Origin of the sequence: Mesorhizobium sp. WSM4310 (genome assembly GCF_007003935.1) — a bacterium.
Lineage (GTDB): Bacteria > Pseudomonadota > Alphaproteobacteria > Rhizobiales > Rhizobiaceae > Mesorhizobium.
Genome location: NZ_VFTA01000010.1, coordinates 55,202 through 170,544, shown reverse-complemented (window position 1 = coordinate 170,544; position 115,343 = coordinate 55,202). Strand labels below are relative to the sequence as shown.

Sequence of the window (115,343 nt, the reverse complement as noted above, 5' to 3'; positions counted from 1 at the left end):
ATCGTGATGAGCAGAAGGTAGCCGAGGCAGAAGATCATCGCGCAGCTCTGGATCAGCGGCAGGTCGCGGGTCGCGACCGCATCGACCATCAGCTTGGCGATGCCGGGATAGTTGAAGATCGTCTCCACGATGATGACGCCGCCGACCAGATAGGACAGCGACAGCGCAACCGCGTTGACGATCGGCCCGAGCGCATTGGGAAGTGCGTGCTTGAGCACCATGCGGCCGCGTGAGGCGCCTTTGAGCAGCGCCATCTCGACATAAGGCGTGGACAGCGTTTCGATCACCGCGGCGCGGGTCATGCGGATCATCTGAGCCGAGATGACGAAGGTCAGCGTGATCACCGGCATGGCATAGATGCGCACGAGGTCGGTCAGCGTATGCGCCTCATTGACCGAGGACAGTGCCGGCAGCCATTTGAGATAAACGGCGAAAAGCAGGACCGCGAGGGTCGCGACCATGAATTCGGGCACGGAGATGACGCCGATCGCAAGAATGGTGACGGTGCGGTCGTAGAGGGAACCGCGCAACATGGCGGCGGTGATGCCGAGCGTCAGCGCCAGGGGCACCGAGAGCAGCGTGGTGATGCCGGCGAGCTCCATGGTGTTGACGAAGCGCCCGCCGATCAGCGCCGCGACCGGCATCTCGTTGGCATAGGAAGTGCCGAGATCGCCGTGGAGCAGGCCGAGAAGCCAGCGTAGGAAGCGCAGGATTGCCGGATCGTTGAGATGCATGGCCTCGCGCAGGCCGGCGACGGCTTCGGGTGTAGCCGCCTGGCCGAGCAGGATCGACGCTGTGTCGCCAGGCAGCATGCTGGTGGCGAAAAACACGGCGAAAAGGACGATCAGAAGTGTAACGACCGCGATTGCCAGCCGCTTCAGCACGAGGTTTAGAACCCCAGACGTCATGGAAGCGCTCCTGCGGTTGCGTTCGGCCAAGCCATGTTGCGCAATCGGTGCCAGGGACCGGCGGTCCGGTCCCTGGCAGGCGCCTCTCAGGCTTCGAGCCAGAGATATTCCGCCATTGCGTAGCCCATCATGCCACCGAGCGGGTTCGCCTCCAAACCCTTCACCTTGCTGGAGAGAGCATCCACGTTGGAAATGTAGGCCGGGATGATGGTGCCGGCCTCCTCGGAGACCATGGTCTGCATCTGGCCGTAGATTTTCTTGCGCTTGGCCTGGTCGAGCGAGCCGCGCGCCTCGACGAGCAGCTTGTCGAACTTCTCGGACTTGTACTGGCTTTCGTTCCAGGGCGCGTTGGAGGCGTAGAGCAGCGAGAACAGGATGTCGGGCGTCGGGCGCGGATTGATGTTGCCGAAATGGATCGGCGCCTTGAGCCAGTAATTGTCCCAGTAGCCGTCGGACGGCACGCGCTGGACATCGAGCTTCATGCCGATATCGGCACCGGCGGCCTGGATGATCACCGCCATGTCGATCGACGACGTCGCGGCATCGGACGCGACCACGGGGATGGACTGGCCGAGCAGGCCCGACTTTTGGAAGTGGAACTTGGCCTTGTCCGGGTCGAAGGCCTTCGGCTTGAGGTCGGCATTGTGGAAGATGTTCGCCGGCGAGACAGGCTGGTCGTTGCCGATTTCGCCGAGGCCGCGCAATGCCGATTTGACGATCTGCTCGCGGTTGACGAGGTATTTCATGCCAGCGACGAAGTCGGCCTTATTGCCCGGATCCATGTCGAGCCGGATGTTGAGGTCCGTATAGTTGCCCGAGGTGGTTTTCGACAATTCGAAGCCTTGCTGGCCGCCGATGAGCTTCATCGCGCGCGGATTGATCGAGGCGGCAAAATTGATGTCACCGGAAAGCAGGGCGTTGACGCGGGCGCTGTCGTCGCTGATGGCGATGAACTCGAAGGAGTCGAGATGTGGCTTGCCCGACTTCCAGTAGTTCTTGTTCTTGGTGACGACCGAACGCACGCCCGGTTCGAACGTTTGCAGCACGAAGGCGCCGGTACCGTTGCCCTTGGAGAAGTCGGTGGTGCCGTCCTGGACGATCATGAAGTGATGCAGCGCCAGGATGGTCGGAAGGTCGGCATTCGGGTCGGCCAGCGTGATTTCGACGGTCGACTTGTCGACTGCCTTGAAGCCGGTCATCTGCGCGGCGATCTTGGCGACTTTGGAGCCGACCGCTTTGTCGAGATGGCGCTTCAGCGAGAAGACAACGTCTTCGGCGGTGAGGTCCTTGCCGTCGTGGAAGGTGACGCCTTTGCGCAGCTTAATGGTCCAGGTCTTGGCGTCCTTGCTGTCGAAGCTATCAGCCAGCTCCATCTGCGTGACGCCATCCTTGTCGAGGAAAGTCAGGCGGTTGTAGAGCGAGCAGCAGCGGACATAGTCGGTCGACAGCGACGCCTTTGCCGGATCGAGCGTGTCGGCGGTCGAGGAGGACCAGCCGGCGGCCTTGAAACTGCCGCCGGAAACCGGCGTGGCGGCGACGGCATTGGTGGCGCGGCCAAGTACCAAGCTGCCCGCGGCGATCGCGGCGCCGCCGGCCAGCAGCATCTTGAGGAGTTCGCGGCGGCTCGCGCCCCGCCGAATGGCATTCTCGACCATGGCATCGTCTGCGCTGGTCCAGTTCGTGATTTTGTCGGTCATATCATTCCCCTTTCTGTTTGTTTTTCCGGGTCGCTCGTCTTGCTGCGGCTTTCCGGGCTTGGGCTCAGGTTCGTTCCTTCAGGCTTTCCCGCACGGCGGCGGCAAGGGCCGCCATTGACGTGAAGTGGTAGTCCGGCGCGGTGAAACGCTCGGGCTCGATCGTGCCGCCGAAACCCTTCTGGGCATGCCGGCGCTCGATCCAGCAATTGGTCATACCAAGCGCCCGGGATATGCCGATGTCGTGGTACTGGCTTTGCGCGACGTGCACGATGTCGTCCTTGCTGTCGCCCTGTGAGGCCACGAAATCGAAGACCTTCTGGAAGAAGGCCGGGTCCGGTTTCTCCGTGCCTGTATCGTCGGCGGTAAAGGTGGCGAAAAAGGGCGATCCGAGCTGCTTCTCGAAATGATCGAGCGCCCAGCGCCTTGCATTGGTCATGGCGATCAATCTGTGCGACTTCGCAAGGTCCGCCAACGCCGCCGCGCTGTCGGGGAAGCTTTGCCAGACGCTGGCCGAATCCCGCAGGCGGACGCCGTATTTCTCCTCGGCCGGCAGGCCGAGCCGCGGCGCGATAACTCTGTAGACACGTGCGAGATCGTCGGGAAACAGGCCCGCATCGGGCATGTAGCGGGCCTGCCGGTAAAAGGCCAGCGCCTCGTCGCCATCGATCGAAACGCCGGCCTCGGCGGCAATTCCCGCCAGGCAGGTCGTGATCCCGCCTTCGAAGTCGATCAGCGTGCCGACCACATCGAAGGTCATGTATTTGAATTCGCTAAAGCCCCCGGCCAAGACTGGCTCTCCTCTGCGTACGGCCGAATTGCATGTGTTGAACAGAACAAAATTCCGTGCTGTCGGGGGCGTCGGCCCTTTTTGAATGCCCGGAAATCCGGGCTTTCTGGCCTTGTCTTATGGAGCAGTCTGGCACTTCCCCCGCGCTGGATTCGCCGAAAAGGCGCGAGGGGGCGGCACAAAATTGCGAAATCGTCTGCCCCGGCGATATTTCGAGACACGACATATTTCGCCGCCATCATGCCAGAGCCTGACGGACATCGGGATCGTCCAGCGTCTGGTCGAGCGTCCGGCGCGTGCGCTCGATGATCGCATCGATGTCGGCATCGGTGCAGCAGAGCGGCGGTGCATAGCCGATAACCCCATGCGCAAAGGCACGGATGATGAGGCCATTGTCCCACGCCCTGTCGAAGACCCGCCGCGCCGGCATGGCCGACGCCGGAAGCGGCGTCTTCTTCTGCTTGTCGACCACCAGTTCGATCGCGGCAAGCATTCCGCGTCCGCGCACGTCGCCAACGAGGGGGTGGTCGCTCAGGCTTGCCAGTCCTGCCATCAGGCGGGCGCCGGCCTTGACGCCATTCTCCAGAAGGCCGTCTTCGTAGAGCTTCAGCACCTCGAGCGCGACGGCGGCGCTGACGGGATGGGCGGAATAGGTGTAGCCGTGACCGACGGCCGAGGCGCCCGCGCCATCGGCAATGACGTCGTAGACATGATCGGCCATGAACACGGCGCCCATGGGAACATAGCCCGAGGTCAGACCCTTCGCCGTCGTCATGAAATCGGGAACGATGTCCTCATCGGTGCAGGCGAACAAAGGCCCCGTGCGGCCGAAACCGGTGATCACCTCATCGGCGATGAACAGGATGCCGTACTCCCGGCAGAGTTCGCGTATGGCCTTGATCCAGCCTTTCGGTGGAACGATGACGCCACCCGAGCCCTGGATCGGCTCGGCATAGAAGGCGGCGACCCGCTCCGGCCCGATCTGCTCGATCTTGGCCTTCAGCGCGGCGAGCGATGCGGCGATGATCGCGTTGCCGTCCTGGCCGACCGGGTTGCGGTAGGGATAGGGGGAGGGGATCTTGTGCTGCCATTCGAAGGGAATGCCGAAGCCGGCGTGAAAGGCGGGCAGGGCGGTCAGGCCCGCGCCGACCACCGACGAGCCGTGATAACCCTGCTCGATGGAAATGAACTGATCGCGTTTCGGCTCGCCCCTGGCATTCCAGTAGTAGCGGACGAACCGGATCGTACTGTCGACCGCGTCCGACCCCCCAAGCGTGAAAAAGACGTGGTTGAGGTTGCCTGGCGCGCGCTCGGCCAGCTCCGAGGCGAGGCGGATGGCCGGCTCCGAGCCGAGGTCGAAATAGGCGGTGGCGTAGGGAAGCTCTCGCATCTGCCTGGCCGCTGCCTCGACGATGCTGTCATGGCCGTAGCCGGCATTGACACACCACAGCCCTGCGAAACCGTCGAGAAGTTGCCGGCCGGACGCATCGGTGACGGTCGCGCCCTTCGCCGATTTCAACACGCGCACGCCCTGCGCCTCATGACCACGGTATGAAGAGACAGGGTGGATGAGATGGGCGCGATCGAGTTCGATCAGGGAATTGGCGAGCATTGTTGTCCTCCGACTATCCCAGCGCCTGGTTGGCGAGGGCGTAAACTTTTGGCCTGGCCTGCTCCGCAACCGTCTTGGGCGGACGGTCCATGGCTATGCCGCCGCCGACATGGGTGAGGCCGATTTCCTCGAGCCAGCCGGCGATGCCGGTCCCGCTGCCGGTATCCACGCGCAGGAAGGCGCCGGCGCGCGGGGCGGCGAAGAAGCCGATCAGGGCCTTCGCCTCGTCGATACTTCCCGCGATGACCGGACCAATCACCTCGCCGCGTCCGAACGGCCGGATCGCGGCATAGGCCTCGATGGCGCCGTCGCGGCGGATGACGGCGAATTGGCCGCGCTCGGCCAGCGCATCGATCAGTGCTTCACGGTCGGCGCCATAGGCGTCGCGGTCCAGCGCCTTGATTTCAGGCAGATCGCCGATGCTTGCGGCCTCTACGCCATCGGGCTCGCCAAGCTCCGCAACCTTGCCTTGATGCTGCAGAATGGCGCCGGAGGGCACGAACCCCAGTTTCTCATAGAGAGGCATGCCGTCCGCCGTCGCGACGAGCCGCAGCGGACGGTCCCCGGCCAAGGCGAAGGCCTGATCCATGAGCCGGCGCCCAAGCCCCTTGCCGCGCGCGTTCCTGTCGACGATCACCATGTTGATCATGGCGCAATCCGCGCCGTAGGGCGTTACCAGGATAGTTCCGGTGACGCGGCCCTGATCGTCGAGCGCGACCGCGCCGTTCGAAAGCTGCAGCGCCATCTGCCAGTCCTGCGGGCGATGTGGCCAATTCTCCTGGCGAGAAAGCACTACGGCTCCCTCGATATGGTCGGGCCCGAAGGCTCGGAGTTCAATGTCGCCCTGCGGCATGAGGCATCCTTCCGTCTGACGACAAGTTTCGGCCATCGGCGTGCCGCAGATCATCTGAAGGCTTTGGCTTGGACAGTATCTTTCGCCGTAGCGCGAGGGGTGTGCCGCATCTTGTGCTGGCACCGTCCGCGGCGGGGGCGCTTCACGCCGCGCGCGGCGCAGCTATCGGCATGCCAGATGCTACAGCGTGCCAAAGCGGATGGCGGATACGGAACTTTCTGCTTTCGGAAGGGCGATTTCGGTCAGGTCGCCCGCCGCCTGCCGCTCTATGATGAAAAACATCCCAACGCGGATGTGCTTCCACCGGAGATCGACGGACATGGCTTCCTTCAGGCCCAAATACATCACCTTCGACTGCTACGGCACGTTGACTTTTTTCCAGATGGCGGAAGCGGCGCGCGACCTCTATGGCAGCCGGCTCGACGAGCCGCGCATGCAGGAGTTCATCAAGAACTTCGCGGCGTACCGGCTCGACGAGATCATGGGTGACTGGAAGCCCTACGCCGACGTCGTCCACAACGCGCTCGAACGCGCCTGCAAGCGCAACGGCCTCGCCTTCAGCCCGGACGACGCCAGGATGGTCTACGAGCGCGTGCCGACCTGGGGACCGCACGCCGACGTCCCGGCGGGCCTGGCGAAGGTCGCCAAGGAAATTCCGCTGGTCATCCTGTCCAACGCGATGAACGCTCAGATCATGTCCAATGTCGAAAAGCTCGGCGCGCCGTTCCATGCCGTCTACACGGCAGAGCAGGCGCAGGCCTACAAGCCCCGCTTCCAGGCTTTCGAATACATGTTCGACAGGCTGGGTTGCGGTCCGGAGGACGTTCTTCACTGCTCGTCCTCTTTCCGCTACGACCTGATGTCGGCACACGATCTCGGCATCAAGAACAAGGTCTGGGTCAATCGCGGCCACGAACCGGCCAACCCGTATTACGGCTATGTCGAGATATCGGACATTTCGGGTCTTGCAGGCGTCGTCGGTCTCTGAAACAGGCGGATTGCCAATGAAGTTCGTCTCCTACTGGCACGACACGGCCCCCGTCTTTTCCGGCGGGGCGCAAGGCCCGGTCGAGGGGCACTACGATGCCGCCGTCATCGGCGGTGGCTTCACTGGTCTCGCCGCCGCGCGCCAATTGGCGAAGGCCGGCGCCAAGGTGGTCGTGCTGGAGGCGGAGCGGGTCGGCTGGGGCGCATCCGGCCGCAATGGCGGGCACCTCAACAACGGCCTCGCCCACAGCTACCTCTCCGCCAAGGCGGAGCTCGGCAAGGAACGCGCAATCGCCCTCTACCGGGCGCTGGACGACTCCGTCGACACTATAGAGGCGCTGGTCGCCGAGGAAGGCATCGACTGCAATTTTCGCCGCGCCGGCAAGCTGAAGCTCGCCTCGAAGCCGCAGCATTTTGCATCAATCGCCCGCAATTTCGAGGCCCTGCATGCCGAGGTGGATCCGGATACGGCGCTGCTGTCGGCGGCGGATCTCAAGTCCGAGATCGGCTCGCCCTTCCATGGCGCGATGCTGTCAAAGAAGAGCGCCATGATGCATATGGGCCGCTATGTGGCAGGCCTCGCCACTTCGGCCGCCCGCCACGGCGCCGTGATCCATGAGAACGCGTCGGTCACCGACCGCAAGCAGGCCGGCGGTAGGCACGAGCTGACCACCTCGCGCGGCCGCATCAGCGCCGACAATGTGCTGGTGGCGACCGGCGCCTACACGACTCCGAATTTCGGTTACTTCCGCCGCAGGATCATCTCCGTCGGCAGCTTCATCATCGCCACGCGGCCGCTAAGCGACGCCGAGATCGCCACGACCATGCCCGGCAACCGGACATGCGTGACCTCGATGAATATCGGCAACTATTTCCGGCTCTCGCCCGACAGGCGCCTGATCTTCGGCGGCCGTGCACGCTTCTCGGCGACATCGGACCAGCGCTCCGACGCAAGGAGCGGACAGATATTGCGGGCAGGCCTCGCGGCGATCTTTCCGCAGCTCGCCAAGGTCGAGATCGACTATTGCTGGGGCGGGCTGGTCGACATGACCAAGGACCGTTTTCCACGGGCCGGCTACCATGACGGCGTCTGGTACGCGATGGGCTATTCCGGCCACGGCGCGCAGCTTTCCACGCACCTTGGCATGATCATGGCCGATGCCATGCTCGGCCGCGAGGACCGCAATCCGCTGAAGGGGCTCGAGTGGCCGTCCATTCCCGGCTATTCCGGCAAACCCTGGTTCCTGCCGATGGTCGGCCTCTACTACAAGGCGCTCGACCGGGTGAGGTAGGCAGTAGGCAGAATCTACCAATTCCCTGCTGCCAATTACCTACTGCCTACTCCCATGTGGAAGCTCTTCATCTCGAGATATTCCTCGATGCCGGCCTGCGCGCCCTCTCGCCCGAGGCCGGACAGCTTGACGCCGCCGAAGGGGGCGACCTCCATCGAGACCGAGCCGGTGTTGAGACCCACCATGCCGAATTCCAGCGCCTCGCCGACGCGCCAGGCGCGTTTCAGGTTTTCGGTGTAGAAGTAGGAAGCAAGCCCGTAGGGCGTGCCGTTGGCCAGCGTGATCGCTTCTTCTTCCGTCTCGAACCGGAAAAGCGGCGCGACCGGGCCGAACGTTTCCTCGCCGGCGAGCTGCATGTCCTTTGTGGCGCCGGTCAGCACCAGCGGCGCGACATATTGAGGGCCGTCCGGCAATCCCGGCCTCTCGGTGATAATCGTTGCACCTTTGGCGAGCGCGTCCTCGACATGGCGGTTTATCTTCTCGACCGCTGCCATGTTGATCATCGGCCCGATGGCGACGCCGGGCTGCGTGCCGGGTCCAACCGTCATGGCGTTGACACGGGCGGAAAGCTTCGCTGCGAAGGTTTCATAGACTCCGGACTGCACGAGGATGCGGTTGGCGCACACACAGGTCTGGCCGCCGTTGCGGAACTTGGAGACGAGAGCGCCCTCGACAGCGAGGTCGAGATCGGCGTCGTCGAAGACGATGAAGGGTGCGTTGCCGCCGAGTTCGAGGCTGAGCCGCTTCACGCTGTCGGCCGCCCCGCGCATCAGCAGCGAACCGACCCGCGTCGAGCCGGTGAAGGAGATCTTGCGCACGGTCTCGTTCGCCATGATCTCATTGCCGATTTCGGCCGGCATGCCGGTGACGATGTTGATGACGCCGGCGGGGATGCCTGCCCGTTCGGCAAGCACGCCGAGCGCCAGCGCCGAATAGGGCGTGAACTCGGACGGCTTGATCACCACCGTGCAGCCGGCGGCCAGCGCCGGCGCGACCTTGCGGGTGATCATCGCGTTGGGGAAGTTCCACGGCGTGATGATGCCACACACACCGACCGGTTCCTTCAGCACGATGATGCGCCGGTCCGGCGTCGGCGAGGGGATGGTGTGGCCATTGATGCGGCGTGCCTCCTCCGCAAACCATTTGACGAAGGAAGCGCCGTAGCGGATCTCGCCCCTGGCCTCGTCCAGCGGCTTGCCCTGTTCGGTCGTCAGGATCAGCGCGAGATCGTCCAGATGCGCAAGCATGAGGCCATGCCAGGCCTCCAGGAGGCCGGCGCGCTCAGCGTTGGTCTTTTTCCTCCAATCCCCATAGGCGGACGCTGCGGCCTCTACGGCCGCGCGAGTCTCCGGACCGGCCATATCGGGCACCGTGCCGATCGCCGCCTGGGTCGCTGGATCGACAACATCGACCGTCTTGCGGGAGCCGGCAGCGACCCATTCACCGCCGATCAGGCCGACTTCGCGGAAGAGACTTTTGTCTTTGAGGTTTTTCATCGAGAACGACCTTGCAATCAGGAGAGCGCGGCGACGACGGCGGCCGTGATGGCCTCCGTTCTGTCTTTGCCCGGAGTGGTTCCAATGCCGCGCGCGGTTGTCGCTTCGACCGCTTGCATGACCCGGCCGGCGGCGGCCGCTTCGCCGAGATGGTCGAGCATCATGGCGCCGGACCAGATGGCGGCGATCGGATTGGCGATGCCCAGATGCGCGATGTCGGGCGCCGAGCCGTGCACCGGCTCGAACATGGACGGCGCCGAGCGATCGGGATTGATGTTGGCCGAGGCGGCGTAGCCGAGCCCGCCCTGGATCGCCGCGCCGATGTCGGTGAGGATGTCGCCGAACAGGTTGGAGGCGACGACCACGTCGAGGCTCTCCGGCGCCATGATCATGCGCGCGGCGAGCGCGTCGACATGATAGCTGGTCACGGCTACGTCAGAGTATTCCGCGGCCAGCTTTCGCGCGATCTCGTCCCAGAACACCATCGAGTATTTCTGCGCGTTGGACTTGGTGACGGAGGCGAGCTTGCCGCGCCGTGTCCGCGCCTGCTCGAAGCCGAAACGCAGGATGCGCTCGACGCCGGCACGGGTGAAGATCGAGGTCTCCACGGCGACCTCGTCCAGCGTGCCTTGATGCACGCGCCCGCCGGCGCCCGAATATTCGCCTTCGGTGTTCTCGCGGATACACAATATGTCGAAGCTCTCGGCCCGCAGCGGGCCTGTCACGCCTGGCAGCAGGCGGTGCGGCCGGATGTTGGCATATTGCACGAATGCCTTGCGGATCGGCAGCAGCAGGCCGTGCAGCGAAACGGAATCCGGCACTTCCGCCGGCCAGCCAACCGCGCCTAGCAGGATCGCATCGAAGCTGCGCAAAGTCTCAATGCCGTCCTGCGGCATCATGCGGCCGGCTTCCTTGTAGAATTTGCAGGACCAGGGGAACTCGGTTCCGGTCAAGGCAAAGCCGGCCTGCTCGGCCGCTGTCTCCAGCACGGACCAGGCGGCGGCGGTCACATCGCGTCCGACGCCATCACCGGGGATCAGGGCGATCGAATAGGACTTCATCGGCATCTCTTTACAGGCTGATCAGGACGCTCTTTGTCCTGCGGTTGGCGAGATAGGCTTCGCGGCCAAGGTCCTTGCCGATGCCGGAGCGCTTGTAGCCGCCGGTGGGCAGAATATGGTCTCGCGAGCGGCTGTAGCGGTTGACCCAGACGGTACCTGCTTCGAGTTTGCGTGCGAACCGGATCGTGCGGGACAGGTCCGAGGTGAACAGGCCGGAAGCCAGCCCATAGGTCGGATGGCTGGACAGCGCCAGCGCCTCGTCCTCGGTCTCGAAGGTTTGGACTGTCAGGACCGGGCCGAAGATTTCCTCGACGATCGCCGGATTGGCCTGATCGACATTGGCGATCAGCGTCGGCTCATAGAAATAGCCGGGGTCGTCCATAACGTTGCCGCCGCTCAGGCATTCGCCGCCGGCCCCGATCGCGGCCCGCACGATGCCGTCGATACGCGCCCGCTGCCGTTCCGAGATAACAGGTGAATAGTGCGTCGCCTCGTCCCAGGTCGGGCCGGGGCGTGCCGCCTTCATCTTCTCCAGGATCGCGGCCGTCAGCTTGTCGGCGACGCTTTTCTCGACGATCAGACGCGTGCCGGCCACGCAGGCCTGGCCGGCGTTGAAGGTGACGCTGCCGGCGATCGCCGTCGCCGCCTTGTCGAGATCGGCATCGGCAAAGACGATCTGCGGGCTCTTGCCGCCCAGTTCCAGCGTCATCGGCTTGACGCCGGTGCGGGCGACGTTCTCCATGATGGCCGAGCCGGCGCGGGTAGAGCCGGTGAAGGAGACCTTGGCGATTTCGGCATGGCCGGTCAGCGCCGTGCCGGTCGTCGGCCCATCGCCGAGCACCACGTTGACGAGCCCTGCCGGCAGGCCTGCCTTCACCGCGAGTTGCGCCAAACAGACAGCGGAAAACGGCGTCATCTCGGAGGGCTTCAGCACGACCGCGTTGCCTGCGGCCAGCGCCGGGCCGAGCTTCCAGCCGGCCATCGAGATGGGGAAATTCCACGGCGTTATCGCGCCGACCACGCCGTGGGGCTCGCTCATGATCATGCCGAGAGTGGTGTCGTCGGTAGGCACCAGCTCACTGCCTTCCTTGTCGGCGAACTCAGCGAAGAAGCGGATCTGCTCGGCGGTGACGGCGATGTCGCCGGCGATGAGCTGGCCGACGGGCCGGGTCGAGCACAGCGCCTCGATCCGAGCCAGCGTTGCCGCTTCCGCCTCGATCAGGTCGGCCCAGGCGTGCAGCGCCCTTGTGCGCTCGCGCGGCCTGACGCCCCCCCAGTTGCTGGCCTTCAGCGCCGCCTTGGCGCTTTCCACAGCGCGGTCGACGATATCCGCGTCGGCCACGGGACAGTCGGCATAGACCTTGCCGTCGGACGGACGGCGCATCTCGATCGCACCATCGCCCGCGATAAGCTCTGCGCCGATGAAATGGCCAATCGGGAGGGGAACCGTATCCGGATCGAAGCTCAGGCTCATATCGAGGCTCGGTTCATAGGGTGACCGCTTTCCAGCATTGACTGGAGCGTAGCGCGTACTGCCAGGCAGCATGCGCTGTTCGGTGATCCGTTGCCGATGAATGTTGTGTGCTCGAGGCAAGAGACGGCAAATTCTTCGGCGCAGGCCAGTACGTCATGCAGGTTCCGCTATCCGACCGTCACGTAGATCTTGCGCACCGTCTCGATGGTCTTCCAGACACCGGTGAAACCAGGCTTCATCACGAAGCTATCGCCGGCGCGGTAGGTCACCGCCTCGCCGCCATCGGGCGTGATTTCAATCACGCCCGAGAGGATGTGGCAGAACTCGAAAGTGTCGCCCTTGATTGAGCGCGTTTCCCCAGGCGTCGCCTCCCAGACGCCGGTATGGACGAGGTCGTCCTTGGCGACGTCCTGCGCCCAGGTCTTGAAGGCGGGGTTGCCGGCAATCAGCCGTTCAGGCAGCGCCCCGGATTCGCGCGGGGGAAATGCAGGGCTGGTATCGACGGTCTTGAGCAGGGACAAGGGATGGCCTTTCAGCTTGGATTTCAATAGCCGCGCGACCGGTCGACGAGCCCGATAGGGTCGAGCCCGTCGCGGTGGCGGCGGATGTTTTCGATGACGGCCAGCGCGGCTGTCACGGGTTGGGTGACGCTGGCGACATGCGGGGTCAGCACGATCTTTGGATGCCGCCAGAAAGGATGGCAGGCCGGCAGCGGTTCGGGATCGGTCACGTCGATCATCGCCGCCGAAAGGTGGCCGCTGTCGAGAGCGGCGACAAGCGCCTTGTGATCGAGCTGCGGGCCCCGGCCGGTGTGGACGAGGGCCGCGCCCTTGGGCAGCTTCGCAAACAGGCGGGCATCGAGGAAACCGCGTGTCTCCTCGGTCAGCGGCAGCAGGCAGACCAGTATGTCGCTGGCCGCGAGCATCTCCTCCAGCCCGAGTTCGCCGTGATGGCAGGTCACGCCTTCGATCTGCCGTGGAGAGCGGCTCCAACCGGCGAGCGGAAAGCCGAAGGGCTTCAGGCGGTCGAGGACGGCCTGGCCAAGCTGCCCGAGGCCGAGCACGCCGATCCGGCGCGACCCGGCCTGCAGCTGGGGGACGTCCCGCCATTCGCCGGCGCGCTGCTGCGCCAGATAGGCAGGCAGGCTGCGATGCAGGGCGAGCACGGCCAGCGCCACATACTCCTGCATCATGCGCACGATGCCTTCCTCGATCGTACGCACGATCTTCACCTGCTCCGGTACGCTATCGAGGCGGAACTGGTCGACCCCGGCGCCAATGGAAAACAGGATCTCCAGGTTCCTGTAGCGGGCGAGGTCTTCTGGCGCGGTCCAGGTCATGAGATAGCGCACGGCGTCGGGATCGACCGTTGCGGCATCCATCGTGAAGAGGACGTCCGGCAGCTCCTTGGCGAAGGCATCGGCGAAGATCGCCCCGCGCCGCGCATCGGAATTGAACAGGAATGTCATTCTGGTTCCCTTCAAGCCGCGCAGCGGGCGCCCAGCGCCTCGATCAATCGCTGGCAGGTGGCGAGTTCGCTGGTGAGTATGTATTCGTCCGGCTTGTGGGCGCGGTCGATGTCGCCCGGTCCGCAGATGATCGCATCGAACCCGGCGGCCTGGTAAAGCCCGGCCTCCGTGCCGTAGCTGACGGCGGCAAGCGGCGCCTCGCCGGTCAAGGCGTGCAGCAGTCCCGCAAGCGGCGCATCTGGCGGCAGCGACATCGCCGGATAGGCGCTCAGCGGCGCCCATTCGATGCGAAAGCCGTGGGCCGCAAGGGCCTCTGCTCGCGCCCTTACAGGCGCCAGCAGGCTGGCGGGGTCGACGCCGGGTATGGCGCGCGCCTCGAGGTCCAGCGTGCAGGTGTCGGGGATGATGTTGACCTGATGTCCGCCAGTCACCACGCCGGCTTGCAGCGAGGAGTAGGGCGGCTCGAAGGCAGGGTCGAACGGACCGTGCGTCAGCTGTTCGGCCTCGGTCACGGCCGCGCTCAGCGTATCGGCCATGGCATGGATGGCGTTGAGCCCAAGATCGGGTCGGGAGGAATGGCCGGAGCGCCCGTTGATGATCACGCGGGCGGCCGCCTTGCCCTTGTGGCCGCGCACGGCGCGCATGCCGCTCGGCTCGCCAACGATAACGCCGAGCGGCTTCGCGCAAAGTCCGGGAAGGCGGGCGATCAAATGCGGTACACCGCGGCACCCCACCTCCTCGTCATAGGAGAAGGCGAGATGGATCGGCCTGGCAAGGTGCATTTTCGCCAAGAGAGGCACCGTCGCGAGCACCGCGGCAAGAAACCCCTTCATATCTGTGGTGCCGCGTCCATAGAGCCGTTCGCCCTCCTTGCGCAGCGCGAAAGGGCTAGAACTCCATTGCGGCTCGCTGGCGGGGACGACGTCCATGTGGCCGGACAGAATATAGCCAGGGACGTTGGCGGGGCCGATCGTCGCGAACAGATTGGACCGGTCGGCTTCCGGCCCTCGGAGCAGGGCAGCCTGCGTCCCGTGCTCTGCGAGATAGGCCTCGATCCAGCCGGCGATATCGCCGTTCGGCTTGCCGGCGACCGACGGAAAGGCGACAAGTCGGTCCAGGATGTCGAAGACGTCCATTCCAGCCCTCAAAGCATTTCGGGTTTGGCATTTCGGGTTTGCCGGGATCGATGCCGTCGGAGGATGTGCGCGTTCTTTCGCGATTGCGTGCCGAAAGCGGAAGTGTTTCAGTTGAATCTAGCGTTGCCGCATGGCTTTCGAGCAAATCGTATCGGTCTGCTTGTTTAGCGTTGGCAGCCGGAAAGTAGCCAGCGACGCGTCGCCTTCTAGTACGATAATCTTTCAGGGGCATGGAATTGAAGCCGTCCGGAAGCTTGAAAATCGATACCTTCTCGATGCGGATTGGCGACATCGAAGGCGTTGAGCTGGACCGCTTGCATGCACTCTCGCTCTCCGTGGGATGGCCGCATCGCGCTGAAGACTGGCAATTCCTGCGGCAGTCGGGACACGGGTTCGTGGCGCTCGATGAGATCGGCCGGGTTCTTGGTTCGGCCATGTGGTTCGCGCATGGTACCGATTTCGCGACCGTGGGCATGGTGATCACCTCGCCGCGACTACAGACGCTGGGGGCGGGGCAATGGCTGATGAAGCGGGTTTTCGAGAACGTCGTCGGCTGCGATCTGCGTCTCAATGCAACGCGCGCGGCAAGGCGGCTCTATCTCTCGCTCGATTTCCAGCCGGAGAAGACCGTCTATCAATGCCAGGGCATCGCCCGCCTGGAGACGACGGGTCGCGCGGCGGACTTTCTCGATGTCAGGACCTTGGACCCAAAGGATATTCCGGCAGCGATCGCGCTCGACGCGGCAGGATTTGGCGTGAGGCGGGCGGCGCTCATCGAAAGGCTTTTCGCACACTCGGCCGGCTATGGTCTTTTCAAGGATGGCAGGCTGAGCGCATTCGCGCTCTGCCGGCCATTCGGGAGGGGCCACGTCGTGGGGCCGGTCGTGGCGGAAAGCGACGCCGATGCCGTGGCGATCGTCCGGCCACACGTCCATGACCATTTAGGGTCATTCCTGCGGATCGACACCCACATGGACACTGGCGAGTTCGCCACCTTTCTGTCGCACGCTGGAATGCCAGTCTTCGACACGGTGCTGACCATGTCGCTGGGTAAACGCCTAACCGATTTTGCCGTCGGCGGTGCGACCAGACCGGAGAGCTATGCCCTGGCAAGCCAAACTCTCGGGTAGGTTGCTATTCGACTTTGCGTCAATCGGGCCGTCGGGGTGGTGTCTATCATCGCCCCCGTTTGCCTTCAGATTCTTCGGGTTCGACGCCTGCTACTACTGGGTCCTCGCTGCCGCTGTCCTGCTCACGACGTCGTCTCTAATGCGCCTGAGGAGCCAGTCGGGACGCGTTCGGGATTGGACAGGCGCACAGCGGGTTGAAGGCGGCGATGGCGGCAGCGAGCGTCAAGACGTTGCCGATGATCGTCCGTCAGAACTCGGGGAGGGCGAGCAGTTTTGCCCTTGTCGTAATCATCGAGGTTGAATTGATGTGGCGAGAACGGACATGGCGGCGCGGCTTCCGGCTGCTGGCCGAGGTCGAGCGTCGGCTAAAACTCGATCGCGAAGGGCGGATGTGCGACGGGGCTTTTCCGACCACTTGGGCCTTTCGGACATTCAGTCAGCGACCATCCGACCTTCGGTCTTTGTGAGAACAGAACGGAATGTGCGTCCCGAGATCAGCGCTCGGCTAAACCTGCCAAGGTTGCGCCAAGCCGCTTGGAAATTGAAACAATCCAGGTTCGCAGCTCCGGCCCAAAAGGTTTCTCCAGCATTGCCCGGTCCCAGGCCAGGAAATAGGGCTCCGGCAGCCTGATACGCTTGTCGAACGGCGCCACAAGCCTTCCCGAGGCGATGTCGTCGGCGGCCATCGACAGTTGTGCCAGCACGAAGCCCCTGCCGTTGGCCGCAGCATCGATCGCGGCGCTCGACAGGGAAAAGGCGACTTCACCTGATGTCTTGCGGTGCACCGCGCCGATGCTTGCCGCCCATTCCGCCCATGTAGGCGGCGAGCGATGGTCGCGCGCCCATTCGATACTGAGAAGTGGCAGATCGAGGATATCGGCGGGCTTACGGACCGGATGTTTCGCCAGCAGCGCGGGCGAGCAGGCCGGCACCACCCAGTCGGTGAACAACTCGGTGTAGTGCTCGAAATCACGATATTTGGTGCCGTAGGAAATGCGGAAGTCGACCTGTTCGGCGCTCAGCCTTGGCTCTGTCTCGGCGCCGACCAGCCGCACGGTGGCGCCGGGATGGCCGATCTGCCAATCCAGAAGCTGCGGACCGATCCATTTGCTGGCGAGCGACGGCAGGCAGGAGATGGTCAAAGTGTCGGCGAAACGGGCCCGTTCGATGACATCCTGGGCCTCGCGTATCTTTTCGAAGCCGATGGAAACCGCCGCGTGGTAGACGCGGCCCAGCGCTGTAAGGGCGACGCTCCTGCCGCGACGTTCCAGAAGCCGTGCGTCCAAGGCATCCTCGGCCTTGCGAATCTGCTGGCTGACAGCGCCAACGGATACACCGAGCTCGTTTGCCGCGGCCGTCACGCTGCCACGCCTGCCAAACGCCTCAAAGGCCTGTATCGCACGCAGCGGGGGCGTCTTGTTCACCTGGGCAACGATCCTCGGGTCAGCTTGGTTTAGTTTTTCTAAAATAGAACGCAGATGCAAGGCCTATGTCGTCCCCGGTCCGCAAGATAATCGTTTGGGCGTTCACAAGCCTGGGAGGACGCCATGTTTCTTCGAAACTGCTGGTACGTTGCCGCATGGGACCATGAGGTTGCCGACCGGCTGGTGCCGACGCGGATTCTTGGCGAGGACATTGTCCTCTACCGCCGCACCGACGGCGCGGTGGCTGCACTCGAAGACGCTTGTCCGCACCGCAAGCTGCCGCTGTCGATGGGCCGCATCAAGGGCGATACAGTCGAATGCGGCTACCACGGCCTGACCTTCGACAGCACGGGAACTTGCACGCGGGTGCCGGGCGCCGAAAAGATACCGCATGTCGCCTGCGTTCGTTCCTATCCGATCGCCGAGCGCTACGGCTTGCTCTGGGTCTGGATGGGCGAGGCGTCAAAGGCCGACCCCGCGCTGATTTTCGCCGTCGACCATTGGGGCGATCCGGCATGGGGCGTCAATCGCGGCGAGTCCATGGCGCTCGATTGCAACTATCTCTACATGACCGACAACCTGCTCGACCCCTCGCATGTGTCGTGGGTCCACCAATCGTCCTTCGGCGGCGTCCAGGCCATGGAGGATGTACCGCTCGAAACCACCGTGGGCGCCGACGGCGTGACCGTATGGCGCTGGGTGGTCGATGCCGCGCCGGCGCCCTTCTATGCGCCTTTCCTCAAATTCTCCGGCAATTGCGACCGCAAGCAGCACTATGAGGTGCGCTACCCCTCCAACGCGATCATCAAGGCGATCTTCGTGCCCGCCCGCACCGGCGGCGAAGGCAAGCCGCTGCACGAGGACGTGTTCCTCATGGACAGCTACAATTTCATGACGCCGGTCGATGAGAACCAGACCAAATATTACTGGTTCCAGATGCGCAATTTCGCCCCGGACGATCTGGAGGTTTCGCGCCAGTTCGCCACCTCCGTGCGCGGCGCCTTCGATGAGGATCGCACCGTGCTCAATGCGGTGCACAAGGGCATGGCCAACAAGCGCACACCCAATCTCGATCTCAAGATCGATGTCGGGCCACTGCGCTTCCGCCGCAACCTGGCCAAGCTGATCGCCAGCGAGGGCCAGGAATTGGCGGCCGCCGAATGAACGCATTCACCGCTCGCGACACTATCGCAAGAAGCGGATTTCGCGACCTGAAGGTGGTCGCGAAGGTGCGCGAAAGCGCCATCATCACGTCGTTCCATATCGAGCCGGTCAATCCAGAGGACTGGCGCGACTTCGAGCCAGGGCAGTTCCTGGTGTTCAAGATACCTATGCCGCAGGGAGCCGGCGAAAAGGCATATGTGCTGCGCAACTACAGCGTCTCCTGTTCCCCGGCCGCTAAGGGTCGCTACCGGATCAGCGTGAAGCGTGAAGCAGCACCCGCGCCGGGTCTGCCCGACGGAGCAAGCTCGTGCTTCCTGCATGACCGGATCGACGTTGGCGATGTCCTCCAGGCCGAAGGGCCACGCGGCGATTTCGTGCTCGACAAGGCCAGCAGCCGTCCGGTGGTGCTGCTCAGCGGCGGCGTTGGGCTGACGCCGATGGTATCGATGCTGCATGCGCTGGCTGCAATGCCGGATCGCCGTGCCGTCTTCATTCACGCCTGCGAGAACGGCGATGTGCATGCCTTGCGTGATGAAGTCGCGGGCCTTGTCGCAACACGGCCTGGCCTGAGCGCCCACTACTGTTATCGGTTTCCGTCGGAGCGCGACAGGGCCGACGGGCACTTCCACAGCGAAGGCATGATTTCAAAGGATGTGCTGCAGCGTCTGCTGCCGATCGACGACTATGATTTCTACCTTTGCGGCCCGCCGCCTTTCATGCGGGCGGTCTACGTCATGCTGCGCGGGCTTGGCGTGCCGAAGCCTCGCATCGCATACGAATTTTTCGGCCCGGCAACAGTGCTGGAGCCTGATGCCGCCCGAGCCCCTGCCGCGCTGGCGCAGCAGGCACGGATCGAGCCGGCGGGCGAGGTGGCCACTGTGGAGTTTCGAAAATCGGGACTTACGGCGGTCTGGGATGGCAAGGCGGCATCGCTGCTCGACTTTGCCGAGGACCAGGGCCTGGCGCCGGAATTCAGCTGCCGGTCCGGCATCTGCGGGACATGCAAGTCGCGGCTGGTTTCGGGTGAAGTCGCCTATTTTGAAGAACCCCTGGACGAGCTGGGAGCAGGCGAAGTGCTGCTGTGCTGCTCCAGGCCGAGCGGATCAGTCGTCCTGGATATTTGACAAGATCTTGATGCCGCGTCTGGGCGCGGGGAAACGGAAGTCGGGATTTGGAACAGTCGGTCAAACCAGCGTCGAGCCTGCCGCTCAATCCGCATATCGCGGCCTTGCCACCTTACAATGCAGGCATGAACATCGCGATGGCACGGAAGCTGAGTGGCCGTCACGACATTGCCCGGCTGGCCAGCAACGAGAACCCGGACGGCTGCTCTCCGGCCGTCATGGCCGCATTGTCCTCCTCATCCTTCGAACCATGGCGCTATGCCGATCCGGCCTGCACGGCGTTGCGAGCAGCACTTGGCGAAAGACTTCGTGTCGATCCCGGGCTGATCGTTGCCGGCAACGGCTCCGAGGAGATGATCGCCGCCATCTCGCGCGCCGTCCTGGTGCCGGGCGCCTCTGTCGTGACCACGGTGCCGAGCTTCGGCTTGCATGAGATAGAGCCCCTGGCGGCAGGCGCCGATGTCATCAAGGTGGCGATGACACCCGAAATGGGGTTCGACCTTGCCGCGCTTGAAACGGCGATCGCCGCCAGGCCGCGTCTCGTTTTCATATCCTCGCCCTGGAATCCGGTTGGGCCGGGGCTCGACCATTCCAGCCTGCAACGGCTGATCGGCGCGGTACGGCCAGGCACCCTTCTTGTCCTCGACGAAGCCTATTTCGAATTCGCCGATGCCGGCGCGCCGGACGGCATCGAGGTCCTGCGCGGCAGCGGCATCGATCATGTGGTGCTGCGGACGTTCTCGAAAGCCTATGGCCTGGCGGGGCTGCGCGTCGGCTATGCCGTCTGCTCCGGCCTCGAGCTGGCAAGAGTGATTGCCGCCGCCAAGACGCCATTCAACGTCAATGCGGCGGCGCAGACCGCGGCCATCGCTGCACTCGCCGACGAAAGCTGGATGAAGGCGTCGGCCGACCGCGTCAGGGCCGAGCGCGTGCGCACCGCCGCCGGGCTTGCCGGCCTTGGCCTGCGGGTCGCGCAGTCGCAGACAAACTTCCTTTTCTTTGACTGCAAAGGCGACAGTTCGAGCCTTGCCGCTGCCCTCCTGGAGCAGGGGATCATTGTCAAGGCGTGGCGCGAAGCCGGTTATGAGCACTATCTGCGCGCCACTATCGGGCTGCCGGCTGACAATGACCGACTGATCGCAGCGCTTCAGGGGTTGATGGCGCAATGAGCGGCCTCGTGTCTCCAAGGCAAACGATACGGGACGAACGGGCGGTCCCGCTTTTGGTTGTCGACGCGATCCGCGACGCCGTTGGCGCCGCGAACGTACGCACCAGTGACGCGGATTGCGGCCCCGGCATCGTCGTCACGCCTTCATCGGCCGCCGAAATCGCGACGGTGGTGCGCATCTGCCGCCAGAACGAGGTTCCGGTGGTGCCGCAAGGCGGGAAGACCGGCCTGGTCGGCGGCGACGTTTCGTGGCCAGGCGAGATCGTTCTTTCCATGGCGCGCATGAACCGCATCGAGCGGCTCGATCCGCTTGAACGCGTGGCGGTGGTCGGTGCCGGCGTCACCCTCGAAGCCTTGCAGACGGCCGCGCGCGAACACCGGCTGGAGCCGGGCATCGACCTTGCCGCGCGCGGCTCGGCGACGATCGGCGGCATGGTGTCGACCAACGCCGGTGGGGTGATGGCCTTTCGCAACGGCGTCATGCGCCACCGCGTGCTTGGCCTCGAGGCCGTGCTGGCCGACGGATCGGTCTATTCCGACCTGACACGGGTGGTGAAGAATTCCGCCGGCTATGATCTGAAGCATCTCTTTATCGGCGCCGAGGGCACGCTCGGCATCGTCACCCGAGTGGCCGTCAAGCTCGATCCTTCACCGCGCGCTACAGCGACCGCGCTGTTCGGGCTGCCATCGGTCGAGGCGGCCCTGCGGACAACTCGGCTGGCGCTTGAATCGGATGCCGGGCATCTGCGCGCGGCCGAGGCGATGTGGACCTCGTATTTCAGCCTGGCCGCCGCCGCGCATGAATGGTCTGAACGCAGTGTGCCGCTCGATCAGCCGCTGTTCCTGCTGCTGTCGCTTGGCGGCGCGCGCGAAAGCGCGCTGCGCGAGGACTTCGAGCGGATCTATTTGGAGACGATGCAGCAGTATCCCGAAGCGACCGGCATCATCGCCGACTCGCGGCGGCAGGAAGACGACCTGTGGCGGCTGCGCGAGGACACCAGCGTGCTCTACCGCGCTCATCCCCACGCGCCTTCCTTCGACGTGTCTGTCCCATTGTCGGAAATTCCGGCCTATCTCGACAGAATCCTGCCCGGGCTCGCCGCCGTCGAACCGGATCTTGCACCCTATGTCTTCGGACATCTCGCCGATGGGAACCTGCACATCATCCTCAACCGGAAGGGCCCGCTGGCGCCTGACGTGGCGATCGCTGTCGAGTGCGTCCTCTATCAGCAGCTCGGGGAGATTGGCGGTTCCTTTTCCGCCGAGCACGGAATTGGGTCAAAACGCATCCATTCCCTGCTGGCGACAGCTGACCCGACAAAGCTCGACGCGATGGAGCGCGTGAAACGAGCGCTGGACGAGCGGTCGATCATGAACCCCGACAAGGTGCTTCCCCGCGATGCCTGGTTCGTCCGGTCCTCAAGCCCATCCCTTTCCGGCAATGAGAACCGATTGCCCCTCAAGAACGCGAGCGACCTCGACGATGAGTAGCCCCATGCCGCAACCGCAGGGAATGAACGGATTGACCGCAACCACCCGACGTCCCGTGGAATCAGCGACGCGCCATGATGAGCCGGCACTAGCCTATCCCGGCGACTTTGCCGCCTTGCGCCAGGGCTTTCGCGAAGCGGCGGAGCGGGTGGGCGCAGAACTGTCCGAGTATGTCCATCCGCTGAACGGACCGGATGGCGAGACGCTGGCGACAGATGTGGCGCTGCTGGGCCGACGCGATGCGCGCAAGCTGATCGTGGTCATCTCGGGCACGCATGGCGTCGAGGGGCCGTTCGGCTCGACCTGCCAGACCGCCTGGCTTGGGCAGAAAAACCTGCGGCGCTTGCCTGACGACATCGCGATCCTTGCCATCCATCTCATCAATCCCTGGGGCACGGCGTGGTTGCGGCGCGTCAACGAAGACAATGTCGACCTCAACCGCAACTTCATCGACTGGTCGGCGAGTGCTCCGGTCAACAACGGCTATGCCGGTCTCCACGACGCCGTGGCATACCGCGAGTGGGAAGGGCCGGATCGAATAGCGGCTGACGAGAAGCTCGCCGCGGCGCGCAAGAGGCTTGGGCACGCCGGGCTGGCGGCGATTATCGAGGCGGGCCAATATGAGTTCGCCGACGGGATGTTCTATGGCGGCGGCGGCCCTGTCTGGTCGAATCGGACGTTGAACGAAATCCTGAAGACCTTTGCCGCCAAGGCGCGGCAGGCCATCGTCTTCGACCTGCATACGGGAGCGGGGCCTTACGGTTATCCGGCACTGCTTTCGGTGGCGAGTTCCGAGCATGCCGGTCTTGCCTGGGGCAAATCCATCTTCGGGCCAGCGCTGACGACCGTGCTGACAGGCCCGGGCGCCAAGACAGGCACCGGCATCGCGGCGACGGCGACTGGCTATGTCTCGGACGCCGTGCGCAAGGCAATGCCGAACGCGCGCGTGCTGCCGCTTGTCGTCGAATGCGGCACCCTGGAGGGGCTGCCGTCATGGAAGCGGTGCAGGCCGACAACTGGCTGCATCTGTTCGGCAAGCTCGATTCGCCGCTCGGCAAGCGGATCCGGGAGACGCTGCGCTCGGCCTTCATTCCGGATGATCCGGATTGGCAGCGCGCCTGCCTGTCCAGCAGCCTGCGCCATTTCGACCGTGCGCTGGCGGACCTGAAGGCGGTCGAGCTGGATCAGGACGAAGCCATCAAGGGCGAACCGTCGCCACCCACCGTTCGCGCTGAGGTTGCCGATCCGGCGCCCGCTGACGAAGCAAAGATCACGACGCCGGCCGTACAGATCGACGAGCTTCACAAGAGCTTCGGCTCGCTTCTGGTGTTGAAGGGCGTCAATCTTACCGCTCACGCCGGCGAAGTGATTTCCATGATCGGCTCGTCAGGCTCGGGCAAGAGTACATTCCTGCGCTGCATCAATCTTCTGGAACAGCCGGACGGCGGAAAGGTCGCCATCGACGGCGAGGTAATCAAGATGAAGCCGGTGTCGAACGGCCGTCTTGGTCCGGCCGACATGGCGCAGGTCGAGCGTATCCGTGCACGCGTCGGCATGGTGTTTCAGAACTTCAATCTATGGCCGCACATGACGGTGGTGGAGAATATCATCGAGGCGCCCCGGCACGTGCTGAAAGAGCCGCGCGAGAAGGCCATCGAACACGCGTACGCCTTGCTGAAGAAGGTCGGGCTCGCCGACAAGCATGCCCACTATCCCGGCCAGTTGTCCGGCGGCCAGCAGCAGCGGGCGGCGATCGCCCGCACGCTGGCGATGCGGCCCAAGGTCATCCTCTTCGACGAGCCGACTTCGGCGCTCGATCCCGAGCTGGTCGGCGAGGTGCTGCGGGTGATCCGCCAGCTGGCGGAGGAAGGCAACACCATGATCCTCGTGACGCATGAAATGCAGTTCGCGCGCGAGGTCTCCCACAAGGTTCTGTTTCTCCACCAGGGAAAGGTGGAGGAAGAGGGTGCGCCAGCGGAGCTGTTCGGCAGTCCGCGCTCCGAGCGTCTGCGCCAATTCCTGGCCCGGACACTGTGAGGAAGCCGCATCCTCGAAGCGTCCGGTTCGGACCGGACAACTGCAATGAAGACCAACAACAAGGGGAACTGACATGAAACTGAAAGTCTTGACGCTGCTCGCCTTTCTCACGGGAACCATGGGCAGCGCATTGGCGGCCGAAGGCGAGCTGTCCATCGGCACGGAAGGCGCCTACCCGCCATGGAGCATGTCCGACGCGAACGGCAATGTCACCGGCTTCGACGCCGATGTCGGCGCCTTGCTCTGCACCAAGCTTGACGTGAAGTGCCATTTCGTCGTGCAGGCGTTCGACGGGTTGATCCCGGCACTGAAGGCCAAGCGCTTCGATGTCATCATCTCGGGCATGTCGATCACCGCCGACCGCAAGAAAGAGATCAATTTCAGCGTCGGCTATGCCGAACTGGCCAACATGTTCGTGGCGGCCAAGGGTTCGGATCTCGCCGCCATCACTGATGTCGACACGCTGTTGAAATCGCTGGACGGCAAGAAGGTGGGCGTGCAGGCCGGCACGACCCACGCACATTTCCTCGAGAAGCGCGCACCGAATGCCGATCTCAAGACCTATGACACGCTCGACCAGATGCAGATCGACCTGGCGAGCGGCCGCATCGATACCGCTTTCGCCGATCAATCCGCCTTGCAGGACTTCCTGGACAAGCCCGATGGCAAGAATTTTCAGCTGGTCGGCGTCGAGATCAAGAGCACCTTCGATCCGACGCTCGGCGAAGGCATTGGCGTCGGCATCGCGCAGGAAAACACCGAACTCAAGGCCAAGATCGACAAGGCGCTTTGCGAGTTGATCGCCGACGGCTCGGTCGGCAAGGCCAGCCAGAAATGGTTCAAGACCGACATCTCCCGGCCCTGCAAATAAACGCTGAAAAGCTCTCGCATGCGTCCGGGCTGCCGGGCGCATGCTTCTCATTCACGCGGCACATCTAGGGAACTCAGATGGAATTCGGTCTCTGGCAGGTTTGGGAAGCGGGTTGGGTCACCGCCATCCTGCGCGGCGCGTCGATAACGATCCTCGTCGGTCTCGTCAGCATGGCGGCCGGTCTGGTGATCGGCATCGTCTGCGGTCTCATCAAATGGGCCCGGATATTTCCGCTTTCACTGTTGGTCGATGCCTATACATCGCTGGTGCGTGGGGTGCCCGAATTGCTCATTATCTATCTCTTGTTCTTCAGTTCGGTTGAATTCGTGACCAAGGTCGTGACAGCGTTCGGCTATGCCGGTGTCGCGGAGAGCGGCTATGCGTTCGTCATCGCGGTCATCGCCATCGGCGCGATCTCCGGCGCCTATTCGACCGAGGTCGTGCGCGGGGGGCTCGGCGCGATCCCCGATGGGCATATCGAGGCCGCTCGCGCGCTGGGACTGTCGGGTTGGCGGATCTTTAGCCGCATCATCGCACCGCAGATGCTGCGCATCGCGGTTCCCGGCATCAACAATGTCTGGCAGACGACGATCAAGGATACGGCCCTGGTTTCCGTGGTCGGTCTTCAGGAGTTGATGCGCGTTTCCTTCATCGGCGCGAATTCCACGCGCCATCCATTTATTTTCTACCTGATCGCGGCGGTGGTTTATCTGCTCATCACCCTTGTAAGCCAGGCCGGCTTCGACGGGATCGAACGCCTGCTCAGGCTGCGGACGAGAAAAGCAGTATGATAGACCTCATCCAGCTTGCGGCTCCCGTTCTGCTGAAGGGCCTATGGGTCACGGCAGCGCTGACCTTCGTTTCGGTGCTGATCGGCTTCAATCTGGGCCTCGGTCTGGCACTGATGCGGCTGTCGTCGAACCGGCTGTTGTCAGGTTTCGCCAAATACTACAGCAATGTTTTTCGCGGGACTCCGCTGCTGGTGCAGATATTCCTGTTCTACTACGGGCTTGGCCAGCTTTCGCTGATCAAGGACAATGCGGCTTTGTGGTGGGTGATCAGCGACGGCGCACGCTGCGCCGTGCTGGCGCTTGCATTGAATACGGCCGCCTACACGTCAGAAATCCTGCGCGGCGGATTGATGTCGGTTCCGGTCGGTCTCGTCGAAGCAGCCCAGGCGTGCGGCATGTCGCGCATGCTGCGGTTCCGCCGCATCGAGTTCCCGCTCGCCATCCGCCAGGCGCTGCCGGCCTATGGCAACGAGCTGATCCTTGTCGTCAAAGGCACCAGCCTCGCCTCGACGATCACGGTGCTCGAAATCACCGGTTACGCCAAGCGGCTGATGAGCCAGACCTTCGCGATCTTCGAGATATTCGCCATTGCCGGGGTGCTCTACCTGGTGATCAACCTGCTGCTGATCGCGATTGTCCGCGTCCTTGAACGCTTTCTCATGCGGCACGAGACGTCTTCTCGTCGAAAATCGGTAGCGCTCACCCAGGTCGATCTACAGTGATTTCGTCACATCTTAAGATTGGCTGTTTGATCTGCCCGCTCTCTGCAACCCATCATCATCGATAAGCCCGGGACCGCGTCGGCCTTAGGGTTCGCGACCCGAAAGGTTGCCCCTATCTCATTCGTCCACCGTCCCCTGGAGAATGCAATCCTCGGCCAAGGGCGATCTCGGGCCCAAACTACCGCATTCTCTTTGGGCTGCTCCGAAAGCGGGCCGTCCGTGTCCGGCCACATTTCGGCCAATCACAAAGTGAGTCCTGGGCCACTCGGGCTAAATTGGTATGTCGAGCCAGTAATCAATCTCGTTCGTTGTTTTCGGGTTCGCCAGACCATACGAGATCGTACGAAGGATATGGGCTGGCCAACAATCCGCTAAACCATTGATTTTCCTTAGAAAGATCACACTCTTGCATAGTTCGGCCTGTGGTCTCATCCTAGTCGGATGAAGTCTGAGGAGAAAGCTTCCGGCAGCAGAGCGGACACCACTGAGCGACCGGTTTCGGCATTTCGAGAACGCAAAGTGGCGCGGAATGTTGCGAGCAAATCTTCGCAGCACGGCCGCCAAAGTGCGTGGTGAAGCAGCGGCCGCGCAACCAGGGGAGCCTGATTTGACCTTGCCTTCGTCTACCAACAAGCGTGCGCTGATCACAGGGGCGGGTGCTGCCGACGGCATTGGCTTTGCCATCGCGCGGCAGCTTGGCCTTGCCGGTCATGCCGTTTTCCTGAGCGGTGCCAGCGCGCGTGTACTCGATCGCGCCGCCGAGCTTTGCGCCGAAGACATCAATGCCAAAGCCGCGGTCGCCGATCTCACCATCGCAGTCGAAGTCGCGCGGCTGCGGGCGGATGTCGGCGCTGTCGACATCCTGGTCAACAATGCCGGCATGGGCTCGCTGGCATCGCCCTCGGCCGACCGGGCGTTTCTCGCCATGACGGAGGCCGACTGGGACCAAGGGATTGCCGTCAGCCTGAAGACCGCCTTCCTGGTCACCCGGGCGTTTTTGCCGGCGATGGTAAAGGCAGGCTATGGGCGTATCATCAATGTGGCGTCGGTCACCGGGCCATTGGTGGCTTTCGAAGGCACATCAGCCTATTCCGCCGCCAAAGCCGGCATGGTCGGCCTGACGCGCACGCTGGCGCTCGAAGTGGCAAAAAGCGGCATCACGGCCAATGCCGTAGCGCCCGGCTGGATCGAAACAGGTTCGTCGAGCGAGATGGAACGGCAAGCTGCCCTGCACACGCCACCGGCGCGGCCCGGGCGACCGGACGAGGTTGCCGCAGCGGTGATGTTCCTGGCATCGGAAGGCGCGAGCTACGTCAACGGCGCCCTGCTGGTGGTCGACGGCGGCAACAGCCTTCAGGAGCGCAAGGGCTGACTCTGAGACGACCGGTCGTTCACGATCGGGTCGGGTTTATGGAAAGCACTGGAAACGGCATCGCCAACGCATTCGCCGAGGCTGAAGCGACGGTCCACCAACTTCCTGACGGATGCGTCGATTCCTCAGCGGAGCTTCCGCCATCCACAAAGTTCAGACCAGCGAGCGCATCAGCGTTGCCTTTGCCGAAGCGAGATGCGCCTGGCAGGCCCGTCTGATGCGCTCGGGATCGCGGCTTTCGAGTGCATCGATATAGGCCAGATGCTCCAGAATCGCAGCTTGGTTGCGCTGCTGTTCATCATGCTTGTTCCACTGATAGTGGTAGTGAAAAATGAAGCTGATGATGTCGTAGAAATCGTCGATGAAGCGGTTCGGAGAAGCCTCGTTTATGAGCCGATGAAAGCGGTTGTCGAGGCCGGAGAAGTCGTGATAGCGGCTTTCAATCCGCTTTAGCAATTCGGTATGTGCGACCTTGAGCGCGGCGAGCTTATCCCACAGCGGAGACGTGTTGGGTTGCCGTGAAAAGAGATGCGCCGAGCGCAGCTCGAACATCACCCGGATCTCGAACAGCTCAAGAGCGAAATCCTCCGTGAAGCCCTTGAAAAGCCAGCCGGTGTTCGGCCTTTTCTCGAGCAGCCCAAATCGGCTGAACCGGATCAGGAACTCACGAATACCGTTGGTCGCGACACCGAACTGCCGGGCAAGTTCGAGCTCGTTGATACTGGTGCCAGGCCTGGTGTCACCCCGCAGCATCCACTCCATGAACTGCTGTTCGACATGGTTGGCCCGCGACGTGGTTTCGGCGTCGGGATAGTAGTCGCTATCCTCGACCGCGCGGCCTGCCGTCCGGACGCCGCCGCGCTCCGCGACGAGTTCGCGGTGGGCAAGTTCTCCCAGAACCTTTCGAACGGTCGTACGGCTCACTCCCATCCGCCGTCTCAGCTCATTTTCGGAGGGGAGCTCCCCGCTTAATTGTCCATCCCGCAGCATGGTGGCGGCGCGGTTGAAGGCCTTTTTGTACACAGTGTCGGTTCGCATCGGTTCTTCCTCGGAGCAACACCTTGTCCTTTCTAGCATGAACTTTATCCATAAAAAACAACTTGACCAAGTGATGGTGGTTGTTTTTTATCGATAAGAAGAAGCTGAAATACAGCAAAAGTTTTGACGGCGAGGGCTCGAACGAGCTTTCGGCGGGGAGGAGAACTTTGCCTGAATCGGGAAACACCGGCACCACTGCCGGCGAGGCCGCATTGCCGGAGTCCGGGAAGCAGGAAGCCGTTCCAGGCCTTGCGCTTGGGCTGGCCCTGCTGAGTGCTGGTCCGGTCGTCATCCTGGTGCTGCTGATCGTCTTGCTTAGCTTTCTGTCACCCTATTTCCTGACAGGGCGCAACCTCAGCAACATCCTCGCCCAGACCGCCGTTATCTCGGTTGTCGCAATGGGGCAGCATCTGGTCATCCTGACACGCGGGATCGATCTTTCCGTAGGCTCGAACGTTGCACTGGCTTCCGTCGTCGGCGCGCTCAGCTTTCACGCCGGTGCTCCCGCAGTCGCAGTGATCGCGGTGATGGTTGGCTGCGGGGCGGCGGTCGGCGCCATCAACGGGCTTTTCTATGTCTTCGGCCGGTTGCCGCATCCTTTTATCATCACGCTGGCGACATTGAGCATCGCCAAGGGCCTGGCACTCCAATTGGCCGATGGGCGCGCCATTCCTGGAATGCCGGAGGCCATCGATGCGCTGGGCCGCGAGGCGGTCTGGGGTCTGCCGGGTTCGGTCTTCGTCGTTGCCGGCGTTGCCGCGGTCCTTTTCGTCATGGCCAAGACGATGGTCTGGGGGCGCTGGATCTATGCCGTCGGCGGCCGACCTGACGCTGCCGTGCGCATGGGCATTCCCGTGTCATGGGTGCTGGTTTCGGTTTATGTGATCTCAGGGCTGTGCGCCGGCATCGGCGCGGTCATCCTCGCCGGCCGTACCGACGCCGGTTCGCCCTTGTTCGGCAATCTGCTGGAACTGGATACGATCGCGGCGGTGATCATCGGCGGTGCCAGTTTTCTCGGCGGCCGCGGCCATCTTGGCCATGCCTTGATCGGTGCCATCATGATCGGCGTCATCCGCAACGCGCTGAATCTGCTTAACGTCAACGTCTTCTTCCAGCTCATCGTCATCGGCGTGGTCATCGTCATAGCGGTCGAGTCCGACGTGCTGCGCAACTACCTCGAAGGGCGTGTGCGCGTCATGCAGGCCGGGAGGCAGTCATGAGTGCCGTTGCGGCCAGCGTCGATCATACAGCCTCTGCCGACCGTCCTGTGCTGGCGGTGCGAGGCGCGACCAAGCGTTTCGGCTCGGTCATGGCGCTGGACGATGTCAGCATCGAGGTCCGGCGCGGCGAGATCCTCGGGCTTCTCGGCGACAATGGCGCCGGCAAGTCGACGTTGACCAAATGCATCAGCGGGGTGCACCAACTCGATGCCGGCGCGATCCTTCTGGACGGTGCGCCGACGCAGGTACGCTCCCCCGCGGATGCGCGCTTCGCCGGCATCGAGACCGTCTACCAGGACCTGGCGCTGTTCGACAATCTGACGCCTGGACAGAACTTCTTTGCCGGTCGCGAACTGGCCTGGCCGCCATGGCTTCCGCGCGGCCTGCGATTTCTTCAACAGCGCAAGATGGATGCCGAGACCCGCGTTCTGCTGGCAAACCTTAAGGTCACCTTGCCGCGGCTCGACGCCGTCGTTGCCATGATGTCGGGCGGCCAAAGGCAAGCCATCGCAGTGGCGCGGTCGACCGTTTTTGCCCGCAAGGTTGTGATCCTCGACGAGCCGACCGCAGCACTTGGCCAGCGCGAATCACGCCAGGTGCTCAACCTCGTTGCTGCCCTGCGTGACCAGGGCAACGCAGTCATCCTCATCACCCACAATATGGAGCATGTCGTCGAGCTTGCCGATCGCGCCGTGGTGCTTCGCCAGGGCCGCAAGGTTGGTGAACTTGTTCCGACCAAGGACAACAAGCAGGAGCTGGTTTCCATGATCGTTGGAGCCTGATCCGTTCGAGATTTGGGGGCCGTTCCGGTCCGCAAATGCCTGAAGCGACTTCCGCCGGAAGACGCCTCAAATTCCAAGGGAGGAATGGAATGCCAATGAACCGAAAACTGTTCGCCGGGCTGGCGATCGCCATTGCGTTTGCGATGCCCGCTTCTGCCGCCGACAAGATCAAGGTCGGCCTGATTACGAAGTTCCCGGTGCCGTTCTACTCGACCATGGAGGACGCCGCCAAGAAATACGCGGCCGCCCATCCCGAGATCGAACTGGTCACCGGCCAGGGCCAGGCAGCAACCGACATTGAGGGTCAGATCGCTCTGATCGAGTCCATGATCACGCAAGGCGTCAAGGGTCTGGCGATCACTCCGGTCGATCCGACCGTTGCACCGGCGCTCGACAAGGCCGTCGCTGCAGGCATCAAGGTGGTTCTCGTCGACAACAGCATCCCAAACTGGAAGGGCCAGACCGCACTGGTCTCGACCAACAATCTCAACGGCGGCAAGATCGCCGGAGAGTACCTGAAGACCGTGCTCAAGAGCGGCGACAAGATCGGCATTCTGCAAGGCGTCCCAGGTGTGCCGGCGCTGGACGACCGGGTCACCGGGATGATGGAGGGCCTTGGCGACGTCAAGGTCGAGGTGGTTGGCAAGGGCGCAACCAATTGCACGCTCGAACTTGGAACGTCAGTGACCGAAGACATCCTGACCGCCAATCCCGACCTCAAGGCGATCTACTCGGCCTGCGGCCCGCCAATCCCGGGAGCCGTCAAATCGATCAGCAATGCGGGCATTGCCAACGACAAGATCATCCTGGTCGGCTTCGACGCCTGCTGCGGTGAGATCGAAGCCATCAAGTCGGGCGCGGAAGATGCCAGTGTTGCACAATTTCCGGCAAAGATGGGCGAGCTGGGCATCGACACTGTCGTCAAGGCGATCCGTGGGGAAGCTGTGGAGGCAAATGTGGATACCGGCGCCGGGCTCGTGACGCTGAAGAACGTCAAGGACTTCGAATAGGCACTCACACCTCGGCCCGGCGGCTACCCCAACCGCCGGGTCTTTTTTTGGAACATTTCAGGAAGATGCCCGAATGAAAGCGCTCGTATGCCGAAAGCCCGGCGAATTGATCTTCGAACATCGCCCGGCGCCGGGGCGGCCGGAAGCCGGATGGGCATTGATCAACATCAGCCATGTCGGCATCTGTGGCACCGACTACCATATCTTTGAAGGCAAGCACCCCTACCTGGCCTATCCGCGGATCATGGGGCATGAACTCTCCGGCACCGTGGAGGCGGTTGGTCAAGGCGTCGCCATCGAGGCCGGAGAACGGGTCGTCGTAAATCCCTATTTCGCCTGCGGCAAATGCATTGCGTGCCGTCACGACAAGCCCAATTGCTGCGTGTCGATAGAAGTGTTGGGCGTTCATCGCGACGGTGGCATGTGTGAACAATTGTTGGTGCCTGCCGGCAACCTTTACCCGGCTGCAGGACTCTCAGCCGTTGACGCGGCAGCCGTGGAATTTCTGGCGATCGGCGCCCACGCGGTGAGGCGCTCCAAGCTTGCTGCTGGCGTCCGTACGCTGGTCATCGGCGCTGGGCCGATTGGATTGGGTACGGCATTGTTTGCCCGTCTTGCAGGCCAGGCGGTGACGATCATGGACATGAGCAGAGAGCGGCTCGACTTCGCCGAACGCCAACTCGGTTTTCCTGTCATCGACAATGCATCGGCCTCGCCTGTCGAGCTGGTGCGGGAGCGAACCGATGGTGACGGTTTTGACCTCGTTTTCGACGCGAGCGGCAGCAAGGCCTCGATCCAAGCCGCATTCAGCTACGTGGCCCATGGCGGCGCCATGATATTGGTCAGCGTCATCAAGGACGAGGTTAGCTTCTCCGATCCCGAATTCCACAAGCGCGAAATGATTCTGATCGGCAGTCGCAACGCGACGCACGCCGACTTCCAGCACGTCATCGCCACGATCCACGCCGGAAAAATACCAATCGACCAACTCGTCACCCACCGCACCACCCTGCATGACAGCCCCCGGGATATCGCGATCTGGGCTCGGCAGAAATCCGGCCTGATCAAGGCCGTTATCGGCGTGGCGGAACTTGGCTGACTTAAAGCAAACGCGGATTGTCGGACCCGCAGCCGACGGATCATATTTGGACCGGCGGCCGATGCGTACCCTCACCAAGCGTCTAGAGAACGAGGAAGATCGTTGACCAACGAAATCGTCACGCCCATTTTCCAGTTTGGCACGAGCCGCTTTCTGCAGGCGCACGCAGCGCTCTTCGTGCACGAGGCGCTGTCGGCAGGCGATGCGGTCGGACCCATCACGGTGGTCGCGATCAGCGGCTCGGCGAGCGGCCGAGCCCGTTTGCAGGGGCTCGCCCGCGATGAGGGCTACCCGGTTGTCATCCGCGGGCTGAAGAAGGGCCACCGCGTCGAGCATGAAATCCGCGTGAAGAGCATACGGCGCGCGCTTGATGCCGAACTTGACTGGTCGCGGTTGACCACGCTGTTTGCGGAACAAGCGGAATTCGTTGTTTCGAACACGACGGAGGCGGGCCTCACCATTCCATCCGATCTCGTCGTCAACCTCACCCACGCCCGCGGCCCGGCGCCGGCGGGATATCCGGCAAAATTGCTCGTTCTGCTCGCGCACCGATTTGCGGTGTCGGCAAGGCCCGTCGTGGTGCTTCCAACCGAATTGGTTCCGCGCAATGGCGACACGCTGAAGGAAGCGTTGATCGCTTTGGCCAAGCGAAGCGGCGCCTCCGACGCCCTTTTGTCGTTCATCGCCGACGATTGCGTCTTTGCCAACTCGCTGGTCGACCGCATCGTCTCGTCGGCCATCGAGCCCGTCGGGGCAGTCGCGGAGCCATACGCGCTATGGGCGATTGAACAGCAAGCTGGGCTGAGGCTGCCTTGCCGTCACCCCGCGATCGCGCTTGTCGATGATCTCGACCGCATCGAGAGACTGAAGCTGCACATCTTGAACCTCGGTCACACGGTGCTCGCACAATACTGGATGGCCGATGGGCTGAGACCCAACCTGACGGTGCGCGAAATGCTGGAAGTCGATGGATATCGAAGCTTGCTGACGGAGATCTATGGTTCCGAGGTCGTTCCTGGCTTCAAGGCCCGGGGCCTGGAGCAGGAAGCGACAGCATACGTAGCGACCACGCTTGAGAGGTTCGACAACCCTTTTCTTGATCATCGTCTGAGCGACATCGCCGCTGGTCACCTGACCAAGGTTCAACGGCGTATCGGCGGCTTTCTTCAGTGGGTGCCGGAGGAGCGCCGTCGACAGTCGCCATCTCTCGAGAAGATTCTCTCGGCCGTCGACCAGAATGCCGATCGCCAAAACGTCGTCCCATAATTGCATCTGTGCTGTCGTATTGGCTCGGCTGGTTGTGCGATCAAGGGTATCGCAACAACCCAATGGATCTGGGGCGAGGCTAGGCGCCGCCCACAGATAGCAGCTTTCGCTGTTCGGATGGCAGTCAGTGCGGTCGATATGTGAGCGCCACGACACCATTGGCGAAGCGGTGCGTGCGGACGAGTTCCATGTTTATTTTGTCCGCATTGATGTCCGCAAAAGCGCGTTTGCCCTGACCGACCTTGGTAGGCAAGACTAAAAGGTCGTATTCATCGACGAGGTTGTTGTCCAACAGCGCTCTGTCCAGTTCCGTGATACCGTATTTCAGGATATGCCCGCCGGCCTGCCTCTTGAGCATGGCAAGTCCTTCGGCCACATCGCCCTTGATAAGCGATGCATTCCACCCGACCGCGTCGAGCGTCGTTGACGCCACCAGCTTCTTCAGCCCGTTGATTCGATCCATGTAGGCGCTTCCGGTCGCGTTAGGCCAAACCGGAGCGAAGTACTCATAGGCTTTGCGGCCGAGAAGGAAGAACTCGACATCGTCTAGCTTCCGAAGGGCAAACGCCCTGACCTCGTCGTCGAAAAACCGTGACGCCCAGGTCATCGGCGACTCGACGATGCCGTCGAGTGAGACGAAACTCGAAACCAGTAGTTTTCTCATGTCAGTCGCTCCTTGTGTTGGATGCCAAAACACGGGCGGGCCTATCAGCATCGCGCCGTTTAAATCTCTCCACCTGCCGTCGGCGAGGAATGCTCGATTGCGCCAACCATCGCCGGTCCCGCCGCCCTTTTTGCGAAACGGATTGGCTACGGCGCCTCAGCGCGCCGGTAGCGACCGGCGCATGAACGTCGCTGTGGCGAACATCGATCAGCCGGCGTCCCTGGCGCGTTGCGGCCCGATTCAGTTCAGGGATCGCATCCAGCCGGTCATGAAGTCCGCAGACAATATCGGAAAGAAATTGGCGCCTCAGCATGCACGGTCCCCTTTCGTTGTGGCGAGATGGAGGAGCGCAACGAGCGTGAAAATGCCGCCTGTCGCGACGAACGCCGTGCTGAACCCGACCGCTGTCGCAAGGCCGCCGAACGCAATTCCGCCGATACCGAGGCCCGCGTCATAAGCGCCGTTCCACAGTGCGCCTGCGCCATCCACCTGCGAGGGAGCCGCGCGGGCGAGCAGCTCGGCGAGAGTCGCGGTTTGCAGCACGCCGAAGGCTATCCCGCTCAAGAGCATGCCGCAGAGCACCTCTGCCTCGCCCGTGGCCGCCAGGCCGATTGCGGCGACGACACACGCGGCGAGGCCAGCGAGCATAGGCAAGCGCGTGCCGTGCCTGTCGACATGCCGTGCCGAAAGCCAGCGGGCAACGGTTGCGCCCAAACCTTGAAGCAGCAGGCCCAGCATGATCGTCCCGCTGGTCGCCTCCGGATGGGCGAGAGGAAGGAAGGTGACCGTTGCACCGACAAGGACCGCGCCGCAGCCGAGCGAGATTGCCGGCCCGATCGCCACGCCCAAAGGCGGAAGGCAATGGGCCTCGTGCGTTTCGATCTTCCGCTCGGAAGGAAGAACCGCGGTCGCGGCAATGGCGGCAAAGGCAAGCGCCGCCGCGCAGACGGCTGTCCCCGGTGCACCGAGATTCGTCAGCACCCAAGGGCCGAGGGGAACGGCCACGATCGCCGGAACCGCAGACGCGACCCCAGATATGCTCATGGCTTCGGCACGCCGCGACGGCGGTGCTATCTGAGCCGAGAGACCGGAGGCGGCGACGAGCAGCACGCCAAGTGCAAGCCCGCGACCTGCGCAATTGAGGAGCAGCAGCACGAGCGAAGCAGGAAAGGCCGTGAGGCAGCCTAGACCGAGCAAGCCGAGGGCGAGCGCAAGCGCGCTCCTACGACCGGCGCGGTTGATCACCTGTGGCGCGGCAATTTCGCCGACGATGGTGGCTGCCATCAAGGCGCCAGTTGCGGCGCCTGCGCCGCTGGTCCCTGCGACAGCCGACGCATGCGCGGGAATGGCCGACAGAAGCAGATAGAAGCTGCTCATTGCCGAAAGCATCACGCCTGCAATGCTCAGCATGGGAGCCGTCAAAATCGGCTCAGGAGCGGTTCGCGCCCGTGGTGCGGTAATTGCGGTTGTCGCCATGGTCTTGTCCTCACAGATGACGAGGCCCGGCTTACCGTGATACTGGTCTTGACGACATGGCCAGTTGTTGGGGAATTTAGTTGACCAGTTTGAACGCGGACATCGCTCTCAGCCTTGACCGCTCGATCAATGAGAGCCTCGGCAGTCAGCTCCGCCGCGGCCTGCTGACCCGAATTCGAACCGGGGCCTTGCGCCCGGGCGTCCTCCTTCCCTCGACCCGCGCGCTCGCCGCCCAACTGGGTGTCTCGCGCCCACTTGTGGTCGACGCCTATGCGCAACTCGCCGCCGAGGGATTCCTGACCCCGCGTCAGGGCGCACGGCCGATGGTCGCCGCCGGCTTGGCGAACGTCGCCGCCCCGGCCGAGCAGCGGTCCGCCGATGAGGTGATCCGCTACGATCTGCGGCCGGCCATGCCGGACGTAGGGCATTTCCCGCGCAAGGCCTGGCTGAGCGCCGTCAGGCAGGTGCTCCAGACCCTTCCGGCGAGCGATCTCGGCTATGGCGACCTTCGCGGGAGTTCGGTCCTCCGGGCTGCGCTCGCCGATTATCTCGGCCGCGTGCGCGGCCTCATCGCCGACCCCTCACGCATCTTCATCACCAGCGGCTTTGCCGAAGGGCGCGCCCTGGCCTGTGTTGTTCTGCATGCCGTCGGAGCGCGCAGCGTTGCGGTCGAGGATCCGGGTTACAGCGATTGGGTCGCGGTCGACAAGGCCGGGCTCCTCCGAGTCCCCGTGCCGGTGGACGAGGATGGGATCGACGTCGACCAGCTCATCGCGACCGGCGCCGATGGCGCGCTGGTTACCCCGTCGCACCAGTTTCCGGTTGGCGGCGTGCTCAGCGCGGTTCGGCGACAGCGCCTGGTGAAATGGCTTCATGAAACGGACCGCTACATTCTTGAAGACGATTATGATGCGGAGTTCCGCTACGATCAGGCGCCGGTCGGGGCACTACAGGGCCTCGCTGCCGATCGGGTCGTCTATGCAGGCACCGCAAGCAAGACACTGGCACCGGCGCTGCGCCTCGGCTGGCTCGTGGTTCCGCCGCAGCTGATCGCACCGATGAACCGCGAGCTGCGGCGCTGGAGCGAAGGACCTCCGCGCATCGATCAGGACGCACTTGCGCACCTTATGCTGTCAGGCGCCTATGATCGGCACTTGCGGAAGATGCGCCGTATCTACCGTGATCGCCGCAACAGTCTGCTGAGCTGCTTGAGGGACGAACTCCCGGACGTCGAGGTTGAGGGCGCGGCAGCGGGTCTCCACGTAACGGTGCGACTGCCCGCGACCATTGGTCGAGCCGGTGAAGCCGACATCGTCGCGCTTCTGCGAAAACGGGGCGTGGCGACCGAAGCGCTCGGACGATATTCTCAAACCGCGGCCGGGCCACGGCGCTTGTTCATCGGCTACGGCCGAATTCCCGACAGCGCGATTGCTTCCAGCGTCCGCTTGCTCGCGCAGACCATCCGTGACGTCTCGACCCAGTGAAGTCCGGTGATCGCGGTCGGTGCAACGTGCATTTCTGCCCCATACACGCTCAATTCTTCCAGTTTGAATTGAGCGCTATCGCGTAAGTCCATAAGTTGTAGGCGAAATGATTTTGGGGGCCTTTTCGTCAGTCCTGTCCGGCAAATGATGGCACTCGTCAGCTCATGACTCGCCGTTTTCTAGAGGCTTGGGAACGATGCTTGCGATAGGTGGCGACAACGACGTGCAGGCTGGTTCCGACCTGGGCCGCCCGGTCATATCCGCTCCTTGCAGATCCGACGGAGGCGTGCAATCGGTCAGATTGCGTCGCTCGCAAAGCAAAGACTTACCTCAGCGCCGGGCTCACTATGAGACCTGGATCAAACCTGCACGACGGGCCGCCTTCAAAAATGCCCGTCTTGCTTGTTGCGGAGCCCGCCATCCGTCCAAGGCGTCGCGGCAAGTGCGGCGGGCAGCTCGATAGCTTGGTCCTCTCGCCCATTCCGGCCATTGGTCATGAAGGCACTCAAGTGCTTCCCAACTGCTGGCAACCACCCGCTCCCTCGAGGGTCTCACGCGCAGTCTCACTGGTTCGGAAAATCGAATATCCCTCATAGCTTTGTGCGCTCCCGCAGACCGATTACATCGACTTGTTGTAGGGGCCTCTCGAAGCCGCTCCGAAAGCGCCAACTGCCTCGGCCGCGACGATGTCGCCTGCGGCCTGTACAAGCAAATCCATGCGGCGGGCGAAGGCAACAAATGTGCTGCGAGCGGTTTCGGCATCCACCTCGCCGGCGAGGGCTGCCCGACAGGCATTGAGCGCGACGCCATGAGCAGAGTTTCGCTTCGATGGCGGCCATTCATCCAACAGGACGAAGGCGTCTTTTACGCTTTGAATGTCGGTCGGAAACCCAAGACCCACCAGCACCCTCACGGGATGCTGAAATTGATTGTGTTCCATATTTTCCTCCGTTTCACGCGATTAGCTCAATCGATCGGAAGCCTTTCCCACGGCGCGTGCGCGATAGATTGCGGGCGTCGCGCCTTAGCCTGCCGAACTCCCGTTTCCAGGAGGATCTTTGCTGTCGGTAAGATTCCGCGCGGCCAGAAACATCACCGTGTATGCTGCTTTACGCCGGTCCCAACCCGCGGCCTCCGCTCTGTCGAGCAAGTCGACCAGTATCGGGTCAAGCGCAACCTTCAGGTCTGCTTCGTAGTTCAGATCGGTGGCCGCACGCGCCGGCGGCGGGATTACGTTCAAGTTCATCACGTTCATGGCTCTACCCATTTGTCAGGGAGTCCGGGCCCACCGGGCGCGGACACAGCCGTTGCCATCAGAAGTCCATGCCACCAGCCGGCATTGCCGGAACGGCGGGTTCCTTCTTCGGCTTCTCGGCAACCATCGCTTCCGTCGTTACTAGCAGGCCGGCAACCGATGCCGCATCCTGGAGTGCGGTTCGCACCACCTTCACCGGATCGATGACGCCCTCGTTGTAGAGGTCGCCGAACGCGTTGGTCTGTGCGTTCCAGCCCCAGCCGAACTCCGGTTTCTCACGCAACTTGCCGACGATGATCGAGCCTTCCGCGCCGGCGTTCTCAGCGATCTGGCGCACTGGCGCTTCAATCGCGCGGCGCACGATCTCGATACCATGCTTCTGGTCTTCATTCTCGGCCTGCACCCTGTCCAGTGCCTTGGCCGCACGCAGAAGCGCCACGCCGCCACCCGGCAACACGCCTTCCTCGACCGCAGCGCGCGTCGCATGCATGGCATCGTCGACACGGTCCTTGCGCTCCTTGACCTCGACCTCCGTCGAGCCGCCGACGCGGATGACGGCGACACCGCCGGCGAGCTTGGCCAGCCGCTCCTGCAGCTTTTCCCTGTCGTAGTCGGAGGTCGTTTCCTCGATTTGCGCCTTGATCTGGCTGACGCGACCCTGGATGTCGCTCCTCGAGCCGGCGCCGTCGACGATGGTGGTGTTCTCTTTCTCGATCACCACCTTCTTGGCGCGGCCGAGCATCTCCAGCGTGACGTTCTCCAGCTTGATGCCGAGATCCTCGCTGATGGCCGTGCCGCCGGTCAGAATGGCGATGTCTTCCAGCATCGCCTTGCGGCGGTCGCCGAAGCCGGGCGCCTTGACGGCGGCGACCTTCAGCCCACCTCGCAGCTTGTTGACGACCAGGGTGGCCAATGCCTCGCCCTCGACATCCTCGGCGATGATCAGCAGCGGTTTGGACGATTGAACGACGGCTTCCAGCACCGGAAGCAGCGCCTGCAGATTGGACAGCTTCTTCTCGTGGATCAGCACATAGGGCTCTTCGAGTTCGACGCGCATCTTGTCCTGATTGGTGATGAAGTACGGGCTGAGATAGCCGCGATCGAATTGCATGCCCTCTACGACTTCGAGTTCGGTCTCGGCGGTCTTGGCTTCCTCGACGGTGATGACGCCTTCGTTGCCGACCTTCTGCATCGCTTCGGCCAGGAAGCGGCCGATCTCGGCGTCGCCATTGGCCGAGATGGTGCCGACCTGGGCGATCTCGTCATTCCTGGTCACCTTGCGGGCGTTGGTCTTCAACTCCTGAACAATCGCTTCCACGGCTTTATCGATGCCGCGCTTCAGGTCCATCGGGTTCATCCCCGAGGCGACGGCCTTCGCACCTTCCTTGACGATCGCCTGGGCAAGCACCGTTGCAGTGGTGGTGCCGTCGCCGGCAAGGTCGCTGGTCTTCGAGGCGACCTCGCGCACCATCTGGGCGCCCATGTTCTCGAACTTGTCCTCGAGCTCGATCTCCTTGGCGACGGTGACGCCGTCCTTGGTGATGCGTGGAGCGCCGAACGACTTGTCGATGACGACGTTGCGGCCCTTGGGGCCGAGCGTCACCTTCACCGCATCGGCGAGGATGTTGACGCCGCGCAGCATGCGCTCACGGGCGTCGGAATGGAATTTCACTTCCTTGGCAGCCATTGGATCATTCCTTCAATAGGCAGCTTCATTGACTGGGTTGCTGTGGCGCTGAAGCATCGATCAGGCGGCTTTTTTGATCGTCGCGGCCCGGTCGATCACGCCCATCACATCGGTTTCCTTGATGATGAGCAGATCCTCGCCGTTGAGCTTGATCTCCGTGCCGGACCACTTGCCGAACAGGATGCGGTCGCCGATCTTGACGTCGAGCGGCGTGAGCTTGCCGCTCTCGTCGCGGGCGCCCGGGCCGATGGCAATCACCTCGCCCTCCTGCGGCTTCTCCTTGGCGGTATCGGGGATGATGACGCCGCCGGCCGTCTTCTCCTCGGCTTCGATGCGGCGGACCAGGACACGATCATGCAATGGACGGAACGTCATATCGTTCTCCTTCGGGACAAACAGATTTTTGAGGTTCCTCCACACCGGACCGGCAATATCGGGCCGGTGCGGGGCGCCACGACCCTTTTTCAGGCATCGCGCGGATATCGAGCTAGTTTTGGAATTTTCGAGTTTCAAGGGGTCGCTGGAAAAATTTTGGCACTCTGCATACAAGAGCGCTAGTGACATGAATTCATGCAGCTATTTTCGCTAGGACGCGCGACTTTCAGATCTTGAAATTCCGCAGGGACCCTACGAAATTTTTCGGCGCTGGAGTCCTGAAAAAGGGCTCGAGCGCAAAACCGATGCCAAGGAGATTTGTTAGGAAGTGGAGACTATCGATGGAACGAACTTTCCCGAAAAACATCCCCTCGATCGCCCCTGAGGCCTCTGATCCTTCGCTTGACCGCCTGCTGTTTCCGGCGCGGCACTTTAGTCACCCCAATGAGGTGGTGGGCGACCGCACGCTCGACACTCAGGAAAAGCGCGCCATTCTTGCCTCATGGGCTTCTGATGCTTGCGCCGTCGACTCCATGCCTGCGCTGCGAAAGCCACCGGGCGCTGCTAGCCCGGTGACGTTCGACGCCGTGATGGATGCACTTCGCCGACTGGACGACAGTCGCGCCGAGGTAGGCTGTGACCGCGAGGAATGGCAGGCTCGAGAACGCCCGCAAAGACTTAACGCCTGAACGCGCGACAGGAGAGACGCCCTTTGTTGTTGTCACGGTGCTTTGAAGAAGGTTCTGGCTGTCTGGTTGCCAACACCCCTTGAACCTAAAAGAGGTGTCTCCAATCTCTTTACTATGTCCGGCACTATGTCCGGCGGCGGCTTGGCGGATCTCAAGTCGAACTCTGCCCTGTTTGCTATGGTATTCGCCCAAGCTCGTCGACTTGCCGGAACTGAGATCCTTGCCACACGCAGGCGAGGCAGGATCGGTTGTCACGCAGTTTGAAGGGAGGTCACATGGAAGATGGAATGTTCAAACAGACGATCTTCGTACGAGACGATGGCTTCGCTCTCAGAAGGATCGCTTGTGTCATGGATGCGATAGAGTTTCTTGAGGAATGGCCCCTCGAAAGGCGCGGCCTGCTTCACGCAGCGGCGAGTGACACTTGCTACTCGGCATATGATGGTCGAAAGTCCGTCGATGCGGCACACAAGACATTCACGACTTGGGCACGCAGGGTCGGTGTCATTGAGGATATTCCCGTGGCGCCGCCTTGGATGACAGGGCCTAAGATTAGCGCTGCAGACCATCCTACAGAAATTGACGGTTGATTTCGCTTGCGGCGGCAGGTCGTACCGCCGCCGCATCGGTCGACGCGTCACTAGTGCCATGGGGAGGAGGAGTACTGGGTAGCCAAGGATGCGGCGACCAAGAAGAGTGAGGTGGTGACCAAAAAAACCGGACGGCACAAACTGACCGATGCCGGCAATAAGACGTATACAAGCAAGGCCAATGCCGACAAGGCATTGAAGGACCTGACTGCTTGCAAATGAACTGACAGGCTAGTGCAGGTCGCCCCTCCGCCTTCTCGTGGGCCGCCTACACGTCGGCCAGTAGTCGTCTTCGCAGTCTTTCAGGAACAAGGGCTCGAAGCTGGCAAGACACTTGCAGCGACGGCCTCGCGAACTGTCATGCCAACGACACGCCGTTGTCGGGCGAGGCCGCCCAAGTCCGCAAGCATCCTCGGACCTTAAACGGCGCGCTTGGAATCGCTGGAATAGCGTGGCGATCCATGCATCTCTGATCAACTACCGATGCCCGGATGCGCCTAGGCCGGATCTGCCACGTCGCCTTCGTCATCGGGCTCGATCAGGTCGATTAGCGCTGCCACCCGTGTTCCCGGCAGCGGTCGCCCCTGGCTCATCGGCGCCTCGTCACCAAAGGCCCAGGCCCACGCCTCTCTCAATTCCTCGAGCGAGGCACCGGACGCGATGATCTCCGCAATTGTCACGTCGTCTACAGGCCCGAGGACCGAGACAACGTCTTGGCGTGTCATGGTTATCCTTTTCCTTCCGGTCGAAATACCCCCGAAGCAGATGGGCATTCAATGGACGTCATTTGACCATCTCGCTATCTGCGAGTGCCGGGGCTAGTCGAGCCCCGGCACTCCTTCGCGACAGTCATTTGCTGCCATTGATCGCAATGCGCTTGGCGTTTGCCTGCGCCTTTGTGGTCTTTGGCAGTGTCACGGTGAGCACACCATTCTTGAACGCGGCCGCGACCTTGTCATCTTCAACCTCACGGCCCAGACTGAAGCGCCGCTCAAAGCGCCCATAATAGCGTTCGCTGAACTGGCGATCCTTGTCCTCGGTCTCTGCCTTCTTCTCGCCGCGAAGCGTCAGGACACCATCATCCAGCATGACCTCGATGTCATTCTCATCGAGGCCCGGGATTTCGGCCGTCACCCGGATTTCCTTATCGGTTTCCGAGAACTCCACGCTTGGCCAAGTCCCGTTGAGAGGGGGCACGCGGCCCAGAACCGAAGGTGTGTCAAAACCGCGGAACACCTCGTCGAATAGCCGGTTGACATTGCGGTGCAACGACAGGAACGGATCCATGTCGTCACCGCGATAAATGCTCGGTGCCTGGCTGCCGCCACGGCTCCAGGGAATCAAGTTCCGTACGCTCATTTGTCCTTCTCCTTTTCGTTTTATGGGTCGCACCCGGATCCCACCCACGACAGGACGGGGTGTCTTCTGCAGGCCGACCGCCAAAGATCAGGCCGCCGCGCTTTCAATGCGCTTGGAGGCCGCCTTTTTGTCGGTCTCGACATTAATCGCGATGCGGCGCGGCTTCATCTCCTCGGGAATTTCCTTCTTGAGGTCGATGATCAGCAGACCGTTTTCGAGTTTCGCCCCGACTATGGTTACATGGTCGGCCAGTTCGAATTGGCGCGCGAACGGCCTCAGCGCCAGGCCATGATGGAGGTACTGGACCTCCTCGTTCTCTGTCTTGGCGCCCTCGATCACCAGCATATTCGGCTGATGCGTGATCATAAGCTCGTTTTCACCGAAACCGGCCACCGCTAGGACAATTCGGTAGGTGTCTTCGCCGAGCTTGGCGATATCGTAAGGCGGCCAGTTGTCCGCATTCTGTGGCGAACTGGCGTTTTCGAGCAGGTTGAAGATGCGGTCAAAGCCGATGCTCGACCGATAGAAGGGGGAAAAGTCCACGTTCGTTCTCATAGCTACATCCTCCTTGGAGCAACATAGATACGAGGGAACGCCAAGAAGCCTGGCGCTCCCTGACACGTCGGCCCCTTGCACGGCGACCGACAAAGATGAGTTGGGAATCGATTTCCGCCGCGTCAAGAGCGACCGCCGCAATCACCGGCCAAATGACAACCAAACAGGCGCAGGCATTTGTGAGTTTTGCCAGGATAGCTGGGGTGCTGGCCAGCGGCTACTTCTGCAGTCTCGCGGCCGGCAACAGCAAGAAAAATCCCGATCTGGACGTTTCACAGATGTTGGGACCAGCCAAGCCGGTAAGCGTTCAACTCTTCCGCACATGCCAGGCCAGGTAAGCAATCGCGGCGCCAACACCAATCAATTCTATCCCCAACAGCAGTCCGATCAGCCATACGGCTGTCACCGGGATCCTGACCCACAGCGTCACGGAAAGAAGAATCCCGATCATCCCACTCCCCAGGACCCAGCCCCAGTTGGGGAAGGGGCGGATGGTGAGGGCGAAAACTACCTTCGCGATGCCCTCGATCATGAAGAAGACGATCAGCAGCAAGGTGATGGTCAGCAGTCCGTTTCCAGGATGGCGCAGAAAGAGAAGACCAATCAGCACAGCAAGGATGACGGAGATGAGTTGCAGCCAGAAATGAGGCACGTGGCCCGCGCCGATCAGGCTTATGCCTTGTAGGCCTCCGCTGACGATCAGCACCCAGCCGAGCAAGTTCACCACGGCAATCGACGAGATCATCGGAAAGGTCACTGCCAGAATTCCGGCTGCGACCAGCATCGCGCCCTCGACCAAATACCAAAGTGAGTACTGCCTGAGGGTCTGCCGCATCGCCTCGCGAAAGACGTCTGCTGCTGCATCCAACGAGATCGACCTGCCCTGCCTCCAAAAGCCGTCTGTGTCTACGACGGCCTCAAGCTGGGCCGCATGCGCTTTTGCGATTTTCAGGAGGGTTGTTGCCGTCTCCTGGGCTGTCCATCCGCGGGCTTGTGACGAAGCGACCAGTTCCTCGAATGCGGGCTCCAATGCGACCTCGCAGTTGACCTCCCGATCGGGGCTGTCCTCTGGCAGGATTGGGGGTTCAACCTTCTGGGACATGCAAATGAAGTGCATCGCGGACGAAAGGTTCCGACGCGCCTCGACGATTGATCATAATTCTGAAAATGCGGCCGGCTCATTCACCCGTGAGCGCCGCCCGCGGCGGCGAATGCCTTCCGACGCCGGAAGCGGCGTTTCGTTTACGGCGCGTCGCCCGCGCTGTTGCCAGGCCAAAGGACGACGCGAGAAGGCCGAGCTGGACTTCGCCTTCTACCCGCCGCCTGCGTTCGCCATCTCGTCCTTGAAGCTGACTTTCGTGCCTTTTTGCACCATGGAGGCGAGGTCCTCGGCATCCCAGTTGGTCAGCCTGATGCAGCCATGCGAGAAGGTCGCGCCGATCTTGCCCGGTTCGGGCGTGCCGTGAATACCGTAGCTCTCGATGGAGAGATCGATCCAGACCGATCCCACGGGATTGTTCGGTCCGGCCGCAATCGTGAACGGCCGCTTGGCTTTGACCCCCTTGAAAGCGAAGTGCGGATCGTAGTGATAGGTGGGATTGCGCACGACGCGCTTGACCTGCGCCTCGCCGCTCGGCGCCGGCTTCTCGGCGCTGCCGATGGATGCGGGAAAGACCGCGAGCCATTTACCGGAAGGATCAAGAACGCGCACCAGGCGTGCGCCCTTGTCGACCTCGATCCCGGCAATTGTGGCGGGAGGATCACCCCGGTCTACATCCGGAACCAGCAACTTAGTGCCGACCTTCCTGAAGCCGATGCCCGGATTGAGCCTCCTGAGCAATTGCTCACTTATGTGGAAGCGCTCGGCCAGCTTCTCCGTGACGTTGTGATAGGCGAGCCTCCGCAGGTGGGCCATCCTCTCCATGCGCGCCGGAATGCGCTTGGTAAAGGGTCCGCTTAGATCCTTGCGCGTCAGCTCGTAGCTCACCACAACCGGGTTGGTGGAGGTTGCCGTCAGCCTGTCCCAGGTCTCCAGCGTGAGCTTCCCATCGGAGGGCAATCCGTTCGCAGTCTGAAAGGCCCTGATGGCCTTTGCGACGTTCTCCGAGAAGCGGCCCTCGATCAAGCCTGGCGAGAAGCGGGCGCGATCCAAAAGTATCTGCGCTTTCAGGATAACCGGGCTGAAGCCTTTCGATCCTTCGGCTGAGAATTGCGCTTGATTGACAGTGGCGAGGTCCAGCTTGGCCGCCGCTGTCCCGCCGCAAGTGAGGGCAAGCGCCGCAGCCACGAGGAGAAGGAGCCTGACCATCGATGCACCCCGCCAGTACCTGTTTCCATGACGCAGCAAGGCCAAGTCGCCGGCCCCACTCCAGGACATGCTCCGCAAAACCCCGCAGGCCAGCGAGCGCCGCCTCGCCAGCTGGCAATTTTGCAGCCGAGGCGGCGTGGCGTCTTCGCTGACCTAGCGTCTGGCGCTCAACCGTGCACCATTATACTTCTCAGCCATGCAAGAACCTTGCTGCCTCCGAGCACCCTGCGCACTCTGCCGGCCGCCCAGTCGGCCCGCATCGTGGCACCGGCATGGCAACTGCAGACGATGTCGTGCAACTGCCAGTCGGACAGTTCGAAGAAGCGCTTGGCTTCGCCGTAAGTGTCCGATTTCAGGCCCGATGCACGCAGCAATGAATCATCGAAGGCAACCGTGATCGGCGACCCGGTTGCCCGTGCCTCTTCGCGGAGCCCGGAGTTAAGACGCTCGGTACCGGTGAGCGCGGTCAGGCAGCGCGACGGATTCATTTCGAGCAGTTCTGCCCACCGTTCGATCCGTTGCTTTCTGGTCATCGGCAGAGCCGGCGCCTTCGGATTGATGTCGGCGATCGACTGCAGTTCCTCAAGTGTCTGATGTTTCATGATTAGCTCCTGTTCTTAGCTTTCAGCGGCGTCCGCAGCCTGTCGTCTTCGACCTAGGGTCTTCAGCTCGACGTCTGAGAGCTCGCGGCTAAGAGATCATGGGCGCGAGCCGCTCGGGTTGCTCAAGCGACCTTCAGCCGACACCACACAGCGGTATAAGCGAAAGAACCGTTATCGATCTCTAATGTTCCAACGGCAGGGGCAGATTTCGTGCGGCCGGCCGCACAATGGGTCAAGCCGGGGCAGATCGACCGTGTGAAGCATAAGCGTGGGGACGAGGAGGCGCGCTACGCATCGCCTCAGACCTTCACGGAAGGCCAGGCAAAAACTCTGACAGCACAAAAAATAGTTTTCAGCGGTTCCTTCTGTTGGAGGAACCTAGGTGGCCAACATTCGATAATGGGGATGAACCAGGAGGCCCGGGTGATGCGCATCAGGTTCTGCAATGATGCCGGGCCTGTTCGTGGAACGGAACCGAAAACAACTCGGCGTAACGTGTAATCGAATTGAAACACACCGATGTGCCGGGTGACATGCGCGCGAAACGCTTTGGAGCGATGATCCAGCTTCACCAGCGAGCCGAGGAGCGCCGCCGATGGCACCCGACCAGATTAGACTGTCCGGGATGGTTTTCGCCAAGTCGTCCCGATGCGCGTGACGGCCGCCACACGGTTCCATGGTGGCCTGTTCGCGATCGACAAAGCTCGTCGAAGACTGGATCGTGCCGACACCCCTCCAGGTCCTTTATCCCGGGTTATTGCGGTACCCACGCCACTGGGATATTTTAGCAAGTGGTTAGGTGCGGCATCCATCGTGGGTGCGGCCCTGCCGTTTCGGCAGATCGTGAAGTCTTTAACAGACCAGGAGTCGCAAGCCGTGTCTTGCAGCCGACAGGTCATTAGCAGTTGAGGATGAGCCATGCTGCGATGTTGTGCGTTCGTTGCGGCCCTGATCCTCGCGAGCTTCACGGCGTTCCAGGCTTGTGCCGATCGAAGGGTTGCCCTTGTCATCGGCAATTCCGAATACCGCGAAATTCCGGCCCTCAAGAATCCGGACAAGGATGCCGCGGACGTGTCGAACACCTTCCGGCTGGCCGGATTCGATGTGTTCGTCGCCAAGGACCTCACCAAGATCGAATTCGAAAAGCAGTTCCGCAACTACCTCGCGGCGGCGGACGGCGCCGATCTGGCGATCGTGTACTATTCCGGCCATGGCTTTCAGATCGGCGGTGAAAATTTCCTGATCCCGGTCGATGCATCGCTCAAGAACGCGGCCGACATTGAGGTCCAGGCCGTCAAGCTCGATGATGTGCTGCAGCAGTTGCGAGCGAAATCGAAGATCCAGGTGATCATCCTCGACGCCTGCCGCAACAATCCGTTTCCGCGCAAGGACTATTGGTTGCGAGACCAACTGATCACTGCCGGCGACACCGGCCTTGCGCAGGTGAAAAGTTCGCTGAATACGCTTATTGCCTTCGCCACCGAGCCCGGTGCCGTCGCTTATGACGGAAGTGGCGACCTCAGTCCTTTTTCCTCCGCCTTCTCCCGTCGCGCACTGGCGCCGAACCAGGAGATACGCGCGGTCATGGCCGCCGTCCGCCGGGATGTGGTCGAAGCTACGGCCGGTAAGCAGGTGCCTTGGGAAAACTCATCGCTGATCGACGAGGTCGTCCTCATGCGTCGCGCCAGCCGGCCAGCACTGCCGCCGGTGTTGGAAAAGGTCGTGCCGTCCGGCGTCGGCCCTGTCGCGCTCGACCTGCCGGAGCCGCTGGATGTCGATGGCGGCTCGGTCACCGTCACCATCGAGAGACCGCCGGCGCTGGGGCGTCTGATTTTGGACGGCAAGCCGGTTGCGGCGGGTGAGCCGATCGCCGGCAAGGATCTCCCGCGCTTGCAGATGGACGTGCCCAAGGGGGCCGGCATCCAGGAAGAAGTCGACATGCTGGCCTATGCCACACGCGATGATTGGGGTGGCGAATCCCAAGGCATCCTTGTCTTCCGGGTCAGGAATGGTGAGGGGGACGAGGGCAAGCAACTCGTGGCCTCGCTCGAGTCCGAGCAGAAACAGCAAGCGGTGGAACGCGGCATTCACATTGCCGGCGCCGCCGAAGCCATCGAAAACCGTGACGTCCAGGTTCCAGTCGGTGTCGGCCCAGTTCCGTTGAAGCTGGATTTCCCGACCAAGGATCCGGCGGTCAGCCTGAAACTTGCGAGCTATCCGGCAACCGGGACGCTGTCCCTGCCGGATCGGACCTTGTCTCCGGATTCGAACCTGATGGCCGATGAAGTCGACCGCTTGCGCTACGAACCCCAGATCGGCGCCGTCAAACCACTGATAGTCGGCTTCGAAATCAGGGCTGACAACACCTCGCCAAAGCCGGCGACGATGAAGCTGTCGCCCAGCGTCGAGCCTTGCGACAGGGAGGCCGGTGAGCCACTTGACCTGCAGGGCGTCGTCCCCGGCCTGTTGCCGAACGAGATCAGCAGCAACGCCGTGGACGTCTGCAGGGCGGCGATGAAAGCCTATCCGGACGTCGCTCGCTTCCGCTACGAACTCGGTCGGGCTTTGCTTGCAGTCGGCAAGGTGGACGAGGCCAAGAAGGCAATCCAGGAGGCTGCCGACAAGGGGCACGTTCGCGCCGTGTTCGAGCTTGGCTACCTCAACGCGACGGGAACGGGAATGCCCGTCAATCGCAAGCAGGCCAATACCTTCTACTCCGCGGCGTCCGACAAGGGCGATCCCTATGGGATGACCTCGTGGGGCCGCGCCTTGTTCAACGGCTATGGCGTGGAGCGTGACACCACCAAGGGGCTGGACCTGCTGCTCAAGGCGGCGGCGATGGGGCACACCTATGCAATGAACGATCTCGCAGCGATCTTCACGGAAGGCCGTAATGGTGTGCCTGCCGATCCAGCTCGCGCCGTGGCCTTCCTCAAATCTGGCGTCGCGCGGCAGGACATGTATTCGATGAATCTGCTCGGCCGCAATTATCTTGCCGGCAGGGGAGTCGAGAAGGACCCGAAGACAGCACTCTCGCTCTTCCACAAATCCATGGATCTCGGCCAGCCCTATGCTCCCGGCAGCCTTGCACGCATGTACAGGGACGGTGTCGGCGTGCAGCAGGATCTTGCAGAAGCGCAAAGGTTGTTCGAGTTGGCGACCGACCGTGGCGATCAGTCGGCTGCGTATGATCGCGCGGCCCTTGAGATGCAGAGAGGCGAGAAGGCGGACCAGGCCGTGGCGGTACGCTACCTTGCTTTCGCCGCCGCGCTCGATCTTCGCAACGAAATTCCCGATGCCAGGAACACGCTGGCGAAGTTCGGAGCCAAGGCCAAGACGGCGGCTCTGAAGCAGATGCGTGGGACCCTCAAATCGAAGATTTCGGCGGACGGCTCGTTGGACGATCAACTGGTCAAGACGGCCAGGGCGGTCTGGGAACAAGCCAACCCGCGTCGGGACTTGTTCTGATCAACGAGGAGGCAATGTGGTGGGCTGGGCATTGAAACAGGCAATTGTCGCATCGATCCTATCCGGCCCCCTGGTTGTCGCGGGGTGCACGACCGTGACGCCGAGGGTCGAGCCGACCCCGACGACGATGCACAAGACGAAAGTCGTTCGCACGACGACCGCGCCAAACGTCTTTAGCCGGAAGGGCGGCGGCAGCGGTAGCGGGGGCACCGGGGGCGGATCGGGCGGTTGGGGATGAGCGCCCGATAGAAGTCAATTCCGCCCACGCATGACAGGTTGACGTTACGTGTCGAGGCGGACTCGAACCGCTCGCCAAGCAAGGGCAAGTGCTCTATGCTGCCATCTCCTGCGGTATCGAGATAGGTTGTCCTGGCGGGGCGTTCCATGTTCGAAGTCGTCGCATTCTGTCAAACAATGCGAGCGAAGGCCGGAGCCTTTGGTTTGGTCCTTGCCGCGCTGCTGGCTTTGCTGGTCTTCCAACCGCACGCCGCCAACGCCGCGCCGAACTGGACGCTCGATCCTGACGCCTCGGTGCTCACCTATCAGTCGGTCAAGAAGAACACGATCGTCGAGACCAACAAGATCAGGAACATCACCGGCACGCTCAGCGCTGCGGGTGACGCCAAGGTCAGCTTCGATCTCAATTCCGTCGACACCGGCGTCGACCTGCGCAATGTGCGCATGCGCTTCCTGTTCTTCGAAACATTCAAGTATCCGACGGCCGAGCTGACGGCGAAGGTGGACCCGGCGGCCTTTGCCGACTTGCCGGCCAAACGCCGGATCAAGGCAAGCTTGCCGTTCCGGCTGAGCCTGCACGGCGTCGATAAGGATCTGGAGGCGAGCGTCGTCGTAACCATGATCAGCGACACTCAGGTTTCTGTCGCGTCAGAGGCTCCCGTCGCGGTGCATGTCGAGGATTTCGGCCTGCTGCCGAACGTCGACAAGCTGCAGCAGGCCGCCAATGTGACGAACATCGTACCCACCGCCTCAGTGTCCTTCGACTTCGTCTTCGTCGCCGACGGCAGCAAGCCGGCCGCGGTGCAGACGGTCGCTGCCGGGACCGCCGATGTCGGTCCCGTGGCCACCGACGCGGCGAAGGCCAATTTCAGCGACGAGGAGTGCCTCAACCGGTTTGCCGTGTTGTCGCGCACCGGCGCCATCTACTTTCGTCCGGCCAGCGCCCGGCTCGATGCCAAGAGCCGTCCGCTGCTCACCGAAGTCGAAGGTGTCGTCGGCAAATGCCCGACCTTGAAGGTGGAGGTCTCCGGCTATACGGACTCGGACGGCTCGCCCGAGGCCAACAAGGCGCTCTCCGAACGGCGCGCGCAGGCGGTTGCCGATGCGTTGGTCGCCGGTGGCGTGCCGCGTCAGCAGATCACTGCCGCCGGCCATGGCGAGGAGAGCCCGGTTGCCGCCAACGACACGCCGAAGAACAAGGCGCTCAACCGGCGGATCGAGTTCTCCGCCATGAAGCTCGCGAACTGAGGTCGGGGTGGGTTCCCGTACAATGGCCTTTTGCGCCGTCTTGCTTCGCGGCGCCGGCCTTGTCGCGCTTGTCCTGCTTTTGACCTTGACGGCCGCCAGTGCCGAGCGCCGTATCGCGCTGGTGCTCGGCAACTCGCAATATCAGCACGCAGCGCCGCTCGCCAATCCTGCACGCGATGCCCAAGCGATGGCCGATCGCCTGCAGAACCTTGGTTTCGAGGTGATATCCGGCTTCGACCTCACCAAGCAGCAGACGCAGGCCACGGTCGCCCAGTTCGCCAAGCAGGTGCGCGGCGCCGATGTGGCGCTTTTCTTCTATGCCGGCCATGGCCTGCAGGTTTCAGGCAAGAACTATCTGCTTCCGGTGGATGCCGCGCTCGAGGACGAGACCTCGCTCGACTTCGAGGCCGTGTCGGTCGATTTCATTTTGCGTCAGATGTCTCGCGAGACCAGCATAAGGCTGGTGTTTTTGGACGCATGCCGGGACAATCCTCTGGCCGAGGTGCTGGCAAAGACCGCCGGCGTCAAGGGTGCAAGCAGCGGCCTTGCGGAAATTCCGATCGAGAATGGCGGCGCCGGAACGCTCGTCGCCTTTGCCGCCAGTCCCAACCAGCTCGCCTATGACGGGTCCGGCGATCACTCGCCCTTCACGACGGCATTGCTTCAGCACATTGGGGAATCCAATGTCTCCATCACCGAAGCGATGAACAGGGTGACCAGCGACGTCTTCAAGGCGACCGCCGGCAAGCAACGCCCCTGGATCAATGTTTCCTTGACCACCGAGGTCGTCCTGCACAAGGTCGATCTCAAGGCGCCGTTGATCGTCGGCGAGGCGAGCCCCCCGAAATCTGAAGCCGGATCCGAGACGCGCAACACCGGCGCTTCGCCAGGCCAGAATGCCGACCAGCTTGCGCTTGATACGCTGCGTGCGAAAATCCCGAAGCTGGCTACAGACGGTCCTATCCTTTTCGATCGTCCCGTGAAGTTCGGCGACCCCGCGATCGACGGCAAGAGCATCGCCCAACTTATCAAGAGCGAACCGCTTTTCAGTCCGGTGGAAGGCCTCGACAAATCGGTCTGGCAAGGCAAGCACTGCAACAACTGCCATGAGTGGAATGAGGTCCGGCTTTGCGAGCAGGCGAAAAATTTCGCCGCCAACGACGTCTCGGTCCTGCGCCTGCAGCATCCGCTCGGTACCCGCTTCAAGGTCGCGCTGGCCAGATGGGCGCAAGGCGGCTGCCAATAATGCCGGCCTGATACCAGCGATGACGGGCAGCGATCGGCGAATGCCGTTACGCCGCCATCTCCGCCATCTGGATGCCCATTTCGACAAAGGCCGAAAGCACGGAAAACCGGTCCGCCAGCGAGGCGCGGGCCAGCCCGGCCAGAATTCCGGCATTCACGGCATGGGCGGCAGGAAATCCGGTCGACACCATGTCGAGGGTCGGGTCACGCCATACTGCTGCCAGAGCGATCCAGGCGGCCGGCGTCGCCGGCGGCAGGTCCAGGGAATTGCTCAAGACTGCCTGATGGTGGGGATTGTCAGGTTCGCCGACGCGGTCGTGGACAAGCGCCAGCAATTCGAGATCCCGGTCCGCGAGGAGCTCGGCGAGATTGCTCAGGCATTCATGCCCCCACCAGACGGCGGCTCGCTCGGGCAGCAGGTAGGCACAGAACGTGACTGCTTCTTCCGGCACGCGCCCGGCAAGCAAGGCCCGGCAAAAATCAAGCGGCGGCTGGCCGGTGGCCAGCGATTTCATGTCCCTGGCGATGGCGGGACAAGCGAGAAACAGATCCCGTGCCGTTCTGTATCCGAATTCATTGGCCATGGCTGCCGCACCCCAAGAACCACCAGAATAGCACTCAAGCCTGTGGCCGAGCGCCGGTCAAGCGTCAGTCGTTGGCAGGGGGCGGCCAAGGGGGGCTTGCGTTTGTTCACAGACAATCGCTTGCCGATTTGATATGATGCGCCAGCGAAATCCTCTTGGACAGGAGTGACGGTCATGCGATGGGGCAGTTCAGCCTTGGCATTGGCGGCCATGCTTCTTGCAACGCACGCCTTTGCCGATCCGCTTCAGAAATCGGAAGACATCGTCAAGTTCTTCGCCGGACAGCCCGGCAATCTGGGTGCCGCGCGCGGCATCTGCGTCGGCACGGAGGAAGAGTGCAAGAGCAAGGCCGAGAAGACTGGCTCGGCTGCACAAAAGACCGGTCTCGACATGATGATCAATTTCGCCCTTGATTCCGCGCAACTCGACCAGACGGCGCGTACCGAACTCGACGAGTTCGCCAAGGCGCTGAAGGACAATCGGCTGAGCACGTTCAGCTTTGTCGTTGAAGGTCATACCGATGCAACCGGCCCGGATCGCTACAACCAGGACCTGTCGCAGCGGAGGGCCCAGTCGGTGGCGGCTTTCCTCGAAGCGAACGGCGTAGAACCTGCCAGGCTTGAAGCAATCGGCCTTGGCAAGTCGCACCCGCGTGTCGCCAATCCATACGATCCGGTCAACCGGCGCGTGGAAATGCGCATCAGGACGGAGTAGGCGGTCGCCGCCAGGCCGATCCGTCGACAGCGATAGCGGCAAAAGGGAACTCGTCCAGCGCGGGTTCCCTTTGACTGGCCATGATCAATATCTCATCGCGCCGCCGATCACGACGCCGCTGCCGAAAATCAGCGCCTTGGTCAGGAAGTCATTGTTGTCTCTCCGGCGCGGCTCGTCGCGCATCACAATCTCCCTGTTGCGCCAGCGCTCGACGATCTGCTGTCTTCGCGGTTTCCGCTGCGCCACCGGTTTCAGCGTGCGGGTCTTCTGCACGACCTGTTTCTTCGGTGGTGCGGCGCGGACCTGGTCGGCGGCCGAGGTACGAACGGCCGAGCCGGCACTCGCGTCCGCATCGCTCGTGTCGAGCGCCGCGACCTGCTTGCCCGCCTTGGGGGCCTTCAGCTGGTCGATGTCGAGCCTTGCCACCGTGGCGAAGGGGCCGCTCGGGAACTGGTCGAGATAGGCCTCGTAATAGGGAATGGCATTCTTCTTCGAAGCCTCGTCCCAAAGCCGCTGCTCGACCTCCCAGGACGGCGGATCGCTGGCCAACGGCGCGGGGGCAGGCGAGGCCGTCGTCCCGGCTGCATCGGCGATCGGCGCCCCCGCGGCTTGTGCCGACGGCTTGCCAAGGAAAACCTCGCGTCCCAGCGATGCGTTGTGCCATGGGCGCTGCCGGCCTTGCGTTGCTTCCGTCACGTCGCCGCGCACGCGCGTCAGCGCGCTCTGAATCTCGACACCGGGTTCGGTCAGGTGCTTGGCCAACGCCAGCGAGTAGGGGCTGTCTAAGCCGTCACCGTCGAAAGCGATAGCGCCGGGATCGGTTGCGTAAGCGATCAGGACACCGCCGGTGCCGACGCCGTCCGCCTTTGCATCCACCGGCGCGAGGCCGGCGCCAAGCGAGCGGCTCTTGGGCAGAGCCGCAGCCAGGGTACGACCCAGCGGATTGTCGCGGCAGGCATCGAGAATGATGATGCCAACAGCGGGATCGGCAGGCAGCGCCGCCATGAACTCGTCGATCTGAACCGTGCGGGTCTTGAGATAGGCGGGCGAGGTCAGATCGGCATCGACCGGTATGAGATAGTTCTTGCCGTCGACCTGCATGCCGTGGCCGGCGTAGAAGATGACCGCGAGGTCGGCGTTGTAGGATTCTTCGGTGAATTTGCTGATCAGGCCATGCATGCCGGCATTGTCCTGGTCGACGCCTTCGATCACGTCGAAGCCGGCGTTGCGCAGCGTCGACGCAATCAAGTGGGCGTCGTTCGCCGGGTTGGGCAAGGCGACGGCGTTGACATATTTGCTGTTGCCGATGACCAGCGCGACACGCTTGCCCCCGGCCGTTGCGGCCTGGACGCCGAAGGCGGCAAGGATGGAAAGGACAACTCCGCTCAAAAGGATGGCAAACAGTTTCATGGATCAGCCCTCCGGCCCATCGGGGCACGCTATCGATCTCTGCGCATGCTCATTTCGTCAGCCATAAGTCGCTTCTGCCAAAATGGCTCTCAGGCTTGTGTAGCCCCGACGACGGCTTAGGTTCACCGAATGCACCTGGCCTCAGCAAATATTTGCCGGTGTCAAAACCGATCGAGCCGGCGATCGTGCCGCCCTTGAGCCGGGACGGTCCAATTCTTTGTTTTGACGCAATTCCCGAGGGCAAGCGCTACGCGCTCTTCCCGGGAAAACCGTTCACACTATTCCTGGAATTGCTCAGCCCGGCTCAAGCATCTCTTGGATTGAATTGAGCAACGCGGTTATCGCCTGCTTGTACTTCTCGAACTCCGGCGACGTCTGCCGGACCTCGGTCGTGGTTGTCGCCGGCTGGCTCTGATCGGTCGCCACGCGCGGCACTTTCTGCCCCATTTTCCGCTCGGCCCAATCGATGACGTAGCCGACGGTCTTGCCGGTCAGGAACGGATTGGCCTGGATCACGGCTGCGCCCAGAACGGCGGTCAATTGCGACGAGCCGGACGCGGCCAGCACCTGGTGCGCTCCTTCCATGCCAAGGAAGTGGCAGAGATAAAGACGCCCGGCGGTAATCTGGTGGCCGCGGGCGCGCAGATAGGCCTCCCCTTCGCGCGCCAGGTTGCGCACCATTTCGCGCGACAGCGTCGCGTCATAGCGAAGCGCGAGCAGGTCGGCGGTCGAAAGCGATCGGGCAAGGTCGGGACGATAGGTATTCATCATCCGGATCCAGGTCTTGGTGATGAACTGGCCGGCGCCGGTTGCCGACGAGTTGGGATTCTTGGCACGGGCGCTGCCGCCGCTTTCGACATGGACGATCCGGTCGGTCAGCGTCTCGACCGCGGAATCGCCGGGCCCGCCGGAACTGACGGAAACGGCGGTGGCGACCGTGGTGACTGTCCCGAGCGGGTCGATCGCCTCGCCGTTCTCGTAGAGCTCGAAATGCAGATGCGGGCCGGTCGAAAGCCCCGTGGTGCCGATGTAGCCAATGACGTCGCCGGCCTTCACCTTGGTGCCGACGCCGCTTGCGATGGCGAATTTTTGCATGTGCGCGTAGCGCGTCTCGCGGCCGTTGGCATGCGCGATCTTGACCAGATTGCCATAGCTGCCGCCATCGCCCTGGAAGGAAATCTCGCCGTCGAAGGCGGCCATGACCGGCGCCCCGACCGGAGCCGCCCAGTCGACACCCTTGTGGATCCGAACCGTCCCGAGGATCGGATGCTTGCGCGGGCCGAAGGTCGACGTCATCACCCCGGCGACCGGCGTGACCATGCCGTTGGTGACGTTCAGCGAGCGGACCTGATCATCGCCGGTCACGCAGGCGTATTGGCCGTCGCTTTGCTGGAAGACGAAGCAGTCGAGGTTCTTGTCCTTACCCAGGACACCGACGTAAAGCACCCGTCCGGAGATCTCGCCCTGGTCGCGCGGCGTCTGCGAGTAGATCATCACCAGGCGCTGGTCCTCGCTGGCGAAAGCGTCGAGATCCTGTCCCCTCGACAGATACATGATCGCTTCGCCGATCACGCTGGTCGGCACCTTGTTGCGGGCCGCGGTCGAGTAGATCGCGTCGAGCAGGCGGTACTGCCGCTTGGGCCCGCCCTGGTCCGAGGCACCGGAATAGTTGAAGAGGTCCTCGCGAACCCAGGGGTCGACGCCGGAAACGAAGGCGCCCGCCGTGTTGCGCGTCAGCGTGCCGACATAGACGTTCCTGGCGTAGACCGAGACCTGCATCAGCGACATGGTGGTCGTCTCGCGGTTCGGCCGGAAGCCGCGCATGGCGACCACAAAACCGGCCTCGAGCCCGTCGCGCTTGAACACCGCCTTCAGCGCCTCGCCGGCAAGCCTGGCGTCGTCCGCGGAGAAATGCGCGTCGAGCGCCACGCTATCCAGGCTGCGGTCGTTGAGGATTTTCACGAAAGTGTCCTCTGTCGCCGCGAAGCGCTGATATTCGCTGGTGACCGTGGCGACGGTGGTGTTGTTTTCGATCGCGGTTTTCTTGAAGGCGGGGAGCGCTGCCTCGCCCTGGTCGATGGTCTCGCCCCAGCCGGCCTCGGGGTCGTCCGCGTCGGCCTTGGGCGCCGAGCCGGCGGGGATCTCGCCCTCGTCCGGCGGCGCCTGCAGGTCGTTTGCCAGATCGCCCGGTTGGTCGTTGGGCGCCGCAGCAGGTGCGGGCGAGGTCGGCTGCTGATCGTCAGGCGCTGCGGTTGAAGACTTCGCAGCAGTCTGCCGCTGCGCCTTGAAGAAGGCAAAATCCTCCTGCGTCGACGGGATCGTCGTCATGAACTTCTCGCTGGCACTCAGCATCACGTCGGACAGAATCTCGATCTGCGGCGAGGCCCCGGAACTGTCGAGTTCGGCCGGGCGCGCAACCGTGTGGCCCTTCGTGGCGGTGTCCGCGTCGGGCGCCAGCGTGATCCACATCGGGTCACCGGCAAGGTCGATGATGGCAGGCACATAGACCGAGGCGTCGGGCGGCACGTCTTCCATGCCTTCGACGGGATGCAGTTCCTCGTCCTCGTCGCCGAACGACCAGTTGTCCTTGGTAAGATAGAAGCCGGTGGCGATCGCGATGACGGTGAGCGTTGCAACGCCTGCAAGAACGCGGCGCCAGAGTTTGCGTCTGCGCTCGGCCAGGCGCGCCAGTCTCTTTTGTTTGAAGCTCGTGTCGATGCTGTGCGTCACGGGCTGTTTCCGGTCAGGAAATAGGTCCAGCGCACCTGCTCCAGCGTATCGACCTCGACGAAACGCGCCGCGATATGACCGCGCTGCCAGCACTCCTCGATGCCACGGATGGAAAAGCGGCGCCGATCGACGCACATCTCGGTCGATCCGTTGAGGATCGCATGGCCGAACACGTCGGTCGCGTAGAGGTAGATGTAGCGGTTGGCCAGTTCCTCGCGGATGACGTTCACGCACTGGTTGGCGCCGATGGTCCACCAGCCGTCGGTCTGGTCGGCATTGTCGACCTTCTGTCCGACGGCGAGGTTGACGACGTCGAGCGTCTGGTTGCAGACGGTGAATTCGGCATGCGCGCTGTTAGTCGAGAAGATAACGAGCAGCGCCGCGCCGGACAGCGCGGAGAATGCCAAGCGGCCGGAGAAATCCGCCAACAATCGAAGCCAGCTAGGCTTTGCGTGTGACGAAGGCCGGCAAAATGAATGCGAGGGGCGAAGGTCCATCGGCGTTCATATCTATCCGCCGAGCCGGAAATACTTGGCGGTGGCGGAGAACTGCGAGCCGTCGGCGCCGATCTCCTCGAGGATCTTTGGCAAAAGCTCGGAGACCGGCGTCGGTTTCGAGAACATCGCGGCCTGGATGTCCTTCGGCCCGGCGATCACCAGCATGATCTGCGGCAGGGGTTTGCCGGCCGACTTGTCGGCGGCGCCTAGACCGATCGGGATGTTGAAGGTCGCCTTGTCGGTCTGCGCCACGATGCGATCATCGAGGTTGAAGGCGATGCCCCTGTGGTCGATTAGCATGACGTTGGAAACCAGCCCGCCACGCGTTACCAGCGTGCCACTGATCGGCGCGCCATCCGGCACCGATGTCCGGTCGAGAACGAGCTGCGGACTTTCCACACGGTTCCGGTCGAGGACGCGCAGGAAGTTGGTCACTTCACACTGAGGCTGCTCGATAAGATGGACATTGATGTCCGGCTCGAGATGGAACCTCGAGCGAAAATCGTTGAGCATCTGCTCGAAGGGCTGCACGGCTGTCGCGAGGCCTTCGATGGCCGCGGAGCTGGCGGTTTGCGATGTCAGCGACGCATAGAAACAGTCGCCGCCGCTGAAGTCGCGCACCCACGAGGCGCGTTGCGCCGCCTCGTCGACCGGCTTTCCCGGTGGAACCGCCGGCTTTGGCACATCGATCGCGACTTCGGTGTCGGGCCGTGTGGTTGCCGGTGGCTGTGGTTGCTGCGACGGCTGCGCCATCTGTGTCGGCTCTGATGGCGAGGTTGGTGGTATCGGCTGGCTGGCCGTCGGGGGCGGGGCAGCCGGTTTCGCCGGCGGGCTGGCCGGCTGCGTCGGCAACCGGCTTTCAGAGGCCGGCGGCGAGGAAGCCCCCGGCCTGGCCAGCTTGGAAAGGATCTCGACCAGGTCCGTTGCACTGGGTTCTGTCGCCGGCGGATTTGCCTGCTGCGCCGGCTTTCTCCCTGCCTCCGCCTGGCTTGGCGCGGACGTCTTCGGCGGGTTCGCGGTCGGTTCCTGGGCAGGCTTGGTCTCGACCGGGGGCTCTTGCGCCTGACTGTTGTCCGTGGTTTCGGGCTGGGCCGCAGGCGGCGCTGGCTTGCCGACGGGGGGCGCTACCGGCGCCTGCTCGGCGGGTTGCCGTGCTTCCGTTGCCGGCGGCGCCTCGGGCCTGGTGGTCGGCATGGGGGTGTCGGTAGGCTTGGCCGGCTCCGGTTTCTGCTCGCCCGCGGCGTCCGCCTGGTTCTCGGCCGGCATCGGAGGCTTCACCTGTGCATCCGGCAGGGCAGGTGGGTTCACCGTCTCGATGGTGGCGGCATTGTCGGATTTTGAAGGCTCTGGCTGAGGCTGCACCGGCGGCTGAGGGTTCGATTCATCCGGCTGCGGCGTTTGAGCCACCGGCTTGGGGGCTTCAACACCGGATTTGGGCACTGGCTTCGGTGTCAGCGGCTTGAGTTTCTCTTCGGCCGGCGGAGGCGCCAGGACGCCGCTGAAGTAAAGGCCGCCGCCCAGCAGGACCGCCAGCGTCACGAGGCCGCCGGCGACGGCCGGCATCCGCGACGGTTTTCGCGGCGCAGCCGGCATGGGCGTGCTGGCCGGCGCGGGCGCTGGGGCAGGCCGGGGTTGTGACAGGTGCGCCGGTCGCACATGCTCAACAAAGTGTTTTTCGCCCGCCGAGGCCGAAGGCTGCGGCCCGGACTCGGCCAGCGCCGTCCAGCCGGCGCGCGGCAAGCCCGCGCGGTCACGCGGACCATACGATGCCGGCGGCAATGTCGCGTCGACATCCTCGCCACGCGTTGCCCTGGCGATCTCGGCCATGCTGGCCGGCCGATCGCGCGGATCCGGCTGCAGCATCGCGGCAATGAGTTCTTGGAAATCGGGGTCGATGTCAGACAGGTCCGGCACGGTCCGGCGTTTCTCGATCACCTCATATTGCGAGCCGCTCATATCGAGCGGCTTTCCGCGCAATGCCGCGGCGAGCACCAGTCCGAGGCTATAGATATCGGACTGCTCGCTGACCTCGCCGCCATAGAGACCGAGCTGTTCGGGCGAAACGTAATTGTATTTGCCGGCGAACTTCCCGCCGATCAGCGTTTCACCGCCTACGGCGGCCGACCGGGCGATGCCGAAATCGATGATCTTGGCGCTTTCCACCCGCCCGCCAGGCAGGATGATGTTGTCCGGCGAGAGGTCGCGGTGAACCGCGCCCGCCTGGTGCACCGCGGCGAGCCCCGAAGCCAGGCGATGACAAAGCCGCCGCACTTCTCCCCCCGGCATCGCTCCGCGACGCATCACGTCGAATAGTGATTGGCCGTCCACGAACTCCATCGCCAGATAGGGGCGGCCGATCCTCGGATCGATGGTGAAGACGTGATAGCGCACCACCGCGTCATGCGACAGGTGGTTGAGGATCGACGCTTCCTTGCGGAACAGCGACAGGATCGTCTGATCGCGGGCGAATTCGGGCAGTACGATCTTGATCGCCACATGGTCGCCGGTTTGGATATTGTGGCCGCGATAGACTTCTCCCATGCCGCCGGAGGCGATCCTCTCGTCGAGTTCGTAAATGCCGCTGAGCTGCGTGCCGACGCCGGCATAGATGTCGTTCGTCGATATCCGGGTCTTGTCCTCGTCGCTCATCTCGCCAGGCTCTCCGCTCCGGACCGATCCGAATGGAGCGCGCCGTTGCGCCCGCCGCCGATCTTCACGAGTACGATGGTCACATTGTCGGTTCCGCCGCGCGCCAGCACCGTCTCCAGCAGGCTTCGGCACGCCGCCTGCGGCGTTGCGGATATCACCGCGGCTTCGATCTCGGCGTCGCTGACATGCGCCGTCAGTCCGTCGGTGCTCAGGACGAAAACATCGCCCGGCATCAGCTCGCCCTGCTGGAAATCGATCTCGAGCTCATCGCTGACGCCGACCGCATGGGTGATGACATGGCGGCGCGGCCAGGTAAGCGCTTCCTCCGCGCTGATCATGCCGCGGTCCAGCAGTTCCTGGACCTCGGTGTGATCCTTCGAGACCTGAAAGATCACACCGTTGCGGACCAGATAGATGCGGCTGTCGCCGGCCCACAAGCAGGCGAAGCGTCCGTCCATTGCAAGCAAGGCCGCGAAGGTGGAGCCGATGGTGATGCCGCGCGATCGCGAGATGTCGCGGATCTCGGAATTGGCGCGGCTCAGCCGGTCTTCGAAGCGCGCGCGAAGGTCCGGCGCCGAGCTCGCAATGCCGATCGTCGCCAGATGATCGACGATGCTGGCCGATGCGACCTCGCCGGCCTCGTGCCCGCCCATGCCGTCGGCCACCACCCACAGGCCGGTCTGCGGCTCTATCAGGTAGTTGTCCTCATTGTGGTCGCGCACGCAGCCCTTATGGCTTACGCCGAAGCTTTCGATGGGAAGGACGACAGAGCTCAATTTGCCACCAAGCGCTTCGCGAGCGTCCTCTGTGACCAATCATGGGCGGCGTGCCCAGGCCACTTTGCCACAAGCGCATACGTTAGAGTACCGAAATGAGGGCTGCGGCCGGCGGCGCGCTGGAACACAGCCATGTCAGAACGCCTTTGGACAGCTGAAGCCGGCCAGGGCCGGCAGCAGGAATGGATTGGCCCCCGGTCCGGTCTGCATCGTGTAAGCGACGTCTCGTCCGCCGATCACGAAGCGGGCTTCGGTGTTGGCGCCATTGGCGGTGATGGTCGCCTTGTCCAACAGACGCTTGAAGGCCCACGGTCCTTCGAATTTGAGAGCTGAGTCGCGGCCCGGCATTTCCGGCATCAGGCTAAGGCTGGCGGAACCAGAGGCCGTGCTGGTTGGCCAGGTCACGGTGCTTGGCGCGCTCCCGGCCTGACTGCTCTGGACGGTCTGTCCGTCAATGTCGAGAACCGCGTTATCAGCGTCGCTGTTCAGCGAAAAAGGCGTGATGGTGATCGAAACCGACGGCACCGAGCCACCGGATGGGAAGAAGGCGCTGCGGATTTCGGCGGCCGACTGAAATGATTTCAAGGTCGACTTCGCCAGGTCGCGGCTGGAGCGGACATCCTGTCTCCAGGTCCATTCCTGGCCGGTCATGTCGATCAGCGGCGCAAGGTTCTGTGCGAAGAAGCGGTCCATCAGCCCGCCCGGCGCGAAAAGCTTGGCGAAATCCGCTATCGGGATCTCTCCGGTGCCGTCACTGGCAAAGGGATAGCGACCGTTGACCGCCTCCTCGCAGGCTCGTGTGACCGTCTGGTCGAGGTTCTGGTTGAGGTTGGCCACCGAGGCTTGCGCGACATTGCCTTCGAACTCGTCCGCTGCCGCGTTGACCATGCGCGCAAGCGGCTTCGGAAGACGCGAGGCATTGGCGCGCAGCGTGGAGATCTGCAACTGCAGGTTGGCATTGACGCGTTCGGTCTGTGAAGGGACATCGGCCGAAAGCTTGAGGCTTTGAAAGATGTCGCGGAAATTCCGTGTCAAGGCATCGAGCGGCCGCCGTCCACTGGGGCCGCTGACCAGGGCCTGGAACGGTCGAAACTGTGCCTCGACGCTCGCGCCGGCATTCTGTGTGACGGTCGAGCCCAATCCGGCTCGGCTCTGCGACTTGCCGCCGGCGATCTGCAGGCCGATGCGTGCCAGACCTTTGGCCACGCCGGCGGGGTCTTCCTGCGCCGCGCTGCTCTCGCCCTCGGCCGCGGTGTCCTGCTTCGTCAATGCGGTCTCATCGGCGATCGCGGTGAACAGCTGATCGAGAGGCGAGTCCGGCGCGGCGAGGGCGGAAAGCGCGAGATATTGCGGCTTGTCCTTGAGCAACGCCTTGAACTTGAGCTGGTCGAGCACGCGGTTCCATGCGGAGGAGAATTCCTTGCCGTAGCGGTCGATCAGTTCGGAACCGAGCTTGGGCAGGTCCTGGTCGATGCCACCCTGTTCGCCGCCTCCGCCGAGCACCCACCGGTCGTTGACGAGCATTTGCGCGATGCGCGAGAGCTGCGGCAGGAAGAAGCGGTTGAAGCCGGCGCGCGTGTAAAGCCCGGGAACGTTGAGATCGGTGAGGTCGCTGCCATCCATGCGTTCGAACAGCAGCTGCGCCTCGGGGCCGGCTTTCGCGGCGACGGAGAGGTCCTCCAGCCTTGCGGCATAGACCGCCGACCTGATCAGCGCCGAAGCGCGGTCGGCAAGGCTCATGCGCCCAAGCGAGCGTTGCGCGGCCTCGATCAGTGGCTGGTTGAGTTCAAAGACGGGATCGTAGGCGTCGTCGAGCGCGAGCATCGCGTGCAGATGCTTTTCGAGCTGCGCGCGGCCCTCGCGGTTGTTCTCGCCGGGATAGCGGTTCTCTTCCCAATCCTGCCTCATCCAGGAGACGATCAACTCGTCATCGACCTTCGGAGCCTTGCCGCCCAGCATCAGGTAGATCTTCAGCGGTTCGTAGAGCGCGATCGGATCGGCCATCCTGGCCTGGATGGTGCGCTCGGCCTGCACCAGCAGCCGGGAGCGGAATGTCCGCTCGAGCGCTTGCCGGTAGGCGGTCCTGGAGGCCGACAGCAGCCTCTCGCGCTGGCTGAGCCCGAACGTCTCCTCGATCGGCTTTGCCTGGTCGCCGTTCTCGAAGCCGGCCGGCAGGTTGCGCAGCTGGTCGAGCGGGCCGATGACGTTTTCGAGGTCGACGTCGGTCACCGTCGTGCTCTTGAGCAGCGAATCGGCGCTGTCGCGATACTGTGCCATCGCCTGCCTGGTTGAGGCGATCAGCGACTTGTTGGCGAAGAAGCTGAGGCCAAGCACGCCGAGAGCCGCCAAGGCCGCCAGCGCAATGGCGGCGAGACCGCCAAATCTCGCGAGCCTGGCGCGCCGTTCGGCCACCCGGTCGAAGGATACCCAGCCCGATTCCGGGAAGATCACATTGGTCAGCAGATCGTGCAGGAAGAAGCTCTTGCCGGTGCCGGAAAGATGCGCCTGCGAGGTGCTGCCGAAGCTGCGGCCGATCGTGCCCAGCACCTGGTCGAACGGGGTTCCTTCCTGAGTACCAGAGGAGAAATAGAGACCCCGCAGGCTGACATTGACATGCGATCGAGAGGCATCGAACAAGCTGCCGATAAAATGCGCTATCCGGTTCCCCAGCGCAGCGAACTGCGCCGGGAAGCCGAAGATGGCGATGCGCGCCACCGGGTCGGCCTCCTCCTGCAAGCGATCGACGACTTCTTCCGCCAAGCGCTTCGCCAGCCGGTCGAGTTCGGCCGGCGCCTCGCCGGCCATGTTCCTTGTGCGATCGGCGGTCTGGAACGTCGCGCCCCACACCTTGCGCCTGCGCGCTTCGTCGAATTGGCCGAAATAATCCAAGAAGCCGGAAACGAGATCGGACTTGGTGAAAAGCAGATAGACGGGAAACTGGATCTTCAGCGTCTCGTGCAATTCGCGCAGGCGGCTTCTTATCTCGGTCACATGCGCCTCGATATGCCGGTCGTCGAGGCCGATGAGATCGGCGAGGCTGATGGCCAGGATCACGCCGTTGATCGGTTGCCTTACGCGGTTTTTCTTGAGCAATCCGAGGAAAGCAAGCCAGCTTGCCTTGTCGCGCTCGCGGTCCGATTCCTGCGTCGTGTAGCGGCCGGCCGTGTCGATCAGCACCGCCTCATCGGTAAACCACCAGTCGCATGACCGCGTGCCGCCGACGCCGGCGACCGGCTGGGCATTGCCGGAGCCCGCAAGCGGAAATTTCAGCCCGGAATTGACCAGAGCCGTCGTCTTGCCGGCGCCTGGCGGGCCGATGATGATGTACCAGGGAATATCATAGAGGAAGTTGCGCTTGCCGCTCGTCCGCTTCAGCGTCGCGATGGCCTCGCTCATGCGCGCTTCGAGCAGCTGTGCATCGTCGTTGCGCTCGTCGCTGCGCACGATGGCCGCTTCGAGCGCCTTTTGCGCCTTGCGCCTTTGCCAGAAGCCGATGCCGTAGAACAACGCCAGCACGGCCACCGTCACGCCGACGATGACCGCCCTGAGCCATACGGATCCGAGTGGGCGGGTATCGGCGAAGCGGATCAGCGGTCCGGCATACCAGACGGCGGCCGAGAAGCCGGCCAGGGCCAGCACGCTGAATATCCGCAGCAGCCAGCGCATCAGTTGCCGTTCTCCGCCGATCCGGTCTGCAAGGTCTCCTGTTTCGGGATCATCACGTCGACGCGGCGGTTCTTGGCGCGGCCGTCCGCCGTCGCGTTGTCGGCGATGGGTTCGTCTTCGCCCTTGCCGTCCACGCTCAGACGCGATGGATCCTTCAATTGCCTGGCGATCATCGCCTGCACGGCCTTCGCGCGGGCGACCGAGAGATCGAAGTTCGATTTGAACGCGCTCGACTTCTTCGGCTTCACATTGTCGGTGTGGCCGACGATCTCGATCGGTCCGGCTTCGGCGTCTAGGGCCGTGGCGATATTGGCCGCGATCGGCTGGAACTGTGCCTTCAACTCAGCCTGGCCGGATGCGAACAGAAGCTGGTTGCTGATCTCGACAACAATGAAGTCGCCCTTCGTGCCGACGTTCAGTCCGCCGGCGGCGATGTCCTGGGCGAGTGCCGCGCGGATGCGGTCGATCTGCGTGGTGTCCGGGGGAGCGGGTGGCGGCGGTTTGGCTTGCACCGGTTCGGCGGGTGCCGCCACGCTGGCGCGTTCAATGGTGAGAGGGGTCGAAGGATTGAGCGCCAGCAGCGCGCCGGCGGTTGCATCGCCTTCATCGGTGATCAGGATCCGCAGCCCAAAGAAGGCCGCCGTCACCAGCGTCGCCGCAGCGGCTGCGATCGCCCACAAAGGCAGCCGCCCCCCTGGCCTGGCCATCGCCGCCGCCATGCCTTGCCACCGGGGCGAAATGTCCTCGGCGGCGCGCGGCCTGAAATAGCGCAGCGTGTCGTAGACGTCGCGCCGGACGCGCTCGAGTGCGTTGCGTTCGCCGGACAATCCCCGATACTGGCCTTCGAACCCCAGCGACAGGCAGGCATGCATCAATTCGAGCAGGTCGTAATGCGCTTCAGGCTTGGCGAGGATATTGTTCAGCGCTTCATAGAAGCCGGTTCCTGTCGGTCGTATGTGGAAGAACTGCACCACCAGACTGTGCTGAAGCCAGGTTTCCTTGTTTGGCCAGGGCAGGTTGCCGACCAGATCGTCGGCGGTTTCGCAAAGCGCAAATTTCGCGATCCGTGCGTCTTCTTCCCCGATGCCGGCTTTGGCCATGGTGTGGTCGAAGGTCTCGATGGCGTCTGCGATATGCGCCGCCAAGGCTGCGGCTTGCCGTTCGACCGGTATCAGTCGCAGCTGACCGAACAGCATGAGCAAGGGGGCTGCGGCGGCAAGGATAGGATTTGGCGCGGCATACTTCACGCCAGCGGTGGCGTCGAGCAAGGCGTCCTGCCGCAACGCCGGTGCCGCCGCGGGCTCAGCCCCGTGGCCGGCTTCCTGAACAACCACGGTTCCGGACGACCAGCCGGGGGGCATTTGCCGGCCGAGGCCGGGGTCGAACACTGTCGATTCCCTGGCGGGTGATGGCGCACCGGAACTATCGGGAGCCACGCGCGGCTTTTGCCTTGGCCGTGGCGCGCGGATGACGGTTTTGTCCGGCGGCTCGGAGGGATCGTCCTTCGAGCTCATCGGCGCGCCACCGTCGAGGTGCGCGTACCAGGCTGGGTATCAACAGCGAGCCGGATGGAAAGACTGATCTTGCCGAAACATGACATTCCTGCACACGCCCCAAGCCACGCCGCTTTGCCAGCCAGGCAAGCACCCATGCGCTATCCTAGTCGCACCGCAAGCCGATTGAAATCGGAAAGCAGGATGATCAAGGAAGCGGCTTCTTCCAGGGGGCCCTCACACAGCCCGTAAGAGCGTTGCCGACGACATTTGCCGAGCGCGGCTATTTCTGCTTGCCAGCCTTGGCGTAGGCTTCGGCGAAATAGGCGAGGAAGACATCCAGCATGCCGTTTTCGTGCTTGTCCTCCATCGTCCGCCACGTTGCGACGAGCGCGTCCCAGGCCTGGCTTTTCCTGGACGAAAAGGACGCAGGCGGGATTCTTTTGGCGATCGCCTCCGGCGACAGGTCGTCGAGCAGCCTCGAGAGCGCGGCCTGCATGGCGGCGTAGGTTGCGATTTCGTGGGTCTTCAGGTCGCGGAACGCATCCTCGATGCTGTGCCTGGCATCGAGATAGCCGGCCCGGCGCTTGGCAAACATGATCTCGAGTATGTCGTCGGTGCCCGGCACGAATTTCAGCGGGTTGTTGTCCTCGGCGCCGATCATGGTGCGGTGCGCGCTTTTGGCGAGCACCTTGGCGGCCGCCCGCGCCTTGAGCAGCAAGGACAGTTGCTCGACCGTGGTTCTCAGCACCGCACCGATCTCGGCAGCGACGTCATGCGGGTCGCGCGACTGCAACAGCTCCGGCGACAAGCCGGCCGCCCTGGCGATATCGCGCAGTATCCCGTCCGCTTCCGCCGACTGCTTGGCCGGAACAGCGGGGGTGGACTGCAGCGCCGAAGACACCGGCGCCGCCTCGGCCGGGCGCTGCCCCGCTGGATTGTGGAATGGCGCACTGCCAGGTTCCAGCGGCCTTCCCGTCGTGGGCGGCAACTCGCGTTGCGTTGAACCGGTCCTGGCTTGCGGATGCCCGGTGGCGACGCGCTCTTCGTCGACCGAAACGGCGACGACATAACGGCCGATCAGCAGCCGGTCGCCTTGGGTCAGCCGATGCGGCGCATTCATGCGCTGGCTGGAGCCGTTGACGAAAGTGCCGTTGCGCGAGACGTCATGAAGCCAGAACGAGCCCGCCTGATAGTGGACTTCGCAATGCCGGCCCGAGATGAACTTGTCGGGGTCGGTAAGTGTCCAGTCGCAATTTTCGCGCCCGATTTCGAAGCTGCGGTCGCGGGCGGCATAGCTGGTCGCTATGCCTGGCGGCAGTCTGTCAACATTGCTGATCTGGAGCGAAATGAACATTCGACGCCACTGGCAAACCTGAAATCCCAGGCATTCTAGCATCTTGCCAGCGCAGTGGGAGAGGTGCGCCTCACATGAATGCACGCCACGGTTTAGACATTGCTTCTGTTTGGCCTCCATCAAACATATGCTAGGCTTGCTTCGGTCCGATGCGGTGAATTCGAAAACCTCCCGAGCGTGATGCAGTTTACGGAGCGGGGGCTTCAATCCATCACACTGACGGCCGCGTCGAGGAGGGGCACGCCCCATGCCGAACGAACGTGCCACGGTAGTACACACGCCGGTTGGCGCCGATGTGCTGACCTTCACCCATCTCGTCGGTCGTGACGAGATCAGCCGAAGTTTTGCCTATACCGTCGGGTTCGTCAGCAAGAGCCGCGACGTCGATCCGCTGAAGATGCTGGGCGGCGTCGTTTCGGTCGAAGGTGAATCCGATCCAAAGCGTTGGTTCAGCGGCCTAGTGTCGGATTTCAAGCTGACGCGCATAGAGGACCGGCTGGCCTATTACGAGGCCACCGTGAGGCCATGGCTCTGGTTCCTCGGCAACACCACCGATTGCCGCATTTTCCAGAACATGACCGCTGTGGAGATCGTCGAAAAGATCTTTTCGAAATACGGCATCGCAAAATTCGAGAAGCGGCTGCAGGGCTCCTACCCATCGCGTGAATACTGTGTCCAGTATGACGAGAGTGATCTCGATTTCGTGCAGCGGTTGTTCGAGCACGAAGGCATTTTCTATTTCTTCGAGCATGATGAGGACAAGCACACGCTCGTGCTGTGCGATGCGATGAGCAAGCTGAAGCCGGCTCCAGGCTACGAGAAGGTGCTTTATAATTTCGAGGGCTATGGCTCGCGACGCGACGTCGAATACATCACCGAATGGATCCCGGGCAGTGCGGTGCGGCCAGGCGCCTATGCCCATACGGACTATGACTTCGAGAAGCCCGGCGCCGATCTGATGGCGAAGTCCGCCCAGCCCTTCAGCCACAAGGAGGCTTCGGGCGAAAACTACCGCCAGCCCGGAGCGCATCTCGATGTCGGGCGCGGCGACACGATCGCCGGAATCCGCCGCGAGGAACTTCAGGCAGTGCATCATCGCAACACCGCCGTCGGTACGGCGCGCGGCCTTTTTTCCGGCTGCAAGTTCACGCTCGAAAGTTTTCCGCGCGACGACCAGAATACGGAATATCTGGTTGTAAGCGCCGAATACCGCCTGTTCGATCCGGGCTACCGGACCCAGAACGAGGCCCATAGCGAGAATTTCAAGGTGGTGCTGGGCGTAGCGCCGACGAAATTGCCCTATCGGCCACCGCGCATCACGCCCAGACCGATCATGCGCGGTCCGCAGACGGCAACGGTGGTTGGCCCTTCGGGCGAGGAGATATTCACCGACAAATACGCGCGGGTGAAGGTGCAATTCCACTGGGACCGCCTCGGCAAGAAGGACCAGAACTCGTCCTGCTTCGTGCGCGTGTCCCAGACCTGGGCCGGCAGCGGCTGGGGCTTCATCCAGATCCCGCGCATCGGCCAGGAGGTCATCGTCGATTTCATCGAGGGCGATCCGGACCTGCCGATCATCACCGGCCGCGTCTACAATGCCTCCGAGATGCCGCCTTACGCGCTGCCGGGCAACGCCACGCAATCGGGCTGGAAGTCCAATTCCTCGAAAGGCGGCGGCGGTTACAACGAGCTGATGTTCGAGGACAAGGCCGGTTCCGAACTGGTCAATTTCCAGGCGCAGAAGGACCACCATCTGCTGATCAAGCACGACCGCAACAAGACGGTACAGCACGACCAGTCCGACCGCATCGACCATGACGCCAAGCACTCGGTCGGCCATAACCTCGACGAGGACGTCGGCAACAACAAGACAGTCAAGGTCGGCGTCGACCAGACGACGAACATCGGGTCGAACGATACGGAGACGGTGGGCAAGAACCGGTCGCTGACGGTAATCGCGAACGAGACGATCCACGTCGTCGCCAATTCGACGGAAAACATCGACGCCAACCACTCGCAGACCGTCGGCGTAGTCCAAACCGTCACCGTCAAGGCTGCGCGTTTCGACACCGTCGGCGCCGCCGAGACCCGCAGCGTTGCCGGCGTTCAGACCAACAGCATCGGCGCGACCCGCTCCGTCAGCGTGACGCTGGGGCAGAGCCATGACATTGGGGCCAAGGACGACTGGAGCGTCACGTCGGACCAGACGGTGAAGGTCGGCGGGGACCAGACCTTCAATGTGACTGGAGCGCACATTACGGAGGTCGGCAAGGGGCGCACCTCCAAGGTCGCCGAGGACGATGTGACCAACGTCAACGGTTCGCGTTCGCTCAACATCGCCAAGGGCAGCCTTGTCGATGTCAAGGAAGGTAGCGAAATCAAGGTCGGCAAAACGCTGGTAATCGAGGCCGGCGATTCCATCGCCATCAAATGCGGCTCCGCCGCGATCTCGATGAAAAGCGATGGCACCATCTCGATCGAAGGCAAGGACATATCGGTGGTCGGGTCGGGCAAGATCAACATCAAGGCTTCGAGCAATGTCTCCGTCAAGGGGACCGAGATTGAGCACAATTGAGGGTGTTTCGATGGCCAGAACCAAAGAGCGCATCGAAGGTGTAGTAATCGGCGTCTTTCTCGGTTTCGGGCAGGATGCGCCGCTGGTCGTCTTTCCCGGAAATCCAAATGAGACCGCGATGCCGGCGCGCAGCCTCGCCGAACTCACCTCCGATATGATAGGCGCCGAGGTGGCATTGCTGTTTCAGGATGGCGACCCGAGCCGACCGCTCATCGTCGGGCGCATCGTCGAACCGCAGCGCAAGGTCTCTGCGCCGCAAGTCTTCCGTGACGGCGAACGGGTACGGATCGTCGGTGACGAGCGCGTCGAACTGCGCTGCGGCAAGGCAAGCATCATCATGGAAAAGGATGGCCGCATCACCATTAGAGGCACCTACCTGACCAGCCACGCCAGCGCCGCCAACCGCATTCGCGGCGGTTCGGTGAATTTGAACTGATGCCGGCGCCGATCCTGCGCGAAATCGTGCGCCAGCATGCCGAAATGGCGGCATTCCTGTGGACGGTCTACGACTACAACCTGCTTCATCCCGGCGAAAACAAGGATATGGACGAGGAGCGCATGGCGCGCCTTGTCGAGCGTCTGGAAGCACATTTGGACGGGTTGCGCGTCGCCGGCGACGTCGGGCGGCAGATCGCTCAGGAACTCTATGACGAATACCCCGATCCGGGAGAACTTTTCGTCATCAAGATGCTATCGGTCGCCAAGCCGCCAAGAATAACGGAATTGGATTTGGACAAAGTCAGGAGCAGTCTTGCGGTTCAGTCCAAAAGGCGCTGAGCAGCCATTGGACGAAGCCTTCGAATATGGTCGGAAGGATTGATGCAGGCGACGCTCAGTTGTAGCGAGACCCGAACCAGTTTTGGCTGTCGAAACGCGCAGCCACAGTGTCCCCCGCGGTTGCGAGATAGGTCTGGTTGGAGACCAGCGCGTAGGCCTGGATCGTGTTCTTGATGTTCCTCACCGCAACGCCATCGAAGCTGAACACGCCTTCGCCGCCGGCGCCTATGTAGATCGTTCCGCGATAGAATGCCAGCCCATGGAAATTGTGGCCGGGCTGGGAGACATCATTCCAGGCCACGCCGTCTCCCCGGAAAAGCACGCCCTTTGTCCCGCACACCAGCGTGTCGCTGGCCCCCAATGTCAGAAGACCGAGCAGGCGCTGGTTGGTCGGCAATTGGACTTGCGTCCAGGCTCCGTCATAGTGCCAGAACAGTCCGTTTGCCCCGCAGGCATAGAGATTTTTCTGCGACGTCCCGCGGATCGAGAAGATCGTGCCGCCGAGCGGCGGGCTGAAGGCAGTCCACACCGCTCCATCCCAATGATAAACAACGCCCTCGTCACCCGCGGCATAGACGTCAGTATCGGACAGTCCCCACACACGGGTCAGAGCCCGTCCTGATACCGGTAAGACGGTCCAGGCAGTCCCGTCATATCGCCGGACTTTGCCGTCTGCGTCGGTGACGTAAAGACAACCGGTTTCCGATCGCCAGATCGAGGTCAGCCACACTCGGACATCGAGCAGATCGGTCCTGACGTTGGGAGCCGCACGACCGGCAACATCGGATTCGCGCGCGACGTATGAATTGAATCCTTCGCCATCGGTATACACGACGATGCTGAAGATAACGCCGTTCTCGTCGGTCGCGACGCCGTCACAGCTTACCGAATAGTCGCTCATGATTTTTGCCTTTCATCAAACCGCTCCGGCCGTGCTCGATATCTGCTGGCTGAACGCTCCGGTTCTCGGGGTGCGGCATTGGGTGCTTTCTTTGGCCGCGTTGTCGTCGCCTTCCATCATTTCCTTGTAGAACAGATCGCACACCATTCTGAGACACTTGATGGCGTCATGCTCCTTGCCATCGGGAGTATCGTCCATATCAGGCGCCTTGGCCTTTTTCATCGCGTCAAGATTTGCCTCGCGCACTTCGGCATAGGTCGGATTTTTGCCCGCTGCCCTCTGCTTCGTTGTCCAGTCGTTCTGCGCTGCGGTCTTTTCGCCATGCTCGGTCCCGCGTGTAGTCTTGTCATCGAGACACACGCAAGGGGCGTCGCCGATCTTGTAGTCAGCAACCGTGCTGATCGCCTGCCCGCCGCGTGAATTCTGAAAACAGGCATTCTGCAGTATATGATCGGACTGCTGGCTGGAACTGCATTCCTTGTCCGCGTGCTTGTAGGCATGAACCTTCATGTCCAGCTTGGCCAGGATGGTCGTGCACGACGATGTTCCGACCTTGAGCGTACCGATCTTGGGCCATGGTGGCGCGTTGCCGGTCGGTGAAGCGTGATTGTTAGTCGACAGGTCGCTGAAACGGCTGACCGGCTCGCCGTCGGCTTTGACGTCGCCCGACCAGGCGATGGCATATTCCTTGCCGGTGTTGACGGATGTGACGACGCCCTTCTTGGCGGCTGCACCTGCTTCGGTGCCGCTTGTCTTGGTGTAGTAGGATTTGTTCTTCTGGGTGATCGTCTCGCCGCCGATCTTGACCGTCCCTGTGCCGCTGTCGGTGTCGGAATCGAGCCCGAAGGACGGGTAGGGCACGGGGATGCCTGGCGGCGTGGCGGGATTTTCCGGCGGCGTCATGCACACGTCTGGAAACGCCGCGATCACCTTGTTGGACTGCGCCTTGCAAGCGATCTCGAGCGTGTTGGCGTAGACGGTCATCAGGCGGCCCTCGCCGCAAGCACTGCCGCACCACATGCGCCTGCGTCGTTCGATGCTTCGACCAACACCGGATTTCCGGCTGCATATCCCTTGCGCGCGGCGGTCCACGCCATGCCGATCATCAACGGCACCACCGCCGCCCCGACATTGCCGAGCGATTCGCCCGGCGACCATAGATCCTGGAATTCATGGCGGCCGCGCAGCAGCCGCAAGCTGGCCAGTGCCGTCTGCTTGAACCAGAACTGCTCGCCGATAAGGTCGGATATACGATAGCCGAGCTTGTTCATCTCCATGCCGGTTTCCTTGAAGGCCGTGCTGTAGGCATTGGTCATGCCGTCGCCGCGCAATGGCATGTCGTCGGCGTTGTAGATCGAAGCCAGTTCCCGCGACAGGCCGAGCCCAAAAAGGCGAAACCCGCCGCGTTCCGGTTTTTTGCACAGAATGGCGGCGGCGGCTTCGCCACAAATGAAGCCGTTTGGATTGTCTGCCGTCAGCAGCCGCTTCCGACCGAGGTAGTAGGAGGTCGAAACGGCTGTGAGATAGCTGTCGACACCGGCTATCATGACATAGCTCGCTTCGCCCGCCGCGATCATGTGGCGGGCACGGTCGAGGGCGGCGTGTCCGGACGGTCGCCCGTGCGCCACGATGCGCGTGTTTGCCGGCGACACCAACTCGACGATACCGGCTATCTGCCGCAGAAATGCCAGATTGTCGCGGACCGGCCGGCCGGGGCGGCCCTCTTCCGGCAGGCAAAGGATGAGAGCGGTTTGCCCGCGCGCTTCGGGAACGGTTTCAAGAGCCTCGCATATAGCGGCCGCAGCCATGTGCGCCAGCCGCTTTTCGCCGATCCAGTTGCGCGGCAGGAGAACAGGCGCTCCAGTCAGCAGGTCGCCATTGCCGGCCGTGAAGCGCGTTTCCTGGAAGCCGTCCAGGCGCGCACGCATCGCCGCGCAGGATGAGGGGGCATCGAGACCGACGGCCGTCACCATACCCACAGCTGCGATGTCGATTGCCGTGCTCATGCGTCCTCGACCTCTTCTTCGGGCTCCGTGCCGTTGGCGCGGATGTACTCGCGTCCGGCAGCGCGCGCCCTGAGCATCGGTTCCGTCGGCGGTCCGACCCAGCATTCGCTGAAATCGAGGATCGTGCGCTGGATCCGTTGCGATATCCGCCAGACCAGCGAGAAGCGCCGGTTTTCAAGATCGAAGAGCACCGTATCGGGCAGCAATTCGCCCTCGAAGGCCTTGTCGCCGCCTTTGAACAGCGTCAGCGGCAACGCCGTGCGCGGCATGCGGAAGCTTTCCTTGCCTGCCGGCGTCAGATTGACTAACACCACGTCCTCGCCGCCCCTCGGATGGTCGATCTGCTGGTCAGGCGGCGCCATCTGGAAATAGCGTTCATCGAAATCCGGCGGCAGGAACGGAAAAATATTGTCGACCCAGTTCTGGTCGTAGGTGCCGCCATATTCGATGCGTCCCGGCCAGCCGCGCCCCATCGGCCCGAAGCTCATCGGCTTGTAGTCGCCGAACGGCGTGCGGATTTCCTCGCCGACCGCTTGCGTATTCGGCAGCCGCAAACCGGGAATGAGGCGTTGGTTCCTGGTCCGCGACCATCCGGTTCCGACCGGGTTGTATTTATAGCTGGCTGGAAGCTTGTCCTCTGGATCCAGCCTGTCGACGCCACCCCAGGCAACGTCATAGGAGATAGGCAGTTTCAGGAAGGGTTGCGGCGACGTGGCGGTAAAGACCGGACCGATGGCGCGCCATTCGCGGTGGCCAACGACCTCGAACAGCTTAGACCAGTTGCCGACCTTGATGCCGACCGGGACGCGCTCGGCCGGCCGTCCGCCGGGTGCGTAGGCACAGCCATTGGCGATCACGTCGCAGCGCGGCTTGCGGAAGGCGAAGTCCGTCTCCCACAGCGTCGCCGAATAGCCGGGCACGCCGGTTTGCGTGTCGGCCATGACCAGCGGAACCTGTTCGGCCGATTTCTGCACCAGCCCGCCAGGCTTCGTCGGAAAATCGAAAGTGCCCTTGACCACGACCACGATCCATTCGTGGCCGGCCTTGTCCATGCCCATGGTGAACTGATGCGGATAGCCCATCTGGTTCCAGATCTGCATCAGCTCGCCTCCACGTGGCTGGCGAAGATCTGCTCCAGCACTGGCTGCGGCGCCAGCTGGTCGACATCGAAAATATCCGTATGCGCCGACCACATGACGAGATCGTCGATGACATCGCCCTCGCCATCGACGACCGGAACGGGCAGGGCGGCCAGCGCCGCGTCGAGTTCGTCCGGCGTCATCTCGCCCCGCTGTGCGGCGAAGGCGGCCTCTTCGATATTTTCGAACCAGGCATCGGCATAGGCAAGCTTCAGCGGTGCTTCATCAAGGCGCGCGACGACGCTCAGCGGAAATTGCCGGCCGACCCTGTCGGCGCTTTGCAGTACAATGCCGGCCGAGGCGCCGAAGGAACCAGGCCCGCTCAGGAAACGCAGCGCGATGTGCTGCGGCCAGGTTTCAAGTCCGAACAGCGGCACGATATGCTGCGCCAGCCAGCGGTCCCATCCACGCACGAAATCCGCCGGCAGCCGCCGGGTCACGAAATCGCCGGTGGCGGGCATCTTGCCATAGAAGCCGGGCGCGATCAGATCTGCGGCGGACATGTGAATTTCTTGAACATTTCGAGCGTGTAGGGGTTCTCGACGCTGGCGGCTTTGAGTTCGAAGTCGGCCCACATCCCCTTCGTGCCGAGCCGCAGGCTGTAGACGTCGGTGAGCTTGGTCGCGGCGAAGCGGCCGCCGCGCAGCATTCTGAGCCACGCCCAGCTGCCGGTCTCGTTGAGCATCACTTCGGGCGAGCCGTCGACCGGCTGGAAGGCGAGAGAGATCACCCCGGTGCCATCCTTGCCGGGCCACGTCATCGGTTGCGGCCTGGTGGCGTTGTTGTAGTAGACGAGATTCTGGCCATCGAGGTTGAGCGTGACGCGCGTCACGTTGGGCGAGAGGTCCTTGGGCTCCAGCGTGAAGTTCATCACCGGGCCGGTGCCGCCCGGAAACAGATCGTCGCGGATATGCCTCGCCTGCTCGAACGCTGCGAGCGCCGCCGGGTCCAGGCCGAAATCGGCACGCCATTTCCACGGCTCGCTGGCGGTGTCGACATAGTTGATCAGATGGTCGGTGGTGAAGGCATCGATCAGGCCGGTCGGCCCGAAAAGACGTTGAAAATCGCGCACATTGACATCGACCGCGCTGTCCGGGCTGAACGGATAGCGGTTGTTGAGCGCCGCCTGGCAGAACGGCAGTATGTCGGCCCGCCAGATGGCGTTGAGTTCGTTGGTTACGGCCTTCTGCGACAGGCCGCTGGTGTCGCCGGCAATGCCGCCCAGCCACTCGTTGATCGGCGAAGGCAGGATCTGCGCCTGCCTGGCGACCGCGCCTGTCAGTTCGGCAAGCCCGCCCTGCTTCTTGATCGCATCCTGCGGGTTGGGATTGGCGGTCACCGTCTGCAACACATTCGACAGCGCCGTCAGCGCCACGACGGCGGCGTCGAGCGCTGGCGGCTGGCCGTCGACCTGGGCGATGGTGCCTTTGAGCGGCTTGAAATGCTCGGCAACCAAGCTGCCGGTCATGTCCACCTGGTTGGCGGAGCCGGCGCGCGGCAGGAGCTTGGCGCCCGAGGTCACCACCTTGCCCAGCTTGCCGAGTTTGCTGAGCAGCTTGGAGCCGGTCTTGGCGGCAGCGCCACTTTTGTCGTCGGCCGGCGCGTCGTCGGAGCGGGTGAGGTCGGTCTCCTGCACCACTGCCGTCAACAGGCGCTTCAGCGCGGAGTCGGCGCTGGAAAGATCCTTCAGGTTCTCACTGGCGATGTTGAGATCGGTAAGCGGCGCAAGCCGCATGTCACGCAGGAAAGAGTCCCACTGGGCGATATAGTCGTCGTAGTAGAGCTTCAGGATGTCCTGCGAGAGCGCCGAGACCGACGTCTCCGAATTCTCCGAGCAGCCGCCGGCAAACACCGCGCGATCGAGGGCCGCCTGTCCCGCCACATCCTCGACCCGGTCGAGGATCGCGTCGTGGAAACCCGCATAGGTGTAAGGCCCGGGAACACCGACGCGCAACGTCTTGTCGGAGCGGCGTGCGAACACTTTGGCGCCGTTCGGCCCGGCGAAATTGGCCGGCACCCATTCCTTGACGGCGGCTACTTCCGGATCGGCCAGGAGCTGCTTGTAGGCGCGCTGCGGCAGCGAGATCGTGCATACAGTCTTCAGCGCCTCCGCGACCAGTGCCTTGTCCGGGGCGATGTAGCTGTCGTCGACGGCCATGCGGCGGATGGCGGCGATTTGGTGCTCTTCGGCGTCGGCCGTGGGGAAAGGCGGAGCCGGCGCGAATTGCGGCAGGCTGTTCACCCACCAGTTCTGGACGAAATCGGTGTCCATCTGCGACAGGCCGGTCATCATCCGGTAGGTCTTCAGCGCGCCGAGCATGAAATCCGGATCGCGGATTTGCCGCCACATCGTGGCCTCGAGCAGGGCGACCATATGCGGCTCGAGCACGTTGCGCAGCGCATGGCCGTAGGTATCGGTCTGCGCGCGCACCAGCTCCGGCGAAGCGGTAGGGCCGAGCAGGTTATGGACGGCGTCTGGTGGCGGCGTTCGGGCGCTCGCCACCGCGTCCATCGCCGCCAGCGCGCCATCCATGGTCGGCTGCTCGACCGCGGCCGGCGTGGCGGCGACCTGGGTGAGCGGCCCTTGCAGGGCTTCGAACTGGCCGGCCTGTTCGGTGATCGCATTGCGGTTGTCGAGGTAGGACCAGGTGAACAGTCCGCCGGCCAGCAGGGCCGCGAGCGCACAGGCGGCCGCGGCCCCGCGCCAGATCCAGGCGCGGCGGCGCTGCGCCAGCGGATCGAATGTTCCAAGGCCGGCCTCCTTGAAGATCACTTCGGTGAGAAGGTTCCTGAGGAAGAAGCTGCGCTTCTCGACGCGCGCCGCCGGCATGGCGCGGCGCGGCGGCAACCCGAAGGACGATGACAACGCCGCGGTCAGGCGGTCGATGGGGGCTCCTTCCTGCGTCGCCGATGTCAGATATAGCCCACGCAGCCACGCGGCTTCCTCGTAGCGGCTTTCGCCGAACATCGCCTCGATCAGCACCTGGATCGGCCCGCAGAGGCTCGCCAACTGCGCCGGAAAGCGAAAGATCTCGGCGCGCGAGCCAAGCTTGTCTTCGTCTTCAAGGCGCGGCACCAGCCTTCGCTCCAGCTCGCTGCCAAGCCTGGCCAGCTCCGTCTGGATCATGCCGGCGTTGACGCGGGCATCCAGCGCAAAGGTGGTTCCCCACACCTGCTCGCGCGCGCTCGTCGACAAGCCGCCGAAGAAGGCTTCGAACCCTTTGATCAGGTCGGCCTTCGTCAGCATCAGGTAGACGGGCAGACGAATCTCCAGCCGATCGTTGAGCTCGGCCAGTCGGCGGCGGATCTTGCGGCCGTGCGTCTTGATCGCCTCGTCGCCTTCCGAGAGCACATCGATCGACAGCGCGACGATGACGCCGTTGAGTGCGCGGCGACCGCGGTGCTTCTTCAGAAGGTCCAGGAAGCCCAGCCATTCCGCGGCGTCGACGTCCGGCTGGCTCTCCTGCTGGACGTAGCGGCCCGCAGTGTCGATCAGCACCGCGTTCTCGGAGAAAAACCAGTCGCAGTTGCGCGTGCCGCCGACACCCTGCAGATCATCGGTCAGATCGATTGGAAAATTGAGGCCCGACTGGCGCAATGCCGTGGTCTTGCCGGTGGCCGGAGGCCCGACGATCACATACCACGGCATCTCGCGCAGGAACTTCCGTCCACCGAGCTTGCGACGCTTGAGCTCGGCCATCACCTCGCCGAACTTCGCGCCGACGGCTGCAACGCTCTCCTCGCCGGGGGTAAGCTGCTTTTCAGTCACGGGTGCCGCGATCTCGGCGACGAACATGCGGTTGGCTCGGATCGCGCGCCGTTGCGCGATGATCAGCCAGACCAGCCACAGGATGATCAGGCCCGCGATGATGGCGATGCGCACATTGTCGGATTCGAATGGCGCGTACGGGCCGACCTGGACGATCGGGCCGAACACCCAGATCAAAAGCGAAAGCAGCGCAATGCCGATCAGCGTCCAGAGAAAGCGCGAGGTGATGACCGCCCAGAGGAAGCGCAGGATGAACATCTCAGAGCCTCTTCTCGACCAGGACCTCGACGCGCCGGTTGAGCGCGCGGCCCTCGCGCGTCGAGTTGTCGGCCACCGGATCGGAGTCGGCGCGGCCTTCGGAACGGATGCGCTCCTGTGGCACGCCAGCCTGCACCAGGAGGTCCGCTATGGTTTGGGCACGTGCCTCGGAGAGCCGCTGGTTGCTGGCGAGCGGATTGGACCGTTGCAGGCGCACATTGTCGGTATGGCCGACGATCGTGATGTTTCCGATGAGCTCCTGATTGGCGAGGATCACCTTGGCGATCGACTGGATCAGCGGCTCATAGCCTTGCGACAGTGTCGGCCGCGAAGACTGGAAGAGTTCGGGGTTGGACGACTGGATGATCAGCTTGGCCAGCGAGACGCTTTCGGTGCCGCTGAGCGCGCCCTTGAGGCTCGCCGGCGCTTCCACCTTGAACGCGGGCAGCAGCGCGAAATCGACCGGCTGTGGCGGTTCAGGTGCGGGCGCATCCTGCTTGGGCGCGGCGCGGGTAACGTCCGCGCGTGAGGCCGGCGGCAGCGTGCGCACGAGGGCGGAGAGTTCGACCGCCTGGCTGCTCAAGCCCATCGACAGACCGATGTAAGCGGCGGCGGCGACGACGACCGCGGCAAGTGCCATCACCCAGATTGGAACGATGAAGCGCTGCGGTTCGTCGGAAGCGATCACGCCTTTCCAGTTCGGCGACAGCGGCGCGTCCTCGGCGTCGGCATTGCGCAGGAACCGCGCGGCTGCCACACGCACGGCATTGAGCGAGCGGTCGCCGGCGCGGCCGGGCACCCGGTACTTGCCGCGGAAGCCGAGCGCCAGGCAGTAATACTGAAGCTCAAGCATCTCGCGGTCGCGGTTGGGATGGCGCTCCAACTCGTCAAGGCGGGTGAAAAACTGGGTGCCGGCATCGACATCGCCACGCAGCATGACCACCAGCGGCTGGCGCGGCCAGGCGCTGGCGCCGCCCCACGGCGTGTTCAGCGCCAGGTCGTCGAGCAACGCCGCCACCGCCCAGGCCGCCTGGTCGGCGCGCTCCAGCGAGGAGCCTGCTGCCATCGCGGCGTCGCGCGCCTGAACCAACTCGTCGAGCAGGCGCGTGCGCATCGCTTCCGGGTTCTCCGGCGCCAGCGCGCTTTCGAGCTCCGGCGCGAATTCGAGCAACGGCGCGAAGATATTGATGAGCGTGTTGGGATGGGCGCGCGCCCTTTTGACAGGCGCGCCCGGTGCCAGCGGCGCCATCGGCCGCGGCGCGGCGCCCGCCAGCCTGATGCGTGTGCGTTCGCGATCCTCCGACAGTCCGAAAGGATCATCCCGGCTCATGGCCTCACCTGTTCACTGAGTAGCAGTCGACCTGCGGCTCGCTCGGCAGGACACCGGAAACGCCGATGACGAAGCCGGGGGCGTCGAGCAACGAGGCCCAATGCTCGCTCTTCTGGTCAAGCTCCAGGCACAGCCGGTCGCCATCATAGGGAATCTCGCGTGGCTGCGAATGAAGCGGTTTCAGCGGAATACCCGGCAGGCGCGACTTCCAAAGGCCTTCGAACTGATCGGCGGCGCCGACCGTCGCCTGGTTGACGAAAATCTTGCGCAGCGCGTCTTCCGACAGTTCCGATCCGACGCGGATGACGATGCGGCTGGCGACCAAGAGCTTCGGGTTGTCGATGCGCACTTTCCAGACATTGGTCGCGTGCCGCATCACCGGCAGCGCGCGCGATTTCGGCTCGATGTAGCGCAGGCTGAGGATGAGCGAACGCAGGGCGTCGGCCAGCGCCATATAGGCGGGGCCGGGCGCCATGTGGTCGTAGGCCGGCAATTCGCCGAGGCGCCGCGAGCTCGAGCCGTAGGTTGCCATCTCGCCGGCCAGTCCGGCCAGTTCGAGATAGAGTTCGGCCGGGTGAAAGACATCCTGCGCCAGCATGTGGGCGAGCCGCGGGCGAGCGGCATTGGCGAGGTGCAGCATCAAAAGGTCTTCGACGCTACGGCCGGCGCCGCCCATCACCATCTTGCCATGCGCTTCGGCGATCTGGTCGAGGCCGGTGACCACTTCCTGCAGCAATTGCCGGTACCAGTGGACCGCGCCGGTGATCAGCGTCGGCGGCAGGAACGTCTCATCGAGCGAGATGCCGCCGTCGGCGCGCACACCCTTTATGTCGGCGATCGGCAAGGCGGTATAACCGCCGACCGATTTGCCGGGTGCAAGCAGGGCGGCTTGCGGCCGGGCGACCTCGATCTCTTCCGGATCGGCGCCGCTCTGGACGGCGTCGCGCACCGAAACGATCTTGCCGTGGTAGCGCGCGCCCGTCGAAGCCGCATGCGCCGGATCGAATCCGACGCCACCGGGCGGCTCGAGCGGCAGTGCCACCAGCACCGGACCGGCGCCGGTGTCCGCAGTGACCGGCAGCGGCTTCGGCGCATCCATCAGTTCCGGGATGGAGAAAGGCGTGCCGTCCGGGAAAATACCCCGGGCGGACACGATCGAGACCTGGCCGGCGTCGAGCAGCGACTGGTCTAGGGTCAGTTGCTGGAAGCCGAAAGTATGGAGCTGGCCGGCCTGCAGTGCGCCGCGCACCATGCCCTCGAAGAACCGATCCTGCTGCTGGAAGTGCTGGGTCCTGAGAAACAGGCCCTCCGACCACAGCACCCTGTTTGCATCGCTCATGCCATTACTTTCTGCGCACAACCATCCGTGGCCCCTGTCGCTAGGCGGAAATGCCGCCCTTGCCGAGGCTGACATTGACGGTGAATTTCGACCCTGGCGATACCGACTTGGTCGTGCGCCAGTTGCGTCCGCCCGGCTCGCGGATCAGCGCCACGAAGCCGAGTGCCGTGGCGTTCGGCTCGACCGTGATGGTCTTGGCCGCCGTCTTGCCTGGCGCGACCGAGATCGTGTCGGAGCCGATGAGGTCGGCGCCGAGCGCCGAGCTGGCATCGCCCTGCAGCGCGAAATAGTCGGCCGAGTTGAACTTGCCGGTGCTGGCAAGCCGCATCACCAGTACCGTCACCGGTCTGTCGCCGCCGCCCGGTCCTGGATTCATGCCGGCGCCCCCGGTCACGTTGACCGAGATAACCGATGGTTTCGGCGGGCCGCTCTGGCAAGCCGCAAGCAGCCCCGTCGCGCCGAGGGCAACGACGAATTCGCGTCTGTCGATCATGTCCTACTCCTCCTCTTCATATGCGTCCCTGAAGTCCGCGCCGATCTCGCCCAGGAAACTCGATTCCGCGCTCTGGGCGATGTCGCGATGGCGTTTCTGGTAGAGCTCCCACAGCTTGGCGTTACGTCCGCCGGAGAGCAGATTGCCGATGGCGGAATTGGACTTGAGCTCTTCCTCGATCGCGGCCGGATCGAAACGGTCGATCATGCGCCGAAGCGCGGCCTGAACGCCGCGCCAGGCGCGTATGTGATGCTGTGCAAGGTCCTTTACCGCATCGTCGATCGCCGCCTCGCCGGAGAGAAAGCCCGGACTGCGTTCCGAGATGATGGTGACGATGACATCCTCGGCCGTCGGCAGGAATTTAAGCGGGTTGACCTCGGAAGCGCCGACCACCGTCTGGGCGACGCGCGCGCTTCCCTTCTCCTCGGCGCGCTTGCGCAGGAGTTGCATCAAGCCATCCAGCATCAGCCGGTATTCACGTCCGAATTTTTCCATTTCGGCGATCGGGTCGCGGCCGGGAAAATCGGCCTCCTCGACGCCCATGCCGCGCAAGAATGCGGCACGAAGTGCCATATCGCCGGATGCGGGCTGCGCCGGGCGCGCCGGCTTGGGCGCTGGAACGGCGCGTCGCGGCGGCGGTGGCTCGGCTGCTTGCACCGGTACATCCCAGGGATGCCCGGCGCGCGGCTTTTCAGCCTGATGCTGCACACGTCCTGCCGGGTCTGCGCCGTTAGCCAGAGGCGGGGTCGCGGCCGGCCCAAAGCTGAAATCGTCATCGAAGCTGGCCGGCTTTGCCGCATGCCCGGACGCATCGTTGCGCGAAGGCATTTCGCCGAACCCGAACGGATCCGGCTGACCTGGAGCAGCGGCATCGCTGGATTGCGATGTCGCCACCGGGTCGAGGCTGAACGGGTCGTCGAAGGCAGGCGAACTGCGTTGGCTCGATGCGCGGTCATAAGCCCCCGGAACGGGCTGCTCGAACGGGTTCGGCAAGTCCGCCGGGCGTGGCGGGCGCGGTTCTTCCTCTACCTTGGCCGAGAAGAAGTCGTCGCCGCCGATGCTGGCAGGCGTTCGCGCTCCCGGCGATGACCACGCAGGCGCGGGATGGCCGCCGACAAGGGCCGGGCCGACCGACGTCCGGTTCGCTTTGGATTGAACCTCGACGTGGAAGACATAGTCGCCCATGCGCAGCCGCATGCCGCTCTGCAGCCGCGTCGACCTGCCAGGACCCAGGGGGCTGTCGGAGTCATCGACGAACAATCCGCTGCTCGACGTGTCGGTAACGAAATAGCCATCCCGGCCGCCGCTGATCTTGCAATGCGCGCGCGAGACGAACATGTCCGGGTCGTCGATCTGCCAGCCGGCGTCGGCGCTGCGCCCGATCACCAATTCGCCCTCGTCCAGCCGGGTCTGCCTGACCACTTGCGAGCGCGGGCCTTGTTCGAGCGTCAGCAGCAGGCTCATGCGGCAGCCTCCGCCATTTCCGGCCGCCAGCCGACGATGGTGTGCAATCTGAGATCGTCGGCGTCACCCTTTTCGGCGGGACGCGCCAGCCAGGCCGTCCGGCCAAGCTGGACGGTCCCGACCCGTGGCGGCGGCACGGCGTCGCGTGCGAGCACGATGCGCAGATCGACGTCGAGCGTCTCGCCGATCATGTCACGCACCGCCTTCTTGAACAGGCCAAGGCGCCGTTCGCCGGGCAGGAACGACCTGAAGTCGTCGAGGCTCAACGGACCGATGCGCAATTCGATCCTGCTTTGGCGGCTGAAGACCCGCGGCCCGATCGTCGCGCCACGTCCAAGCCCGGCATGGGCCTTGCCGAGACGCGTCTGCAGTGCCTTCGGTATGGTGATCCAAGCGGCGACGAATTCCTTGATCTGCACCTGCACCTTGAAGGCGGTGGCGAGAAACAGCGTCAGCCGCTCCGCGCCGTCGATCTGGTTGGCTAGCGATCCAGCCTGCCGCAGTCGAACAGTGTCGAGTTCGGGATCCTGCGTGCCGGGGAAGCCGATCCCGGACATTGCCTCCAGCATGGCGCGAACCCGCCCGCCGACTGACCGTTCGACCTGCACCGCCGGATGCGCGTCGGCCCAGGCGCGATAGTAAAGGGCCATCATGCGGTGCTGCAGGATGTTGACGAAATCGACGAAGGTCGTGTCGCTGGTCTGCTCGGCGTCGGCCCCGGTGAACCAGCGCTGCGACAGCCGGTCGAGCACCCAGCGTGTCAGATGCAATGGCATCGGTCCTTCCGGTCCAAGCAGCCCGAGATTGGCGACGGTCACCCGCGCGTGGGCCTTGTCCCCGGCGTCCTGGAGCTTGACCACATCGCGAGCCGAGAAGCTCAGGCGCACATGCTGGCCAAGTCTCGCCGGCTCGCGGTCGGCCGTTCCGGAATGGCCGAACAATCCACCGCGCTGCTCCAGGCGCCGCAGCAGCTCGAAGAAATCGAAGCTCTCCAGCAACGGTTCGGCCGCAACCGTTGCGGGCTCCGCTAGATCAGGTAGCGATTGCCGGGCGTCATCGGCCATGGCACATCCTCCTGCTTCTGCAGCAACCGGGTACGGGTCCGCACAAATCCGTTTATCCCTGCATGGCGGGCGAACAGCCGCGAAAGCAGTGCCGAAAGCAGCAGCGAACTTTGCCCCGCCAGCACGGACTGGTCGACATGCAGTGTCACTTCGGTACCGCGTCCGAAACACATTGGCCCGTCGATCTGGAGCCGCTCGATCACCGGGCGTGAATCGATGCGCACGATCGAATGCACGTTGCGGGCAAGGCTGGGATCGCCGCGATCGGCATAAAGGTCGAGCAAGGCATGCAGCGGATCGACGCCGCGGCCTTCCTGGGCAAGGCTGAGGAAGTTGAGAGAGAGCTGCGCCACCAGCCGCCAGGCGAGATTGTCGGCACGGGATTCGCCCGCGGCGCTGGCCGGGAGCGACGCCGGGATTGCCGGCTGCGGCGCCCGCAGTGCTCCGAGCAAGCGCACCGCTTCGACCGGATCGGCCGTCTCCAGCGTCAGCGTCGGCGTGTCGTCCAGGATCGGCAGGTCGCGGTTGGTGCACAGCGCCGTGATGTCGAGACGCTTCAGTGGCCGGTTTGGCGAGCTTCCTGCCGGCCGCGAGACGGCGATAAAGACATCGTCGCCCGTGTAGGAGGTGCGGGTCAGGCCCTCGCGCCGCTCGTCTTCGGTGGCCCGGCGCGGACGTCGCTCCGTCGAATAGACCCAGCCGCTGCCGCGGTTCTGGCCCAGGCTGAACAATTCGGGAATTGTCGCCTCGCCGCTCTCCGCGTCGGCGTCCTCGACCCGGGTCACCCGGAAGATCTCGAAATCCCGCGCCCGCGTGCGGTCGGCGTGCAGCACCTGACGCGTTTTGCGCGGGTCGATCTCGATGACGTTGCATTCGCGTTCGAAGAGATTGATGACCGGTGTCACGAACAATTCGAAGTCGGCAACCGTCACATCGGCGAGCTCGGGCACCGGACGCCGGAACAGGAAGATGATCTCGATCCCCGCATCGCACTTGCGCACCACCGGCTGGAGGCCGGCGACCCGCAGATAATGGAAGCGCTCCGGGATCATGAAATATTCGCGCAGCAGCCGGTATCCCTCGAAGGTCGGACGGGTGCGCGGCATCAGCGCTTCGTCGTCGCGGATGCCGATCATTTCGGGCTCGGGCAGCGCCGTCAGCGGATTGGTCTTGCCTTCCGCCCGCGCGCCGAGAGCCGAGCAAGCGCCGAAGATTGCATCGAAAAGCAAGGGTGCCCTGGCACGCCCGGCGAAATAGAGGTCGAGACGGTCAAGCGACAGTTCGCTGAGCTTGCCCTTTCCCGTCCGGGAGAGGGTGACGCGAAACGCCGCCTCGCCGCGCGCGTCGCCGATCGGCGCGATTCCGGCAGCCGCGAGCGCGCTGCGATCCTGGAAATAACCGACCGAGGTGATCGCGATCGGCCACAGCGTGACCTCCTGCGCGGTCGTGAAGGTCGAACGTGTCGAAAGCCCTGGATTGAGGCCGGAGACCAATCGCGTGCCGCGCGCGACGGCGTGGCCGGCAATCATCGACTGCACCTGCTGGCCGGGTTTCAGCACAGCCATCGCCGTCGCCGGCGCCGGCGTCACCAGATCCGGGTAGAGCACATCGAGCACGGCGCGCGAGAAGCGCGAGCGCTCCGCGTCGACCTTGAGACGGGTGCGCGCGGCCAGGAAGGCCACGCCGTCGAGCAGCCGTTCCACATAAGGGTCGGGGCAGGGGACCGTGTCGAGGGAAAGATTACGGGCGACCGCCGGATGCATGTCGGCGAATTCCGCGGCCAACGCCCGGATATGGGTCAGTTCTTCTTCGTAGTACTCCACGAAGACCCGATCCATCTCAGGTCTCCCGGAATTCGGTTCGTGCCAGGCCGTTGTCGAGATTGATCGTGGTGCGCAGCCGCATGCGCTCCGGTGTCGGGGCCATGATCAGCACCGCGTCGATCTCGATCTTGAGGCCGACGGTCTTGTCTCCGAGCGTGACGTTGACGGTCGTGGCGCTCTCCTTCAGGCGCGGCTCGAAGGTGGCAAGCACCGCGCGGATTTCGCGCGCCAGCGCATCGCGGTCGAAATCCCGCGAAGAGCGGCCGGAAAAGGACGGCACGCCATAATTGACCACGCTGCGGCGCACCTCGGGAAAGTCGGCGAGCGACGGCAGTTCGTCCAGGGGCTGTTCGTGTTCGGCATCGGAGAGCATCGGTACGGATTCGAAGCGCTCGGTGTTGAACAGGGCCTCGATGTCGCGCCGCACGGCTTCTTTCAGCACGCGTGCCGAAACCACCACACCGCGGCTTTCGATCTCGGCGCGATGTTCGGCCTGGAAGACCAGCCGGTGCAGGCGCCGCCTCTGCTCTGGCGTCAGTTCGGCTTCGGTATCGATGCCGCGTGCGCTGCCGGCAAGAAGAGCCTCGACGCGCTCGGCGCCGAGTTCTTCATCCAGAAGACGCCGCAGCCCGTCGATCTCCGACGCCACACCAGGCAAGTCGTTGACGAGGCGGTCCCAGAGCGAAGGCTGGACCGCCTCGCGCTTTGCCCGCGAACTGCCCGCAAACTGCGGCTTCGCGCCAGGCCGCTTGGCCTCACTTGCCGACATAGACGTCCATTTCGATCTCGTCGTCCTTGTCGTAGACGAACTTGATCTTCTTGTAGGCGAAGCTGACTTCTTCCTCGATAAGATCGGCCTCGTCGGCGGCCTGCCGCATGTCGTACTCCATGACCGAGGCGTCGGTGAGCGTCACGACCAGATAGTCGCTGGTCTCGCCGTCAATGGTGCGGCGTGCCGAGAACACCACCTCGTCGAGCGCCTTGTTCTCGAACAGCGCCTTCTTCAGATATGGCGACGACTTGTCGTAGTGCTTGATGAATTTGATCATTCCCATCGACACACGGCCGCGTCGCGAAAGCGAATTCGGGTCGTAGGGCGCTATCATCTTGTAATCGACGCCATGCACTTCGATCTCGTCTTCATGGCCGTCGCGCTTGCTCGGGCCCTTGATGTCCGGAACTTTCAAAAAACCATCGATCTTCATTGAAGGACCCTCGCTTCTCTCTGTGGTCGGCATTGTCTTTCTCCACCGCTTTTCAAACGAAACAAGATGACTTCGCTGCGACTTCAGCCCTTCACTGACGGCAGTTCCGATACCAGCCGGAGAGAGGCGTTGATGCCTTCCAGCTGGTAGTGCGGACGCAGATAGAAACGGGCATTGTAGTAACCGGGCCGGCCTTCGACGCTGTCGACTTGAACCTCGGCAGCGGCAAGCGGACGCTTGGCCCGTGCCTTGTCGTCGGCGAAGGCCGGATTGGCCAGCACGTACCGGTTGATCCATTCGGTCAACCAGATCTCCATATCGGTGCGTTCCTTGAACGATCCGATCTTGTCGCGCGCGATCGCCTTGAGGTAATGCGCGAAACGCGACACCGGGAACAGGTAGGGCAGGTTGGCGCTCAGCCTTTCGTTCGACTGGGCGTCGGGGTCGACGAGGCGCCCGGCGCGCGTCTCGTCATCCTGGAGCGAGTGCGCGCCGATGAAGGCTGCGAGATCGGTGTTCTTGCGGTGCAGGATCGGCATCAGGCCAAGCTTCGCCAATTCCGCCTCGCGCCGGTCGTCGATGGCGACCTCGGTCGGGCATTTCATTGCGATCGAACCGTCGTCCGTCGGGAAAGCGTGCACCGGCAAATTGAGCACCGTGCCGCCATTCTCGACGCCGCGGATCTGCGTTCCCCAGCCATAGAGCTTGTGGCTGCGGTTGATGTTGACGCCCATCGGGAAGGCGGCGTTCATCCAGACATATTTGTTGTGGTCGCCGCCCACCTCCTCCTCGAAGGTGAAGCCCTTCACCGGAACGGTTTCCGAGCCGTAGGGCAGGCGTGCCAGCACGCGCGGCATGGTAAGCCCGATATAGCGGGCGTCCTCGCTCTCGCGCAGCGACTGCCATGAGGCATAGGACGGGTTGTTCACGATCATCTGCAGGTCTTGCGGGTTCGGCAGTTCCTGCCAGCTGTCCATGCGGAACAGCCGCGGCGACGCGGCCGCGATGAATGGCGTGTGCGCCGAGGCACAGACACCAGAAATGTTGCGCAGCAGGCCGACGTCGCGCGGATGGTTGGAGAATTCGTAGGCGCCGATGATGCAGCCGATCGGCTCGCCGCCCAACATCGAATACTCGTCCGTGTAGACTTTCTTGAAGATCGGGCTCTGGTCCCACATCTGGCCTTCATAGTCTTCCAGCGTGTCGCCCAACTGCTCCTTGGAGATGTTCATCACCCGGATCTTCAGCTTGGTGTCCGTCTCGGTGTTGTTGATGAGGTACCAAAGGCCTCGCCATGTGCCTTCCATCTCCCGCACTTCCGGGGCATGCAGGATCTCGTTGACCTGCGTCGTCAGCATCTTGTCGATGCCCGCGATCAGCGACTTGATCGACCTGATCGCGTTGGACGAGATGGTCGTCGTCTCGGAACGGGACTGAGCGGCCAGCGCCAGGTTGCGCACCAACTGCTGCAGTTTCTCGCTGTCGTCCTTCTTGACCTTGAAATCCTTTTCAAGGAGGCCGCTGAATTCGCCAAGATCGATGGCTTCGGCCTCGGCGGTAGCGGCTGCGGTCTTTTGCTGTTCGGCCATGACTTACTCCTCGCCCTTGCCGTCAGAAATCGCCTGGCCGGCGATCTTGCTCAGCAGCGGCTCGTTGTTCAGAAGCTGCGCGATGCGCTTTTCGGCGTCGACACGGCCATCCATGAAGCCCAGCAGTTCCTCGAGTTGACGCCGCATCTTGAGGATCTCGGCCAGTTGCGGCACCTGCTCGGCGATCTTGTCCGGCGCGAAATCACCCATTTTGGAAAAGGTGAGATCGATCGCCAGTTCCTCGTCCCGCTCGGCGCCTTCGGCTTGCGGCAACGTGTTCTTCACACGCGCCTTCACGCGCGGTCCCATCGCTTCCATGAATTTGGGGAAGCGATTGGCGTCGGTTTCGACGAAATTGCGGTCCAGAACCGACTTCGACGCTTCCTTGGTCTGCGAGGCGCCGGAAAGGTCGGCCATGACAGCCATGACGAACGGCAACTCGATCGTCGTGGGGCTGCCGTAGGTTTCGACGTCGTAGGCGATCTGTACGCGCGGGGCGCGGTTTCTTTCGATGACCTTGGCTTTGCTCTCTGCTGGCATGCTGGTTACCTTTCATCCTTCTGGGCCGGCTTCTTGGGATCGGCGACACCGGCAAGCAGCCGGAATTCCTTCAGCCCCGACGGGGCGAGATCTTCCATCAGTTCCACGAAATCCATGTGCACCATCCTGCGCACGCGCCGGGCGAGGTGCGGGATAGGGCTGGACGGTTCGGTGCGGTCGTAGAAGGCGACCACGAGATCGAGGCATTTGACGACGTCGTCGCGCGAGTTGATCCGGTCAGGCAGGCCGGCGCTGGCGTCCACGGAGCTTGCCACACTTGCCATCGTTTCGGCTCCATGACCGTTTTGGGTGGGCGTCGATGCCGGTTGGGCCGGCTGCGGGGCAGGCTTTGCCGCACCGTTGGCCATGGCGCCGGCGCTGGAATTCCGCTCCAGCGTCGTCAGCAGGCGCTGCAGGAACTTCTTCAGATCCGGAACGGCCGCGCCATTGCCGTCGATGCGGGCATTGAGCGCGGTATCCACAGCCTCCAGCGCCGAAATCGCGGCGCGCGCATCGGCCAAAAGTGTCGTGACAGTGTCCGCGGCCTGATCGATCTGCGCCGCGCATCCTGTGCGCACCCGGTTCAGCAGCTGGTTGTGGGCGGCCGTCAGCGCCGCCTTTTCGGCGGTTCCGAGGCCCGAGGCAGCTTCCTGGAGCATGACGCGCTCGTCGAGCGCTGCCTGTTCCAGGTCTCGCCCGCTGATCGGCCCGATGGCGCGCGGTGAGAAGAAGACGGTGTGCCTAAGGTTCGCCAGCAGGCCTTCCTGGCCGTTCTGGAGGTCAAGCAGCGCATTGATGCGTCGCAGCGCCGCGTCGCGGGGCGTGGCACCAGTCCGCAAAGCCGGATGCATCGTATCCCAGTACTGGTCGAAAGTCCTTGCGATCAGGGTCAGCCCCTGGGCGAGGCCGGCGAGCTTCTCTTCATTGGCCAGCGCGCGCGTGACGATGACCAGAAGGCGCAAATCCCGGCCGCGCGACTGCAATTCTTCCGATTTTTCGAGGACGGCCGCCCAGTCGACGGCGCTGGTTGACTGCGAAGCCTTGTTGCCACCGTCGTGGACGACCTTGAGCTGGGCTTCCGTGAGCCGCTCCAGCTCATGAAAAGCCGGGTCGTTGCGTAAATCCTCTCCCGACGGGTTTGCACCGTCCAGAGGATTCAGCCAGAGTGCGAGATCAATCACACCTACCCCCAGCAAAGGCCCTGTGACCCCTGTGACGCAACGTTATCATCGGTCCCATGCCACGACAATTGAGCACTTCCTCAAAAACTAACAGAAGCTGAATTCTCCAGTAATCTTTCAACCAAACCCATTGTGCGATCGGCGGGCCGGGCATGCGAAATGGCTCGCATGCCCGGCCCGCAATCCGGGTTTGTTGGAGGAGTTTGCAGGGCTTGTGTAACCACGAGGTGCCGCCTGAACCGGGTCGGAAGGCCTCGTTCGTCACACGGCTTTGTCAAGCGGCCGCTTCTATGGCAGGGTACGGTCAGCAGATTTCGGGGGCAGGTTCAATGGAACAGCGCCGATCGTCGCAGAGTTTCAAGCGCAAGGAACTGGTTGCAAAGCTCAATCCCACGGGGGTGCGCGCCTTCAAGGCCGCCGCGGACACGGCGAAGATGCGCGGCAACCCCTATGTCGAGCTCGTTCATTTCGTCCAGCAACTGGTGCTGTCCGAGCGCTCGGATGTGCAGATGATCGTCGCCGATGCCGGGCTGGATGTCAGCCGGCTGACCGCCGATATGACCCGCGCCATCGACAAGCTGCCCTACGGCGCGACCTCGGTGGAGGAATTCTCCGATCACATCTTCCACGCCATACAGGAAGGCTGGAGCCTGGCCACACTGGAATTCGGTGTCGAGGAGGTGCGCAGCGCGCATATTCTTCTCGCCTGTCTGAGGACACCGGCGCTGGAAGGGCTGGTTTCGAAAATCAGCGCCGAATTCGACAAGATCGATGCGGACGGGGTCATTGCCCGCTTCGCCGACGTCACCGAGGGCTCGCTCGAAGCCGGCTCACCTCCTGCCGCGGCGGCCGCCGAAACGCCGATGAGACGCGGCCCTGGCGGGGATTCGGCGCTCGCCAAATACGCCACCGACCTGACCCAGCGTGCTCGCGACGGCAAGATCGATCCGGTCGTCGGCCGCGATCCCGAAATCCGTCAGATTGTCGATATCCTGATGCGGCGCCGGCAAAACAACCCGATCCTGACCGGCGAGGCGGGTGTCGGCAAGACGGCGGTCGTCGAGGGCTTTGCCTTGCGCATCGCCCAGGGCGACGTGCCGCCGACGCTTCAGAATGTCAGCGTACGCATGCTCGATGTCGGGCTGATGCAGGCGGGCGCCAGCGTCAAGGGCGAGTTCGAAAAGCGGCTGAAGGCCGTCATCGACGAGGTTCAGGCCTCAGAGACGCCGATCATCCTCTTCATCGACGAGGCGCACACGCTGATCGGCGCCGGCGGCGCGGCGGGAACCGGCGATGCGGCCAATCTCCTCAAGCCCGCGCTCGCGCGCGGCGAGCTTCGCACCATCGCCGCCACGACGTGGGCCGAATACAAGCAGCATATCGAGAAGGATCCGGCGCTGACCCGCCGGTTCCAGGTGGTCAAGATCGAAGAACCTTCCGAAACGGTGGCCGTGCTGATGTTGCGCGGTGTCGCCGGCGTTCTCGAGCAGCACCACAAGGTGCAGATCCTCGACGAGGCGATCGAGGCCTCGGTTTCGCTTTCGCACCGCTACATTCCGGCCAGGCAGCTGCCCGACAAAGCGGTCAGCCTCCTCGACACAGCCTGCGCCCGCGTTGCCGTTTCGCAGCACGCTACGCCGGCGGAGGTCGAGGACATTCTGCGCCGCCGCCAGGCGCTCGAGGTCGAGGAAGGCATCATCGGCCGCGAGGCGGCGATCGGCATCGAAGTGGCCGACAGACAGGCTCGCGTGGAGGCCGGGTTGGCGGAAACCGAGACCATGCTTGCGGCAGCGCAAGCGCGTTGGGATCGGGAAAAGGCGCTTGTCGCCGAGATTCTCGACCTGCGCGCCAAACTCCGAGGCGAGGGCGTGCCGCTTGACGCGGTGGAGGGCGGGGAAGCCGCTCCGGGCGAGGCCGTCAATGCGCCAGCCGCCGAGGCGCATGAAAGCAAGGCAGCTGAGGCCAAAACGCCGAAACCCGAGACGGCCGAACCCAAGGGCTCGAAGGCCAAGTCTCCGAAAACAAAGGCGGCAAAGATGGAGGCCGCTGCCGCGCACGAGCCCGTTGCCGTGCCGGATTCCACTGCCGATCTGGCACGACTGCGCGAATTGATGGCGGAACTTGCCGAGGCGCAGGGCGAGACCCCGCTGATCCTGCCGTCGGTCGATCGCAATGCGGTGGCTGCCGTCGTCCAGGACTGGACCGGCATCCCGACGGGACGGATGCTGTCCAGCCAGACCGAGAAGGCGCTCAAGCTCGCCGCCACTTTGTCCGAGCGCGTTGTCGGTCAGGACCATGCGATGGAGATGATCGCGAGGCGCGTGCAGACCAGCCGCGCCGGCCTCGGCGCGCCGGAGAAGCCGGTCGGCGTGTTCCTGCTTTGCGGCCCCTCCGGCGTCGGCAAGACCGAGACAGCCCTGGCGCTGGCCGAAACGCTCTATGGCGGCGAGCAGAACCTGATTTCGATCAACATGTCCGAATTCCAGGAGGCGCACACGGTCTCGACGCTGAAGGGCGCGCCGCCCGGTTATGTCGGCTATGGCAAGGGCGGCATCCTGACCGAGGCCGTGCGGCGCAAGCCCTATTCGGTGATCCTGCTCGATGAGGTCGAGAAGGCGCATCCGGACGTACACGAGATCTTCTTCCAGGTCTTCGACAAGGGCATGATGGACGACAGCGAAGGCCGCCGGATCGACTTCAAGAACACGCTGATCCTGCTCACCTCGAATGTCGGCTCCGAGGTTATCATGGACCGCACCAAGAACGGCACCTTGCGCAGCGGCATGGATGACCTGGACACCGCCTTGCGCGGCCCGCTGCTGAAAGTGTTTCCGGCCGCTTTCCTCGGCCGCGTGGTGACAATCCCTTACTATCCGCTCTCGGACGCGATGATCGAGGCGATCACCAGGCACCAGTTCGGCAAGATCGCGCGGCGCCTCAAGGCAACCAACGATGCCGAGCTGGTGATCGGCGACGGTGTCATGGACATGGTCAAGGCGCGCTGCACCGAGATCGAATCCGGCGGACGCATGATCGACGCCATCCTCACCAACACGCTGCTGCCGGAACTCAGCCGCGGCGTGCTCAATCGCTCGCTCGAGGGCAAGAAGATGACAAAAGTCACCGTCGGTGCCTCGTCGGAAGGATTTACCTACTCTTTCGAATAGATCTTCGACGTTCGTTCCCTGGCGCCGACCAAAGCGCATTCCTATGACCGCTCGGGCCAATCATTGGCGCACCGGCCCTCGTGAAAGGCACTCGCGCCAGGCTGAAGCACCTGCGCTTTCCCCGGGAAAACCGCTCACACCTTTCCCGGAATTGTCCTAGATCACCGTTTCTCCTCCATCGACAACCAGGATCTGACCCGTCATGTACGAGGACCGGTCGGACACCAGAAACAGCACTGCCTCCGCGATCTCCTCGACGGTTGCCCAACGGCCAAGCGGCACCCTTTCGCGGATGTAGTCTTCGATGGCTTCCCGGCCTCCCATCTGGGCGATGAAAGGAGCATTGAAGGGCGTGTCCACCCAACCCGGACAAAGCGCGTTGACGCGAATGCCGAAGCGGCCATAGTCGCCGGCCATCTGCCTGGTCATCGCGATCACCGCGTGCTTGGTCGTCGTATAGGCGATCATCTCGCGGTCGTAGAGCACGCCGGAGCTCGACGACGTGTTGAGGATGACGCCGCGGCCTGCCTTCTTCATGAATGGCATGACGACGCGGGCACCGAGGAAGTGAGCCCGCACATTGAGCGTCCAGGAGGTGTCGAAGCCTTTCACGCTGACACCGAGCACGTCGCCTTCGACCTGTACGCCGGCATGATTGTGCAGGATGTCGATCCTGCCCTGAGCGTGGATGAAATCGTGAAAACCGGCTTCAAGCGCCTGATCGTCGGTCAGGTCGAACACAAGCGCCTTTGCCCGGCCACCGACGGCAAGAATCTGTTCGACCGTCGCGTTGGCGCCGTCGGCGCTACGATCCGCCACGCCGACCACCGCACCCTCGCGCGCGATGATCAGCGCCGCCGCCCTGCCGATGCCGGATCCCGCGCCGGTGACGATCGCGGTCCTGTCCTTCAGGATCATGCTTCCCCCTTTCTCGCCGGTCGGTAATCCTGCATCATCGATCGCGCGAGCCTCGCCCGATCAACCCTTGAGGACAAGACAGGCATGTACGACTTCGGCCCCTTCGAGTTCGAGTCGAAGCAGGATTTTTTCGACAAGGCAATGCGTTTCTGGAACCCCGACAAGACCAGGTTCTGGCAGAAGGCCGGGATCGATCTAGTGATCGGCAGGCGAGAGGGCTATTTCCTCTACGACATGACGGGGCGGCGCCTGATCGACCTGCACCTCAATGGCGGCACCTACAATCTCGGTCACCGCAATCCGGAGCTGGTCGAGACGCTGAAGAGCGCGCTCGACTATTTCGACATCGGCAACCACTGGTTCCCTTCCGTGGCGCGAACGGCGCTGGCGGAATCCCTCGTCAATGTCTCGCCGGGAATGAAATACGCGATCTTCGCGCCGGGCGGCGCGGAGGCGGTGGACATCGCCATCAAGAGCGCCCGCTATGCCACCAAGCGGCGCAAGATCGTGTCGATCATCAAGGGCTATCACGGGCATTCGGGGCTCGCCGTGGCGACCGGCGACGATCGCTTCACCAAGATCTTTCTCTCCGACCAGCCGGAGACGTTCATCCAGGTTCCCTTCAACGATATCGACGCCATGGAACGGGTGCTCAAGGGCGAAGACGTCGCGGCGCTGATCATGGAGACAATCCCCGCCACTTACGGCTTCCCGATGCCGAAGGATGGCTATCTCACCGCCTGCAAGGCGCTGTGCGAAAAGCATGGCGCGATGTACATCGCCGACGAGGTCCAGACCGGCCTGATGCGCACCGGCAGCATGTGGGGCTGGCAGGCCTACGGCGTCCAGCCGGACATTATGGTGACGGCAAAGGGCCTGTCCGGCGGCCTCTATCCGATCAGCGCGGCGCTGGTGAACGACAGAGCCGGCGGCTGGCTCAACGAGGATGGGGCAGCCCACATTTCGACGACCGGCGGGGCCGAACTCGGCTGTGTCGTCGGCCACAAGGTCATCGAGATGCTGCAGCGGCCCGAACTGGTGGCCAATGTCGGCACAGTAACCGAGTTCATGGCGCAGGCCATGCGCGAGATGCAGGTTCGTCACGGCGATATCTTCACCGGGGTACGCCAGAAAGGCGTGATCCTCGGGCTGGAATTCAGCAATCATCCGGAAGGCGCCGTCTTCGTGTCGCGTGCGCTCTACGAGCAGGGCGTCTGGGCGATCTTCTCGTCGCTCGACAAGCGGGTGCTGCAATGGAAGCCCGGCGTTCTTCTGGACCGCGAGACCTGCCGGGACATCATGGATCGCTTCGATGCGGCAATGCCGCGCGCGCGGGCGTTGCTGCATCAGGCAGGCAAGGCGAGTTGACATGGTCCAACCCTCGTTGAAATTGTCAGGCGTCCAGTGCGAACGGCCGGCTGGGCTTGCCGGGATCGCGCGGGTTCCGGCAGGGGGCAGGTGTGCAGGGATAGGGCAGGACGGACAGTGATGGATTTCGACGCGCTCACCCACGACCAGCAACTCGGGATCCTGCAGGAAACGGCGGAGGCGGCCACAGCCAACTACGATCTGCCGGCGGACGTTTCCGTCGAGATGATCAACCTGTCGGAGAACGCGACCTACAAGATTGCGGCCCGCGACGGCCGGCGCTGGGCGCTCCGCATCCATCGCGACGGCTACCATTCAAGGACGGCCATTCAATCTGAACTGGCCTGGCTGACCGATCTGCGCCAGACCGGGATCGTCCCGACGCCCATGCCGGTGGCGGGCAAGGACGGCGAACAGATCCAGCGTGTCGGCCATGCCAGACTGGCGCAGCCACGCAATGTCGTGCTGTCGCACTGGGAGAACGGTTCGGAGCCGGGCATAGGCGAGGCGCTTGGCGAACCTTTCGAACTGCTGGGCGAGGTGACGGCCCGCATGCACATCCACACCCGGCAGTGGAAGCGCCCTTCCTGGTTCAGCCGCCCTGTATGGGATTTCGAAACAAGCCTCGGCGAGGAGAGGCCGCATTGGGGACGCTGGCGTGACGGCATCGGCGTCGATGCCGCGAAAGCCAGGCTTTTTGGCCGCACCGCGGAGCTGATCGGCCGCCGGCTCGCCGCCTTCGGCAAGGGCCATGACCGCTTCGGCCTCATCCATTGCGATCTGCGGCTCGCCAACCTTCTGATCGACGGCAAGACGGTGAAGGTCATCGACTTCGACGACTGCGGCTTCGGCTGGTATATGTACGACGCGGCGACGCCCATCTCTTTCTACGAGCACGAGCCACAGGCAGCCGATCTCATCCGGTCATGGACGACCGGCTATCGCCGTGTGCTTGACCTGCCCAGGGCGGACGAAGACGAGATCCCGACCTTCGTGATGCTGCGCCGTCTGCTCCTGGTCGCGTGGATCGGCTCGCACGCCGAGACAGACCTCGCCAAGTCGATGGGCCTTCCCTATACCGAGGGAACGGTCGGGCTGTGCGAGGCCTATCTGAGCAAGTTTTGAACCACCCTATGCCAGTGCCTCCAGGCTCTCCGGCAGGATCTGGCCGCCATCGACAATGATTGTCTGTCCCGTCACGTAGCCGGCTTCCTTCGACGCAAAGTAGAGCGCGGCGTAGCCGATGTCCTCCACGCTTCCGAGCCGCTTGAGGGGGATCGAGGCGGCCATGGTCTTCTGGTAGTCCCCGCCCAGGCCGACAAGGCCCTCGGTCACGATGTTGCCGGGCATGACGGCGTTGACGGTGATGCCGTATCTTGCCAGTTCGATGCAGGCCGTTCGCATGAAGCCGAGCTGTCCCGCCTTGGTGGCGCCGTAGTGCGACCAGCCGGGAAAACCGGTGATCGGGCCGGTGATCGACGACGTCAGCACGATGCGGCCCTGGTCGGATGCCTTGAGATAGGGAACCGCCGCCTTGACCGCGTGGAAGGTGCCTTTGAGGTTGGTGTCGACAACCTCGTCCCATTGCTGTGAGGTCATGTCCTCGAGCCGTGCCTGCGGGAAGATGCCGGCATTGGCGCACAAAACGTCGATACTGCCGTTTCTCGCGGCTGCCGCGGCAAGCGCGCTCTCGATGCTGGCGAGCGAGGTAACGTCGCCAACCACGCCAAAGGCGCCATGGCCGATCTCGGCGGCCGCGGCTTCGGCCTGGTCGACATGGCGCGCAATGATGGCGACCTTGGCACCCGAGAGTGCGAACACCCGCGCTATGCCCTTGCCGATGCCTTTCGACCCGCCGGTAACGACGACGGATCGACCCCTCAGAGACTGGGTCATGACTTGAAGCTCCAAAATGAGACGGGGACAGAGTGATGCTCCGTCCCCGTTGACGCTGGAAATCCAGGGCGAGGAATGCCCTAGCCCTCGTTCACCATGTGACCGATGTTCTCATACGCCTTGGGGTTGGCCGACTTCAGCACGAAGCCCCAGATCAGGCCGACGATAAGGATCGCAAGCCCGACATAGGGGATGCTCCTGGCAAAGCCATTGGTGCCGCCCAGAGTCGCCAGATTGGCGACCAGCGTGTAGACGAGCACCAACTGCACAACGAGCGAGATCAACGGCGCGATGACAGTCGTCAGCATGCTGCCGCCGCCGTTCTTCTTGAACCACATGTAGATGGCCAGCGAGACAACCGCCTGCAGCACCAAAAGCAGTCCGGTGCCAAGCACGGCAAACAGCGTATAGACGCCAAGCCAGGCCTGTCCCGACGGATCGTCGAAGCCGTAGGCCAGACCGTAGAGCAGCACCCATACCGCCGCCAGCACCGACTGCAGCGCCGAGGCCTTGTGCGGGCTCTTGTGGTGGTCATGCGTCTCGGCGATCGCCTGCGGCAGGACGCCTTCGCGCGCCAGCGAATACAGATAGCGGGAAGCGGTGTTGTGGAAAGCCATGCCGCAGGCGAAGGAACTGGTCAGGATGAGCAGCGACATCAACTGGTAGCCCCAGCCACCGACAAAACTCTGAATGGGTGTCAGGAAGAAGTTCACGCCGTCGGAGAAGGCCTTGGCTACCATGTCGGCCTCGGTCGGATAGGCCGCCACCGCGCACCAGCTGACGAAGGTGTAGAACAGGCCAAGGCCGATGACCGAAATCAGCAGCGATTGCGGAATGATGCGCTTCGGATCGCGGGATTCCTCGGCATAGTTCGGCGCCATCTCGAAGCCGACCCACGACCAGAACGCCATGAAGATGCCGACCGCCGCCGCGCCCGCCGGTATGGCCACGGTTCCGACTGTCTGCTCGGCGACAGGCGTGAACACCTTGAACACATTGAGCGAATCGCCGGAAAAATTCGTCCCGCCATGGGCAAAGATCACGCCCAGCGAAAAGATCACCAGCATGATCACTTCCAGAATGAGGGCTATGCCGAGCAGCCGTGCCGACACTTTCACATCGCGGTAGGCGAGGGCCGCGATGACCACGATCATGGCGAGCGCGAGCACGATCCACGGCACGTTGATGCCGAAATGCTGCGAAAGCCACAGATTGCCGAAAAAGGCGAACAGCCCGGTGAGGGAAGCCTCGAACAGCGAGTAGCAGGCGAGCGAGCCGATGCCCGCCGACATGCCGACCTCGCGGCCGAGCCCCTGGCTGATGAAGGAGTAGAAGCCGCCGACGGACGATACGCGCGATGCCATCGCGGCATAGCCGATCGAGAAGATGGTCAGCACGATCGTCGCCATCAGGAAGGCGGCAGGGGTATATTTGCCGATGCCGTAGCCCGCCGCGAACGGGACATTGCCCAGCATCGCCGACATTGGCGCCGCGCCGGTGACGGCCAGGAAGAGCACTCCGGCGAGCCCAACGGCCTTCGAGTGCAAAAGGTTGATGCTGTTACTCTTCGAGACGTCGATCGTCCCGCGTGCAGTTTCTATGGCCATGAAGCCCTCTCCATTCGTGACAGCTGTATGCAGTTCCCCGCACAGGGCGGCCGATGTGTCCCAGCCTGCTCGTGCCGCCATGACAGTACGGACGCAGCGTCACTTTGCCAAGGCCATGATTTTGCATAGCTCGCCGCTCGACATCACGTGGCAATAGATCATGTTGATGATTTCGAGCTCCTTGCGGTGAAGCTCCTCGGTCGCCGCCGCGCAGCAATCCTCGATCACGATGACGGCATAGCTCTCATCCGCCAGGCTGCGCACCGTCGAGGACACGCATTGGTCCGTGAAGATACCGCAGCAGATGACATTCCGGATGCCGAGATTGTGAAGGATCAGGCGCAGATTCGTTCCCGTCAGCGCGGAATCGGTGGTCTTGGTCACCACGATCTCGTCGCCGGCCGGCTGAAGCTCGGCAACCAGCTGCGACGGTGCGTCGTTCTTCGGCAGCAGCAAATTGTTCCAGCCCGGCATTTTCTGAGAGAGCGAGCGATCACGCCCGTCCTTGGTGTGGCAGGCGATGCGGGCAAAAAGGCATTCGATGCCGTTTTGCCGTGCCAACGCCAGCAGTCGTCCCGTGTTCGGTATGACCGTGCCGTGCATACGCTCGTGAAACGGCGTCCACAGATCGTAGCGATGCTGTTCCTGCGGCGAAAGCGATGCGCGATCCGGCCGTTCCAGGTAGGTGTTCTGAACGTCGATGACCAGGATGGCGGTTTGCGCCGGCACCAGCACCGGATCATCCGGCTCGGGCGCGCCGAGATAGTAGAGCGAACGGAATCCGGTTTTCCAGCTCATGCGGTCCTTTCAGAAGCGGAACGTGAAGAGGCCTCGCGCCGCGTAGGTCTCGGCGGCTTCCTCGATGAAACGGGCGATGCGTTCGGCCTGGTAGGTATCGCGCATCGTGGCAGCGGCCTGGAGCAATTCTTCCTTGGCTTTGGCGCGGCCGGGGCGCAGCAGTTCATAGACCTGCATGATGAAATCCTGCGGCACCTCGACAAGCTCCGCCCCACGCTCGAAGTTGAGTGCCAGTGTCGGCCGTCCGACATCGCGCGCCACATCGGCCTGTGCCTGCAGCGCTTGCGGGGTGATGCGAAGGTCTTCCATCGTCACGTCGCCCGCGAGCACCGAATCCAGCGTTATCTCGGCAAGCGATTTGCCGCGCTTGCCCGTCACGGCGCCGGGCTGTGTTTCGGCGAGCGGATAGTCGGCGCGCGTGTGGGTCACGATTTCACCCCCGTCAGGGTGACGTCGACCTCTTCGGGAGCCGCGCCGGCCTCCGTCAGCCCGGTTTCGATGGCGTAGATGAGGGCGACGCGGGCGTGGTAGCGAGACCCCATGGCCTCGCCCCGCTGCGGCACGACGACGGGCTCCGGCATTTCGCCCAGCGCATAGGCCGCCGCATTGGCACCCAGCGCGCGATAGTGCTCGAGCCTGGTGATCGGCGCATTGGAAAACAGTTCCAGATTGTTGTGCGGCTGGCGATCGCGCTGGTGGATGACGGCCGTGCCCTTGGCCTGGATGCCGATGCCGATGCCGCTGCCGGCCATCCGGGCGGCGGACAGGCCGAGGAAGGAGGTATCGGCCGTATGGCGAAAGCGGACGACGCGCGCCTTGAGTCCGCGTGCGTGGATCGCATCCAGCATGGCGCCGAGCACTTCGGAGAGCCGATGTCCGGCCGTCGTCCGATAAAGCTTCAGCCCGAAGGCCGGGCTGATGCCGATGACCACATCGTCCTTCGCCGATCCATTGGCCGCCGGCCCAAGGTTGCGATAGCGGATGTGCCTTGCCTCGTCCTTCTCGTGCAGGGCTTCCGAGCGCAGCACCTCCTTCTGGTCCAGCACATCGCGGATGTCATTGAGCTGCAGGCGCCGTTCTTCAGACACGCGGTAGCCGGAACCGGGGCCGAGATAGTCGTTTGGATCGTTGACCGCACTGACGATCCGCCCATTGCGGATCATCGCCGATGTCTGGAGATAGTCACCGGAAAGGCGCAGCTTGACCACGTCGAGGAGGTTCTCCGCCTCTTCGCGGAACCCACGCTTGGCCAGCGCTTTGACCACGTCGATCACGGTGATGCCGCGCTCCTTGATGGCTTCGCTGATAAAGCTGACGTCGCGCGGCATCAGGCTGCGCGTATCGTCGGAACCGGAAGCGTAGACCACGCTGCTCTTCATGTCCTCGGTCGGTGAGGAAAGGTCGAGTTCCTCGAACACGGCGGCGATCGCTTCCACCGCCCTCTCGCGCAGCTCGATCGCGCGCGACTCGGGCAGCGGCGTCAATCCGCCATCGGCCTCGAAATCGCGCTGCAGCACAAGATAATCTTCCAGTTCCTCGCCGTTGATCAGCGACGGGTTGAACGAATTGTCGTATTTCAGGATCGATCCCATGCCGGAGCAGATCAGATCCGAGCCGGCAATCAGGTAGGGAAGGATCTTGGCGCCGACGCGAATTTCCGATTCGGTCGAGCGCGCGTCATTGCCCGAGGCGCATTCGAGATCGAGCCAGACGGCGATGAGGTTCTCGGCCATCAGTTCGCGAACGCCGCCGGGTATGGTGGCGGTCAAGGGCGCTCCGTCGATACCGCCGTTTTGCGTGCCTTGCACACCCATGCCGCGCTGCAGGCAGAGGCAGCGCGCTTCCAGGTAGAGCAGCGATTTGGCTTCATGGAAGCCCATCAGCAACTCGGAGCCGGCACCCGACGTACAGCGCATCTTGACGCCGCGCGAGGCGTAGGCGGCGGCCAGGAATGCCTTGGACCACGGCGTGTCGTCGCCATCGGTGAACGACTTTTCAGTGCCGTAGACGGAAACGGTTTCGGCGTAGGAGGTAAAGCCGGCCATGGCGATGCGCAGCTCTTCGGCTTCCTCGCTGGAGCATTGGAACAGCGTTCCCCAGCGTCCGACCGCGCCGCCTACCGCGCACGCCACTGCGTTGGACCAGGCGTTGCGCGACACGCGCATCGTTGTCTCGATCTCGTCGAAGCCGAAGGCGACGGCGGTCGCGGCATCGGCGGCGAGCTGCAGCGGATCGTCCTTGGCGTTGGTGACGTGCGCCTGGTTGCCCGGCGTCTTGCGGGCCCGCATCTTCGAGTAGGCGAAGGCGATCTCCAGCGCGTTGAGCTGCGACACCACTTCGGCGAGTTTGGCGGGTGTCATGCCATGGGCGAGCCGCACCAGCGTTTCGCGCGGCACGTTCATGTCGACCAGCCAGCGTGCGACGGTCGCCGAATCCAGCGACATCGCTTCCGGTGCCACCTCCGGATCGATGTGATGGCGGGCGATGAAGCGGTCGATCATGTCGTAGTCGTGTTCGACCACCCCATCGAGGGATACGACGCGCCCGTCCCTGATGCCGATGCCGGGTTGGGGATCGGCCGGACTGGAGAAAGCGGAGAAGCCGTTGGCGGGGTCTTCCGCCGCAAACTTGTCCAGCCGCAACGGCCGCTCGTCCCAGTCTGCGAAGCGCTTCCAGCGGTTCAGTTTCGGCGTCATGCGTGCGATCCTCGACCCAGCCGAAAGACTAGAGAAAGCTTACCCGCCACACAATGACCCTGGATCGACCGCCGGCCAAGGGGGCGCACGCCGCAGGCTCAAAATACCCGAAGCTGCTCGCCATCCTGTCGATCTTCGCAGCAGAGGCGCTCGAAATCCACCGACGGCAGAGGCTGCCGGTGCCACAGGTCATACGGCATTTATTTCGTTTTGCTGGAGCATTGCGCGAGGTGTTTCGGCATCGAATTCGGCCGCCAAAGATCAGGTTTGGCCGGGCACGTCTGAAGCCGCACGTCTCACCGGCCCGACCGCTCCGCTGCGGTGAGCAACGAGGTAAACATGTGCGCGTAGTTCTCCGCCTGCACGCCCCAATCCCACTCCCGGATCGTCTCGATCATGCGGGCGGCCATCCGCGACCGGAGCGATGGCGTGTCCCGCAACAGGGCGAGCTTGTTCGCAAGCCCTTCCGCGGTTCCATCGAAGAACAGCCCGTTGTCGCCATCCCGGATCAGCTCGGGCATGTTTCCCACACGGGTCGTCACCACGGGGACACCGCACGCCGCCGCCTCCAGGCAAGGATTGGGTGTGCCTTCGCTGCGACTGGCGCAGACATAAACGTCGAGATCCCGGTAGAAGTCGAGCATTTCGTCATGGTTGCGCCAGTGCTGCTCCCGAATCGCAGTCTGCAGTCGCACGCCCGGCACGGCAGCGACCGCGGGCTCGATGACGTCGTGGAAGCCGCGATGTGCCGGACCATGGTTGCCGAGACTTCCCGCCCATCCGACGCGGAGCTCGCCAGAATAGGGTTGCGGCTCTGGCCGGGGGCAAAAGAATGTCGTGTCGACTCCATTGGGCGTGTAGTGGACCGGAATACGCAGTAGAGGAGCGTATTCGCGCTCGAGCTGCCGATTGTTGACGAAGACGGCGCGCGCCAACCGCTGCAGGATAGCGAGCCCGGGCTCGCGGAATTCGCCCTCCATCTCCCTGTGGCTGCAGATCCCGATGAGCAGCCTGTCAGAGCGCCGGGCGAGGACCGATTCCGGCAGAGGCAGCTTCGCGATCTGGAACCAATAGAAGATGAGCACGACATCCGCGGCGTTCACGTCGGACTCAGTCACATCATGCTGAAATCGTTCGACGATCTCGAACTTCCTTGCCAGCACGCGCCGGAGATTCTGGGTCTTTCTATCGATCGCCCAGCCGGGTCGGTCCGCGATCGCCAGGATGCGGGGGAGGTGTCCATCGCTCACGAGGCGTACCGCTCAAGCCAATGCGCCAACCATGGATTGGCCTCGTCCAGATCATCGTCCGTCGCGGTGGTGCGCACCTGGGTAGTGTCCGGCAGTTGGATATCGCCTGGTCGCAAGCGGGGTCGCCATCCGTGCCAACCACGACCATTGACCTCCTCGCTCAGGAACCGGCGGCCACCATACTTGCGCGCGGCGTGCTCCGCGCTCAGGAACAGATAATGCTTCATGCGAAAACGCTCGGGGGAGAGCCTCACCGGCTCCCCGAAGCGCACGCGATGGCCCCCTGACCACGCAATCTCCATGGGGCCGTCCTGTTTCTTGTACGCACGGACGCAGTGTGGGGAGAACGGCCGGAACGGGTAGTAGGTGCGCAGCGTGTCTTGATAATTGGGATTGTCGTGGTCGGGGGCTTCCCTGGTGGGAATGAACGTGAACTCGGAAGACTCGATCGCATTGAAGCCAAGTGCGTCGGCTGCCGCAATGGCGGAGACCAACGATGAGTACGAAGTCGGCGGAAGATGGATCTCGTCAGCGTCAAGATGCATGAACCAGTCAGCCTCAAGCGACTGAAATAGTTCCTCTTTGCGACGAAGGAGCTGTTCCCAGCAATACCAGCCGTTGTGCGGGATGCTTTCGAATCCTATCAACCCTGCCCCGCGGTAGCGCTGGGCAATCTCCAGCGTTCGGTCCGTCGACTGATTGTCGCAAATGTAGACCTGTACGCCTTGACGAAAGAGATTCTCGAGACATCCGGCGACGAACCGTTCCTCGTTGCGTGTTGTAAGGACTGCGACGACTCGCGGGGATTTCCGGTCACGCGCGGCATGCGCAATGTTGGTGTTGAGTTCGACCAAGTTCCTCAATCCTTCGTTGTGTGCTTCCGGATGCTGGCCGGTCAACTGGCGCAATTACTGAACTTGGCCGAAATGACAAGTCTAAAGACTCAGACCCGCCATGCCAACGCGCCGTCACCCGAAGTGCAACCGCTCACAGCGGTTCCCGTCGCGATCGCGAGTCTCGGGAATATGCGTATTCGGAAAACAGGCCAGACGGCCGCTTGTGCCGTCGTTTCCGTGAAACGGTGAATTGCTCTAGCGACCCCAGATGACGGCATTCTCGTGCCGTTTTATGATGTGCTTCAGATTCTCGAAGGCGGTCGTGACGTGGCCGGCGAAGCGCTCCGCCGCCGGAGAGCGCGGCCCGCCAACCCGGCGCAGGATGCCCAGTGAGCGGCTAGGCTGCGGGATTTCGTAGGGGAGCACCGTCACCCGGTTCTCCTTGCGCTGCGCGAAGACCACGGAAAATGGCAGCACGGCCAGTGCATCTGTTTCGGCGAGGAAGTTGATCACGCTCATCAGCGAGCCGCCCGAATAGCGCACGTTGAGGTCCGACATGCCGATGCTCATCAGGATCATCTGCAGGTCCGACATCAGCGGAGAGCCGGGCAGGGGCGCCACCCAGGGAAAGCTGGTCAGGTCATGCGCCCTGAGGCGGCGATTGCGCAGCAGCGGATGGTCTGGCCGGCAAGCCACGACATTGCGTCCGGGCAGGATCTCGGTGAATTCGAAGCCGGGTCCGAGGTCGAGCACGCCGATCGGCACGATCCCGAGGTCGATCTGGTTGCTCTCCAGTGCCGCGACCATCTCGGGCAGGTTCATATAGCTTTGCTGGACGGTGACCTCAGGCTCGAGCTTCTGGAATTCGCCGATCATCCGGCTGATCATGGCATCCATGAAGAAAGGCACGCCGCCGACGCGGACGACACCCTTGGTGCCTTTCATGAAGCCTTGCACCGCATCCGACGCCTTGCGCGAGGCCGTGATGATCGTGCGCCCTTGCGCCGCCAGCTGGAAACCGAGCGGTGTCGGCTGCAGCGGCCGGCGGCCCTTGAGGAAGAGGGGCTCGCCGACCCGCGCCTCCAGCATGGCCAGCGATCGGCTGACCGCGGGCTGGGTCAGGCCCAGCATGGCGGCTCCTTCCGACACGCCGCCTGCATCCAGCACCGCGGCGAGCTGCATCAGGTGGCGCTCGTTCAGCTTCATAGCAAAATGCTATACAAGGGGCGCGACATCTCATCAAGCATCGCGTCGGGCCGTGTTATCCCGTTTGGCAAGGGGAAGGGAGGCCCCGGCGAAATGGACGGCCAGCACGACCCCCAGAGGGATGAATTTCCCAAGGCGATCTCGACGCAGGCCGAAGAATTCGCGCGGCGCCTGGCGGCGATGGGCCAGTCCCGCCTGGCGGCGGCGGCGCAGGCGGCCGTGGATGGGTTGCACGCGCTGATCGTGGAGTTGCGGCCTTCCGGCGAGGAATTCCGGCTGGCGATCGACTTTCTGACCGAGGTCGGCCATTACGCCGATGCGCGGCGCCAGGAATGGGTGCTGTTCGCCGATGTGCTGGGCGTGTCCTCGCTGATCGAGGATCAAAACAGCCCGCGTCCCGCCGGGGCGACCCCCAACACCCTGGCCGGACCTTTCTACCGGGCCGATGTGCCGGAAATGCCGCTCGGCGGGAACATTTCGCGCGACCACAAGGGCGAGCCGCTGGAGGTTACGGGGCGGATCGTGGCGCTCGGCGGCGCGGGGATCGGCGATGCTATGGTCGAGATCTGGCAGGCCAATGCCGAGGGCCTGTACGAGAACCAGGAACCGGACAGACAACCGGAATTCAACCTGCGCGGACGCTTCCGTGCCGATCCGCAGGGGCGGTTCCGCTTCATGACGGTCAAGCCGAAGGGCTACACGCTGCCGGCGGACGGCCCTGTCGGTCAATTGATGTCCGCGCTCGGTCTTGGCCTCGAGCGGCCGGCACACATCCATTTTCGCGTTTCGGCACAGGGCTTCGAAACGCTGACGACCCACATCTTCGACCGGTCGGACCCCGCGATCGGCCGGGATGCCATTTTCGGGGTCAAACCCGAACTCATGGCCGAGTTCCGCGCGCTGCCGCCCCATGGAGGAAAGCGGAAGCACGCACTCGACCTCAATCTCGTGCTCTGCCCGCAGCGGCCGGGCGAAACCGAAACCTCTGGGAGGAGATGACCGATGGCCCGTGTCAGCGGCTACCACCATCTGACGCTGTCGACTGATGGCGCTCAGGAAGATTTTGATTTCTATACCAAGGCACTCGGCCTGCATTCGGTGAAGCGCACCGTCCTGTTCGACGGCGTCATCCCGGTCTATCACCTCTATTACGGCTCGCCCGACGGCGATGCTTCGACGATCATCACCACTTTCCCGTTCCGCAAGCCGGGCGTCTATGGCCGCCGCGGCACCAACCAGTCGCGCACCATCATGCAATCCATCCCAAAGGGGGCGGCGGATTTCTGGGTGGACCGGCTGAACGCGCGCGGCATCAAGGCCACCAAGATCACACGCTTTGGCGCCGACCGCGTGGCTTTGGCGCATCCCTGCGGCATCCCGCATGAGCTGGTGGAAAGCGACAGCGATCCGCGCGCGCCCATCACCAACGAGGCGCAGGGCATCGGCAAGGCCCACGGCATCAAGGGCATCTACGGCGCCGTCGTGGCGGTGATGGATCGCACCGCGATGGACGATTTCCTGACCGTCGCATTGCCGCTGGAGAAGGAGGCGGACAATCACGAGGGGCTGGTGTTCCGCGTGCCGGACGCCACCGGCGTCAATCAGCGGGTCGAGGTGATCGTCGATCGCGACAGCGCGCAAGGCACCTGGACGCTGGCGGGCGGGACGATCCACCACCTCGCCCTCAACACGGGCGACGAAGAGAACCAGTTGAAGTTGCGCGCTCATATCGAGGGCCTCGGCTTCACCGATATCTCGGAGCAGAAGGACCGCAATTACTTCAAGTCCTGCTATGTCCGCTCGCCCGGCGGCGCGCTGTTCGAACTTGCCTGGACCACGCCGGAAGGCTGGGCCAAGGACGAACCCCCGGGCCAGATCGGCAAGACGCTGGTCTTCCCGCCATGGTTCAAGGACCGCGAGGGCGAATTGCAGGCCGGGCTGGAACAGGCGGATTTCGCGTGAGCTCAGGCAGCGGTCCACTCCGGCTCGGGCCAAAGGGCGCGCAAGCGAAGGCGATCTGCGTCTTCGTCCACGGCCGCGGCCAATCGCCGGAGGAGATGCAGTCGCATGTGCTGTCGCGGCTTTCCGCGCCGGCCGTGGCATTCATCCTGCCGCGCGCGCCGCTCGGCACATGGTGGGAGGCGCGCGCCGTCGACCCGTTGACGCCGGTCGCCCGCGCGCACCTTTCCGACGCGCTCGACCATTTGGCGGCCGCTGTGGTGGCGGCGCGGGCGGAATTGCCCGGACTGCCGCTGCTTCTGGCGGGCTTCTCGCAAGGAGCATGCCTGTCGATCGAATATCTCTGCGCCGGGCTGCCGCCGCCGGACGCGCTTGCCGCCTTCACGGGCTGCCGCGTCGGTGTGCCGGCGGACGGGCGCTCCGAAGCCGTGCCGGCCGGCGTGCCGGTCTATCTTTCCGGTAGCGATTCCGATCCCTGGATTCCGGTCTCGGCCTTCGCCGATACGGCGCAGTCGCTAGGCCGCAGTGGCGCGAGCCTGCGGGCCGATCTGTTCCCCGGCCGGAGCCACGAGGTTTCGGACGCCGAGATTGCAATGCTGGGCACCATCATCGCCGACCTGGAGGCCGGCCGGGGTGCGCGCATGGGAGCGGCGCGATGATGGACAGTTTCACCTTTCCCGGGCTGACGACGCGGGTGATCTTCGGTGCCGGCACGATGGCCCGCGCCGAGGAGGAGGTGCGGCGGCTCGGCCATGACAAGGCGCTGGTGCTGTCGACGCCACATCAGAAGGCCGATGCGGACAAGCTGGCTCAAAGCCTTGGCGGCCTCGCCGCCGGGGTCTTTGCCGGCGCGGTCATGCATACCCCCGTCGAGGTCACGGAAAATGCCGTCGACGCCTTCCGCGCCAGCGGCGCCACGGCGGTGGTCAGCCTCGGCGGCGGCTCGACCACAGGGCTCGGCAAGGCCATCGCCGTGCGCACCGGCGCCGATCAGGTGGTGATCCCGACCACCTATGCCGGCTCGGAAATGACCGACATCCTCGGCGAGACGGCGGCCGGCGAAAAGACCACACGCCGCTCGCCGGACATCCGTCCCGAGACGGTGATCTACGACGTCGATCTGACACTGAGCCTCCCGGTTGGCCTCACCGTCACTTCGGCGATGAATGCGATCGCCCACGCCATGGAGGCCTTCTACGCCCCCGACCGCAATCCGGTGATCGTGCTGATGTGCAGGGATGCCATGGCTGCGTTCCGGGACGGCATTCCGCGGCTGATCGACAATCCGCAGGACCGCGCGGCGCGGACGCAGGCGCTGTACGCGGCCTGGTGCTGCTCGACCGCGCTCGGCTATGTCTCGATGGCGCTGCATCACAAGCTGGCGCATGTCTTCGGCGGCTCGTTCGACACGCCGCATGCCGAAACCCACGCCATCCTGCTGCCCTACACGACCGCCTTCAACGAAGCGGCGGTGCCAGATCTGCTGCGGCCGATGGCCGAAGCCTTCGGTGGTGGCTCGGCGGGCGGCGGGCTCTGGGATTTCGCACGCTCCGTCGGCTCTCCGCTGAGCCTGAAGGAGATCGGCATCAGGCAAGCCGATCTCGACCGCGCGGCGGCGATCGCGGTGAGGAACGCCTATGCGAATCCGAGGCCAATCGACTTGGGGTCGATAAGGGAACTCCTCCAGGCGGCGTTTGAGGGACGCCGTCCAGGGGGCTGACAAGAGGCAAGAGGGAGGAAGAGCAGATGATTACAAGACGGAGCTTACTGAAAGCGTCGGCGGCGACAGGTCTTGCGCTCGCCGGTTCTCGGCTGGCGACGCCGGCGCTCGCGCAGGGCGGCAAGATTCGCCTGGGCTATGTTTCGCCGCAGACGGGGCCGCTCGCCGGCTTCGCCGAAAGCGATGCGTACAACATCAAGGCTTTCCTCGCATCCGAGGCGGGCAAGAATTTCGACGTCATCGTCAAGGACAGCCAGTCGAACCCCAATCGCGCGGCCGAGGTGGCGAAGAGCCTGATCGTCGACGACGAGATCAACCTGATGCTGGTCGGCTCGACGCCCGAGAACACCAACCCTGTCGCCACCACCTGCGAGGCGGAGGGCGTGCCCGTCATCTCGACTATGGCACCGTGGCAGCCCTGGTTCATTGGCCAACAGGGCAATCCGGCCGATCCGTCGTCGTGGAAGCCTTTCAAGTTCGCCTATCATTATTTCTGGGGCCTCGAAGACATCATCGCCGTCTACACCGGCATGTGGAAGCAGCTTTCCTCCAACGGCAAGGTGGGCGGGCTGTTCCCCAACGATGCCGACGGCAATGCCTGGGGCGACCCCAAGAACGGGCTGAAGCCCGGCCTAGATGCCGCAGGCTTCAGCCTCAGCGATCCCGGCCGCTATCAGAACCTCTCGGACGATTTCACCGCGCAGGTCAACGCCTTCAAGGCGGCGAATGCCGAGATCGTCACCGGCGTCGTCATTCCGCCCGACTTCACCACTTTCTGGAACCAGGCCCGCCAGCAAGGCTTCAAGCCCAAGGCGGTGACGGTGGCCAAGGCGATCCTCTTCCCGCAATCGGTCGAGACGCTCGGCGACGCCGGCCACAACCTCTCGTCCGAGGTGTGGTGGTCGGCCTCGCATCCGTTCAAGTCGTCGGTGACGGGTCAGAGTTCAGCGGACCTGGCGGCGGATTTCACCGCCAAGACCGGGCGCCCGTGGACCCAGCCGATCGGCTTCGTCCATTCGCTGTTCGAGGTGGCGGCCAATGTCATGGGTCGCGTTTCGGATCCGTCGAATGCCGAGGCGATCGCGGCGGCGATCGCGGCCACCGACATGACGACCGTGGTCGGCAAGGTGGCCTGGGGCGGCGCTGGGCTGCCGCCTTTCGCGGCGAAGAACGTCTGCAAGACGCCGCTCGTCGGCGGCCAGTGGCGCAAGAAGGCAAGCGGCGGCTTCGATCTGGTGATCGTCGAAAACGCCACCGCGTCCGAGATTCCGACCGCAGGCAAGATGGAAGCCCTGGCCTGACGCCGCCGAGGGCGGCGGATGCCGTCGCCCTCGTTCGGCGCGACCCGAGGATGACAGTGATGATACTCAGGCTGGAAAACGTCTCGAAGTCCTTCGGGGCCTTGAAGGTTACCGATGGCGTGACCGTCTCGGTGCGGCGCGGCGAGGCGTTGGGCATCATCGGCCCGAACGGGGCGGGGAAGTCGACGCTCTTCAACCTGATCACCGGCAATCTGCTCGCCAATGAGGGCCGCATCGAACTCCTCGGCCGCGACGTAACCCGCGCCCCGGCCATGGATCGGGTGCGCATGGGTGTCGGCCGCAGCTTCCAGATCCCGCAGCCCTTCGAGGGGCTGAGCGTGTTCGAGAACCTCTTGACCGCAGCCGCGTTCGGCCGGGGCGGCCGCGAGGCCGAGATGGTCGACGATTGCGCGCGTATCCTCGAAGAGACCGAACTTCTCAGGAAGGCCAATGTGCTGGCCGGATCGCTGAGCCTTCTCGACCGCAAGCGCTTGGAGCTCGCCCGCGCCCTGGCGACGGGACCCGAGCTGCTGCTTCTGGACGAGATCGCGGGCGGGCTGACCGAGGGCGAATGCAAGGCGCTGGTCGCGACGATCAAGGCCATCCACGCCAAGGGAACCACGATCATCTGGATCGAGCATGTCCTGCATGCTTTGACGTCGGTGGTCGAGCGGCTTCTCGTGCTGGATTTCGGGCGCGTGATCGGGATCGGCGCGCCGGACGCGATCATGGTCTCGCAGCAGGTTCGCGAAATCTATCTGGGGCTCGAGGTCTGATGCTGCTGGAGACGCGCGCCCTCACCGCGAATTACGGCCAGTTCCGGGCGCTGTTCGGCCTGGATATCTCCGTGGCGGCGGGCGAGTGCGTGGCGATCATCGGCGCCAACGGCGCGGGAAAGTCCACGCTGATGCGCTCGATCACGGGCGTGATCCGCAACGAGGCCGCCATGGTTCTGCACCGGGGCGAGCCCATCGGCGCGCTGTCCTCGGCCGAGATCATGAAGCGCGGCATCGCCATGGTGCCGGAAGGGCGCCGGCTCTTTGCCTCGCTGAGCGTCGAGGAAAACCTGCTGATCGGCGGGCAGGCGCGCAAGGCGCCGGGGCCGTGGAGCCTGGAGTCGGTCTACGACCTCTTCCCGATCCTGCGCGAGCGGCGCAAAAACCCCGGCACGGCGCTCTCGGGCGGCCAGCAGCAGATGGTCGCGATCGGCCGGGCGCTGATGTCCAATCCTGAATTGCTGCTGTGCGACGAGATCAGCCTCGGCCTCGCGCCCGTCGTCATCCGCGACATCTACGCAGCACTGCCCAAAGTCCGCGAAAGCGGCGCCGCGATCGTGCTGGTGGAGCAGGACATTGGCAAGGCGCTGGCGGTGGCCGACCGCGTCTACTGCATGATGGAGGGCCGGGTGACGCTGGTCGCCAAGGCGGCCGATGTCACGCGCGAAGAAATCCATTCCGCCTATTTCGGAGTGGCGGCATGACGAGGCAGCCCGGCATGCCCGCGCAATTTTCCCGCCGCCTGATGACGGGGGCGCGGCGATGATCTGGCTGGACACCCTCGTGCAGGGAAT

102 protein-coding genes (2 of these 102 running past the window's edge) are annotated in these 115,343 nt (G+C 63.4%); 40 read left to right on the top strand and 62 right to left on the bottom strand.

Annotated features, from left to right (window positions below; translation table 11 throughout):
* The 6 genes from FJV80_RS13905 to FJV80_RS34540 form a co-directional block, all read right to left on the bottom strand.
* A protein-coding gene (locus FJV80_RS13905; RefSeq protein WP_095775982.1) for an ABC transporter permease crosses the window boundary here: on the bottom strand, nt 1-908 show its 5' portion. It extends 43 nt beyond the left edge of the window; 908 of the gene's 951 nt are visible here — the first part of the coding sequence; the start codon lies at nt 906-908; the stop codon falls past the left edge of the window.
* Nucleotides 909-994: 86 nt separating this feature from the next.
* The gene (locus tag FJV80_RS13900; protein WP_142876670.1) at nt 995-2,605 is read right to left on the bottom strand and encodes an ABC transporter substrate-binding protein; all 1,611 of its coding nucleotides are present in this window, start codon (nt 2,603-2,605) and stop codon (nt 995-997) included.
* Nucleotides 2,606-2,669: 64 nt separating this feature from the next.
* Nucleotides 2,670-3,392: an HAD-IA family hydrolase gene (locus FJV80_RS13895; RefSeq protein WP_142876669.1), complete on the bottom strand. Its 723-nt coding sequence runs from the start codon at nt 3,390-3,392 to the stop codon at nt 2,670-2,672.
* A 238-nt stretch (nt 3,393-3,630) separates the two neighbouring features.
* Nucleotides 3,631-5,004 carry an aspartate aminotransferase family protein gene (locus FJV80_RS13890; RefSeq protein ID WP_142876668.1) on the bottom strand — a complete coding sequence of 458 codons (1,374 nt, stop codon included), beginning with the start codon at nt 5,002-5,004 and terminating at the stop codon, nt 3,631-3,633.
* 13 nt (nt 5,005-5,017) lie between these two features.
* The gene (locus tag FJV80_RS13885) at nt 5,018-5,857 is read right to left on the bottom strand and encodes a GNAT family N-acetyltransferase (protein ID WP_095790435.1); all 840 of its coding nucleotides are present in this window, start codon (nt 5,855-5,857) and stop codon (nt 5,018-5,020) included.
* A 180-nt stretch (nt 5,858-6,037) separates the two neighbouring features.
* Nucleotides 6,038-6,178 (bottom strand): hypothetical protein, encoded by a 141-nt coding sequence (locus tag FJV80_RS34540; protein ID WP_185975208.1) that lies wholly within the window; start codon nt 6,176-6,178, stop codon nt 6,038-6,040.
* Here FJV80_RS34540 and FJV80_RS13880 point away from each other — a divergent pair.
* Entirely contained in the window at nt 6,177-6,845 is a 669-nt protein-coding gene (locus tag FJV80_RS13880; RefSeq protein ID WP_142876667.1) for a haloacid dehalogenase type II, read from the top strand. The two genes, FJV80_RS34540 and FJV80_RS13880, sit on opposite strands and share 2 nt — an antisense overlap.
* Before the next feature lie 16 nt (nt 6,846-6,861).
* A complete protein-coding gene (locus tag FJV80_RS13875) occupies nt 6,862-8,136 on the top strand; it encodes an FAD-binding oxidoreductase (protein ID WP_142876666.1) in 1,275 nt (424 codons plus the stop codon).
* A gap of 35 nt (nt 8,137-8,171) precedes the next feature.
* Here the strand turns inward: FJV80_RS13875 and FJV80_RS13870 are convergent, their stop codons facing one another.
* The 6 genes from FJV80_RS13870 to argE form a co-directional block, all read right to left on the bottom strand.
* Nucleotides 8,172-9,632: an NAD-dependent succinate-semialdehyde dehydrogenase gene (locus FJV80_RS13870; protein ID WP_142876665.1), complete on the bottom strand. Its 1,461-nt coding sequence runs from the start codon at nt 9,630-9,632 to the stop codon at nt 8,172-8,174.
* 17 nt (nt 9,633-9,649) lie between these two features.
* Nucleotides 9,650-10,693 carry a tartrate dehydrogenase gene (locus tag FJV80_RS13865; RefSeq protein WP_142876664.1) on the bottom strand — a complete coding sequence of 348 codons (1,044 nt, stop codon included), beginning with the start codon at nt 10,691-10,693 and terminating at the stop codon, nt 9,650-9,652.
* Nucleotides 10,694-10,703: 10 nt separating this feature from the next.
* Nucleotides 10,704-12,167, bottom strand: coding sequence for an aldehyde dehydrogenase family protein (locus FJV80_RS13860; RefSeq protein ID WP_142876663.1), 1,464 nt, complete (start codon nt 12,165-12,167; stop codon nt 10,704-10,706).
* A gap of 167 nt (nt 12,168-12,334) precedes the next feature.
* Nucleotides 12,335-12,688 (bottom strand): cupin domain-containing protein, encoded by a 354-nt coding sequence (locus tag FJV80_RS13855; RefSeq protein WP_095775980.1) that lies wholly within the window; start codon nt 12,686-12,688, stop codon nt 12,335-12,337.
* Nucleotides 12,689-12,711: 23 nt separating this feature from the next.
* A complete protein-coding gene (locus FJV80_RS13850; RefSeq protein ID WP_142876662.1) occupies nt 12,712-13,635 on the bottom strand; it encodes a glyoxylate/hydroxypyruvate reductase A in 924 nt (307 codons plus the stop codon).
* Between the two features lie 11 nt (nt 13,636-13,646).
* Entirely contained in the window at nt 13,647-14,771 is a 1,125-nt protein-coding gene (gene argE, locus FJV80_RS13845) for an acetylornithine deacetylase (protein WP_142876661.1), read from the bottom strand.
* A 230-nt stretch (nt 14,772-15,001) separates the two neighbouring features.
* Between argE and FJV80_RS13840 the strand changes: the two genes are divergently transcribed.
* Both FJV80_RS13840 and FJV80_RS13835 read left to right on the top strand, forming a co-directional pair.
* Nucleotides 15,002-15,901 (top strand): GNAT family N-acetyltransferase, encoded by a 900-nt coding sequence (locus tag FJV80_RS13840; protein ID WP_142876660.1) that lies wholly within the window; start codon nt 15,002-15,004, stop codon nt 15,899-15,901.
* Nucleotides 15,902-16,107: 206 nt separating this feature from the next.
* Nucleotides 16,108-16,368, top strand: a complete 261-nt coding sequence (locus FJV80_RS13835) for a hypothetical protein (RefSeq protein WP_142876659.1) — start codon at nt 16,108-16,110, stop codon at nt 16,366-16,368.
* 27 nt (nt 16,369-16,395) lie between these two features.
* Here FJV80_RS13835 and FJV80_RS13830 read toward each other — a convergent pair whose 3' ends face one another.
* Entirely contained in the window at nt 16,396-17,325 is a 930-nt protein-coding gene (locus FJV80_RS13830) for a LysR substrate-binding domain-containing protein (RefSeq protein ID WP_095775952.1), read from the bottom strand.
* Nucleotides 17,326-17,448: 123 nt separating this feature from the next.
* Between FJV80_RS13830 and FJV80_RS13825 the strand changes: the two genes are divergently transcribed.
* The 10 genes from FJV80_RS13825 to FJV80_RS13785 all read left to right on the top strand — a co-directional run bounded on the left by FJV80_RS13825 (nt 17,449) and on the right by FJV80_RS13785 (nt 28,065).
* Complete coding sequence (locus FJV80_RS13825; protein ID WP_142876658.1) at nt 17,449-18,489, top strand: aromatic ring-hydroxylating dioxygenase subunit alpha; 1,041 nt, start codon at nt 17,449-17,451, stop codon at nt 18,487-18,489.
* A complete protein-coding gene (locus tag FJV80_RS13820; RefSeq protein WP_142876657.1) occupies nt 18,486-19,613 on the top strand; it encodes a 2Fe-2S iron-sulfur cluster-binding protein in 1,128 nt (375 codons plus the stop codon). The genes FJV80_RS13825 and FJV80_RS13820 overlap by 4 nt, the downstream gene beginning before the upstream one ends.
* A 47-nt stretch (nt 19,614-19,660) precedes the next feature.
* Nucleotides 19,661-20,782 (top strand): histidinol-phosphate transaminase, encoded by a 1,122-nt coding sequence (gene hisC / locus FJV80_RS13815; RefSeq protein WP_142876656.1) that lies wholly within the window; start codon nt 19,661-19,663, stop codon nt 20,780-20,782.
* On the top strand, nt 20,779-22,272 hold the full coding sequence (locus tag FJV80_RS13810) for an FAD-binding oxidoreductase (protein ID WP_142876655.1): 1,494 nt from the start codon (nt 20,779-20,781) through the stop codon (nt 22,270-22,272). Before hisC ends, FJV80_RS13810 begins: the two co-directional genes overlap by 4 nt.
* A 148-nt stretch (nt 22,273-22,420) precedes the next feature.
* Nucleotides 22,421-23,440: a DUF2817 domain-containing protein gene (locus FJV80_RS35025; RefSeq protein WP_348643968.1), complete on the top strand. Its 1,020-nt coding sequence runs from the start codon at nt 22,421-22,423 to the stop codon at nt 23,438-23,440.
* A gap of 206 nt (nt 23,441-23,646) precedes the next feature.
* Nucleotides 23,647-24,309, top strand: coding sequence for an ATP-binding cassette domain-containing protein (locus tag FJV80_RS35705; protein ID WP_348643969.1), 663 nt, complete (start codon nt 23,647-23,649; stop codon nt 24,307-24,309).
* Nucleotides 24,310-24,382: 73 nt separating this feature from the next.
* Nucleotides 24,383-25,180, top strand: a complete 798-nt coding sequence (locus FJV80_RS13800; RefSeq protein ID WP_142876654.1) for a transporter substrate-binding domain-containing protein — start codon at nt 24,383-24,385, stop codon at nt 25,178-25,180.
* Between the two features lie 77 nt (nt 25,181-25,257).
* The gene (locus FJV80_RS13795) at nt 25,258-25,971 is read left to right on the top strand and encodes an ABC transporter permease subunit (protein WP_095793309.1); all 714 of its coding nucleotides are present in this window, start codon (nt 25,258-25,260) and stop codon (nt 25,969-25,971) included.
* Entirely contained in the window at nt 25,968-26,693 is a 726-nt protein-coding gene (locus FJV80_RS13790; protein ID WP_142876653.1) for an ABC transporter permease, read from the top strand. Before FJV80_RS13795 ends, FJV80_RS13790 begins: the two co-directional genes overlap by 4 nt.
* Nucleotides 26,694-27,300: 607 nt before the next feature.
* Nucleotides 27,301-28,065, top strand: a complete 765-nt coding sequence (locus tag FJV80_RS13785; protein ID WP_246688964.1) for an SDR family NAD(P)-dependent oxidoreductase — start codon at nt 27,301-27,303, stop codon at nt 28,063-28,065.
* 153 nt (nt 28,066-28,218) lie between these two features.
* On the opposite strand, the gene FJV80_RS13780 is transcribed toward FJV80_RS13785, so the two are convergent.
* On the bottom strand, nt 28,219-29,103 hold the full coding sequence (locus FJV80_RS13780; protein ID WP_095790405.1) for a GntR family transcriptional regulator: 885 nt from the start codon (nt 29,101-29,103) through the stop codon (nt 28,219-28,221).
* Between the two features lie 167 nt (nt 29,104-29,270).
* Here FJV80_RS13780 and FJV80_RS13775 point away from each other — a divergent pair, with 167 nt between their 5' ends.
* From FJV80_RS13775 to FJV80_RS13755, 5 genes are all read left to right on the top strand, one after another.
* Nucleotides 29,271-30,323, top strand: a complete 1,053-nt coding sequence (locus FJV80_RS13775) for an ABC transporter permease (RefSeq protein ID WP_245318382.1) — start codon at nt 29,271-29,273, stop codon at nt 30,321-30,323.
* Nucleotides 30,320-31,105 (top strand): ATP-binding cassette domain-containing protein, encoded by a 786-nt coding sequence (locus tag FJV80_RS13770; protein ID WP_142876652.1) that lies wholly within the window; start codon nt 30,320-30,322, stop codon nt 31,103-31,105. The genes FJV80_RS13775 and FJV80_RS13770 overlap by 4 nt, the downstream gene beginning before the upstream one ends.
* 95 nt (nt 31,106-31,200) lie before the next feature.
* The gene (locus tag FJV80_RS13765; RefSeq protein ID WP_095793312.1) at nt 31,201-32,115 is read left to right on the top strand and encodes a sugar ABC transporter substrate-binding protein; all 915 of its coding nucleotides are present in this window, start codon (nt 31,201-31,203) and stop codon (nt 32,113-32,115) included.
* 73 nt (nt 32,116-32,188) lie between these two features.
* A complete protein-coding gene (locus tag FJV80_RS13760) occupies nt 32,189-33,214 on the top strand; it encodes a zinc-binding alcohol dehydrogenase family protein (RefSeq protein ID WP_142876651.1) in 1,026 nt (341 codons plus the stop codon).
* Between the two features lie 102 nt (nt 33,215-33,316).
* Entirely contained in the window at nt 33,317-34,480 is a 1,164-nt protein-coding gene (locus FJV80_RS13755; RefSeq protein WP_246688963.1) for a mannitol dehydrogenase family protein, read from the top strand.
* Between the two features lie 124 nt (nt 34,481-34,604).
* Here FJV80_RS13755 and FJV80_RS13750 read toward each other — a convergent pair whose 3' ends face one another.
* Both FJV80_RS13750 and FJV80_RS13740 read right to left on the bottom strand, forming a co-directional pair.
* Entirely contained in the window at nt 34,605-35,144 is a 540-nt protein-coding gene (locus FJV80_RS13750) for a dihydrofolate reductase family protein (RefSeq protein ID WP_142876650.1), read from the bottom strand.
* 306 nt (nt 35,145-35,450) lie between these two features.
* On the bottom strand, nt 35,451-36,620 hold the full coding sequence (locus tag FJV80_RS13740; protein ID WP_142876648.1) for an MFS transporter: 1,170 nt from the start codon (nt 36,618-36,620) through the stop codon (nt 35,451-35,453).
* A gap of 80 nt (nt 36,621-36,700) precedes the next feature.
* Here FJV80_RS13740 and FJV80_RS13735 point away from each other — a divergent pair, with 80 nt between their 5' ends.
* Nucleotides 36,701-38,104, top strand: a complete 1,404-nt coding sequence (locus FJV80_RS13735) for a PLP-dependent aminotransferase family protein (RefSeq protein WP_142876647.1) — start codon at nt 36,701-36,703, stop codon at nt 38,102-38,104.
* Nucleotides 38,105-38,449: 345 nt separating this feature from the next.
* Here FJV80_RS13735 and FJV80_RS13730 read toward each other — a convergent pair whose 3' ends face one another.
* The 5 genes from FJV80_RS13730 to FJV80_RS13710 all read right to left on the bottom strand — a co-directional run bounded on the left by FJV80_RS13730 (nt 38,450) and on the right by FJV80_RS13710 (nt 41,421).
* Complete coding sequence (locus tag FJV80_RS13730) at nt 38,450-38,698, bottom strand: DUF982 domain-containing protein (RefSeq protein ID WP_095790399.1); 249 nt, start codon at nt 38,696-38,698, stop codon at nt 38,450-38,452.
* A 25-nt stretch (nt 38,699-38,723) separates the two neighbouring features.
* Nucleotides 38,724-39,044, bottom strand: a complete 321-nt coding sequence (locus FJV80_RS13725; RefSeq protein WP_095775934.1) for a DUF982 domain-containing protein — start codon at nt 39,042-39,044, stop codon at nt 38,724-38,726.
* An 84-nt stretch (nt 39,045-39,128) separates the two neighbouring features.
* Nucleotides 39,129-39,359, bottom strand: a complete 231-nt coding sequence (locus FJV80_RS13720; RefSeq protein WP_142876646.1) for a hypothetical protein — start codon at nt 39,357-39,359, stop codon at nt 39,129-39,131.
* A 58-nt stretch (nt 39,360-39,417) separates the two neighbouring features.
* The gene (gene groL, locus FJV80_RS13715; RefSeq protein WP_095790398.1) at nt 39,418-41,046 is read right to left on the bottom strand and encodes a chaperonin GroEL; all 1,629 of its coding nucleotides are present in this window, start codon (nt 41,044-41,046) and stop codon (nt 39,418-39,420) included.
* 60 nt (nt 41,047-41,106) lie between these two features.
* Nucleotides 41,107-41,421 carry a co-chaperone GroES gene (locus tag FJV80_RS13710; RefSeq protein WP_095775977.1) on the bottom strand — a complete coding sequence of 105 codons (315 nt, stop codon included), beginning with the start codon at nt 41,419-41,421 and terminating at the stop codon, nt 41,107-41,109.
* Nucleotides 41,422-41,762: 341 nt separating this feature from the next.
* On the opposite strand from FJV80_RS13710, the gene FJV80_RS13705 reads away from it, so the two are divergent.
* Together FJV80_RS13705 and FJV80_RS13700 are read left to right on the top strand one after the other, a co-directional pair.
* Entirely contained in the window at nt 41,763-42,110 is a 348-nt protein-coding gene (locus tag FJV80_RS13705; protein ID WP_095775931.1) for a hypothetical protein, read from the top strand.
* A 275-nt stretch (nt 42,111-42,385) separates the two neighbouring features.
* Complete coding sequence (locus tag FJV80_RS13700) at nt 42,386-42,700, top strand: DUF982 domain-containing protein (RefSeq protein WP_095775930.1); 315 nt, start codon at nt 42,386-42,388, stop codon at nt 42,698-42,700.
* A 497-nt stretch (nt 42,701-43,197) separates the two neighbouring features.
* Here the strand turns inward: FJV80_RS13700 and FJV80_RS13695 are convergent, their stop codons facing one another.
* The 6 genes from FJV80_RS13695 to FJV80_RS13670 all read right to left on the bottom strand — a co-directional run bounded on the left by FJV80_RS13695 (nt 43,198) and on the right by FJV80_RS13670 (nt 47,524).
* Nucleotides 43,198-43,431: a hypothetical protein gene (locus FJV80_RS13695; protein WP_179296579.1), complete on the bottom strand. Its 234-nt coding sequence runs from the start codon at nt 43,429-43,431 to the stop codon at nt 43,198-43,200.
* A 118-nt stretch (nt 43,432-43,549) separates the two neighbouring features.
* On the bottom strand, nt 43,550-44,059 hold the full coding sequence (locus FJV80_RS13690; protein WP_095775929.1) for an Hsp20/alpha crystallin family protein: 510 nt from the start codon (nt 44,057-44,059) through the stop codon (nt 43,550-43,552).
* A gap of 87 nt (nt 44,060-44,146) precedes the next feature.
* Nucleotides 44,147-44,614 carry an Hsp20 family protein gene (locus tag FJV80_RS13685; protein WP_095775928.1) on the bottom strand — a complete coding sequence of 156 codons (468 nt, stop codon included), beginning with the start codon at nt 44,612-44,614 and terminating at the stop codon, nt 44,147-44,149.
* A 307-nt stretch (nt 44,615-44,921) separates the two neighbouring features.
* Complete coding sequence (locus FJV80_RS13680; protein ID WP_245318378.1) at nt 44,922-45,716, bottom strand: HdeD family acid-resistance protein; 795 nt, start codon at nt 45,714-45,716, stop codon at nt 44,922-44,924.
* A gap of 210 nt (nt 45,717-45,926) precedes the next feature.
* A complete protein-coding gene (locus FJV80_RS13675) occupies nt 45,927-46,967 on the bottom strand; it encodes a L,D-transpeptidase (protein ID WP_246688962.1) in 1,041 nt (346 codons plus the stop codon).
* A gap of 122 nt (nt 46,968-47,089) precedes the next feature.
* Nucleotides 47,090-47,524 (bottom strand): hypothetical protein, encoded by a 435-nt coding sequence (locus FJV80_RS13670; protein WP_095789812.1) that lies wholly within the window; start codon nt 47,522-47,524, stop codon nt 47,090-47,092.
* A gap of 918 nt (nt 47,525-48,442) precedes the next feature.
* Between FJV80_RS13670 and FJV80_RS13665 the strand changes: the two genes are divergently transcribed.
* The 3 genes from FJV80_RS13665 to FJV80_RS13650 all read left to right on the top strand — a co-directional run bounded on the left by FJV80_RS13665 (nt 48,443) and on the right by FJV80_RS13650 (nt 53,723).
* The gene (locus FJV80_RS13665) at nt 48,443-50,992 is read left to right on the top strand and encodes a caspase family protein (RefSeq protein ID WP_142876645.1); all 2,550 of its coding nucleotides are present in this window, start codon (nt 48,443-48,445) and stop codon (nt 50,990-50,992) included.
* A gap of 441 nt (nt 50,993-51,433) precedes the next feature.
* A complete protein-coding gene (locus tag FJV80_RS13655; protein WP_246688961.1) occupies nt 51,434-52,477 on the top strand; it encodes an OmpA family protein in 1,044 nt (347 codons plus the stop codon).
* A 7-nt stretch (nt 52,478-52,484) separates the two neighbouring features.
* Nucleotides 52,485-53,723: a caspase domain-containing protein gene (locus tag FJV80_RS13650; protein ID WP_246688960.1), complete on the top strand. Its 1,239-nt coding sequence runs from the start codon at nt 52,485-52,487 to the stop codon at nt 53,721-53,723.
* A gap of 46 nt (nt 53,724-53,769) precedes the next feature.
* On the opposite strand, the gene FJV80_RS13645 is transcribed toward FJV80_RS13650, so the two are convergent.
* Nucleotides 53,770-54,306: a hypothetical protein gene (locus FJV80_RS13645; protein WP_142876641.1), complete on the bottom strand. Its 537-nt coding sequence runs from the start codon at nt 54,304-54,306 to the stop codon at nt 53,770-53,772.
* Between the two features lie 210 nt (nt 54,307-54,516).
* On the opposite strand from FJV80_RS13645, the gene FJV80_RS13640 reads away from it, so the two are divergent.
* Nucleotides 54,517-55,020: an OmpA family protein gene (locus tag FJV80_RS13640; protein WP_095775034.1), complete on the top strand. Its 504-nt coding sequence runs from the start codon at nt 54,517-54,519 to the stop codon at nt 55,018-55,020.
* An 84-nt stretch (nt 55,021-55,104) separates the two neighbouring features.
* Here FJV80_RS13640 and FJV80_RS13635 read toward each other — a convergent pair whose 3' ends face one another.
* The 8 genes from FJV80_RS13635 to tagH (FJV80_RS13600) all read right to left on the bottom strand — a co-directional run bounded on the left by FJV80_RS13635 (nt 55,105) and on the right by tagH (FJV80_RS13600) (nt 69,598).
* A complete protein-coding gene (locus FJV80_RS13635; protein ID WP_095775033.1) occupies nt 55,105-56,430 on the bottom strand; it encodes a caspase domain-containing protein in 1,326 nt (441 codons plus the stop codon).
* Between the two features lie 294 nt (nt 56,431-56,724).
* Nucleotides 56,725-59,160 (bottom strand): M23 family metallopeptidase, encoded by a 2,436-nt coding sequence (locus FJV80_RS13630; RefSeq protein WP_142876640.1) that lies wholly within the window; start codon nt 59,158-59,160, stop codon nt 56,725-56,727.
* Nucleotides 59,157-59,567 carry a DUF1036 domain-containing protein gene (locus FJV80_RS13625; protein ID WP_246688959.1) on the bottom strand — a complete coding sequence of 137 codons (411 nt, stop codon included), beginning with the start codon at nt 59,565-59,567 and terminating at the stop codon, nt 59,157-59,159. Before FJV80_RS13625 ends, FJV80_RS13630 begins: the two co-directional genes overlap by 4 nt.
* Nucleotides 59,568-59,669: 102 nt before the next feature.
* The gene (locus FJV80_RS13620) at nt 59,670-62,306 is read right to left on the bottom strand and encodes a serine/threonine-protein kinase (RefSeq protein WP_142876639.1); all 2,637 of its coding nucleotides are present in this window, start codon (nt 62,304-62,306) and stop codon (nt 59,670-59,672) included.
* Nucleotides 62,303-63,082 (bottom strand): PP2C family serine/threonine-protein phosphatase, encoded by a 780-nt coding sequence (locus tag FJV80_RS13615; protein WP_095793321.1) that lies wholly within the window; start codon nt 63,080-63,082, stop codon nt 62,303-62,305. Before FJV80_RS13615 ends, FJV80_RS13620 begins: the two co-directional genes overlap by 4 nt.
* A 135-nt stretch (nt 63,083-63,217) precedes the next feature.
* Nucleotides 63,218-66,748 carry a type VI secretion system membrane subunit TssM gene (gene tssM / locus FJV80_RS13610; RefSeq protein ID WP_185975204.1) on the bottom strand — a complete coding sequence of 1,177 codons (3,531 nt, stop codon included), beginning with the start codon at nt 66,746-66,748 and terminating at the stop codon, nt 63,218-63,220.
* Nucleotides 66,748-68,262: a type VI secretion system protein TssL, long form gene (gene tssL, locus FJV80_RS13605; protein ID WP_142876637.1), complete on the bottom strand. Its 1,515-nt coding sequence runs from the start codon at nt 68,260-68,262 to the stop codon at nt 66,748-66,750. Before tssL (FJV80_RS13605) ends, tssM (FJV80_RS13610) begins: the two co-directional genes overlap by 1 nt.
* Before the next feature lie 262 nt (nt 68,263-68,524).
* Nucleotides 68,525-69,598 carry a type VI secretion system-associated FHA domain protein TagH gene (tagH, locus tag FJV80_RS13600; protein ID WP_142876636.1) on the bottom strand — a complete coding sequence of 358 codons (1,074 nt, stop codon included), beginning with the start codon at nt 69,596-69,598 and terminating at the stop codon, nt 68,525-68,527.
* 247 nt (nt 69,599-69,845) lie between these two features.
* On the opposite strand from tagH (FJV80_RS13600), the gene tssI reads away from it, so the two are divergent.
* Genes tssI through FJV80_RS13585 form a run of 3 tightly spaced genes read left to right on the top strand, consistent with a single transcriptional unit; the run spans nt 69,846 to nt 72,950 of the window.
* Entirely contained in the window at nt 69,846-72,173 is a 2,328-nt protein-coding gene (gene tssI / locus FJV80_RS13595; RefSeq protein WP_142876635.1) for a type VI secretion system tip protein VgrG, read from the top strand.
* A gap of 10 nt (nt 72,174-72,183) precedes the next feature.
* On the top strand, nt 72,184-72,609 hold the full coding sequence (locus FJV80_RS13590; protein ID WP_095789823.1) for a DUF6484 domain-containing protein: 426 nt from the start codon (nt 72,184-72,186) through the stop codon (nt 72,607-72,609).
* Nucleotides 72,609-72,950 carry a hypothetical protein gene (locus tag FJV80_RS13585; RefSeq protein WP_095789824.1) on the top strand — a complete coding sequence of 114 codons (342 nt, stop codon included), beginning with the start codon at nt 72,609-72,611 and terminating at the stop codon, nt 72,948-72,950. Before FJV80_RS13590 ends, FJV80_RS13585 begins: the two co-directional genes overlap by 1 nt.
* A gap of 55 nt (nt 72,951-73,005) precedes the next feature.
* Here FJV80_RS13585 and FJV80_RS13580 read toward each other — a convergent pair whose 3' ends face one another.
* The 17 genes from FJV80_RS13580 to tssA form a co-directional block, all read right to left on the bottom strand.
* On the bottom strand, nt 73,006-73,851 hold the full coding sequence (locus FJV80_RS13580; protein ID WP_095789825.1) for a hypothetical protein: 846 nt from the start codon (nt 73,849-73,851) through the stop codon (nt 73,006-73,008).
* Nucleotides 73,852-73,866: 15 nt separating this feature from the next.
* Complete coding sequence (locus FJV80_RS35015; RefSeq protein WP_245438128.1) at nt 73,867-74,835, bottom strand: DUF4150 domain-containing protein; 969 nt, start codon at nt 74,833-74,835, stop codon at nt 73,867-73,869.
* Nucleotides 74,835-75,857: a 3-oxoacyl-ACP synthase gene (locus FJV80_RS13570; RefSeq protein ID WP_142876634.1), complete on the bottom strand. Its 1,023-nt coding sequence runs from the start codon at nt 75,855-75,857 to the stop codon at nt 74,835-74,837. The genes FJV80_RS35015 and FJV80_RS13570 overlap by 1 nt, the downstream gene beginning before the upstream one ends.
* Nucleotides 75,854-76,957 carry a DUF2169 domain-containing protein gene (locus FJV80_RS13565; protein ID WP_142876633.1) on the bottom strand — a complete coding sequence of 368 codons (1,104 nt, stop codon included), beginning with the start codon at nt 76,955-76,957 and terminating at the stop codon, nt 75,854-75,856. The genes FJV80_RS13570 and FJV80_RS13565 overlap by 4 nt, the downstream gene beginning before the upstream one ends.
* A complete protein-coding gene (tagF, locus tag FJV80_RS13560; protein ID WP_142876632.1) occupies nt 76,957-77,499 on the bottom strand; it encodes a type VI secretion system-associated protein TagF in 543 nt (180 codons plus the stop codon). Before tagF ends, FJV80_RS13565 begins: the two co-directional genes overlap by 1 nt.
* Nucleotides 77,481-81,023, bottom strand: coding sequence for a type VI secretion system membrane subunit TssM (gene tssM, locus FJV80_RS13555; protein WP_142876631.1), 3,543 nt, complete (start codon nt 81,021-81,023; stop codon nt 77,481-77,483). Before tssM (FJV80_RS13555) ends, tagF begins: the two co-directional genes overlap by 19 nt.
* A gap of 1 nt (nt 81,024) precedes the next feature.
* A complete protein-coding gene (gene tssL, locus FJV80_RS13550; RefSeq protein WP_142876630.1) occupies nt 81,025-82,353 on the bottom strand; it encodes a type VI secretion system protein TssL, long form in 1,329 nt (442 codons plus the stop codon).
* A gap of 4 nt (nt 82,354-82,357) precedes the next feature.
* Complete coding sequence (tssK, locus tag FJV80_RS13545; RefSeq protein WP_142876629.1) at nt 82,358-83,692, bottom strand: type VI secretion system baseplate subunit TssK; 1,335 nt, start codon at nt 83,690-83,692, stop codon at nt 82,358-82,360.
* Between the two features lie 40 nt (nt 83,693-83,732).
* On the bottom strand, nt 83,733-84,185 hold the full coding sequence (tssJ, locus tag FJV80_RS13540; RefSeq protein WP_019859795.1) for a type VI secretion system lipoprotein TssJ: 453 nt from the start codon (nt 84,183-84,185) through the stop codon (nt 83,733-83,735).
* A 3-nt stretch (nt 84,186-84,188) separates the two neighbouring features.
* Complete coding sequence (tagH, locus tag FJV80_RS13535; protein ID WP_142876628.1) at nt 84,189-85,649, bottom strand: type VI secretion system-associated FHA domain protein TagH; 1,461 nt, start codon at nt 85,647-85,649, stop codon at nt 84,189-84,191.
* Nucleotides 85,646-86,713 (bottom strand): type VI secretion system baseplate subunit TssG, encoded by a 1,068-nt coding sequence (gene tssG, locus FJV80_RS13530; RefSeq protein ID WP_142876627.1) that lies wholly within the window; start codon nt 86,711-86,713, stop codon nt 85,646-85,648. The genes tagH (FJV80_RS13535) and tssG overlap by 4 nt, the downstream gene beginning before the upstream one ends.
* Nucleotides 86,677-88,551, bottom strand: a complete 1,875-nt coding sequence (tssF, locus tag FJV80_RS13525) for a type VI secretion system baseplate subunit TssF (RefSeq protein ID WP_142876626.1) — start codon at nt 88,549-88,551, stop codon at nt 86,677-86,679. The genes tssG and tssF overlap by 37 nt, the downstream gene beginning before the upstream one ends.
* A 1-nt stretch (nt 88,552) precedes the next feature.
* On the bottom strand, nt 88,553-89,305 hold the full coding sequence (gene tssE / locus FJV80_RS13520) for a type VI secretion system baseplate subunit TssE (protein WP_095775014.1): 753 nt from the start codon (nt 89,303-89,305) through the stop codon (nt 88,553-88,555).
* On the bottom strand, nt 89,292-89,741 hold the full coding sequence (locus FJV80_RS13515) for an Hcp family type VI secretion system effector (RefSeq protein ID WP_027047140.1): 450 nt from the start codon (nt 89,739-89,741) through the stop codon (nt 89,292-89,294). Before FJV80_RS13515 ends, tssE begins: the two co-directional genes overlap by 14 nt.
* Nucleotides 89,742-89,824: 83 nt before the next feature.
* The gene (gene tssC / locus FJV80_RS13510) at nt 89,825-91,330 is read right to left on the bottom strand and encodes a type VI secretion system contractile sheath large subunit (RefSeq protein ID WP_095775013.1); all 1,506 of its coding nucleotides are present in this window, start codon (nt 91,328-91,330) and stop codon (nt 89,825-89,827) included.
* Nucleotides 91,331-91,333: 3 nt separating this feature from the next.
* A complete protein-coding gene (tssB, locus tag FJV80_RS13505) occupies nt 91,334-91,870 on the bottom strand; it encodes a type VI secretion system contractile sheath small subunit (RefSeq protein WP_019859789.1) in 537 nt (178 codons plus the stop codon).
* A 5-nt stretch (nt 91,871-91,875) separates the two neighbouring features.
* Entirely contained in the window at nt 91,876-93,051 is a 1,176-nt protein-coding gene (tssA, locus tag FJV80_RS13500) for a type VI secretion system protein TssA (protein ID WP_142876624.1), read from the bottom strand.
* 329 nt (nt 93,052-93,380) lie between these two features.
* Here tssA and tssH point away from each other — a divergent pair, with 329 nt between their 5' ends.
* Nucleotides 93,381-96,218, top strand: coding sequence for a type VI secretion system ATPase TssH (gene tssH / locus FJV80_RS13495; protein ID WP_142876623.1), 2,838 nt, complete (start codon nt 93,381-93,383; stop codon nt 96,216-96,218).
* 156 nt (nt 96,219-96,374) lie between these two features.
* Here tssH and FJV80_RS13490 read toward each other — a convergent pair whose 3' ends face one another.
* A complete protein-coding gene (locus FJV80_RS13490) occupies nt 96,375-97,136 on the bottom strand; it encodes an SDR family oxidoreductase (RefSeq protein ID WP_095775010.1) in 762 nt (253 codons plus the stop codon).
* An 84-nt stretch (nt 97,137-97,220) separates the two neighbouring features.
* Between FJV80_RS13490 and FJV80_RS13485 the strand changes: the two genes are divergently transcribed.
* Complete coding sequence (locus tag FJV80_RS13485) at nt 97,221-98,504, top strand: aspartate aminotransferase family protein (protein ID WP_142876622.1); 1,284 nt, start codon at nt 97,221-97,223, stop codon at nt 98,502-98,504.
* Between the two features lie 120 nt (nt 98,505-98,624).
* Nucleotides 98,625-99,629 (top strand): phosphotransferase enzyme family protein, encoded by a 1,005-nt coding sequence (locus tag FJV80_RS13480; protein ID WP_246688958.1) that lies wholly within the window; start codon nt 98,625-98,627, stop codon nt 99,627-99,629.
* Nucleotides 99,630-99,635: 6 nt separating this feature from the next.
* Here the strand turns inward: FJV80_RS13480 and fabG are convergent, their stop codons facing one another.
* The 8 genes from fabG to FJV80_RS13440 all read right to left on the bottom strand — a co-directional run bounded on the left by fabG (nt 99,636) and on the right by FJV80_RS13440 (nt 108,793).
* Nucleotides 99,636-100,400: a 3-oxoacyl-ACP reductase FabG gene (fabG, locus tag FJV80_RS13475; RefSeq protein ID WP_095775007.1), complete on the bottom strand. Its 765-nt coding sequence runs from the start codon at nt 100,398-100,400 to the stop codon at nt 99,636-99,638.
* 80 nt (nt 100,401-100,480) lie between these two features.
* Complete coding sequence (locus FJV80_RS13470) at nt 100,481-102,007, bottom strand: APC family permease (protein WP_095775006.1); 1,527 nt, start codon at nt 102,005-102,007, stop codon at nt 100,481-100,483.
* A 99-nt stretch (nt 102,008-102,106) separates the two neighbouring features.
* Nucleotides 102,107-102,805 carry a cysteine hydrolase family protein gene (locus tag FJV80_RS13465; RefSeq protein WP_142876620.1) on the bottom strand — a complete coding sequence of 233 codons (699 nt, stop codon included), beginning with the start codon at nt 102,803-102,805 and terminating at the stop codon, nt 102,107-102,109.
* Nucleotides 102,806-102,814: 9 nt separating this feature from the next.
* Entirely contained in the window at nt 102,815-103,234 is a 420-nt protein-coding gene (locus FJV80_RS13460; protein WP_095789843.1) for a diol dehydratase small subunit, read from the bottom strand.
* A complete protein-coding gene (locus FJV80_RS13455) occupies nt 103,231-105,501 on the bottom strand; it encodes a propanediol/glycerol family dehydratase large subunit (RefSeq protein ID WP_142876619.1) in 2,271 nt (756 codons plus the stop codon). Before FJV80_RS13455 ends, FJV80_RS13460 begins: the two co-directional genes overlap by 4 nt.
* Nucleotides 105,502-105,797: 296 nt before the next feature.
* A complete protein-coding gene (locus FJV80_RS13450) occupies nt 105,798-106,751 on the bottom strand; it encodes a glycosyltransferase family 4 protein (protein ID WP_095789845.1) in 954 nt (317 codons plus the stop codon).
* Complete coding sequence (locus FJV80_RS13445; protein WP_245318272.1) at nt 106,748-107,605, bottom strand: glycosyltransferase family 2 protein; 858 nt, start codon at nt 107,603-107,605, stop codon at nt 106,748-106,750. Before FJV80_RS13445 ends, FJV80_RS13450 begins: the two co-directional genes overlap by 4 nt.
* 237 nt (nt 107,606-107,842) lie before the next feature.
* On the bottom strand, nt 107,843-108,793 hold the full coding sequence (locus tag FJV80_RS13440; RefSeq protein ID WP_019859771.1) for a LysR family transcriptional regulator: 951 nt from the start codon (nt 108,791-108,793) through the stop codon (nt 107,843-107,845).
* Between the two features lie 93 nt (nt 108,794-108,886).
* Between FJV80_RS13440 and FJV80_RS13435 the strand changes: the two genes are divergently transcribed.
* The 8 genes in view from FJV80_RS13435 to FJV80_RS13400 are tightly spaced (at most 58 nt apart) and all read left to right on the top strand, a layout consistent with a single transcriptional unit that may run on beyond the window.
* Nucleotides 108,887-109,792, top strand: coding sequence for a dioxygenase (locus FJV80_RS13435; RefSeq protein ID WP_142876618.1), 906 nt, complete (start codon nt 108,887-108,889; stop codon nt 109,790-109,792).
* Nucleotides 109,793-109,795: 3 nt separating this feature from the next.
* Nucleotides 109,796-110,755: a VOC family protein gene (locus FJV80_RS13430; protein ID WP_142876617.1), complete on the top strand. Its 960-nt coding sequence runs from the start codon at nt 109,796-109,798 to the stop codon at nt 110,753-110,755.
* Entirely contained in the window at nt 110,752-111,411 is a 660-nt protein-coding gene (locus tag FJV80_RS13425) for a phospholipase (protein ID WP_142876616.1), read from the top strand. The genes FJV80_RS13430 and FJV80_RS13425 overlap by 4 nt, the downstream gene beginning before the upstream one ends.
* Nucleotides 111,411-112,472: a maleylacetate reductase gene (locus FJV80_RS13420; protein ID WP_246688966.1), complete on the top strand. Its 1,062-nt coding sequence runs from the start codon at nt 111,411-111,413 to the stop codon at nt 112,470-112,472. The genes FJV80_RS13425 and FJV80_RS13420 overlap by 1 nt, the downstream gene beginning before the upstream one ends.
* A gap of 26 nt (nt 112,473-112,498) precedes the next feature.
* A complete protein-coding gene (locus tag FJV80_RS13415; protein ID WP_142876614.1) occupies nt 112,499-113,773 on the top strand; it encodes an ABC transporter substrate-binding protein in 1,275 nt (424 codons plus the stop codon).
* A 56-nt stretch (nt 113,774-113,829) separates the two neighbouring features.
* Nucleotides 113,830-114,549: an ABC transporter ATP-binding protein gene (locus FJV80_RS13410; protein ID WP_210202257.1), complete on the top strand. Its 720-nt coding sequence runs from the start codon at nt 113,830-113,832 to the stop codon at nt 114,547-114,549.
* Nucleotides 114,546-115,253, top strand: a complete 708-nt coding sequence (locus tag FJV80_RS13405) for an ABC transporter ATP-binding protein (protein ID WP_179296069.1) — start codon at nt 114,546-114,548, stop codon at nt 115,251-115,253. The genes FJV80_RS13410 and FJV80_RS13405 overlap by 4 nt, the downstream gene beginning before the upstream one ends.
* 58 nt (nt 115,254-115,311) lie before the next feature.
* Nucleotides 115,312-115,343: the start of a branched-chain amino acid ABC transporter permease gene (locus FJV80_RS13400; RefSeq protein ID WP_142876613.1), read on the top strand. Its footprint extends 832 nt past the window's final position; the window shows 32 of its 864 coding nt (coding positions 1-32); the start codon lies at nt 115,312-115,314; its stop codon lies off the right edge, out of view.

Bases quoted from the DNA above. Each gene is read 5' to 3' on its own strand.
- FJV80_RS13900 (WP_142876670.1), bottom strand. From the start codon at position 2,605: ATGACCGACAAAATCACGAACTGGACCAGCGCAGACGATGCCATGGTC.
- FJV80_RS13890 (WP_142876668.1), bottom strand. From the start codon at position 5,004: ATGCTCGCCAATTCCCTGATCGAACTCGATCGCGCCCATCTCATCCAC.
- FJV80_RS13885 (WP_095790435.1), bottom strand. From the start codon at position 5,857: ATGCCGCAGGGCGACATTGAACTCCGAGCCTTCGGGCCCGACCATATC.
- FJV80_RS13880 (WP_142876667.1), top strand. From the start codon at position 6,177: ATGGCTTCCTTCAGGCCCAAATACATCACCTTCGACTGCTACGGCACG.
- FJV80_RS34540 (WP_185975208.1), bottom strand. From the start codon at position 6,178: ATGTCCGTCGATCTCCGGTGGAAGCACATCCGCGTTGGGATGTTTTTC.
- FJV80_RS13875 (WP_142876666.1), top strand. From the start codon at position 6,862: ATGAAGTTCGTCTCCTACTGGCACGACACGGCCCCCGTCTTTTCCGGC.
- FJV80_RS13870 (WP_142876665.1), bottom strand. From the start codon at position 9,632: ATGAAAAACCTCAAAGACAAAAGTCTCTTCCGCGAAGTCGGCCTGATC.
- FJV80_RS13865 (WP_142876664.1), bottom strand. From the start codon at position 10,693: ATGAAGTCCTATTCGATCGCCCTGATCCCCGGTGATGGCGTCGGACGC.
- FJV80_RS13860 (WP_142876663.1), bottom strand. From the start codon at position 12,167: ATGAGCCTGAGCTTCGATCCGGATACGGTTCCCCTCCCGATTGGCCAT.
- FJV80_RS13850 (WP_142876662.1), bottom strand. From the start codon at position 13,635: ATGACATTCCTGTTCAATTCCGATGCGCGGCGCGGGGCGATCTTCGCC.
- argE (WP_142876661.1), bottom strand. From the start codon at position 14,771: ATGGACGTCTTCGACATCCTGGACCGACTTGTCGCCTTTCCGTCGGTC.
- FJV80_RS13840 (WP_142876660.1), top strand. From the start codon at position 15,002: ATGGAATTGAAGCCGTCCGGAAGCTTGAAAATCGATACCTTCTCGATG.
- FJV80_RS13835 (WP_142876659.1), top strand. From the start codon at position 16,108: ATGGCGGCAGCGAGCGTCAAGACGTTGCCGATGATCGTCCGTCAGAAC.
- FJV80_RS13825 (WP_142876658.1), top strand. From the start codon at position 17,449: ATGTTTCTTCGAAACTGCTGGTACGTTGCCGCATGGGACCATGAGGTT.
- FJV80_RS13820 (WP_142876657.1), top strand. From the start codon at position 18,486: ATGAACGCATTCACCGCTCGCGACACTATCGCAAGAAGCGGATTTCGC.
- FJV80_RS13810 (WP_142876655.1), top strand. From the start codon at position 20,779: ATGAGCGGCCTCGTGTCTCCAAGGCAAACGATACGGGACGAACGGGCG.
- FJV80_RS35705 (WP_348643969.1), top strand. From the start codon at position 23,647: ATGATCGGCTCGTCAGGCTCGGGCAAGAGTACATTCCTGCGCTGCATC.
- FJV80_RS13800 (WP_142876654.1), top strand. From the start codon at position 24,383: ATGAAACTGAAAGTCTTGACGCTGCTCGCCTTTCTCACGGGAACCATG.
- FJV80_RS13795 (WP_095793309.1), top strand. From the start codon at position 25,258: ATGGAATTCGGTCTCTGGCAGGTTTGGGAAGCGGGTTGGGTCACCGCC.
- FJV80_RS13790 (WP_142876653.1), top strand. From the start codon at position 25,968: ATGATAGACCTCATCCAGCTTGCGGCTCCCGTTCTGCTGAAGGGCCTA.
- FJV80_RS13780 (WP_095790405.1), bottom strand. From the start codon at position 29,103: ATGCGAACCGACACTGTGTACAAAAAGGCCTTCAACCGCGCCGCCACC.
- FJV80_RS13770 (WP_142876652.1), top strand. From the start codon at position 30,320: ATGAGTGCCGTTGCGGCCAGCGTCGATCATACAGCCTCTGCCGACCGT.
- FJV80_RS13765 (WP_095793312.1), top strand. From the start codon at position 31,201: ATGAACCGAAAACTGTTCGCCGGGCTGGCGATCGCCATTGCGTTTGCG.
- FJV80_RS13760 (WP_142876651.1), top strand. From the start codon at position 32,189: ATGAAAGCGCTCGTATGCCGAAAGCCCGGCGAATTGATCTTCGAACAT.
- FJV80_RS13750 (WP_142876650.1), bottom strand. From the start codon at position 35,144: ATGAGAAAACTACTGGTTTCGAGTTTCGTCTCACTCGACGGCATCGTC.
- FJV80_RS13740 (WP_142876648.1), bottom strand. From the start codon at position 36,620: ATGGCGACAACCGCAATTACCGCACCACGGGCGCGAACCGCTCCTGAG.
- FJV80_RS13730 (WP_095790399.1), bottom strand. From the start codon at position 38,698: ATGAGGGATATTCGATTTTCCGAACCAGTGAGACTGCGCGTGAGACCC.
- FJV80_RS13725 (WP_095775934.1), bottom strand. From the start codon at position 39,044: ATGGAACACAATCAATTTCAGCATCCCGTGAGGGTGCTGGTGGGTCTT.
- FJV80_RS13720 (WP_142876646.1), bottom strand. From the start codon at position 39,359: ATGAACGTGATGAACTTGAACGTAATCCCGCCGCCGGCGCGTGCGGCC.
- groL (WP_095790398.1), bottom strand. From the start codon at position 41,046: ATGGCTGCCAAGGAAGTGAAATTCCATTCCGACGCCCGTGAGCGCATG.
- FJV80_RS13710 (WP_095775977.1), bottom strand. From the start codon at position 41,421: ATGACGTTCCGTCCATTGCATGATCGTGTCCTGGTCCGCCGCATCGAA.
- FJV80_RS13705 (WP_095775931.1), top strand. From the start codon at position 41,763: ATGGAACGAACTTTCCCGAAAAACATCCCCTCGATCGCCCCTGAGGCC.
- FJV80_RS13700 (WP_095775930.1), top strand. From the start codon at position 42,386: ATGGAAGATGGAATGTTCAAACAGACGATCTTCGTACGAGACGATGGC.
- FJV80_RS13690 (WP_095775929.1), bottom strand. From the start codon at position 44,059: ATGAGCGTACGGAACTTGATTCCCTGGAGCCGTGGCGGCAGCCAGGCA.
- FJV80_RS13685 (WP_095775928.1), bottom strand. From the start codon at position 44,614: ATGAGAACGAACGTGGACTTTTCCCCCTTCTATCGGTCGAGCATCGGC.
- FJV80_RS13680 (WP_245318378.1), bottom strand. From the start codon at position 45,716: ATGTCCCAGAAGGTTGAACCCCCAATCCTGCCAGAGGACAGCCCCGAT.
- FJV80_RS13670 (WP_095789812.1), bottom strand. From the start codon at position 47,524: ATGAAACATCAGACACTTGAGGAACTGCAGTCGATCGCCGACATCAAT.
- FJV80_RS13665 (WP_142876645.1), top strand. From the start codon at position 48,443: ATGCTGCGATGTTGTGCGTTCGTTGCGGCCCTGATCCTCGCGAGCTTC.
- FJV80_RS13645 (WP_142876641.1), bottom strand. From the start codon at position 54,306: ATGGCCAATGAATTCGGATACAGAACGGCACGGGATCTGTTTCTCGCT.
- FJV80_RS13640 (WP_095775034.1), top strand. From the start codon at position 54,517: ATGCTTCTTGCAACGCACGCCTTTGCCGATCCGCTTCAGAAATCGGAA.
- FJV80_RS13635 (WP_095775033.1), bottom strand. From the start codon at position 56,430: ATGAAACTGTTTGCCATCCTTTTGAGCGGAGTTGTCCTTTCCATCCTT.
- FJV80_RS13620 (WP_142876639.1), bottom strand. From the start codon at position 62,306: ATGAGCGACGAGGACAAGACCCGGATATCGACGAACGACATCTATGCC.
- tssM (WP_185975204.1), bottom strand. From the start codon at position 66,748: ATGCGCTGGCTGCTGCGGATATTCAGCGTGCTGGCCCTGGCCGGCTTC.
- tssL (WP_142876637.1), bottom strand. From the start codon at position 68,262: ATGAGCTCGAAGGACGATCCCTCCGAGCCGCCGGACAAAACCGTCATC.
- tagH (WP_142876636.1), bottom strand. From the start codon at position 69,598: ATGTTCATTTCGCTCCAGATCAGCAATGTTGACAGACTGCCGCCAGGC.
- tssI (WP_142876635.1), top strand. From the start codon at position 69,846: ATGCCGAACGAACGTGCCACGGTAGTACACACGCCGGTTGGCGCCGAT.
- FJV80_RS13590 (WP_095789823.1), top strand. From the start codon at position 72,184: ATGGCCAGAACCAAAGAGCGCATCGAAGGTGTAGTAATCGGCGTCTTT.
- FJV80_RS13585 (WP_095789824.1), top strand. From the start codon at position 72,609: ATGCCGGCGCCGATCCTGCGCGAAATCGTGCGCCAGCATGCCGAAATG.
- FJV80_RS13580 (WP_095789825.1), bottom strand. From the start codon at position 73,851: ATGAGCGACTATTCGGTAAGCTGTGACGGCGTCGCGACCGACGAGAAC.
- FJV80_RS35015 (WP_245438128.1), bottom strand. From the start codon at position 74,835: ATGACCGTCTACGCCAACACGCTCGAGATCGCTTGCAAGGCGCAGTCC.
- FJV80_RS13570 (WP_142876634.1), bottom strand. From the start codon at position 75,857: ATGAGCACGGCAATCGACATCGCAGCTGTGGGTATGGTGACGGCCGTC.
- FJV80_RS13565 (WP_142876633.1), bottom strand. From the start codon at position 76,957: ATGCAGATCTGGAACCAGATGGGCTATCCGCATCAGTTCACCATGGGC.
- tagF (WP_142876632.1), bottom strand. From the start codon at position 77,499: ATGTCCGCCGCAGATCTGATCGCGCCCGGCTTCTATGGCAAGATGCCC.
- tssM (WP_142876631.1), bottom strand. From the start codon at position 81,023: ATGTTCATCCTGCGCTTCCTCTGGGCGGTCATCACCTCGCGCTTTCTC.
- tssL (WP_142876630.1), bottom strand. From the start codon at position 82,353: ATGAGCCGGGATGATCCTTTCGGACTGTCGGAGGATCGCGAACGCACA.
- tssK (WP_142876629.1), bottom strand. From the start codon at position 83,692: ATGAGCGATGCAAACAGGGTGCTGTGGTCGGAGGGCCTGTTTCTCAGG.
- tssJ (WP_019859795.1), bottom strand. From the start codon at position 84,185: ATGATCGACAGACGCGAATTCGTCGTTGCCCTCGGCGCGACGGGGCTG.
- tagH (WP_142876628.1), bottom strand. From the start codon at position 85,649: ATGAGCCTGCTGCTGACGCTCGAACAAGGCCCGCGCTCGCAAGTGGTC.
- tssG (WP_142876627.1), bottom strand. From the start codon at position 86,713: ATGGCCGATGACGCCCGGCAATCGCTACCTGATCTAGCGGAGCCCGCA.
- tssF (WP_142876626.1), bottom strand. From the start codon at position 88,551: ATGGATCGGGTCTTCGTGGAGTACTACGAAGAAGAACTGACCCATATC.
- tssE (WP_095775014.1), bottom strand. From the start codon at position 89,305: ATGTCGGCAAGTGAGGCCAAGCGGCCTGGCGCGAAGCCGCAGTTTGCG.
- FJV80_RS13515 (WP_027047140.1), bottom strand. From the start codon at position 89,741: ATGAAGATCGATGGTTTTTTGAAAGTTCCGGACATCAAGGGCCCGAGC.
- tssC (WP_095775013.1), bottom strand. From the start codon at position 91,330: ATGGCCGAACAGCAAAAGACCGCAGCCGCTACCGCCGAGGCCGAAGCC.
- tssB (WP_019859789.1), bottom strand. From the start codon at position 91,870: ATGCCAGCAGAGAGCAAAGCCAAGGTCATCGAAAGAAACCGCGCCCCG.
- tssH (WP_142876623.1), top strand. From the start codon at position 93,381: ATGGAACAGCGCCGATCGTCGCAGAGTTTCAAGCGCAAGGAACTGGTT.
- FJV80_RS13490 (WP_095775010.1), bottom strand. From the start codon at position 97,136: ATGATCCTGAAGGACAGGACCGCGATCGTCACCGGCGCGGGATCCGGC.
- FJV80_RS13485 (WP_142876622.1), top strand. From the start codon at position 97,221: ATGTACGACTTCGGCCCCTTCGAGTTCGAGTCGAAGCAGGATTTTTTC.
- FJV80_RS13480 (WP_246688958.1), top strand. From the start codon at position 98,625: ATGGATTTCGACGCGCTCACCCACGACCAGCAACTCGGGATCCTGCAG.
- fabG (WP_095775007.1), bottom strand. From the start codon at position 100,400: ATGACCCAGTCTCTGAGGGGTCGATCCGTCGTCGTTACCGGCGGGTCG.
- FJV80_RS13470 (WP_095775006.1), bottom strand. From the start codon at position 102,007: ATGGCCATAGAAACTGCACGCGGGACGATCGACGTCTCGAAGAGTAAC.
- FJV80_RS13465 (WP_142876620.1), bottom strand. From the start codon at position 102,805: ATGAGCTGGAAAACCGGATTCCGTTCGCTCTACTATCTCGGCGCGCCC.
- FJV80_RS13455 (WP_142876619.1), bottom strand. From the start codon at position 105,501: ATGACGCCGAAACTGAACCGCTGGAAGCGCTTCGCAGACTGGGACGAG.
- FJV80_RS13440 (WP_019859771.1), bottom strand. From the start codon at position 108,793: ATGAAGCTGAACGAGCGCCACCTGATGCAGCTCGCCGCGGTGCTGGAT.
- FJV80_RS13435 (WP_142876618.1), top strand. From the start codon at position 108,887: ATGGACGGCCAGCACGACCCCCAGAGGGATGAATTTCCCAAGGCGATC.
- FJV80_RS13430 (WP_142876617.1), top strand. From the start codon at position 109,796: ATGGCCCGTGTCAGCGGCTACCACCATCTGACGCTGTCGACTGATGGC.
- FJV80_RS13420 (WP_246688966.1), top strand. From the start codon at position 111,411: ATGGACAGTTTCACCTTTCCCGGGCTGACGACGCGGGTGATCTTCGGT.
- FJV80_RS13415 (WP_142876614.1), top strand. From the start codon at position 112,499: ATGATTACAAGACGGAGCTTACTGAAAGCGTCGGCGGCGACAGGTCTT.